Raw genomic sequence first — 115343 nt, forward strand, 5'->3', positions numbered from 1 at the left:
CCGCCGCGTCCACCTCAGCGACCGAGGCGAAGTCCACGTGGGTGGTCACTTCGCCGGTCGCCGGGTCGGTCACCGGGCCGTGGTTGCCCGACGTGCCCTCGACGGTCTTGCCGCCGATCCAGTGGTGGACCAACTTCGTGTCAGACATGTGGGCAACTCCTGTTGTGACAGTTACGTCCGGTGGTTCTAGAGGTGGTGACGTCGGGCGGTGAGGTGCCGTTCGTACTCCTCCCGGGCCTTGACGGTCGACGCTCGGTCCGCCGTCTCGGCCACGGGCACATCCCACCACGCCTGCGCGGGGGGCGGGCCCGACACTGTGTCTGCCGTTTCGGTCTCGACGTAGACACATGTGGGACGGGTCGCGGAGCGGGTGGCCGCGAGCGCCTCCCGCAGCTCACGGACGGTCTTCGCCCGGTGTACGTCCATGCCGAGGCTGGCCGCGTTGGCCGCGAGGTCGACGGGGAGCGGGGCGCCGCTGTACTCCCCGTCGCCGTCCCGGTAGCGGTACTGGGTGCCGAAGCCCTCCGCGCCGACGGACGCGGAGAGGCCGCCGATGGACGCGTACCCGTGGTTCTGCAGGATGACGACCTTGACCGGGATGTTCTCCTGCACCGCGGTGACCAGCTCCGTCGGCATCATCAGATACGTGCCGTCGCCGACCAGCGCCCACACCGGGCGGCCGGGCGCGGCGAGCGCGACGCCGAGGGCGGCCGGGATCTCGTAGCCCATGCAGGAGTAGCCGTACTCGACGTGGTACTGGTCGCGGGACCGGGTCCGCCACAGCTTGTGCAGATCGCCGGGCAGGGAGCCCGCCGCGTTGATGAGGATGTCGTCCGCCGTCGCCAACTCGTCGAGCGCACCGAGGACTTGGGTCTGTGTCGGGCGTACGAGGTCGTCGTCGGCGGCGTAGCAGGCGTCGACGCGGTACTCCCAGCGCTCCTTGTCGTCCGTGTACTGGGTGACGTGGGCCGGTTCGGCGCGGTACGCCTTCCCGAGCGCCTTGCGCAGCGCCGTCAGGCCCTCGCGGGCGTCCGCCACCAGCGGCAGCGCGGCCAGCTTGTGCGCGTCGAACGCGGCGACGTTCAGGTTCAGGAAGCGGACGCCGGGGTCCGTGAAGAGCGTGCCCGACGCGGTGGTGAAGTCGGTGTAGCGGGTGCCCACGCCGAGCACCAGGTCGGCGGTGCGCGCCAGTTCGTTCGCGGTCGCCGTGCCGGTGTGGCCGATGCCGCCGACGTCGGCCGGGTGGTCGTACGGGAGCGCGCCCTTGCCCGCCTGTGTGGCGGCGACCGGGATCCGGGTCGCGTCCACGAAGGCCCGCAGCGCCTCTTCCGCACCGCTGTGGTGGACGCCGCCGCCCGCGACGATCAGGGGACGCCTCGACTCCTTCAACGCCTTTGCGGCGGCAGCCAGTTCACTCGCGTCGGGGGCGGGTCGGCGGACGGTCCACACGCGGTCGGTGAAGAACTCCAGCGGCCAGTCGTACGCCTCCGCCTGGACGTCCTGCGGGAGGGCGAGGGTGACGGCGCCCGTCTCGACCGGGTCGGTCAGGACGCGCATCGCCTGGAGCGCGGCCGGGACCAGCTGCTCGGGGCGGGTGATCCGGTCGAAGTACTTCGACACCGGGCGCAGGCAGTCGTTGACCGACACGTCACCGGCGTACGGGACCTCGAGCTGCTGGAGCACCGGGTCGGCGGGGCGGGTCGCGAACACGTCGCCGGGCAGCAGCAGGACCGGGAGGTGGTTGATCGTGGCGAGGGCCGCGCCGGTGACGAGGTTGGTCGCGCCCGGGCCGATCGAGGTGGTGACGGCGTGCGTGGAGAGGCGGTCCGACTGGCGTGCGTAGCCGACCGCGGCGTGCACCATCGCCTGTTCGTTGCGGCCCTGGTGGAACGGCATGTCGTCGGCGTACCGCAGCAGCGCCTGGCCGAGCCCGGCGACGTTTCCGTGGCCGAAGATGCCCCAGGCCCCGGCGATCAGGCGCTGCCGGGCGCCGTCGCGCTCCGTGTACTGGCAGGTCAGGAAGCGGACGAGAGCCTGCGCCGTCGTCAGCCGTACGGTCGAGTGCCCGCTCTTCTGGACGGTCGCGGTCATCGGTATCCCTCCGTCACGTGATCGGGGTGGAAGCAGATCTTCCATTCCCGCTCCTCCCCCGGCCCCGCCATCACATTCAGGTAGTACATGGCGTGTCCCGGCTGGGCGATCGACGGGCCGTGCCAGCCGTCGGGGACCAGGACCGTGTCACCGGTGCGGACCTCCGCGAGCAGGTCGGTGCCGCCGGGGCGGGACGGGGAGACCCGCTGGTAGCCGTAGCCTCCGGGGCCCTCGATCTCGAAGTAGTAGATCTCTTCGAGCTCCGACTCCTCGCCCGGGCGGTGCTCGTCGTGCTTGTGGGGCGGGTACGAGGACCAGTTGCCGCCCGGCGTGATCACTTCCACGGCGATGAGCTGGTCGCAGTCGAAGGTCCCCGCCGCGGCGAAGTTGCGGACCTGGCGGGCGCTGGTGCCCTCGCCGCGGTGCTCGACGGGTACCTCCGGCGCGGGGCCGTAGCGGACGGGGAGTCGTCGTCCGCACTTCGCTCCTGCCAGGGCGAAGCGGCCTCCCGCACCGGAGGCGATCTCTGCGCGCGTGTCGCGCGGAAGGTACGCGAAGTCGCTCGCGCCGCTGAACACACTGTCCCTGCCCAGCAGTTCGATGATCCGCTCCGAGGTGTGCACGGAGCAACCGCCGGAGAGCGGAAGCACGATCCATTCACTCTCGCCGGTGTCGAAGGCGTGCCGCTGCCCGGGCTCCAGTTCGACGACGCGCAGGCCCGCACGGGACCAGGGCGCCTTGCCCGGGATGTTGTCGGGGTCCACGTGCAGGGCGTAGGGGCCGTCGGCGGCGCTGCCTGCGGGAAGGTACGTCATCCCCCCACTCTCCTCTCTCGTCCTTGCGCCGGCGCTCTACAGGAGGCCGACGGCCGTGTCGACCGCCGCCGCGACGTCGTCGCCCGGCGGGTACAGCAGCGACCTGCCGACCACCAGGCCCTGGACGGTGGGCAGTTGGAGGGCCGCGCGCCATTTCTCGTACGTGGCGTCCTGGTCGCCGTCCTTGATGTCGCCGCCGAGCAGGACGGCGGGGAGCGTGGACGTCTCCATGACGCGAGCCATGGTGTCCGGGTCGTCGACGACGGGGACCTTCAGCCAGGTGTAGGCGGAGGTGCCGCCGAGGCCGGACGCGATCGCGAGGGAGCGGGTGACGGCGTCGGCTCCCAGGTCGTTGCGGAGCGCTCCGGTGGCGGGGTCCCGGCGGGAGACGAACGGCTCGACGAAGACCGGGAGTTGACGTTCCGCCATGCCGTCGACGGCTCGGGCGGCGGCCTCCAGGGTGCGTACGGATCCCTCGCCCGGCTCCTCGTAGCCGATCCGCAGCAGCAGCTTGCCCGCGTCGAAACCGAGGCGGCGCAGGTCGTCCGGGCGGTACCCGGTGAACCGGTCGTCGAGCTCGAAGGAGGCGCCGGCGAGGCCGCCGCGGTTCATGGACCCGATGACGACCTTGTCCTCCAGGGCGCCGAGCAGCAGCAGATCGTCCAGCACGTCGGCGGAGGCGAGCACGCCGTCCACGCCGGGGCGGGACAGGGCGAGGCAGAGCCGCTCCAGGAGGTCGGCGCGGTCGGCCATGGCGTGGGCCCGCTCCCCCGCGGCGAGCGCTCCGCGGGCCGGGTGGTCGGCGGCGATGATCATCAGGCGGGCGCCGGGTGCGGGCAGCAGTGCGCGGCGCGTCCGTCTGGCGGCGGCCTCGGCGACCGCCTCCGGTCGTTCGGCCCGCACTCTCGCCAGCCCCCGAAGATCCCATCCCCCCGGCACCCCGGGGCTCCGCCCCGAACCCCGCTCCTCAATCGCCGGAGGGGCTTGATTTTGCAGAGCCCCATCAGGGGCGCGGGGAACTGCGCGCTCAACCCCCACCGGCCCGCCGTCGACGACGAGAGACTCAACGTCACGACTCCCCCCGACCACCCGGGAATCGACATCGCGGCGATCCCCGACCACCCGCCCAGTCGAGATCGCCGCCTCCACCTCGTCCGCTCGCGGCATCGCCGAAGAGCACTCAAGACGGGACGCCACGATCGCCCCGGCCGCGTTCGCGTACCGCATGACCCGCTCCAGGTCCCACCCGGCGAGCAGCCCACGGCACAGCGCGCCGCCGAACGCGTCCCCGGCCCCGAGCCCGTTCAGCACCTCGACGGGCAGCGGCGGGACCTCGACCGACTCCCCGCCGGAGGTCATCGCCAGCACCCCCCGGGGCCCCTGTTTCACCACTGCGAGCCGCACCCCGTACGACAGCAACTTCCGTGCGGCGGCGACCGGTTCACGCTCCCCCGTGGCGATCTCGACCTCGTCGATGTTGCCGACGGCGACCGTGGCGTGCCGCAGCGCCTCCCGGTAGAAGGGGCGCGCCTCCTCGGGAGCCGCCCAGAACATAGGCCGCCAGTCGAGGTCGAACACCGTGTGCTCGACCCCCGAACGGTGCGCGAGGGCCGCCAGCGTGGCACCGCGGCTGGGCTCGGCGCTCAGCCCCGTACCGGTCGTCCAGAAGATCCGGGCCGCGCCGATCGCGTCCAGGTCGAGTTCCTCCGCCGCGATCTCCAGGTCCGGCGCCGTGGGCTGACGGTAGAAGTAGAGCGGGAAGTCGTCCGGCGGGAAGATCTCGCAGAAGGTGACGGGTGTGGGCAGCCCGTCGACCGGCGTCACCCAGCGCTCGTCGACCCCGAACTCCCGCAGCTGGGAACGGAGATAGTCGCCGAACGGGTCGCGCCCGGTCCGGCTGATGGTGGCGGTGCGCAGGCCGAGTCGGGACGCCGCGACGGCCACGTTCGTCGAGGAACCGCCGAGGAACTTGCCGAAGGAGGACACGTCCGCGAGGCCCACATTGGCCTGCAGCGGATAAAGGTCCACCCCGATCCGCCCCATCGTGATCAGGTCGAGCTCGGTGCGGGCCATGCGGGATCCCTTCGACAGCGGTCGGTAGCACCGGTCTAGTCGCGCTCTCCGCCCCCTGTCAACAGTTTGTCCTGACATTCGGACCAAGGCTTGACACTCTTCCCCGGAGGCCGAAGGCTGATTCCATGACGACGTTGTCACAGCGCATCCGCATCGGCTCGGCACCCGACTCCTGGGGCGTCTGGTTCCCCGACGACCCGCGACAAGTCCCCTGGCAGCGGTTTCTCGACGAGGTCGCCGAGTCCGGTTACGAGTGGATCGAGCTCGGCCCGTACGGATATCTGCCGACGGATCCGCGGGTCCTGACGGAGGAGACCGGGCGGCGCGGCCTGAAGGTCTCCGCCGGCACCGTCTTCACCGGCCTGCACCACGGCCCGGCCGTGTGGGAGAAGACCTGGGAGCACGTCTCCTCCATCGCCGCGCTCACCCAGGCCATGGGCGCCCGCCATCTCGTCGTCATCCCGTCCTTCTGGCGCGACGACAAGACGGGGCAGGTCCTCGAGGACTCCACGCTCACCGCCGAGCAGTGGAGGCAGCTGGCCGGCCAGACGGAGCGGCTCGCGCGCGAGGTCGGCGACCGGTACGGCCTCCAGGTCGTCGTCCACCCGCACGCCGACACCCACATCGACACCGAGGAGAACGTCACCCGCTTCCTCGACGCCACCGACCCGGCACTGGTCTCGCTCTGCCTGGACACCGGGCACTACGCGTACTGCGGCGGCGACAACGTGAAGCTGATCGAGACGTACGGGGAGCGCATCGGCTATCTGCACCTCAAGCAGGTGGACCCGGCCGTCCTCGCCGACGTCCGCGCTCAGGGGACCCCCTTCGGGCCGGCCGTCGCACAGGGCGTGATGTGCGAACCCCCGCGCGGCGTGCCGGAGTTGGAGCCGGTCCTCGCCGCGGCCGGGCGCCTCGGCGTCGACCTCTTCGCGATCGTCGAGCAGGACATGTACCCGTGCGAACCGGAACGGCCGCTGCCGATCGCCCGTCGCACCCGGGGCTATCTCAGGTCGTGCGGCGTGTAGCACCATCGGCGGATGAGTTCTCGTGCCCCTCGCGCACCGAGCCCCGCACGGTCCGCCATCCGCCCCGCGCGCTGCCCCGACGGCACCTGGGAGACCGCGTCCGCCCGGGCGCACCCGCGGCTGCGTCCGGGGGTGATCGGCTACCGCGGTTTCCGGCTCGCCCTCCCGGAGCCGCGCGCCCGCCTGGAGGCGCCGATCGGCGCGGTGACGCTGATGCTCGGCTTCCACGGCTCGATCCGCATCACGGAGGCGACCGGCGGCTGGGTGGGCGTGGGCGCGAAAGGCGGAAGGAGCGGGGAACACCGGGCGAACGGGGAGGCCGCCCGTCCGGCCGGGCTGCGTACGGCCGAGCTGTCCTCCGTCCTCTCCGGCATGTCGACCACCCCGGTCCTCGGCGAGCACGACGGCCATCTGGCGGGTGTGGAGGTGCTGTTGACCCCGTGGGCCGCGTTCTCGGTCTTCGGTACGCCGCTGCACGAACTGTCCGGCTGGAAGGTGCACCCCGACGAGCTGGGAGCGCTCCCCTCCGCCGCGGTCGCACAACTGGCTCATGAGTTGGGTGAGTTGCCGTCCTGGCGGGTCCGATTCCGATGGCTGGACGCCACGTTGGAACGCTGGCTGGAGTCGGGACCGCACGCGGCGCGCGGCACCGTGCAGGCCTGGTACACGCTCACCCACAGCGGCGGCGCGATCCCGGTGACCCGGATCGCCGATCAGGTCGGCTGGAGCGTACGGCACCTGGAGAACCGGTTCCGCGAGCAGATCGGCCTCAGCCCGAAGGCCGCGGCCCGGGTGCTGCGGCTGCAGCGCGCCCGGCGGCTGCTGTGCGCCGGCTCCACCCAGGCCGAGACGGCCGCGGCCTGCGGCTACTACGACCAGGCGCATCTGAGCGGCGAGTTCAAGGCGCTGACGGGGTGCACGCCGCGCGAGTTCTTCCTCGCGCGCGGGGTCCGCGTCGACCCGGGCGGGCCGCCCGGCACCGACCGGCTCGCCGGGGAGGCGACGAGCCTGGTCCTGCGGCGCGCGCCCCGCCCGGGCAGTGCGCATTACTCCAAGACCGGCGGTCACCACTGAGGCACCCTTGTCCCCTCGGGCCGCGTGGCCACGCGGCCGGGGGGATGCGGGGGACGGTGGGCCGGGTCTGGCGCAGCAGGCCCGGCCCACCGCGCTGCCCCTCTTTGCGCCGGTACATGCGCTCTCGGCGCGCCCCCTTTGCATCACTCACGTCACAAACGCCCCTTTACTGTCACGCATGTCAGCCCTACGCGGGTTCTGCGTCACAGGCGTCCCACAGGCCCTCCCTTCCACTCTGTGCACGTCGTTCTCCGGGCACAGGGTGAGTGATCACCGGCGGCCACCCCCGAGCCGCCGAGCGACACCCGCCAGGGAAGGGAGCCACTGATGGCCGACCGCAGGCTCTGGTCGTACAAGGAGATCGCCGCGCACATCCGCGTCCAGCCCGACACCGTGCGCTCGTACCGCAAGCACGGTCTGCTGCCCCCGCCGGACCACGTGGAGAGCGGCAAGCCGTACTGGTACGCGGACACCGTGCGGGCGTGGGTGGAGTCCCGCCCGGGAAACCGCGGTCGCAGAGACTGAGCGCGACCGCCGAGGAGCCGGGCCCCCGGATTGCCACCCGGGGTCCCGGCTCCCGTGCGTCGCTAGGCGGGGACCACGCCGTCGTCGTACGCGGACCAGAGCGCGGCGTAGGGGCCACCGGCCGCGACGAGCGTGTCGTGCGGGCCGTCCTCCACGAGCCGGCCGCCCTCCAGGACGAGGATGCGGTCCGCCCGGGCCGCGGTCGTCAGGCGGTGGGCGACGACGATCGTGGTGGGCGCGGCCGTCGCGGCCTCCACCGCGCGTCCCACCGCCGCCTCGGTGGCCAGGTCGAGCGACGCGGTCGCCTCGTCGAGCAGCATCAGGTCGGGGCGGACCAGCCGGGCCCTGGCCAGGGCGATCAGCTGGCGCTGGCCCGCGGAGAGGTTCCGGCCGCGCTCGGCGAGCCGGTGCCCGTAGCCGCCCCGCAGACCCGCGATCATCCGGTCGGCGCCGACCTCCCCGGCCGCCGCGTACACCTCGGAGTCGGAGGCGCCGGGACGGCCGTACGCGATGGCGTCGCGCACCGTCCCGCCGAACAGGTAGGCCTCCTGCGGCACGAGCCCGATGCGGCTGCGGTAGGCGGTGCCGTCCATCTCGCGCAGGTCCACGGAGTCGACCTCGACGGCGCCCCGGGTCGGCAGGTACATCCGCGCGACCAGCTTGAGCAGGGTCGACTTGCCCGCGCCCGTGGTGCCGACGACGGCGACCGTCTCGCCGGGGCCGATCCGCGCGCTGATGCCGTCGAGCGCCCGCTCGGCGCCGCCGTCGTACGCGTAGTGCAGATCGCGCAGGACCACCTCGCCGCGCATCCGCCCGCCGCTGCCGAAGGCGGGCAGCGGCTGCGGGCGGTGCGGTTCGGTGACGGTGGGCCGCTCGCGCAGCAGTTCGCGGCAGCGGCCGAGGCCGACGCGGGCCCGCTGGTAGCTGTCGAGGAGCTGCGAGGCGTTGCGGATCGGGCCGAAGACGAGGCCGACGTAGAGCAGGAAGGCGACGACGGTCCCGGTGGAGGCCGCGCCGTCCGCGACCCGCCAGGCACCGACGCCGAGGATGAGGGCGGTGGTGGCGTCGGAGAGGAACTCCACGGTGGAGAAGAACCACGCCAAGTACCGCTGGGATCCCATCTGCAGGGCCCGCTGCTCCTCGGCGAGCACCCGGAAGCGGGCGGCGCTGCGGCCCTGCCTGCGGTACGCCTGTGTCACCCGCACCCCGTCGATGGCCTCCTGGAACGCGTTGTTGACCTCCCCGAGCTGGGTGCGGGCGCGGTCGTACTGGCGCTTGGAGAGGCGCGCGTACCACCAGCAGGCGACGGCGAGCACGGGCGCGACGGTGAGGACCGCGAGGGTCAGGGCGGGGTCGAGGGCGAGCATCATCGCCAGCACTCCGGCCAGCAGCATGGCGCTGACGGCGGAGTCGAGCAGCGCGTTCTGCAGGAAGTCCCCGATCGCGGCGACGTCACTGACCATCCGGGTCACGGCCGCGCCGCCGGACTCCCGCTCGAAGTAGTCGAGGCCGAGCCGCTGCAGATGCGCGAACATCTTGATCCGCAGCTCGTACAGGATCCGCTCGCCGGTGCGGGCGATGGCCCTCATCTCCACGGTGAACACGGCCCAGTTGGCGACGGTGGTGGCCAGCAGGGCGCACGCGACGACGGTGAGGGCGAGGCCGTCGCCACGCCGTACGCCCATGTCGACGGCGGCGCTGACCAGCCGGGGGGCGAGCATCAGCAGCGCGGTGTCGGCGACGAGGAGCGCGCCGATGGCGAGCAGCCGGGCGCGGTAGGGGCGCAGCAGCCTGCGCAGGGTGAAGTCGGGGTCGGCGGCGCGGGCGCGGTCCTCGTCGACGTCCGGGACGCGGTCGGGCACGCCGTCGTTCTCTTCGACGGCTTGCCCGGAGCGCTCCGCCGACGTCGGCACGGGAACGTCGAGGTCGGGCCGCTCCGCCAACTCCCCCAGGATCAGCTCGCGGTAGCGCGGGCAGCGGGCGGTCAGCTCGTCGTGGGTGCCGGTGTCGAGGACGCGGCCGGCCTCCAGGACGGCGATGCGGTCGGCGAGGCGGAGCGTGGAGCGGCGGTGCGCGACGAGCAGCACGGTGCGCCCGGCCAGCCGGGCGCGCAGCGAGCCGTGGATGGCGGCCTCGACCTTGGGGTCCACGGCGGAGGTGGCGTCGTCGAGGACGAGGACGCGCGGGTCGGCGAGCAACACCCTTGCCAGCGCGAGGCGTTGGCGCTGCCCGCCCGAGAGAGACAGGCCCTGGGCGCCGAGGACGGTGTCGTAGCCGTCGGGCAGGGCGCGGACGAAGCCGTCTGCGTGCGCGGCCTCCGCGGCGGCGCGCACCTCGGCGTCGGTGGCGTCGGGCCGGCCGAAGCGGATGGTGTCGCGCACGCTCTCGGAGAACAGCAGGCTCTCCTCGAAGGCGATGCCGACGGCGCCGCGCAGTGTGTCGAGCCCCAGTTCGCGTACATCGGTGAGCGCGTCGGCGGGGCCGACCCGGACGGCGCCCGCGTCGGCGTCGTACAGCCTGGCGAGGAGTGCGCCGACCGTGGACTTGCCGGAGCCGGAGCCGCCGACCAGGGCGAGGGTCTCCCCCGGGGCGATGGTGAGGTCGAGCCCGTCGAGGGCCGGTGCGGCGCCGGGCACGTGGGCGAAGGTCACCCCGTCGAACGCGACGGCGAGCGCCCCGGACCCGAGCGCGACGGGCTTCTGACACTCCCTCACCTCTACGTCCGCATCGGCGAGTTCAAAGATCCGGACGAGTCCGGAACGGGCCTCCTGGGCCTTGCCGACCATGGTGGAGAGCATGCGGACCGGGCCCATCATCGCGGCCAGGTAGGTGGTGAAGGCGACGAAGGTGCCGAGGGTGATGTCGCCGCGCACGGCGAGCCGGCCGCCGAGCAGCACGACCCCGAACCGGGCGGCGCCCGGGAGCAGTTCGCCGAGCAGTCCCGCGTAGCGGGCGGCGATGTAGCGGCGGTGGACCCGGGCGGCGAACAGGCGCCGGGCCAGGCCGACGTAGCGGTCGGTCTCGGCGTCCTCCTGGGCGAAGCCCTTGACGACGCGGACGCCCGCGACGTTGGACTCGACGGCCTCGGAGGTCTCCCCCGTGCGCTCCTGGACGGCCCGGTCCGCGGGGTACGTCCGGTCCCGGGAGTGCCGGGCGAGCAGCGCCATCGGGGGCACGACCGCGAGGGCGACGCAGGCGAGGAGCGGCGAGAGGACGAACATCACGGCGAGGGTGAGCAGCAGCGTCAGGCCGTTCTGCGCCAGGAGCGGGAGCATGCCGGTGAGGTCGCGCACCACGGCGACGTCGTTGACGGCACGGCTGAGTACGTCCCCGGAGCGCAGCCGGTCGAGCCGGCGCCCGTCGATCTTCTGGATGGCGCCGTGCAGCAGCAGGCGCAGGTCGCGCTCGACGCCCCACTGCACCGCACCGGCCCACCAGCGGCGCGTCCAGGAGGCGCCGAACTGGGCGACGGCGACGGCCAGCAGCAGCGCGAGCCAGGGTGTCGCGGACTCCCGGCGGGCGACGATGACGTCGTCGACGACCCGGCGGATGATCAGTGGGGCGGCGGTGGTGAGCAGTACTCCGGCCATGGCGCCGAGGCAGGCGAGCACGACGGCGCGGGGTCGTGACCAGCACATCCCGGCGAACCGGTGCAGCCAGCCCTGCCCCGCGTGTTTCTCCCCGCTCCCGCCCGACATCGCGCCATCCCCTTCACCGTTCCGCCCCGCCAAACCGAAGCAATCTGGCAGCACCACGCATTCGGGGCAACTGGTTTTCGTCGCCGGGCGCGGGTGGGTGGGGGTTGCTCGCGCAGTTCCCCGCGCCCCTTTCGCCTGCGCGTCTGCCGGTGCGCTGGTTGTGCGACTGCGGCGCCGTCGTGGCTGGTCGCGCAGTTCCCCGCGCCCCTGAAGGCATGCGCTCCGCGCAGCCTCCCCGGGGCGAGCGAAGCTCGCTTCAGGGGCGCGGGGAACTGCGCGAGCAACCACGACGCACCAGCAGGCAGCGACGGCGGGACGGAGTTACGGCGCTCAAGGGGCGCGAGGAACTGCGCGACCAGCCACCACCCACCCGCACCAGGCGACAAACCAGCCCCCACCACGGCAAGCAGCCGTCTTTCAGGGGCGCGAGGAACTACGCGACCAGCCACCACCCACCCGCACCAGGCGACAAACCAGCCCCCACCACGGCNAGCAGCCGTCTTTCAGGGGCGCGAGGAACTACGCGACCAGCCACCACCCACCCGCACCAGGCGACAAACCAGCCCCCACCACGGCNAGCAGCCGTCTTTCAGGGGCGCGAGGAACTACGCGACCAGCCACCACCCACGCGCACCCGGCACCGAACCGCACCCCCTACGGCGCGAACGGCTCGACCACCGTCACCCCGGCCCCCCGAGCCGACCCCATAGCGGCGAGCGCCCCCGCCGCGCCCTCCAGCCCGATCACCGACGTCACCAGCAAGTCGGGCCGCACCACCCCACCCCGCACCAACTCCAGCATCCCCGGATACGCATGCGCGGCCATCCCATGGCTCCCGATCAGCTCCAGCTCCAGAGCCACCGCCCGCCCCATCGGCACCACCGGATCCTCCGGCAACAACCCCACCTGCACATGCCGCCCCCGCCGCCGCAGCGACCCCACGGACGCCGCGCACGTCACCGCCGCCCCGAGCGCGTCGAGCGACAGATGCGCCCCGCCGCCGGTCACCTCCCGCACCGCCGCCGCGACATCCCCCACCGCCCCGGCGTCGACGCACTCCACGGCACCGAACTCCCTGGCCAGTTCCAGCGCCCCGGCCGACACGTCCACCGCCACCACCCGCGCCCCGGCCGCCGCGGCGATCATCACGGCGGACAGCCCGACACCCCCGCACCCGTGCACGGCCACGAACTCCCCGGCCGCGATCCGCCCCTGCTGCACCACGGCCCGGTACGCGGTGGCGAACCGGCATCCGAGCCCGGCCGCGGTGGTGAACTCCATGCCCTCCGGCACCGCCACCAGGTTCACGTCGGCATGGTCCAGGGCCACGTACTCCGCGAAGGATCCCCAGTGCGTGAACCCCGGCTGCGTCTGCCGCTCGCACACCTGCTGGTCCCCCGCCGCGCACGCCGCGCACCGCCCGCAGGCGCACACGAACGGCACGGTCACCCGGTCCCCGACGCTCCATCCCCGCACGTCGTCACCCAACTCGGCGACAACACCGGCGAGTTCGTGCCCGGGTACATGCGGGAGCACGATGTCGGGGTCGTGCCCCATCCACCCGTGCCAGTCGCTGCGGCACACCCCCGTGGCCGCCACCCGGACGACCGCCCCGTGCGGCGCGGCCACCGGATCGGGCACCTCCCGCACCTCGGCCGGTTCACCGAACCGCTCGAAGACAACCGCACGCATGCGCCACCCCTTCCCGCTCCACCGATGATCTCCGCCCCACGCTAAGGGAGCCGACTCACCACGACTCGGCCCCCTTCACCGGCCCCTGCGGCAGCGCCCGCGCCCCCTTGCCGGCCCGCAGCTTCAGCGCGATCAGCGGGAAGACGAGCACGGACACCATCGCGGCGCCGACGAGCGCGGCCGCCTCGTCGGTGGGCAGCGCCCCGTCCTCGACGCCGATGGTGGTGATGGCGACGACGAGCGGCAGCGCGGTCGAGGAGAAGAAGGTGAGGGCGGTCCGGTCGCGCCCGCCCAGGTCGTCGGGCGCGAAGAAGTAGACCGGCACCCCGCGCACCACCAGGAACAGCACCAGGAAGACCGGCAGCAGCACCAGCGCCTTGCCCCCGTCGAGCAGCGACCGCAGGTCGAAGTCGATCCCGGTGACGATGAAGAAGATGGGCACCAGGAAGCCGAAGCCCATCGCCTCGACCTTCGCCACGACCTCGTGCGCGCTGTCGGGCGCGGCCCCGTGCAGCACGAGCCGGACGATCATCCCCGCGGCGAACGCCCCGAGCAGCGTGTCCACACCGAGCGCCTGCGAGGCCCCGAGCATCAGGGCGAGCAGCAGCACCACGAGCCGCACCGCGAACTGCCCGCTGCTGTGCAGGGTCTTGGCGATGACCCGCGAGAACCACGGCGGGCGCGGCCGCATCGCCCAGACCACGGCGAACGCGGTGATCGCGGCGAAGGCGAGCAGCAGCAGCGCCGAGTCGAGCGGCGAGCGTCCGCTGAGCAGCAGCGCCATCGCGATGATCGGCCCGAACTCCCCCACCGCGCCGAACGCCATCATCACGTCGCCGAACCGCGAGTGCAGGTCCCCGGAGTCGCGCAGCACGGGCAGGATCGTGCCGAGCGCGGTGCTGGTGAGGGCGGTTCCCACGTACACGCCCTTCGGGTACGACCAGTCGGCGAGCGCGATGGCGAGACCGAGGCCCACGACGAGCGCGACGATCCACGCCCAGGCGGACCGTTTGAGGGTGTCACCGCGGATCTTGTCGAACTCGATCTCGTACCCGGCGAGAAAGATCAGCATGGCGAGCCCGAGGTCGGACAGGGCGTCGATGCTCTCCCCGTGGCTGGAGGCCCAGCCCAGCACATCGGGCCCGACCACGATGCCCAGCACGATCTCGAAGATGACGAGCGGAACGGGCAGCCAGCGCCCCGCGCCGTAGGCCAACAGCGGTGCGAGGACCGCGATGACCATGATCAGAATGAGCGTCCCGGACTGCGACATAGCGGGTGTCTACCATAAACTTCCGACAAATCACCCATAACCGCCGCACAGCCGCCGCCAGTTAAAGGGAAGTCAGAGGGAACCGCCGTGACGCAATCCCAGCCCTCCGGGGCACCGCAGGCCCGCATCCCCCAGCAGCCCCCACCCCCGGGACCGCAGATCCGCCCGGGCCTCTGGAAGCGCTGCCTGTGGGGCGGCCTGGCCCTCTGGGTCCTGACGGCGATCGTCACCTACGCCACCAAGAACACCACTCTTCTGCCCACCCTCATCATGCTCGGCAGCTTCCTCGTGCCGGCGACCTTCGTCCTGTGGGCGTACGAGCGACACGGCCGCGACCTGGGCGTGAACCTGATCCTGGGCTGCTTCCTGGTCGGCGGCATCCTCGGCGTGCTCGGCGCCTCGGTGATGGAGTACTACCTCGTCCACCCGTCGGTGTGGATGTTCGTCGCCGTCGGCCTGATCGAGGAAGCGGTCAAGCTGCTCGCCCTCATGTACGTCCTTCATCGCCATCCGCGCATCAGCGGCCTGCGCGCGGGACTGATCCTGGGCGCCACGGTCGGCTTCGGCTTCGCCGCGTTCGAGAGCGCGGGCTACGCCTTCAACGCCGCGGTCACCATGAAGGGCATCGACCTGCGCTCCCTCCTGGAGACGGAGGTCCTGCGCGGCCTGCTGGCCCCGTTCGGCCACGGTCTGTGGACGGCGATCTCCGGCGCGGTGCTCCTCTCCTTCCGCAGGCCGAACGGCCGCTACCGCTTCACGGCCCCGGTGATCCTCACCTACCTCGGCGTCTCCCTGCTGCACGCCCTGTGGGACTCGATGCACGGCATCGCCATCTGGCTGGTGGCCCGCCTGACCACCAGCGGCCTGGACCGCGCGCTCTTCGCCCAGGGCTACATCCCCGAGCCGACCGACGCCCAGAAGCACCTCTTCACCCTCTTCTCGGTCGGCGGTCTCATCCTGATCTCGCTGCTCGGCCTCGCCTGGGTGCGCTCCCTCGCGCGCCGCGACCCGTCTTGGAAAAATACCCCCTAGGGGTATAGAGTCGAGCGCGTCAGGAGATGCCGGGGGTACTCGGCACCCACTACTCCACGCCCCCTAGGAGAACGACATGAGCGCCCACACCGAGCTCCCCCAGATCGGTACCGAGTCGGCCGGCTCCTGCTGCGGCGGCGCCTGCCACACGGACGGCACCCCCGCCGCCGAGGGCGCCGTCACCACCGTCTACCAGGTGAAGGGCATGAGCTGCGGGCACTGCGAGGGCGCGGTGTCGAGCGAGATCTCCGAGCTCGCGGGCGTCTCGTCGGTCAAGGCGGTCGCCGCCACCGGCCAGGTCACCGTCGTCTCCGCCGCCCCGCTCGACGAGGAGGCGGTCCGCGCCGCGGTCGACGAGGCGGGCTACGAGCTCACCGGCCGGGCCTGAGCACCCGTACGCCCCTGCGGGGCCGGGGCATCACCCCGGCCCCGCCCCTCATAGGCTCGACGCACCATGACGGACACCACCCCCACCGAGATCGACCTCGCCATCGGCGGCATGACCTGCGCCTCCTGCTCCGCCCGCATCGAGAAGAAGCTCAACCGCATCGAGGGCGTGACGGCGACGGTCAACCTGGCCACGGAGAAGGCGAAGGTCTCGTACCCGGCCGACATCACTCCGGCCGACCTGATCTCCACGATCACCAAGCTCGGCTACACGGCGGACCAGCTGGTCCAAGCGCCCCCGGCCTCCCAGGCCCCTCCGGCGATCGAGGGCCGGAGCCCCGAGGCCGACGCCCCGGCGCCGCGGCAGGACCGCGACGACCTCGCGCCCCTGCGCCACCGGCTGACCGCGTCGGCGATCCTCACGGTCCCCGTGATCCTGCTGTCGATGATCCCGCCCCTCCAGTTCCCCGGCTGGAGATGGCTCGCCCTCGCCCTGGCCACCCCGGTCGTGCTCTGGGGCGGAGCCCCGTTCCACCGTGCCGCCTGGACGAACGCCCGGCACGCCGCGGCGACGATGGACACCCTGGTCTCGCTCGGCACGCTCGCCGCCTACGGCTGGTCCCTGTGGGCGCTGTCCCCCGGCACGAACGACACGCACCTCTACCTGGAAGTGGCCTCGGGCGTCGTCACCTTCATCCTCGCGGGCCGCTACCTGGAGGCCCGGGCCAAGCGGAGCGCGGGCGCCGCCCTGCGCTCCCTGCTCGAACTCGGGGCCAAGGACGTCGCCCTGCTCACTCCCGCCGGCACCGAAGTGCGCGTCCCCGCCGACCGGTTGCGGGCCGGCGACCGCTTCGTCGTACGCCCCGGGGAGAAGATCGCCACGGACGGCACGATCGTCGAGGGCACGAGCGCGGTCGACGCCTCCCTGCTCACCGGCGAGGCGCTCCCCGTCGACGTGAGCGCCGGGGACGGCGTCACCGGCGCGACCGTGAACGCGGGCGGCCGCATCGTCGTGGAGGCCACCCGCGTCGGCGCCGACACCCAACTCGCCCGGATGGCGAAGCTCGTCGAGGAGGCACAGACCGGCAAGGCCCAGGTGCAGCGCCTGGCCGACCGCATCTCGGCCGTCTTCGTCCCGGTGGTCCTGCTCATCGCGCTCGGCACGCTGCTCGCCTGGCAGCTGGCCACCGGCGACACCACGGCGGCGTTCACCGCGGCCGTGGCCGTGCTGATCATCGCCTGCCCGTGCGCCCTCGGCCTCGCCACACCCACCGCGCTCATGGTCGGTACGGGCCGCGGCGCCCAGCTCGGCATCCTCATCAGGGGCCCGGAGGTCCTGGAGTCGACGCGCGCCGTCGACACGGTCGTCCTCGACAAGACCGGCACGGTGACCACGGGCCGCATGACGCTCGCCGCCGCGCACCCGGCCGTCGGCGTGGACGAGAAGGACCTCCTGCGCCTCGCGGGCGCCCTGGAGCACGCCTCCGAGCACCCGGTGGCCCGCGCCGTCGCCACGGCCGCCGCCGACCGGGCGGGCGACCTGCCCCGGGCCGAGGATTTCGTGAACGTCCCCGGCCTCGGGGTCCGCGGCACGGTCGAGGGACACCCCGTCCTCGTCGGCCGCGAGCGCCTCCTCGCCGACGCCGGGATCCCGCTCCCGACCGACCTGGCCGAGGCACTGCGTGCCGCCGAGGCGACGGGCGGCACCGCCGTCACCGTCGCCTGGGACGGCACGGCACGCGGCGTCCTGACCGTCACGGACACCGTCAAGGACACCAGCGCCCGGGCGGTGACCGAGCTGCGCGCCCTGGGCCTGACCCCGCTCCTGCTCACCGGCGACAACCGCCCCGCGGCCGAGTCGGTGGCCCGGGCGGTGGGCATCGCCCCCAACGACGTCATCGCCGAGGTCCTGCCCGAGGACAAGGTCGCCGTGATCGAGCGCCTGCGGTCCGAGGGGCGCAGCGTCGCGATGGTCGGCGACGGCGTGAACGACGCGGCCGCACTGGCCACCGCCGACCTGGGGCTCGCCATGGGCACCGGCACGGACGCGGCGATCGAGGCCGGCGACCTGACGCTCGTCCGCGGCGATCTGCGGGTCGCCGCCGACGCGATCCGGCTCTCCCGGCGCACCCTCGCCACGATCAAGGGCAACCTCTGCTGGGCCTTCGGCTACAACCTCGCCGCCCTGCCGCTGGCCGCCGCCGGGCTGCTGAATCCGATGATCGCGGGTGCCGCTATGGCCTTCTCGTCCGTCTTTGTGGTCACAAACAGTCTTCGGCTTCGCAAGTTCACCTAGTTACGCCTGGACCTCCACACAATCCACACGGCACAATTGCAGTACTCCCACGCAGGAGCCGATATCCCCATATCGGTTTTCTTGCGTACGCACAGGACATATGCAAGAGACGCAGATCACACCGATCCGAACGTAACCCTTTGCAGGTCTGGTGAGTCTAAGGAGGCGATGCAGGAACGTCTTGGGGGGCGTTTCCGCATCATGCGGGTCCGTCTTGGGGGACGGCCCCGACTGCGTTGGCCGGGGCACGTGCACCGGGGAGCTTGAGCGGCCCACCCCGTGCGTACGTGCTTCGGCGACCGACGCACACACAGACGCCCGGCCGGATCCCGTGGGGGGAATCCGCACCGGGAAAAGGAAAGCGCCCCGACTGTCGGCCCGTGGGGGGACCGGCAGCGGGGCGCTTTCTACTACCTCAAGTCTTCGCGGCGCCGCGTCAGAGGCGCCCCGTCAGGGGCGCGGGGAACCGCGCGACAAGCCACAGCGGGCCCGCGGACGCCGTCGGCGCCCGCCAGGCAGCCGCTCTAGCGTGCTTCCACCGGAACGAAGTCGCGCTCGACGACGCCCGTGTAGATCTGGCGCGGACGCCCGATACGCGATCCGGGCTCCTTGATCATCTCGTGCCACTGGGCGATCCAGCCCGGGAGACGGCCCAGCGCGAAGAGCACCGTGAACATCTCGGTCGGGAAGCCCATGGCCCGGTAGATCAGGCCGGTGTAGAAGTCGACGTTCGGGTAGAGCTTGCGCTCGACGAAGTAGTCGTCGGCCAGCGCGTGCTCCTCCAGCTTCAGCGCGATGTCGAGCAGCTCGTCGCTCTTGCCGAGCGCCGAGAGGACGTCGTGCGCCGCCGCCTTGATGATCTTCGCCCGGGGGTCGAAGTTCTTGTAGACGCGGTGCCCGAAGCCCATGAGCTTCACGCCGTCTTCCTTGTTCTTCACCTTGCGGATGAAGGTGTCGACGTCGCCGCCGGCCGCCTGGATGCCCTCGAGCATCTCCAGGACCGACTGGTTGGCGCCACCGTGCAGCGGACCCCACAGGGCCGAGATGCCCGCGGAGATCGACGCGAACATGTTGGCCTGCGACGAGCCCACCAGACGCACGGTGGACGTCGAGCAGTTCTGCTCGTGGTCCGCGTGCAGGATCAGCAGCTTGTCGAGCGCGGAGACCACGACCGGGTCCAGCTCGTACTCGGCGGCCGGCACCGAGAAGGTCATGCGCAGGAAGTTCTCGACGTAGCCGAGGTCGTTGCGCGGGTAGACCACCGGGTGGCCCTGCGACTTCTTGTACGCGTACGCCGCGATCGTCGGAAGCTTGGCGAGAAGGCGGATCGTCGAGAGGTGACGCTGCTTCTCGTCGAACGGGTTGTGGCTGTCCTGGTAGAAGGTGGACAGCGCGGAGACGACCGACGACAGCATGGCCATCGGGTGGGCGTCGCGCGGGAACCCGTCGTAGAACCGCTTGACGTCCTCGTGCAGCAGGGTGTGCTGCGTGATGTCGTTCTTGAAGGTGGAGAGCTCGTCGACCGTGGGGAGCTCGCCGTTGATCAGCAGGTACGCCACCTCGGTGAAGGTGGAGCGCTCGGCCAGCTGCTCGATCGGGTAACCGCGGTAGCGAAGGATGCCCTCCTCGCCGTCCAGGTAGGTGATCGCGGATTTATAGGCGGCTGTGTTGCCGTATCCGCTGTCGAGGGTCACCAGTCCTGTCTGGGCCCGGAGCTTCCCGATGTCGAAGCCCTTGTCGCCGACGGTGCTGTCGATCACCGGGTAGGTGTACTCGCCATCGCCGTACCGCAGTACTACAGAGTTGTCGCTCACGTCTCGTCCCTCACCGACGTAGTGCCTCTTCTTCGAGGTGCCCTGACTGTCTCTACCATCCCCCACTTGGCCCAGCAGAGTGCACTCGGGGTCGTCCATTGGACCTATTGGCGGCACTCAGTGCCTCCAGCCTGCCCATCCTGCCCCCTATCACCCTGGTTCCGGAAGTGCTGTGTGAGGTTTGCGACTCGTTTGATCGATCAAATCTTTTGACGAGTCGCCCCTGCCAGCCGGAAATCCAGCGCGGTACAGCGTCTACCCGCCGAAACCGTGCGCACTGCCTGCCCCAGAGCCTTGCGCGAACCGACGAGGACCACCAGCTTCTTGGCACGCGTGACCGCCGTATAGAGGAGATTGCGCTGGAGCATCATCCAGGAGCCGGTCGTCAGCGGGACGACCACGCACGGGTACTCACTGCCCTGCGAGCGGTGGATGGTGACGGCGTAGGCGTGGGCCAGCTCGTCGAGCTCGTCGAAGTCGTACGGCACTTCCTCGTCCTCGTCCGTCAGGACGGTGAGCCGCTGCTCGTCCGCGTCGAGGGAGGTGACGACGCCGACCGTGCCGTTGAAGACTCCGTTCACCCCCTTCTCGTAGTTGTTCCTGATCTGTGTGACCTTGTCGCCGACCCGGAACACGCGGCCGCCGAACCGCTTCTCGGGCAGCTCGGGCCGGCCGGGCGTGATCGCCTGCTGGAGCAGCGCGTTGAGGTTCCCCGCGCCGGCCGGGCCGCGGTGCATCGGGGCGAGCACCTGCACGTCGCGCCGCGGGTCGAGGCCGAACTTGGCGGGAATCCGGCGGGCGGCGACATCGACGGTGAGCCGGCCCGCTTCCTCCGTGTCCTCCTCCACGAAGAGGAAGAAGTCCTTCAGGCCCTGGGTGAGCGGTGGCGTGCCGGAGTTGATGCGGTGGGCGTTCGTGACGACGCCGGACTCCTGGGCCTGGCGGAAGATGCGCGTGAGGCGCACGGCGGGGACCGGGCTGTCGTCGCTGAGCAGGTCGCGCAGCACCTCACCCGCGCCGACGCTCGGCAACTGGTCCACGTCGCCGACGAAGAGGAGGTGGGCGCCGGGCGGGACCGCCTTCACCAGCTTGTTGGCGAGCAGCAGGTCCAGCATGGAGGCCTCGTCGACCACGACCAGGTCGGCGTCGAGCGGGCGGTCCTTGTCGTACGCGGCGTCGCCCCCGGGTTTCAGTTCGAGCAGCCGGTGGACGGTGGAGGCCTCGGCGCCGGTGAGCTCGGCGAGCCGCTTGGCCGCGCGCCCGGTCGGCGCGGCGAGCACCACCTTGGCCTTCTTCGCCCGGGCCAGCTCCACGATCGACCGCACCGTGAACGACTTTCCGCAGCCGGGACCGCCGGTCAGCACGGCCACCTTCTCGGTGAGGGCCAGTCTGACGGCCTCCTCCTGCTCGGGCGCGAGCTTCGCCCCCGTGCGGTCCGCGAGCCAGGCCAGCGCCTTGTCCCAGGCCACGTCCCGGAACGCGGGCATCCGGTCGTCGCCGGTGCGCAGCAGCCGCAGCACCTGCGCGGACAGCGACAGTTCGGCCCGGTGGAACGGCACGAGGTACACGGCCGTGACCGGCTCCCCGTGCTCTCCGGGCACCTGCTCGCGTACGACACCGGCCTCGCCGGAGTCCTCGTCGGGCAGGGCGAGTTCGGCGAGGCACTCGATGACCAGGCCCGTGTCGACCTGGAGCAGCTTCACCGCGTCGGCGATCAGCCGCTCCTCCGGCAGGAAGCAGTGCCCTTGGTCGGTGGACTGCGAAAGGGCGTACTGCAGACCGGCCTTGACGCGCTCCGGGCTGTCGTGCGGGATGCCGACGGCCTGGGCGATGCGGTCGGCGGTGAGGAATCCGATGCCCCAGACGTCCGAGGCGAGGCGGTACGGCCGGTTCTTCACGACGGAGATCGACGCGTCCCCGTACTTCTTGTAGATACGGACGGCGATGGAGGTGGAGACGCCGACGGACTGCAGGAAGACCATCACCTCCTTGATCGCCTTCTGCTCCTCCCAGGCGTCGGCGATCTTCTTGGTCCGCTTCGGCCCGAGCCCCGGCACCTCGATGAGCCGCTTCGGCTCCTGCTCGATGACGTCGAGGGTGTCGAGCCCGAAGTGCCGGGTGATGCGGTCGGCGAAGATCGGTCCGATCCCCTTGACGAGCCCGGACCCGAGATAGCGGCGGATGCCCTGGATGGTGGCGGGCAGCACCGTCGTGTAGTTCTCACAGGTGAACTGCTTGCCGTACTGGGGATGGGAGCCCCAGCGGCCCTCCATCCGCAGCGACTCGCCCACCTGCGCCCCGAGCAGCGAGCCGACGACGGTCAGCAGGTCGCCGCCTCTGCCGGTGTCCACGCGCGCGACCGTGTACCCGGTCTCCTCGTTCGCGTACGTGATGCGCTCGAGGACCCCCTCGAGCGTCGCCATGGGGCGTGCCGCCGCAGATTCGGTCATGATCCGACGGTAGCGGTGCGCACTGACAGCGCGGGAGGGTCACCGGATTCCGGCCCCGGTCACGGGTCCTCCACCGCCGGGACGCACGGGGACAGCAGCGCCTCGGTGTGGTGGGTGAGGGTGCCGCGGGCGAGCCTGACGACGCGCACCTCGTTCCCGTGGTCCGGGTCCTCGTCGTCGCGGATGTGCAGCAGTCCGTACGAGCCGGGGGCGACCGCCGCGACGTGCTCGTACAGGGCGACGACGTCCGGGGACGCGCGGTGGTTGGAGTGGCCGCCGACGTGGAGGAAGGGTTCGCCGTTCATCCAGCGCAGGTCCAGCAGGTACGGGCTGTCCAACGCGGCTACGCGGAGCCGGAGTTCGTCCACGATTCCCGGCAGCCCGGCCTCGTCGTCATCGGCGCGCACGCTCTCCCTGACGGTGATCCAGCCGTGGTACTCGAACATCCCGCTCCCTGATCCGAGCCGCTCCGAAGCCTGAACGTAGGGTGCCAGGATGAGTGAGCCCGCACCCTCCAGGCAGATCACGGTCCCGGTGAGCGTGCGGCGTGTGCTGCCCGATCTGCTGACGGCGGTGGCGCCGGTGGTCGGGGAGCGGCTCATCGGGGCGTGGCTGTACGGGTCCGCGGCCACGGGGTCGTTCGAGCGCGGGGTCAGCGACATCGACGTACTCATCGGGGTCGCAGCAGTGGAAGGTGAACTCCCTCTCGACTCCGGTGAGTTGGATGCCGCCCATGCCCGGGTCCTGCGGGCCCACCCGGCCTTCCGCGACCGGCTCGACCTCACCTACGCACCGGCCGCCGCGCTCGCCGGTGAACCGGGTGCCCCCCTCCTCGCCCTCTCCCCCGGCGAACCTCTCCACGCCGGGCGCGTGACGCCCGCCTAGGCGCTGACCCGGGCCCTCGCGCGGGAGACGGGGCTGACGCTGGCCGGGCGGCCCGCGCGGGAGGCGCTGGCCCCGGCCGGCGCCCAGGAGGTGCGGCTCGCGCTCGTCGACTCCGTCGCGGAGCTGCGGCGCCGGGCCCCCGGGGTGCGCCACCGGGGCGGGCACGCGTACATCGCCCTCACCGCGTGCCGGGCGCTGCGCGCGCTGACCGCCGGGGAGCTCGCGGACAAGGGTGAGGCCGCACGCCGGACGGCCGAGCGGTGGCCCCGGCTGCGGCCGCTCCTGGACGCCGCGCTCGGCTGGCGGCGGGCACAGGCGGTACGGGACGAGACGCCGCTGCCGGAGGAACTGGCCGCGCTGATGGCCGAGTTGCTGGACCTGACGGCGGCCGCGACCCTGACGGAATGATCCGGATCGCTCGGTCCCGGCGATGATTTCCGCGCCGCCTCGCGGTCTACCTCTCGACACCAGCAGCAGCGGACACAGAGGAGCGCCACCATGACCGCCACCCCCGCCAAGGGCCCCGCCAGCTACTTCCCGTCCATCGAGACGAAGTACGGCCACCCGGTCGCGTACTGGTTCGACCTCATCCGCTCCTCGCCGCTGGACAAGCACATGGAGCTGGTGGGCTGGCTCAAGTCCGAGCACGGCCTGGGTCACGGCCATGCCAACGCGCTGGTGGCCCACGTCCGGGCCGAGGGAAAGTAACCCCGCAAGCAGCGCGGAGACACCGGCCCGGCACCGGCCCCGCCGGCGGGGGACCGCGCGACCGGCCTCAGATCCCGCCGACCCCGCCCATCGGCTCCGGGTCCACCCGCACCGGCGTGCCCCACACCCGCACCACCTCGTAGTCCGTGAACTCGTGCACCAGGCGGTACGCCATCGCCGCGTCGGGGCGGCGGCGCTGCGCCGCCAGGTACAGGTCCGCCTCGCGGCGGTCGTGGCGCGGGGTGCCGCACAGCTGCCACACCTGCCCGTTCCACAACTCCGGGATCCAGCGCTGCTGGGGCTGGGGGCGGTCCTCGCGCGTGCCGTAGCGCGACATCACCGGGCGGTCGGGGGTCGGGCGGGACGCCGGGGAGCCGTACTCACCCTCCAGCTGGGAGCGGTGGGCCTTGCGGCGGCGGGTCTCGCACAGCAGGCACAGGTCGGGGGCGGACTGCTCGACCGGGCCGTACGGATGCTCCTTGCAGCGGGTCGCCGGCTTCTGGCCGGTCGTCGCGTCGTCGAGCTGGTCGAGCGCGCGCGTCAGGTCGCCGCGCACCTCGTGGAGCACGTCGTCCGGGGTGTCCGCGGTGAGCTTCTCGCCGTGCTCCCCGAGCACGCGCAGGGCGCGGCCGAGTGCGGTGAGCTGCGCGTGGTTCACGATCCTGTGCTCCCTGTCCGGGGTGTCGAGCTTTCCGACGTCCACCATCGCACGCACCACCGACATCTCCCCCGCTCCCATCACGATCCGGTCACGAGAACCGGAACGGGGGTTGCCAGCTGCCCGTGTAATCGATTCCAATCACTCACGTCAGTCGATGTAATCGATTCCACGCAGCCACGAGGAGGTGGCCCGCGATGTCTCCGAAGGCGAGCATCAAGGACGTCGCGGCCGCGGCCGGGGTCTCCGCCGCCACGGTCTCCCGCGCCCTCAACGGCCATCCCTCGGTGAGCCCGGACGCCCGGACCCGGGTGCTGGCGGCCGTGGAGTCGCTCGGCTACCGGCCCAACGCCGTGGCCCGTTCCCTGCGCACCGACCAGACCCGCACGCTCGGCCTGGTCATCAGCGACGTGCTCAACCCGTACTTCGGGGAGCTGGCCCGTTCCGTCGAGGAGGAGGCGCGGGCCCTCGGCTACAGCGTCATCATCGGCAACGCCGACGAGCGGCCCGAGCTCCAGGACCACCACGTCCGCACCCTGCTCGACCGGCGCATCGACGGGCTGCTCGTCTCCCCGACCGACGGCGGCTCGCCGCTGATGCTGGACGCCGCGCGGGCCGGGACCCCGATGGTGTTCGTGGACCGGTGGATCCCGGGAGTCGACGTGCCGGTGGTGCGCTCCGACGGGCGCGCGGCCGTCCAGGCCCTCGTCGCGCACCTGCACCGGCTCGGGCACCGGCGGCTCGCCATCATCGCGGGCCCGGCCGCCACGACGACGGGCAGCGAACGCGTCGACGCCTTCCGGGAGGCCCTCGCCTCGTACGAGATCGAGCTGCCGGACGCCTACATCGGGCAGGGCGACTTCCAGGCGGAGAGCGGGCGGCGGGTGACCGAGGGGTTCCTGGATCTTCCCGAGCCGCCCCGCGTGGTCTTCGCCGCCGACAACCTGATGGCCCTGGGCGCGCTGGACGCGATCCGCGCGCGCGGGCTGCGGGTTCCCGACGACATCGCGCTCGCCGCCTTCGACGACATCCGCTGGTTCGTGCACACCGATCCGCCGATCACGGCGATCGCCCAGCCGACCGGGGAGCTGGGGCGGGCCGCCGTGCGGGCCCTGGTGGACCGCATCGAGGGGCGTACGCCGGAGTCGGTCACGCTCCCCGCCCGGCTCGTCGTCCGCCGCTCCTGCGGCGCCCCCGCCTGAACAACCCCCGCAGACCCGCTTTCCAGAGAACCCCCACCACCGCCAACCTCAATGGAGAGGAGCAACGGATGAGCAGCTCCGACGAGTTCGAGTTGCTGCGTATCGAAGGGATACGGAAGACCTTCCCCGGTGTCGTCGCGCTCGACAGCGTCGACTTCGATCTGCGCCGCGGGGAGGTGCACGTCCTGCTCGGTGAGAACGGGGCCGGCAAGAGCACGCTGATCAAGATGCTCTCCGGCGCCTACACACCCGACGAGGGCCGCATCACCGTAGGCGGCGAGCAGGTCCGTATCCATGGTGCGCAGGACGCCGAGAAGCTCGGTATCGCGACCATCTATCAGGAGTTCAATCTCGTTCCTGATCTGACCGTCGCCGAGAACATCTTCCTGGGGCGCCAGCCGCGCCGCTTCGGTCTCATCGACCGGAAGAAGATGGAGACCGACGCCGAAGCGCTCCTCGCGCGCGTGGGCGTGAACGTGTCGCCACGCGCGCGTGTGCGTGAACTGGGCATCGCCCGGCTGCAGATGGTGGAGATCGCGAAGGCGCTGAGCCTCGACGCGCGGGTGCTCATCATGGACGAGCCGACCGCCGTGCTGACCTCCGAGGAGGTCGACAAGCTCTTCGCCATCGTGCGCGCGCTGCGCGAGGACGGGGTCGGCGTCGTCTTCATCACCCACCACCTGGAGGAGATCGCCGCCCTCGGCGACCGGGTGACGGTGATCCGGGACGGGCGGAGTGTGGGCCAGGTGCCCGCCTCGACGCCCGAGGACGAGCTCGTACGGCTCATGGTGGGGCGGTCGATCGAGCAGCAGTACCCGCGCGAGCGGCCGGACGACGCCGGTGGTGCCGGTGGCGCGCTCCTCAAGGTCGAGGGGCTGACGCGGGACGGCGTCTTCCAGGACGTCTCCTTCGAGGTGCGGGCCGGTGAGGTCGTCGGTATCGCGGGCCTCGTGGGCGCCGGGCGCACCGAGGTCGTGCGCGCCGTGTTCGGCGCGGACCCGTACGACAAGGGCTCGGTGGAGGTCGCGGGCGCCGCGCTCGCCCGCCATGACGTGAACGCCGCCATGGCCGCCGGGATCGGGCTCGTGCCCGAGGACCGCAAGGGGCAGGGGCTCGTCCTCGACCAGTCGGTGGAGGAGAACCTGGGGCTCGTCACGCTGCGCGCCGCCACCCGCGGCGGGTTCGTGGACCGTAAGGGCCAGCACGCCGCCGCCGAACGCATCGCCGCCCAACTGGGCGTGCGGATGGCGGGACTCGGCCAGCACGTGCGCACCCTGTCCGGCGGCAACCAGCAGAAGGTCGTCATCGGCAAGTGGCTGCTCGCCGACATCAAGGTGCTGATCCTCGACGAGCCGACGCGCGGCATCGACGTCGGCGCGAAGGTCGAGATCTACCAGCTCATCAACGAGCTCACCGCCGCCGGCCACGCCGTGCTCATGATCTCCAGCGACCTTCCCGAGGTGCTCGGCATGAGCGACCGCGTGCTCGTCATGGCGCAGGGCCGGATCGCCGGTGAGCTCGACGCCGCCGACGCCACCCAGGACTCCGTGATGGCCCTCGCCGTCTCCACCACTCCCACGACCGACGAAAGCGAGGCCCGTCGTGGCCACTGACACGCTCAAGAGCAAGCCGGGCACCAGTGGGGCCGCCTCGCTGCGCAAGCTCCTGCTCGACAACGGCGCGCTGACCGCGCTGATCGTCCTCGTCATCGCCCTGTCGGCGCTGTCCGGGGACTTCCTGACCACCGACAACCTGCTCAACATCGGTGTCCAGGCGGCCGTGACCGCCATCCTCGCGTTCGGTGTCACCTTCGTGATCGTCGCGGCGGGCATCGACCTGTCGGTCGGTTCGGTCGCCGCGCTGTCGGCGACCGTGCTGGCGTGGACCGCCACCCAGCACGGTGTGCCGGTGGTCCTCGCGGTGGTGCTCGCCGTCGCGACGGGCATCGTGGCGGGGCTCGTCAACGGCTTCCTGATCGCGTACGGGAAGCTGCCGCCGTTCATCGCGACGCTCGCGATGCTGTCGGTGGGGCGGGGTCTGGCGCTCGTCATATCCGACGGCTCGCCGATCCCGTTCCCCGACTCGGTCTCGCATCTCGGTGACACGCTCGGCGGCTGGCTGCCGGTGCCGGTGCTCGTGATGATCGTGATGGGCCTGATCGCCGCCGTGGTCCTCGGCCGTACGTACATCGGCCGCGCCATGTACGCGATCGGCGGCAACGAGGAGGCCGCGCGCCTGTCCGGCCTGCGCGTGAAGAAGCAGAAGCTCGTCATCTACGCCCTGTCCGGGCTGTTCGCGGCCGCCGCGGGCATCGTGCTCGCCTCCCGGTTGTCCTCGGCGCAGCCGCAGGCCGCCGACGGGTACGAGCTGGACGCGATCGCCGCGGTCGTCATCGGCGGCGCCTCGCTGGCCGGTGGTACGGGCAAGGCGTCCGGCACCCTGATCGGCGCGCTGATCCTCGCCGTGCTGCGCAACGGGCTCAACCTCCTTTCCGTGTCCGCCTTCTGGCAGCAGGTCGTCATCGGTGTCGTCATCGCCCTCGCGGTGCTCCTCGACACGCTGCGCCGCAAGGCCGGGGCGACGCCGGTGACCGCGGGTGGCGGCGGGAACAAGGGCAGGCAGGCGGCGACGTACGGGCTCGCGGCCGTCGTCACCGTCGCGATCGTCGGCGCCACGTCCTTCCTGCACGGCGGTACGTCGACGTCCGACAAGCCGAAGGTGGGCCTGTCGCTCTCGACGCTCAACAACCCGTTCTTCGTGCAGATCCGGGCCGGCGCCCAGGCCGAGGCCAAGCGGCAGGGCGTGGACCTGACCGTCACCGACGCGCAGAACGACGCCTCGCAGCAGGCCAACCAGATGCAGAACTTCACCAGTTCGAGCCTGGACGCGATCATCCTCAACCCGGTGGACTCGGCGGCCGCGAGCAACTCGGTGAAGGCTGCCAACACGTCCGACATGCCGGTCGTCGCGGTCGACCGCGGCGTCGAGAAGGCGAAGGTCGCCACGCTCGTCGCCTCCGACAACGTCGCGGGCGGTGAGCTCTCCGCCAAGACGATGGCCGAGAAGCTGGGCGGCAAGGGCAAGATCGTGATCCTGCAGGGCCAGGCCGGCACGTCCGCCGCCCGGGAGCGCGCGGCCGGGTTCGAGAAGGGCCTCAAGGCCTACCCGGGCATCAAGGTCGTCGCCCAGCAGCCCGCGGACTTCGACCGCACCAAGGGCCTCGACGTGATGTCGAACCTGCTCCAGGCGCACCCGGACGTCCAGGGTGTGATCGCCGCCAACGACGAGATGGCGCTCGGCGCGATCAAGGCGCTCGGCTCGAAGGCCGGGAAGTCGGTGCCGGTGATCGGCTTCGACGGTGAGGCCGACGGCATCAAGGCCGTGGCGGCGGGCACGATGTACGCCTCCGTGGCGCAGCAGCCCCGCGAGCTCGGCGAGATCGCGGTGCGGAACGCGGTGAAGGCGGCCCAGGGCAAGAAGATCGCCCCGGCGGTGAAGGTGCCGGTGAAGGTCGTGACGTCGAAGAACGCCGCCGATTTCGAGTGACCGGGTTGTCAGTGGCGCCCCGTACCCTCTGCGGTGACATACGAAGAAAGGCTGAGCATGAGCACGTATGACCTCCTTGTCGTGGGGTCGGCCAACGCCGACCTGGTGGTGGGCGTCGAGCGGCGCCCCGGCGCCGGGGAGACCGTCCTCGGCTCCGACCTCGTGGTCCACCCGGGCGGCAAGGGCGCCAACCAGGCGGTGGCCGCCGCCCGGCTCGGCGCGCGGACGGCGCTGCTCGCGCGGGTCGGCGACGACGGGCACGGGAAGCTGCTGCGCGAGTCGATGGAGTCGGCGGGCGTGGACACCTCGGGCGTCCTCGTCGGCGGCGCCCCGACCGGGGTCGCGCTGATCACCGTCGACCCGTCGGGCGACAACAGCATCGTGGTGTCGCCGGGTGCGAACGGGCGGCTGACGCCGGACGACGTGCGGGCGGCCCGCGAGCTGTTCGCGGCCGCGCCGGTGGTCTCCACGCTCCTGGAGATCCCCCTCGACACGGTCGCCGAGGTGGCCCGCTCGCTCGCGGACGGGGCGCGGCTCGTCCTCAACCCGTCGCCGCCCGCGCCGCTGCCGGACGAGGTGCTCGCGGCCTGCGACCCGCTGATCGTCAACGAGCACGAGGCGAAGGTCATTCTCGGTACGGAGCTCGGCGACGCCCCCGAGGACTGGGCGCGGCAGCTGCTCGCGCTCGGCCCGCGCTCGGTCGTCATCACGCTCGGCGCCGAGGGCGCGCTCGTCGCGGACGCCGACGGTGCGGAGCGCGTGGCCTCGGTGAAGGTCAAGGCCGTGGACACGACGGGTGCGGGCGACGCCTTCACGGCGGCGCTGGCCTGGCGGCTCGGGACCGGTGCGTCGCTGGCCGAGGCCGCCGCGTACGCGGCCCGGGTCGGCGCCGCCGCCGTCACCAAGGAGGGCGCGCAGGCCTCGTACCCGACGGCGGACGAGGTGGCCTCGCTGTGAAGCGCGGCGGCATACTCAACCGCCATCTGGCGGGCGCCATCGCCGAGTTGGGGCACGGGGACGGGGTGCTCGTGTGCGACGCGGGGATGCCGGTCCCGGCCGGGCCGCACGTCGTCGACCTCGCCTTCCGGGCCGGGGTGCCGGCGTTCGCCGAGGTGCTCGACGGGCTCCTGGACGAGTTGGTCGTGGAGGGCGGGACGGCGGCCCACGAGGTGCGGGCCGCGAATCCGTCCACCGCGGAGCTGCTCGACGAGCGCGTCCCGTCACTCTCCTTCGTCACGCACGAGGAGCTGAAGGTGCTGTCGGCGTCGGCGAAGCTCGTCGTACGGACCGGGGAGGCACGGCCGTTCGCGAACGTGCTGCTGCGGTGCGGAGTGTTCTTCTGAGGTGCCGGGCCCGCTCCGGGCCCATGCGGAACCGACGAGGGGCCCGGTCCGCGGACCGGGCCCCTCGGGCCTTCCCCCTCCTGCGTCGGAACCTCTCGATCCCCCCAGATCTCCCCTCCCCAAAGGTTCCGACGCAACGTACGACCCGCCTGGCGCCCGAAAGGTTGCACGGGGTTGCCGAAAATTCTTGAGAGAAGCGGAATCCTTGGGAGCGCGAAGCTTTCAGGGGGCGCAAGTCCGACCACTCACGCCCCCTGAGGCCCGTGCGAAGGGTCTACGCGGCGTGCCGCGTGAACCGCTCGGCGGTCTCGGCGAGGACCTCGCGGCCGTCGCGCGCCCACAGGCCGTCGTTGAACAACTCGACCTCGACGGGTCCGGCGTAGCCGTGCTTCTCGACGAGCGCGCGCCAGTACCGCATGTCGATCGCGCCGTCGCCGATCTGGCCGCGCCCGTTGAGGACGCCCTCGGGCAACGGCGTGGTCCAGTCGGCGAGTTGGAACGTGGCGATACGTCCCTGGGCGCCGGCCCGCGCGATCTGCGCGGGCGCCTGGTCGTCCCACCAGATGTGGTACGTGTCCACGCAGACGCCGACCTGGTCCGCCGGGAAGCGTTCGGCGATGTCCAGGGCCTGGGTCAGGGTGGAGACCACGCAGCGGTCGGACGCGTACATCGGGTGCAGCGGTTCGATCGCCAGCCGCACACCGCGCTCGGCGGCGTAGGGGGCGAGGACGTCGATGCCCTCGGCGATCCGCTCGCGGGCACCCACCAGGTCGTACGAGCCGGGGGGCAGGCCGCCGGAGACCAGGACCAGGATGTCCGTGCCCAGGGTCACCGCCTCGTCGACGGCGCGCTTGTTGTCCTCGATCGCGGCCGCGCGCTCGGTCTCGTCGAGGGCCGTGAGGAAGCCGCCCCGACAGTGCGTGGTGACGGTCAGTCCCGCGTCGCGCAGCAGCGCGGCCGCCTTCTCGACGCCGTACGTCTGGACGGGCTCGCGCCAGGTGCCGACGTTACGGACCCCCAACTCGACGCATGCGTCGGCGAGTTCGGGCAGGCTCAGCTGCTTGACGGTCGCCTGGTTGATGGAGAACAGCGGGTCGGCGGTCACTTCGTCACTCCGTACAGGGCGAGCAGCTGCTTCATGCGGGTCTCGGCCAGCTCCGGGTTCGGGAACAGGCCGAGGGTGTCGGCGAGTTCGTAGGCGCGCGCGAAGTGCGGGAGCGAGCGCGCCGACTGGAGGCCGCCGACCATCGTGAAGTGCTCCTGGTGGCCGGAGAGCCAGGCGAGGAAGACGACGCCCGTCTTGTAGAAGCGGGTCGGCGCCTGGAAGAGGTGGCGGGACAACTCGACGGTGGGGTCGAGGAGTTCGCGGAACCCCTTCGCGTCACCCGTGTCCAGGACCCGCACGGCCTGCGCCGCGAGCGGGCCCAACGGGTCGAAGATGCCGAGCAGGGCGTGGCTGAAGCCGCGCTCGTCGCCCGCGATCAGTTCGGGGTAGTTGAAGTCGTCCCCGGTGTAGCAGCGCACCCCCTTCGGCAGGCGGCGGCGCAGGTCGACCTCGCGCTGGGCGTCGAGCAGCGAGACCTTGATGCCGTCGACCTTGTCCGGGTGCGCGGCGATGACCTCCAGGAAGGTCTCGGTCGCGGCGTCCAGGTCGGCGGAGCCCCAGTAGCCCGCCAGGGCCGGGTCGAACATCGGGCCGAGCCAGTGCAGGACGACCGGCTCGGACGCCTGCCGGAGCAGGTGGCCGTAGACGTCGAGGTAGTCCTCAGGGCCCTTCGCGACGGCGGCGAGGGCGCGGGACGCCATGAGGATCGCCTGCGCGCCCGTCCCCTCCACGAGCGCGAGCTGTTCCTCGTACGCGGCCCTGACCTCGGCCAGGTCCTTGGCGGGCGCGGTGAGCTGGTCGGTGCCGACGCCGCAGGCGATGGCCCCGCCGACGGCCTTCGCCTCGGCCGCGGACCGCCGGATCAGCTCGGCGGCGCCCGCCCAGTCCAGGCCCATGCCGCGCTGCGCGGTGTCCATGGCCTCGGCGACGCCGAGGCCGTGCGACCACAGGTGGCGGCGGAAGGCGAGGGTGGCGTCCCAGTCGACGGCGGCCGGGGAGTCGGGGGTGGTGTCGGCGAACGGGTCGGCGACGACGTGTGCGGCGGAGAAGACGACACGGGAGGCGAGCGGGGCGCCGGTGTCGAAGGTGAGCGGCGTGGCGCGCGGCTCGTACGCCCTCAACTCACCGTTCGGGGAGGGAAGATGAAGGGTCACAGCGAGATCTCCGGGACGTCGAGGCGGCGGCCCTCGGCGGACGACGCCAGGCCCAGCTCGGCCATCTGCACGCCACGGGCGCCCGCGAGGAGGTCCCAGTGGTAGTCGGCGCCGGCGTAGACGTGCTTGAGGAAGAGCTCCCACTGCACCTTGAAGCCGTTGTCGAACTCGGTGTTGTCCGGGACCTCCTGCCACTGGTCGCGGAAGGAGTACGTCGCCGGGAGGTCCGGGTTCCAGACCGGCTTCGGGGTGGAACTACGGTGCTGGACGCGGCAGTTGCGCAGACCGGCGACGGCCGAGCCCTCGGTGCCGTCGACCTGGAACTCGACCAGCTCGTCGCGGTTGACGCGCACGTCCCACGAGGAGTTGATCTGCGCGACGATGCCGCCCTCGATCTCGAAGATGCCGTACGCGGAGTCGTCGGCGGTGGCGTCGTAGGGCTTGCCGTTCTCGTCCCAGCGGGTCGGGATGTGGGTGGTGGCGAGCGCGCTGACGGAGGTGACGCGGCCGAACAGCTCGTGCAGGACGTACTCCCAGTGCGGGAACATGTCGACGACGATGCCGCCGCCGTCCTCGCTGCGGTAGTTCCAGGACGGACGCTGCGCCTCCTGCCAGTCGCCCTCGAAGACCCAGTAGCCGAACTCGCCGCGCACGGACAGGATCCGGCCGAAGAAGCCGCCGTCGATGAGGCGCTTCAGCTTGAGCAGGCCCGGGAGGAACAGCTTGTCCTGGACCACACCCGACTTGACGCCCTTCTCGCGCGCCAGGCGGGCCAGCTCGATGGCGCCGTCCAGGCCGGTGGCGGTGGGCTTCTCGGTGTAGATGTGCTTGCCGGCGGCGATCGCCTTCTTGAGGACCTCCTCGCGGCCCGAGGTCATCGCGGCGTCGAAGAAGATGTCGACGCTGTCGTCGGCGAGCACGGCGTCCACGTCGGTGGAGATGTTCGCCTCGTCCAGGCCGTGCCGCTCGGCAAGGGCCTTCAGCGCGTGCTCGCGGCGGCCGACGAGGACCGGCTCGGGCCACAGGACCGTGCCGTCGCCGAGGTCGAGTCCGCCCTGCTCGCGCAGCGCGAGGATGGAGCGGACGAGGTGCTGGCGGTAGCCCATGCGCCCCGTCACACCGTTCATGGCGATGCGCACCGTCTTGCGTGTCACGTGAGTCCCTTCGTCCAGCCGTGCGGCCAGTCGGCCACCGAGGCCCGGCGTACGCGAATCGGCGCCTGCCGGATGTTCGATATCCCGTAGCAAGCGCTTTCTACCTGAGAAGAAGCTAGCCTCTGCACAGCCGCTCGGACAAGAGCGGGTTCCGGGCGGATACAGCCGGATACGAGCCGGACACCAGCGGAGGATGACTCGATGACCGTGACCCTGGCGGACGTGGCCGCTCGCGCGCAGGTGTCCCCCGCCACCGTCTCGCGCGTGCTGAACGGCAACTATCCCGTCGCCGCGTCCACCCGCGAGCGGGTCCTGAAGGCCGTGGACGAGCTGGACTACGTGCTCAACGGTCCGGCGAGCGCGCTCGCGGCCTCCACCTCCGACCTGGTCGGCGTCCTGGTGAACGACATCGCGGACCCCTTCTTCGGGATCATGGCGTCCGCCGTGCAGTCGGAGATCGTCGGTCCCGGCGGGCGGGCGGGCGGCGAGCGGCTCGCGGTGGTCTGCAACACGGGCGGCTCCCCGGAGCGTGAGCTGACCTATCTGACGCTGCTTCAGCGCCAGCGCGCGGCGGCGGTCGTGCTCACCGGCGGCGCGATCGAGGACGCGGCCCATGTGGCCGCCGTGGCGAACAAGTTGCGGCGGCTCGCGGAGGCGGGCACGCGGGTGGTGCTGTGCGGGCGGCCGCCGGTGCCGGACGCGGACGCGGTGGCACTGACCTTCGACAACCGGGGCGGGGGAAGGGAACTGACGGAGCATCTGCTCGCGCTCGGGCACCGCAGGATCGGCTACGTCGCCGGGCCCGAGGAGCGCACGACGACCCGCGACCGCCTGGAGGGCCACCGCGAGGCGCTGGCCGGCGCGGGGGTCACGGAGTCGGACGGCCTGGTGGCGCACGGCCCCTACGACCGCGCGGCGGGCTACGCGGCGACGACCGAACTCCTGCGCAAGGACCCGGAGTTGACCGCCGTGGTGGCCGCCAACGACACGGTGGCGCTCGGCGCGTGCGCGGCCCTGCGCGAGGCGGGCCTGCGCATCCCCGAGGACGTCTCGGTGGCGGGCTTCGACGACCTCCCGTTCAGCGTGGACGCGGTCCCCGCGCTGACGACGGTCCGCCTCCCGCTGGCGGAGGCGGCGGCGCGGGCGGGCCGGATCGCGATGGGGCGGGAGGCGGCGCCGGCCGGTGGCGTGGATGTCGTGCGGGGGGAGCTGATGGTGCGGGGGTCGACGGGGGCGCCGCGGCGCTGAGTGGCCGAGGGGGCCGGGCGGCTCAGGGCGCGTCCCGGGCGCGTCGGGGGCGCGTCGGGGTGGTGCGGCAGCAGGTGCGTCTGCGGCCCGGCGGGTGGCTTCTCGCGCCGTGCTCCGCGCCCCTGAAGCATGCGCTGCGCGCAGCTTCCTCTCAAGGCCGCGGGCCTCCAGGGACGCAGGCCTCCAGGGGCGCGGGGAACGGCGCGAGAAGCCACCCGGCCGCCGCCCGACGACGAAACCGGCCTTCAGGGGCGCGGGGAACTGCGCGGCCGACCCCCACCGGACCCGCGCCCGGCGACGGATGCGCATCGACACTCGGCCTCCGGCAGGGCCGAACCCGAACGACCACCCCCGCCGGAAGGCAACCCTGGCCGCCCCAATTCACTGGCCCACGCGGCCGCGCACCCGTAACGTCGCCCGCCATGGACAACTCCAAGGACCTGCCGCCCCGCCTCACCCGGCTCACCTTCCACGGTCCGCTTTCCGAGGCGCGGGCCGCCGGGATCGTCGACAGGCTCGCGAAGGCGCAGCCCACCACCGTGCTCGACATCGGCTGCGGCTGGGGTGAGCTGATGCTGCGGGTGCTGGACGCGGTGCCCGGGGCGCGCGGGCGCGGCGTCGATCTGAACGGGGACGACCTCGCCCGGGGCCGGGCGAACGCCAAGGAGCGCGGGCTCGCGGAGCGCGCCGAGTTCGTGGAGGAGTCCGCCACCGAGGCCGGGCTCGGCACCGCCGACCTCGTCATCTGCCTCAGCTCCAGCCACGCGCTCAGCAGCGCCCAGCCGCCCCTGCACACCACCGAGGCGCTGCGCGCGCTGCGCCGGATCGTCACGCCCGGCGGCCGGGTGCTGCTCGCCGAGGGGTACTGGCAGCGTCCGCCCACCGAGGCCGAGTTGGGCGCGATGTGGCCGGACGCGCGGCCCGACGAGTACGACGACCTGGCCGGGCTCGTGGACCGTGCCGTCGAGGCCGGGTTCCGGCCCGCCTGGATCGAGACGGCGAACCGTGACGAGTGGGAGGAGTTCGAGTCCGGCTACCAGTCGGACGTGGAGGAGTGGCTGGCCGCGCACGGCGACCATCCGCTGGCCGAGGAGACCCGGGAGCGGGTGGAGCGGCACCGGGCGAGCTGGCTGCGCGGCTACCGCGACGTGCTCGGGATCGCCTACCTCACCCTGGTGCCCGTCGAGTCCGTGGGCTGACGCACGGCCCCTCAGGCCAGGAGATCGACGGTCACCCCGACCCCGCGCCGCTCCGCCTCCTCGTACGCCCGCCACGCCAACGCCAGGTCCTGCCAAGGGAGTCCGACGGGGGCGTAGACCGTGCGGGCGTCGGGGGCGGCAGCGGGGCACCGGGACTCGGCGTTCAGCATCTCCCCCAGGGTCGTCGCCCCGGCCAGACCCAGCGTGCCCAACACCCCTGAGCGCCGGGCCAGTTCACGGTCGTCCACCACCAGGTGCGCCGCGCCCAGCAGGTCGGGGCCCAGCTCCAGCTTGCCCGGCTCGTCCGCGCCCAGGGTGGTGAAGTGCTGCCCGGGACGCGCGTCGGCGAGGCCGAGCAGCGGGGTGCGGGACCAGGTGGCCAGGAGCACGATGTCGGCCGCGCGGGCGATCGCCGCCGGGTCCGGCAGCGTACGGGCACCGTGCCGGGCCGCGAACTCCCGCGCCCGGAGCGGCTCGACGTCCTGCACCCATACCTCCCCGACCTCCCGCAGCGCCCGCAGCCCGCGCAGCATCACCTCCGCCTGCGCGCCCGCGCCGATCACCCCGACCGACGTCGCGTCGGGCCGGGCCAGCGTGTGCGTACCGAGCGCGGCGGCGAGCCCGGTCCGCCAGGCCGTGACCGTCGCCGAGTCGAGAAGGGCGAGGAGGTCCCCGTCGACCCCGCTGTACAGACAGACGACGCCGCGCAGGGCGGGGCTCGCGGCGGGGAACTTGGCGTTGACCTTCACCGTGTAGGCGGGAATGCCAGGGAGCACACCGGGGATGAGGGCGGTCGCCGTACCGGGAAAGGGCAGCTCGGCGATCACCCGGTGCGCCTCTCCGCCCGTGCCACCAGGCGCGGCCGTGCCCCGGAAGCCCGCGGCCAGCACCTCGACACAGGCGGCCGGGTCCAGCAGGGCCAGGAGGTCACTGCGGCTGAGGATGCGCGTCATGGGGCGATCATCCCAGCGCGGCCGCGGGCACGCTCGGCCCGCGCCCGGTACCCGCCGCGCCGCTCCATGGGCGTACGGCGGGTACCGGACCTCGCGCGTGGCGGGTCTACACGTGCGGGCGGCGGCCGTGCTCCTGCTCGGGGAAGGACTGGTCCGCGCCCGGCAGTGTCGGTTTGGGCAGGGTGGACACGTCTTCCTTGGCCTGGGCCAGTTGCTCGGCGGTGTTGTCGGGGAGCCGCGGCGCGCGGGGCCGGGCGTGGGAGAAGCGGAACGCCGAGGTGAGGTCGCCGAAGGTGTCGCGGCGCCAGTCGGTGATGTTGGGTTCCTCGACGCCCGTGAACTTCTCCAGGAACTGGAGCGCCGAGGTGTGGTCGAAGGTCTCGGAGGCGACCCAGCCGCCGACCGTCCACGGCGACACGATGATCGCGGGGACGCGGAAGCCGCCGCCGATGGGCAGGCCCTTGACGAACTCGTCGGCCGTGCCCGCCGCGGGCGTGGGCGGGGTGACGTGGTCGAACAGGCCGTCGTTCTCGTCGTAGTTGAGGATGAAGGCGGTCTTCGCCCACACCTTGGGGTTGCTGGCTATCGCCTCTATCTTCTGGGCGACGAAGTCCGCGCCGGCGGCCGGGAGGTAGTCCGGGTGCTCGGACTGGTAGCTCGTCGGCATGATCCAGCTGACGGCCGGGAGGCGGTCGTTGCGGGCGTCGTCCTCGAAGGTGCCCTCGGGCTGCGGACGGACGCCGCGCTCGTAGAGGTCGGAGCCGGGCTGCGCGTTCTTGAAGCTCGCGAAGTTCTCCAGCATGTTGCAGCCGTAGTCGTCGTCCTGCTGGTAGACCTTCCAGCTGACCCCGGCGGCCTGGAGGCGTTCGGCGTACGTCGTCCAGCGGTAGGGCGAGGGCGCCGTGTTGTTGAGGATCGGGCCGCCCTGGGTGCCGCCCGGGTCGATGGTGCCCGTCATCCAGTAGAGGCGGTTGGGCCAGGTCGGGCCGAAGACCGAGCAGAAGTAGTGGTCGCAGATGGTGAAGGTCTCGGCGAGCGCGAACTGGAAGGGGATGTCCTTACGGGTGTAATAGCCCATCACGTAGGGGCCGTTGACGCCGTCGGCCTTGCGGTGGGCGGGCAGCCACTGGTCCATCTTCCCGTTGTTCCACGCCTCGTGCTGGACCGACCAGGCGTGGCTCGTGGAGGGGATGGCCTGGGCGCTGGTGGAGTGCGTGTCCAGGTGGAAGGGGAGGAGATACCCCTTCGGGTTCTCGGTGTCGGGCTGGTAGAAGACCGACCGGCCGGTGCTCAGTTTCTGCGCGTGCGGGTCGTTGAAGCCGCGTACGCCCTTGAGGGTGCCGAAGTAGTGGTCGAAGGACCGGTTCTCCTGCATGAGCATCACGACGTGCTCGATGTCGCGCAGCGAGCCCTTGCGGGGCGGGCCCGCCGCGACCGCCTTCTGGACGCTGGGCGGGAGGAGGGAGAGCGCCGCGGCGCCGCCCACGGCGCCCGCCGCAGAGCCGAGGAGTCTACGTCGCGTCAGTTCGGCCATGAGGGATCTCCTGTCGTTGCGGATGCCGGTGCGAGCGGCTGGTTCGGGCATGCCAACGGCCCGTGTGCGACGGGCCGTTGGGATCACTGTGCGCCGCGGGGAATGTGGCGCGGAGGGGGCGGCGGGTGAAATCGCGGCCAACGTGCGGGAGGGGTTTGGCCAACCCGTGAACCGCCCTTGAGCTGCGCCCGAACCGCTATACCTGCCATATACACGGACTTGACCCGGGGGCTCGCGGGACGGCCCGGCGAGGCACCCCGGTGCCCGATCCGTGGACGCGGCGCCGCCACGGGCGTACGTTGAGCGGCGCCAGAACCTCTGACTGAGTCAACTGTTCGCGCAGCGAGGTGAACCGAGGTGACTTGCCCATGACCGTCCAGGACATCCGGTCCTTCAACCGCTTCTACACGAACGTGATCGGGGCGCTGGACTACAGCCGCCACCTGTACGCCCCGTACACGCTCACCGAGTCCCGCGTGCTGTACGAGCTGGCGCACGCGGAGAAGGTCGACGCCGCCGACCTGCGCACCCAGCTCAATCTCGACGCCGGGTACCTGAGCCGCATCCTCGGCAAGTTCGAGCGGGAGGGGCTGGTCGAGCGCGGGTCGTCGGAGAAGGACTCCCGGCGCCGCCGCATCACGCTCACCGCGCGCGGCCGCACCGCCTCGGAGCTGCTCGACGAACGCACCCGGGAGACGATGGGCACGCTCCTGGCCACGGTGCCGAGCGCCGACCGCGAGCGGCTGTCCACCGCGCTGCGCACCGTCCGCGAGATCCTGGGCGACGGCCGCGCCGCCCCGCACCCCGACAACGTGCTGCTGCGCGAGCCGGGCCCCGGCGACCTCGGCTGGATCGTCTCGCGCAACGCGGCGCTCTACGCGGCCGAGTTCGGCTGGAACACGGACTACGAGGGCCTGGTCGCGCGCATCGTCGCCGACTTCGCCGAGGACCACGACCCGCACCTGGAGCGGGTGTGGATCGCCGAGCTGGACGGCCGCCCGGTGGGCTGCGTGATGTGCGTACGCGACGAGGCGCCCGGCACGGCACGCCTGCGGCTGCTCCTCGTGGAGCCCGAGGCGCGCGGGCTCGGCATCGGCGACCGGCTGGTGCGCGCCTGCGTCGACTTCGCGCGCGGCGTCGGCTACCGCGAGATGGTGCTGTGGACGAACGACGTCCTGAAGTCGGCCCGCTCCGTCTACCAGCGGCACGGCTTCGTCCTGATCGGCGAGAAACCGCACCGCTCCTTCGGCGTCGACCTCATCGGGCAGGACTGGAAGATGGCCCTCCATAGGACGGCGGAGTGACGGGTAGGGTCCGCAGCATGAAGCTGGCGTTCTCCACTCTCGGTGTCCCTGGTCTCCCTCTCGACGACGTCCTGCGTCTCGCCACCACGCACGGCTATCACGGCGTCGAACTGCGCGCGCACCCCGAGGAGCCGGTCCATCCGGGCATCACCCCGGGCGAACGGGCCGACACCGCTGCCCAGTTCAAGGCGGCCGGGGTCGAGGTGCTCGGCATCGCCGGGTACGCGCGGGTGGCGGCGCCCGCCGCGGACGACGGGCCGGTGCTGGACGAGATCCGCGAACTGGTCGACCTGGCACGCGACTTGGGGGCGCCGTACGTGCGGGTCTTCCCGGGCGGCGGTGACGAGCAGAGCGCCGAGGAGGCCGACGCCACGGCCGCCCGCCGGCTCGGCGTCGTCGCCGAGTACGCGGCGGACCGCGGGGTACGGGTGCTGCTCGAGACCCACGACTCGCACCGCACCGGCGCGGACGCCTCCCGCGTCGTCGGCCCGGTCGGGCACCGCAACGTGGGGGTGCTGTGGGACGTGATGCACACCTGGCTGGGCGGCGAGCAGCCCGCGGCCTCCTTCGCCGCGCTCTCCCCCTACCTCGGCTATGTCCAGGTCAAGGACATCGCCGGTGCCGACGACAAGACGCCGCTCGCGCTCGGCGCGGGGGTGCTGCCGCTGGCCGAGTGCGTGGAGGTGCTCAGTCGGGAGGGCTGGGACGGGTGGCTGTGCTGGGAGTACGAGGCCCGCTGGTACGAGTCGGCCGCGCCGCTTTCCGGGTTGCTCGGTGCGGGGCGTGAACATCTGGCTCGGCTGCTGAACGAGTCGGCGTAGGGGCGGTCGGCGGGTTCGTCGCCGGGTGCGGGTGGGTGGGGGCTGGTCGCGCGGTTCCCCGCGCCCCTCAAAGATCTGCGTCTGCCTCGTTGCTGCTTCGTCGCGATCCGACGGCCGGTGGTCCTGCTGCGCGCAGTTCCCCGCGCCCCTGAAACGAGCTCCGCTCGCTCAGGGGAAGGCTGCGCGCAGCGCATGCCTCAGGGGCGCGGGTAACCGCGCGAGAAGCCCCAGCGGCCCGCGGCCGGCGACGGACGGTGCCCGGCAGACGGAGCCCCGCACCCAACGACGTCAGGCCCACCCCGGCCACCAGCAGCGCCGCCGCGACCCACCTGAGCGGGCTCACCGGCTCTCCCAGGAACAGTGCGGCCGACGACATCCCGAACACCGGCACCAGCAGCGAGTACGGGGCGACCGTCGACGCGTCGTAGCGGCGCAGCAGCCGGCTCCAGGCGCTGAAGCCGAAGAGCGTCGTGACGAGGGCGACATAGACGATCGCGCCGATACCGGGCGCGTCCAGGGACGACAGCGCGCGGGCGTCCCGCGCCGGGCCCTCGAAGAGGAGCGACAGCGCGAGCAGCGGGAGCACCGGGACCGCGCTCGACCACACCATGAAGTTGAACGGGGCCGAGGGCGACGCCTTGCGGGTCAGGACGTTCGAGACGCCCCAGAACGCGGCCGCGACGAGGACCAGCGCGAAGGCGCCGAGCGGACCCGTACCGCCCTCGCCGGTCTCGTCGAGCGCCGCGACCGCGATGCCCGCGAGCGCCACCGCCATGCCCGCCACCCGCACCGGGCGCGGCCGTTCGCCCAGGAACGCGAAGGCGATGAGCGCCGTGAAGACCGCCTGGACCTGGAGCACCAGGGAGGACAGGCCCGCCGGCATGCCCGCGTTCATGCCGACGAAGAGCAGCCCGAACTTGCCGACACCGAGCGCGAGCCCGACCCCCGCGATCCAGCGCCACGGCACGCACGGCCGCCCGACGAGGAACACCGCGGGCAGCGCGGCCAGCAGGAAGCGCAGGGCGCAGAAGAGCAGCGGCGGGAAGTGGGCGAGGCCGATGTCGATGACGACGAAGTTCACGCCCCACAGGGCGGCGACGAGCACGGCGAGGCCGGTGTGCGCGGGTTTCATGCGTCGAGGATCACTCCGCACGACTGTGTAGCACCAGCGAAGTCTGCTGCATGGTGGGATGAAGCACTGCTAACGAAAGACGGTCAGAAGGAGACGCGATGCTGGATCTTCAGCGGCTGCGCGCGCTGCACGCCGTCTCCGTGCACGGCTCCGTGGGCGCCGCGGCGTCCGCGCTCGGTTACACGCCGTCGGCGATCTCGCAGCAGATCGCGAAGCTGGAGCGGGAGACCAGGACCGTCCTGCTCGAACGCGAGGGGCGGGGCGTCAAGCTCACCGAGGAGGCCCGCCAACTCGCCGCGACCGCTCATGAGTTGATGGCCGTCCTGGAGCGCGCCGAGACGGAGCTGGAGCAGCGGCGCGGGGTGCCGGCCGGGCTGCTGACCGTCGCCGCGTTCGCCTCGGCGGCGCGGGGGCTGCTGCCCGCGGCGCTCGCCGATCTGGCCGGCCGGTATCCCGCGCTCGACGTCCGCCTCACCGAGGTCGATCCGCATCTGTCGGTCGACCTCGTGGCGAAGGGGGCCGTCGATCTCGTCGTCGCCCACGACTGGGACATCGCCCCGCTGCCCGCCCCGGCCGGGGTCGAGCAGGCCGTGATCGGGGACGACCTGTGCGATCTGCTGGTGCCGGCCGGGCATCCGCTGGCCGGGCGGGACGCCGTGCGGCGCGAGGAGCTGGGCGGGGAGCGGTGGGTGTCGCAGCCGCCGGGGCGGGTGTGTCACGACTGGCTGGTGCGCACGATGCGCTCCGCGGGGTTCGAGCCGGAGATCGTGCACCGGGCCGACGAGAACCCGACGCTGGTCGCGCTCGTCGCGGCCGGGCTGGGGGTCGCGGTCATTCCCCGGCTCGGGCGGGGGGCGTTGCCGGGCGGGGTGGTCGCGGTGGGGCTCGATCCGATGCCGCGGCGTCGGTTGTACGCGTTGTGGCGGGGCGGGAGTTCTCGGCGGCCCGCGATCGTGGCCACCGTCGACGCGTTGCGCGCCCAGGGGCGCGTCTGCCTCGTGCGGTAGTTCACCGGGTGCGGGTGGGTGGGAGTTCTCGCGCCGTTCCCCGCGCCCCTGTTCGCCTTCGCATCTGCCCGGTTCCAGTCCCGTGGGCGACTGCGGCCCGGCGGTCCAGCTGCGCGCCGTTCCCCGCGCCCCTGTTCGCCTTCGCGTCTGCCCGGTTCCAGTCACGTGGGCGACTGCGGCCCGGTGGTCCAGCTGCGCGCCGTTCCCCGCGCCCCTGTTCGCCTTCGCATCTGCCCGGTTCCAGTCCCGTGGGCGACTGCGGCCCGGCGATCCTACTGCGCGCCGCTCCCCGCGCCCCTGGAGCGAGCTTCGCTCGCCCAGGGGAAGCTGCGCGAAGCGCATGCTTCAGGGGCGCGGGGAACTGCGCGACCAGCCATCCACCACCCGCACCCGCCCACGAGACAGCCCCGTCACGGCGCGTGGCCGTCTTTCAGGGGCGCGGGGAACTGCGCGAGAAGCCCCGCCGGGCCGCGGCCGCCCACCCGGCAGCAACCCGCAACGGCGAGCGGCCGCGCCCACGGGCGTACCCGCACAACCCACCAATCACCCCACCCAATCTCCGCCCCCCACGCACCGACTTCGCGGAACCTTCAAAGAAACGGGAACCCGGGCCGAGCCCCGGCCGTCCAATGGACACGCTGCCGATGAGTCTCCGCGGTGCGGTGTCGGCCTCGCTGCTGGCTGCGAACGCTGACCACCCTCTCCGCCGCACGCGGCCGGCAGCACGCCGCCACCGGCGCGCCCCCCTCCAACAGCGCCGGTGGCGGCCCCTTTCCACGCCAAGTCCCTTGACTGGCAGAAACTTTCCACATAACCATGACGCGCGGAAGTTTCCTTCAGTGCCCCATGTACGTGCCCCGCCCCTCCCTCCGGAAGGAGCGCAAGTGCACCACCTCTCCAGACGTACGCTGCTCGCCGCCACCACGGCGGGCGTCGCCGCGACCGCCCTGAGCGCCGCACCCGCCCAGGCGTCCAAAGCCCCCTCCGACAAGACCCTGAAGAAGATCATCTCCGGGATGTCCCTGGAGGAGAAGGTCGGTCAGCTCTTCGTGATGCGGGTGTACGGCCACTCGGCCACCGCCCCCGACCAGGCCGACATCGACGCCAACCTCAAGGAGATCGGCGTCCGCACCGCGGCCGAGCTGATCGACAAGTACAAGCTCGGCGGCATCATCTACTTCGCGTGGGCGCACAACGTCCGCGACCCGCACCAGATAGCCGACCTGAGCAACGGCATCCAGCAGGCCGGTCAGCAACTCCCCTCCCGCATACCGTTGTTGGTGGCCACCGACCAGGAGCACGGCATCGTCGCCCGGGTCGGCAAACCCGCCACCCTGCTCCCCGGCGCGATGGCCCTCGGCGCGGGCGGATCGCGCAAGGACGCCCGGCAGGCCGGGCAGATAGCCGGCGCCGAGCTGCGCGCGCTCGGCATCGTGCAGGACTACGCGCCCGACGCGGACGTCAACGTCAACCCGGCCAACCCGGTGATCGGCGTCCGCTCCTTCGGCGCCGACCCGCAGGCCGTCGCGGAGATGGTGGCCGCCCAGGTCAAGGGCTACCAGTCGGCCGGGATCGCCTCAACGGCCAAGCACTTCCCGGGACATGGCGACACCGCCACCGACTCCCACACCGGGCTCCCCGTCATCACGCACACGCGCGAGCAGTGGGAGCAGCTGGACAGGCCGTCCTTCGAGGCCGCGATCGCCGCCGGCATCGACTCGATCATGACGGCCCACATCGTCGTACCGGCCCTGGACCCGGCCGAGGACCCGGCGACCCTCTCGCACCCCATCCTCACCGGCATCCTGCGCGAGCAGCTCGGCTACGACGGCGTCGTCATCACCGACTCGCTCGGCATGGAGGGTGTGCGCACGAAGTACGGCGACGAACGCGTCCCGGTCCTCGCGCTGAAGGCGGGCGTCGACCAGCTGCTCAACCCGCCGACCCTGGACGTCTCCTGGAACGCGGTCCTGAAGGCCGTACAGACCGGTGAGCTGACCGAGGCCCGGCTCGACGAGTCGATCCTGCGCATCCTGCGGATGAAGGCGAAGCTGGGGCTCTTCAAGGACCCGTACGTCACCCATCGCGGCGTCGACCGCACGGTGGGGACGCACGCGCACCTGGCCGCGGCCGACCGGATCGCCGAGCGCACCACCACGCTCCTGGTGAACAAGGAAAGGCTGCTGCCACTGTCCCGGCGCACCCACAAGAACATCCTCGTCCTCGGCGCCAACCCGGCCTCGCCCTCGCTCAGCGACGGCCCGCCGACCACCGTCCTCGGCACCGCCCTCACCGAACGCGGCTTCTCCGCCACGGTGCTGGCGACCGGGACCGCCCCGGCCCAGGCCGTCATCGACCAGGCCGTCGCCGCGGCCGCGGGCAAGGACGCCGTGCTCATCGGCACGTACAACGTGACCGCGGGCAGCGCCCAGCAGAAGCTGGTGAACGCCGTGGCCGCGACGGGCGTCCCGGTCGTCACGCTGTCGATGCGCAACCCGTACGACGTCGCCCAACTGTCCGCCGCCGACGCGCATCTGGCGGCATACTCCTGGATCGACGTCGAACTGCGGGCCGCGGTGCGGGTGTTGACGGGCGCGGCCGACCCCCGGGGCAAGCTGCCGGTTCCGGTGCAGAAGGCCGACGACCCGGCGCAGGTCCTCTATCCGATCGGGTACGGACTGACGTACTGACCGCCCCGCGGACAGGGCGGGTCCCGTACCGCCCTGTCCGTAGGGGGCGTACGCCCACATCACCGGCGCACCACCCCCGACCGACGCAAAGCCCGTTGCGCCCCTGGCGCGTACTCGCCTCCGCAGGTCACGCTAGATGGGCATATCGGGGGGATTGCCATGCGTGCGCGGTCGATCGGGGTGATGTGCGCGGTGCTGTTCGCACTCGCGCTGTCCGGATGCCAGGGGTCGTCGAGGGACGATCCGGAGCCGCCGCCCGCGACCCCGACCCGCTCGCCGTCCGGGTACGGGGCGTTCTTCCTCGCCGTGGACGAGTGCAGTTCGCGGGGGCGTACGTCGTTCGCCGAGGTGCCGTGCCGCAGCGAGAGCGCCGTGGCCCGGGTGATCGCGCGCCACGACGGCGACGCGGCCGGGGGCCCGGTCTGCCCGGCCCGCACCGACTTCGTGCTGCACATCAGCGAGAACCGCCCGGCGGCGAGCGGCTCCGACGGGCCCTCGCCCACCGCGGGAGCCGTGGCCCGGGGCTATGCCTGCATGCGCAACCTGGAGACACCGCACCCCGGCGACCCGGGCGCCGGGGGTGGGCCGCGCACCATCGTCGGCGACTGTGTGTACGCGGCGGGCGAGGGGCAGGTCCGCGAGACCGCCTGCGACGGCTCGGGCGAGCAGGCGCCGCAGTACCGGGTGACGTCGGCGGTACCGGCCCGCGCGCAGTGCCCGGCGTCGACGGCGCTGTACGTGGCCCTGGGCGGGGCCAGGCCGGTGGGGTGCGCGGAGAAGGTGTGAGGGAACGGCGCGAGGCCGGGGGCCGCCCCGGTGTGCGGGACGGCCCCCGGCCTCGTTCCACTGCCGTGGAGGACCGGCAACTACCGCGTCACGGACGGAGCTTGAACTGCTTCGCCCCGTCGACCCGGTCCAGCTTCGCGTCGTGCGGCGCCTTCGCCGTCGTACCCGAGAGGCCCGCCCAGGCGAGGATCCGCTCGGTGGCGAGCGCCTTGTCGTCGGCGTTCAGCGCGGCGACGTTCGCGCCGTGGTTGGCGTGCGGCGCGGTCATCACGTACGAGTCCCGGGTACCGGAGCCGAGGCGGAAGCGCTCGGCGCCCCACGGGTCGTTGTCGCCGTACACGTACAGCATGCGCGCGGCGTGGTGGCGCACCCAGCCGTCCACGTCGGGCATGGCCCGCCGGTCGAACTTCATGGGGATGGAGCGCGGCACGAAGTTGCGCGGCGGCTGGTAGCCGTAGCGCGACAGCTTGCCGAGCCAGGGCTGCTTGATGTCGGGCGACCCGAGCTGGGTGCCCGCCTGGTAGTAGTACGGCGTGTACTGCTCCAGGCCCTGGTCCGCGTAGGAGGACCAGCCGCCGACCGCGTCGACGTAGTCGAAGAGCGCCTGGTCGGTGACGGTCGCCGCGTCGGGGACGTCGGCGCACGCGGACTCCGGCTGGTACTGCCAGAAGCCCCACACCAGGTCGAGGACGGTCGCCTCGTACGCCTTGTCCAGCGAACCGACCGTGTTCACCGTGTAGTTGTTGGCGGCGAGGTACTCCTTGTACTTCGCCTCCAGGGCGTCACGGCGCACCAGCGTCTCGCGCTGCACCTTCTGCAGGGCGACGCGGCAGTCCTTCGGGCCGACGTTCGCGAGGAACGTGTCGTACGCGGAGTCCTCGTCGTTGACGACGTCGTTCGGGGCGACATAGGCGACGACGCCGTCCATGTCGCGCGGGTAGAAGCGCTCGTAGTACGTGGCGGTCATGCCACCCTTCGAGCCGCCGGTGGTCAGCCAGTTCTGGCCGTAGACCGGCTTGAGCGCGCGGTAGATGCGGTGCTGGTCGCTGGCCGCCTGCCAGATGTCGAGCTTCGACCAGTCGGCGGGCTGCGGCCGGGACGGCGTGAAGAAGCGGTACTCCACGGAGACCTGGTTGCCGTCGACGATCCGGGTGGGCTCGCTGCGCGAGGGGTTCGTCGAGACGTTGTAGCCGCTGGTGAACATGACCGTCGGGCGGCTGACGTCCTTGTGCAGCACCGTGATGCGCTGCTGGAAGGTGCCCTTGGACGGGTGCCGGTGGTCGACCGGCTGGGTGTAGTTGAGGACGAAGTAGCGGTAGCCGGTGTACGGCTTCTCCTCCACGAGGCTCATGCCGGGTACGGCGAGGAGCCGGTCCTTGATGTCGGTGGTACTGGTGGCGGCGGACGCTTCGGCGCCGGCGGCGGTGGCCGTCGCGGTGCCGAGCGCGCCCGCCGTGCCTATCAGCACGACGAGCGACAGCAGCCATCTGAGCGCTTTGTGCATGCACCCTCCCCTGGAGACACACGAGTGACAAAACTGCCCCGGAAACTATCGGAGCAACTCGCGTACCACCAGAGGTATGTGGTGTCCGCTCAGCGCATCAGCACAGAATCCAGCCCGAGCTGACCGATTTCGACCCCACCTTTCCCTTCACCCACACGCAGCGGTGCCCCGCGTGCACGGTGACGGGCCCCGCGTGGTGGGTGTAGCGGCCGCCGTCGACGACCGCCCGGTTGCCGCGGGCCTGGACGCTGACCGACATGTACTGGCGGGTGCCGGTGCGCTTGGGGTAGGTGACGGCGCAGACGTAGCCGCGGCTCTTGTAGACGACGGTCCTGCCGGTGGCGAACGACAGGGTGCGGACCTTGTGCCCGCCGCACAGCGCGGCGGCCTGCGCGCTGCCCACGGCCGGTCCGCCGATCACCAGCAGCCCCGAGCCGAGCAGTGCGGTCAGGGCGAGCGCGAGCAGTCGGCGCGGCCCGCCCGTGGCTCTCTCTCGTCGCAACACAGCCCCCTCCCGTCACATCGGCATCAGCGTACTGATGAACGGACGCGCCACACAGGTCGCACGGTTGCGCGAAATCGGGACATCACGTCGCCGTGCCGACCGTGGCCGCCTCGTCCTCGCCGATGAACGTCCGCCACAGCCGCGCGTACTTCCCGTCCAGCCGCAGCAGCTCGTCGTGCGTGCCGTCCTCCGCGACCCGGCCCTGATCCATCACCACGACGCGGTCCGCGCGGGCCGCTGTCGTGAGGCGGTGGGCGACGACCAGGGTCGTGCGGCGGCCGGCGAGGCGGTCGGTGGCCTGGTTGACCTGGGCCTCGGTGGCCAGGTCGAGGGCGGCCGTGGCCTCGTCGAGCAGCAGGATGTCGGGGTCGACGAGCTCGGCGCGGGCCAGGGCGATCAGCTGGCGCTGGCCGGCGGAGAGGTTGCGGCCGCGCTCGGCGACCCCGTGCAGATAGCCGCCCTCCAGCGTGGCGATCATCTCGTGCGCGCCGACCGCGCGGGCCGCCGCCTCCACCTGGGCGTCGGTGGCGTCGGGGCGCCCGTAGGCGATGGCGTCGCGGATCGTGCCCGGGAAGAGGTAGGCCTCCTGCGGGACGACGCCGAGCCGGTGCCGGTACGAGGTCAGGTCGAGGTCGCGCAGGTCGGTGCCGTCGACGGTGACCCGGCCGCCGGTCGGGTCGTAGAACCGGGCGACCAGCTTGACCAGCGTCGACTTGCCCGCGCCGGTCTCGCCGACGAAGGCGACGGTCTGCCCGGCGGGGATCCGCAGCGCCACGTCGCGCAGGGCCGCCTCTTCTTCGGACGCGGACCCGCCGTACGCGAACTCGACGTCCTCGAAGGCGATCTCGCCGCGCAGGGACAGGACGTCCAGCGGCTCGGCGGCACCCTTCGTCGAGGTCGGCTCGCGCAGCAGTTCCTGGATGCGGCCGAGCGAGACGGTGGCCTGCTGGTAGCCGTCGAAGACCTGGGAGAGCTGCTGCACGGGGGCGAAGAACAGGTCGATGTAGAGCAGGTACGCGACCAGGGCGCCGGTCGTGAGCGTGCCCGCGTCCACCCGGTGCGCGCCCACCACCAGCACGGCGGCGGCCGCCACCGACGACAGCAGCTGCACGAAGGGGAAGTAGATCGAGATCAGCCACTGCCCGCGGGTGCGGGCGCTGCGGTAGCTGTCGCTGCCCGCCGCGAACCGCTCGCCGCCGTCCTTCTCGCGCCGGAACGCCTGCACGATGCGCAGCCCGGCGACGGTCTCCTGGAGGTCGGCGTTGACGACGGAGACTCGCTCGCGCGCCAGCTCGTACGCCTTGACGCTGGAGCGGCGGAAGAAGAACGTGCCGACGATCAGCGGCGGCAGCGTCGCGAACACGACGAGCGCGAGCTGTACGTCGATGACGAGCAGGGCGACCATGATGCCGAAGAAGGTGACGACGGAGACGAACGCGGTGACCAGGCCCGTCTGGAGGAACGTCGACAGCGCGTCGACGTCCGTCGTCATCCGGGTCATGATCCGGCCGGTCAGCTCCCGCTCGTAGTAGTCGAGCCCGAGCCGCTGGAGCTGGGAGAAGATCTTCAGGCGGAGCGAGTACAGGATCCGCTCGCCGGTGCGTCCCGTCATCCGCGTCTCGACGGTCTGCGCGGACCACTGCACGAGCACGGAGACCAGCGCGAGCGCCGTGGCGGCCCACACGGCGCCGAGCGCGAGCTGCGAGACGCCTTCGTCGATGCCGTGCCGGATGAGGATCGGCAGGAGCAGCCCCATCCCCGCGTCGATGACGACCAGGCCCAGGCTGATCAGCAATGGAGCCCCGAAGCCGCGCAGCAGCCTGCGCAGCCCGTACGACTCCTCGGCCGTGACGGCCCGCGCCTCGTCGACGTCGGGGGTGTCGGTGGCGGGCGGCAGCGCGTCCACCTGCGCGAGGAGCTCCGGGGTCGCGGGCATCCCGGACAGCGCGGTGTCCTTCGGCTCGCGGTCGCCCGTCCACAGCCTGGGGGTGACCCCGCGCTCGGCGTCGAACTCGGCATCGAGCTCGTCCCGCACGGAGGTGTCCTCGGCGGGCGCCGTCGGCAGGGCGTGTCCCGGGGAGACGCCGCCCAGCTCGTCCGGGTCGGTCAGCAGCCGCCGGTACAGCGGGGAGTTCTCCTCCAGCTCGGCGTGCGTGCCGATCGCGGCGAGCCTGCCGCCGTCGAGGACGGCGATGCGGTCGGCGAGGTTCAGGGTGGAGCGGCGGTGCGCGATGAGGAGGGTCGTGCGCCCGGCCATGACCGACCGGAGCGCCTCGTGGATCTCGTGCTCGACGCGGGCGTCCACGGCGGACGTGGCGTCGTCGAGGACGAGCAGCCGCGGGTCCATGAGGATGGCGCGGGCGAGCGCGACGCGCTGGCGCTGGCCGCCGGAGAGGGTGAGCCCGTGCTCGCCGACCCTGGTGCCGTAGCCCTCGGGCAGCTCGGCGATGAACCGGTCGGCCTGCGCGGCGCGCGCGGCGGCCTCGACCTGCTCGTCGGTGGCGTCCGGAGCCCCGTACGCGATGTTGGCGCGCACGGTGTCGGAGAAGAGGAAGGAGTCCTCCGGTACGAGACCGATCGCGGCCCGCAGCGAGGCGAGGTTCAGCTCGCGCACGTCGTGGCCGCCGATGAGGACGGCGCCGTGCGTGACGTCGTAGAAGCGCGGCAGGAGGAGCGAGACGGTCGACTTGCCGGAGCCGGAGGAGCCGACGACGGCGAGGGTCTCACCGGCGCCGATCTCGAAGGAGAGCCCGTTCAGGACGGCCCGGCCGTCGCCGCCCGCGTACTCGAAGGCGACGTCGTCGAACTCGACGGTCGCCGGGGCGTCGGCCGGGAGCTCCTTCGTGCCGTCCTCGATCGACGGCTCGGTGTCGATGAGTTCCAGGACGCGCTCCACGCCCGCGCGGGCCTGCTGCCCGACCGTCAGCACCATGGCGAGCATGCGCACGGGCCCGACGAGCTGCGCGAGGTAGGTGGAGAACGCGACGAACGTGCCGAGGGTGACCTGGCCCTTCACGGCGAGCCAGCCGCCGAGGGCGAGCATCGCGACCTGCCCGAGAGCGGGCACGGCCTGGAGCGCGGGGGTGAACTTCGAGTTCAGCCGGATGGTGCGCAGGCGCCCGGCGAACAGCTTGCGCCCGACCTCCCTGAGCTTCCCGGTCTCCTGCTCCTCCTGCCCGAAGCCCTTCACGACGCGGACGCCGCTGACGGCTCCGTCGACGACCCCGGCGACGGCGGCGGCCTGCGCCTGCGCGTACCAGGTGGCGGGGTGCAGGCGGGAGCGGCTGCGCCGGGCGATGGCCCACAGGGCGGGGGCGACGGCGAGCGCGACCAGGGTCAGCGGCAACGAGAGCGACGCCATGATGCCGAGGGAGATGAGGAACAGCAGGATGTTCCCGATGGTCATCGGCAGCATGAAGAGCAGGCTCTGGATGAGCTGGAGGTCGCTCGTGGCGCGGCCGACGACCTGGCCGGTGGACAGCTCGTCCTGACGGCGGCCGTCGAGCCGGGTGATCGTCCCGTACATCTCGGTGCGCAGGTCGTGCTGGACGTCGAGGGCGAGCCGCCCGCCGTAGTAGCGGCGGACGTACGTCATCACGTACACGACGACGGCCGCCGCTATCAGCGCGCCGGCCCACGGGCCCATGGACTTCGAGTGGTCCCCGATGACGTCGTCGATGATCACCTTGGTGATCAGCGGGACCAGCGCCATGACGGCCATGCCGCCGAGCGAGGCGCCGAGCGCGAGCACGACGTCCTTGGGGTAGCGCCAGGCATAGCCCGCGAGTCTCCTCGCCCAGCCCTGTCCGCCCGCTTTGTCCGCCGTCACTCCGCCGCCTCTCGCTCACCTGCCGTTGTGCCCTGAGGGCCAACGCGGGCGGGAGCGGATTTCATCCCGCCGCAACAATTCCGCGGTCCGCCGGCCGATCCACAGGTGGCGCCCAGCTTCGGCACAGGCCTCGCCCAAGCGTCCCGCGCACAGTGCTCTGGTGACCTCTGCGATCGAACCGCTCCCCCACGCTCCCGCCCCGCCGCCGCCGACGGCCGCGCCGACCGTGCACCGCGCGCCGCGCTGGTCGCTGCCCGCGCTGCTCGGCATCCTGGCGCTCGCCGCGGTGCTGTACGCCTGGAACCTGTCGTCGAACGGCCTCAACAGCTTCTACAGCGCCGCGATCTACAGCGGCACGCAGAGCTGGAAGGCCTGGTTCTTCGGGTCCATCGACGCGGGCAACTTCCTGACCGTGGACAAGCCCCCGTTCGCGCTGATGGTGATGGGCCTGTCCTGCCGGATACTCGGCTTCGGTACCTGGCAGATGATGCTGCCGCAGATCGGGGCCGGGCTCGGCACGATCTGGATCCTGCACTCCTCCGTGAAGCGGGTGTGGGGCCACGCGGCCGCGGCGATCGCCGCGCTGGTGCTCGCCCTGACCCCGATCACCGTCGCGATCAACCGGGACAACAACCCGGACACGATCCTGGTGCTCCTGATGGTGGGCGGCGCGGCCCTCGCGCTGCGCGCCACCCGGGGCGGCAGGCTGCTTCCGCTGCTCGGCGCCGCCGCGTGCTTCGGCCTGGCGTTCAACACCAAGATGCTGCAGGGCTACATCGCGCTGCCCGCGGTCTTCGCCGTGTACCTGTACGCCTCCCACCTGGGCTGGGCGAGGAAGGCCCGCGACCTGGCGCTGGCCGCCGTGGTGCTCGCGGTCTCCAGTTTCTGGTGGGCCACGGCCGTCTCCCTCGTCCCCGCCGACGACCGGCCCTACATCGGCGGCTCGACGGACGGCTCCGCCTGGGACCTGATCATGGGCTACAACGGCCTGGGCCGGGTCCTCGGCGGCGAGGGCAACGGCGGGGGCGGCGGAGGCGGAGGCTTCTCCGGCGCCGCGGGCCTCGGCCGGCTCTTCAACGACACGCTCGGCGGCCAGATCTCCTGGCTGATCCCGTTCGCGGCGATCGCCCTCGTCGGCGGTCTGGTGCTGCGCGGCCGCGCCCCGCGCACCGACCTCACCCGCGCCGCGCTCGTGCTGTGGGGCGGCTGGCTGGTGCTGCACTACGTCACCTTCGCCACCGCCGAGGGCACCATGCACCCGTACTACACGACCGCGGTCGTGCCCGGCATCGCGGCGCTGTGCGGGGGCGGCGGCATGATGCTGCTCCGTGCCTTCCGCGACGACAGGCGCTGGGCGTGGGTGCTGCCGGTCGCGCTCGGCGTCACCGGGATCTGGTCGGTCGTGCTGCTGCGCCGCGCGTCCGGCTGGAACGGCTGGCTGTGGCCGGTCGTCGCCCTCGTCACGGCGCTCGCGATCGCGGGCCTGCTCGTCTTCCGTACGGCGTCGGGGCAGCGGCTGCGGCTGTTCGCGGCGGCGGTGGCGGCCGCGGTCGTCGCGTCGGTGGCGGGCCCTGCGGCCTACTCCTTCGCGGAACCGTTCTCCTCCGGCGGGGACGGCGGCATGGGCGGTACGAACCCGACGGCCGGGCCCACGACGGGCGGCGGCATGGGCGGACCCGGCGGCGGGGGCCGCGGCGGCTTCCCCGGCGGCGGCGAGATGCCCGGCGGCGGACAGCGGCAGGGCTCGGGCCAGGGCAACCAGGAAGGCGGCATGCCCGGCCAGGGCGGCATGCCGAGCCAGAACGGCCAGGGTGGTCAGAACGGCCAGAACGGCCAGAACGGCCAGGAGGGCGGCGGCCCGCCGAACGGCAACAGCGGCGGCGGCTTCCCCGGCGGCGGGGACATGCCCGGTGGCCAGGCGGGCGGCGAGATGCCCGGGGGCGGTGAGATGCCCGGCGGTGGACAGCAGGGCGGCTCGCAGGAAGGCGGTTCGCAGGAGGGCGGCGGTGCGAGCGGCGGCCCCGGCGGCGGCATGGGCGGCCCCGGCGGGGGTGGCGGCATGGGCGGCAGCGTCGACAGCGACCTGATCTCGTACCTGGAGAAGCACCAGGACGGCGCCGAGTGGCTGCTCGCGGTGTCCAATTCGCAGAGCGCGGCGCAGATCATCCTCAGCACCAAGAAGCCCGTCATCTCCATGTACGGCTTCACCGGCTCGGACAAGGGGATGACCGTCGCCAAGCTCAAGAAGCTGGTCAAGAGCGGTCAGTTGCACTACATCCAGGTCGGCGGGGGCGGCATGGGCGGCGGCAACGACGTCAGCTCCGCGGTCACCGCGTGGGTGCAGAAGCACGGCACGAAGGTGAAGGCGAGCGCGTACAGCAAGAGCTCCGAGAGCAGCGGGAGCGAAAGCGGCGGCGAAAGCGGCGGCGAAAGCGGAAGCGGCTCGGACACCTCCCAGTCGCTGTACCGCCTCGACCCGTCCGACCTGGAGTAGCCCGGCAACACGACACCTCACAAGGGCCCCTGACGATTCGTCAGGGGCCCTTGCCCGATACCCGATCGACTCCGAACGTTCACCCGAGCACCACGTGTCCATGCCAAAATCCGGGTCACCCAAGTCAACCCGCGTAGAACGGACGGACACCCCACATGCCCGGAACCCACATACGCACGCGCACCCTCGCCCTCACGGCCGCCGCGCTCCTGGCCACGGTCGCCCTCCCCACCGCGACGGCGCACGCGGACACGTCCTACGACGACACCTACTACCAGGACGCGGTCGGCAAGTCCGGCACCGCTCTCAAGGACGCCCTCCACACGATCATCAGCGACCAGACGAAGGTCTCGTACGACGGCGTCTGGAACGCCCTCAAGGTCACGGACCAGGACCCGGCCAACAGCTCCAACGTGATCCTGCTCTACAGCGGCCTCTCCCGCTCGAAGTCCCTCAACGGCGGCGACAGCGGCGACTGGAACCGCGAGCACGTCTGGGCCAAGTCCCACGGCGACTTCGGCACCGCGACCGGCCCCGGCACCGACCTGCACCACCTGCGCCCCGAGGACGTCACCGTCAACGCGATCCGCGGCAACCTCGACTTCGACGAGGGCGGCAGCGCGGTGAGCAACGGCGGCGGCAGCAAGGTCGACTCCGACTCGTTCGAACCGCGCGACGCCGTCAAGGGCGACGTGGCCCGCATGATCCTCTACATGGCGGTGCGCTACGAGGGCGACGACTCCTTCGCCGACCTGGAGCCCAACGAGAAGGTGAACAACGGCAGTTCGCCCTACATCGGCAAGCTCACGGTCCTGAAGAAGTGGAACGACGAGGACCCGCCGGACGCCTTCGAGGAGAACCGCAACCAGGTCATCTACGACGACTACCAGCACAACCGCAACCCGTTCATCGACCACCCGGAGTGGGTCGAGTCGATCTGGTAGACCCGGCTGGCACCTGAACTAGGGCGCCCCGTCCGCCACTTCGTTGCACGCGTCGAGCAGTGCGGCGAGGCGGCGCGACGGCGGGTCGGGGCGCACCGCCAGGTACGTCCGCAGGCCCGGCACCGTCGCCGGGTCCGCGAACGGGCGGAAGGCGATCCGGTGCGCGGGCTGCACCGCGGCCTGCGCGGCGAAGTAGACCGTCCAGCTCGGCCGGCCCGCCGCGATGGCGGCCAGGGTGTCCTGGTCGGTGGTGAAGGCGGGGCCGAGGACCGGCTCGAAGCCCGCCGCGCGGCAGGCGTCGGCCACCGCGTCGACGAGGTGCGGATTGGTGTCACGGGGCGCGATCCGCAAGGGCAGTTCGGCCAGATCGGCGAGGGCGACGGTGTCCCGCTCCGCCAGCGGGTGTGCGGCGGGCAGCGCGGCGACCAGGACGTCGCGCCACAGCGGCAGCAGTTCGAGCCCGGGGCTGCGGTCGGCGCCCCGTACGAAGGTGGCGTCGAGCTCCCCGTCCCGCACCTGCTGGATCCGGGTCGCGGTGGGCCCGCTGACCAGCTCGACCATCAGCTGCGGGGCCCGGTCGGACAGGGCGGTCAGCACGCCGTCGAGCCGCAGTCCGAGGCCCACGCTGGTGCCGACCCGCAGCGTCGCCTGCTGCTCGGCGCGCACCCCGTCCATCGCCTCGGTCGCGGCCCGCTCGGCCTTCAGGACGGCGCGGGCGTGCGGCAAAAACGCCCGGCCGGCGTCGGTGAGCGCCACCGTGCGGCTGGTGCGGTCGAACAGCTCCAGGCCGAACTCCCGCTCCAGGCGCCGGATCTGCTGGCTGACGGTCGGCTGCACGATGTGCAGCCGCTCGGCGGCCCGCCCGAAATGCAGCTCCTCGGCCACGGCCACGAAGTACTTCACCTGACGCAGTTCCACGCCGCCCCACCGTCTCCCGGCATCGATCACGATCCGTGATGAGTCTAAGAGCGGATCACTCCTTGGTCGGCGGCCGCCCGTCGACTGCAATGACCGCATGACGTACACGACGGTCGACGGCATCACGCTCCACTACGAGGATCTCGGTTCGGGCCGCCCGCTGGTCCTCCTGCACGGCTGGGGCACCAGCGGACGGGTGTGGGACGCGCAGGCGGCCGGACTGTCGGACGACCACCGGGTGATCACGCTCGACTGGCGCGGCTGCGGCCGCTCGGACCGGCCCGCGAGCGGCTACACGATCGACCGACTCGCCTCCGACGTCCTTGAGTTCATCGACGTACTGGGACTGGACCGGCCCGTCCTGGTCGGTTCGTCGATCGCGGGCGCGTTCGTCATCGAGGCCGCTCTGCGGGCGCCCGAGCGGATCGGCGCCATCGTCCCGGTGGACTCGGGCGTGCAGCACTTCAGTACGCGGCCCGAGGCGAAGCAGGCGATGGCCGACCTCTTCGAGGGCCTACGGGCCGACCGCGCGGGCACTCTCGCCGGGTTCGTCCCGCACTGGTACGCGCCGGGGACGAGCGCCGCGCTGATCGACCGGACGGTCCGGCAGGTCCTCGACGCGACGCCCCGCATCGACGGGCTCGCCGCCGACCAGGCGGAGTACGACCCGCGCGAGCGGCTGCCCGCGCTGCGCGTCCCCACCCACTTCCTGCACGGCGAGCTCGACACCGAGGTCCCGCTGTCCGTCCCGCGCGAGCTGCTCGGCCTGATCCCCGGCGCCCGGCTGACGGTGATCGAGGGCGCGGGCCACATGCCGCAGCAGGAGCGGCCCGACGCCTTCAACCAGGCGTTGCGCGCGGCTCTGAACCGACCCGAAACCCCTTCTGCGTACAGGAGTTGAACCATGCCCTTCGTCGACGTCCCCGTCTCCGGCGGCATCAGCAAGACCCACTACCTGGTCACCGGCAGCGGTCCTGGCCTCGTCCTGGTGCACGGCACCGGCGCCTCCGCGGAGGGCAACTGGGCTCCGCTCATGGCGGCCCTCGCCGACCGGTTCACCATCGTCGCCCCGGATCTGGCGGGCTCGGGCGAGACGGTCGACCCGGGTGGCCCGATCACCCTGGACGACATGGTGGCGCCCGTCGTGGCGGCGGCCCGTGACGCCGGGCTCGACCGCTTCCACCTCGCCGGCCACTCGCTCGGCGCGGTGGTGGCGACGGCGACCGCCGCCCTTCACCCGGAGCTGGTGAACTCCCTCACGGCGCACGCCCCTTGGGTGAAGGCCGACGCGCACATGACCTTCCAGTTCGACCTGTGGCAGCGGCTGACCCGCACCGATCCGGCGGCCCTCGCGCACCTCATCCTGCTCTCGGCGCTGGGCAAGGACACCCTGCGCTCCTGGGGCGCGACCACCTTCGACGGCGCGGCCGCCGCCTTCACCGAGCTGATCACGGCAGGCCGGGACGGCTTCGCCCGCCAGTCCGCGGCGGACGCGGCCGTCGACCTGACCGACCTGCTCCCCCGGGTCACGGCGCCGACGCTGCTGATCTCCAGCGCCGACGACCGCATGGTCCCGCCGCCGCACCAGCACGACGTCGCCGAACGCATCCCGCACGCCCGCCTGTTGCGCGTCCCGGGCGGGCACGGGCTTCCGGTGGAGAACCCGGAGCTGCTGATCGCGAAGGTCGCCGAGCACCTGGCCGAGGTCGGCTGAGGCTCAGCCCAGGTGCGTCGGCGCGAACATCCGCAGCACGGCGGGCAGGACGACCACGCGCGGGCCCGGGGCGGCCAGCGCCGCCGCCAGGTCCTCGCGGAGCGCCTCCGGGGACGTACGCACGGCGGGCACTCCGAAGGACTCGGCGAGGGCCACGTAGTCCGGGCGGGTCAGCTCGGTGGCGGTGGCCTGACCGAAGGTGTCGTTCATGTACTCGCGCAGGATGCCGTAGCCGCCGTCGTCGACGATCAGCCAGGTGACGTTCAGGGACTCCTGCTTCGCCGTGGCGAGTTCGGCGATCGAGTACAGGGCGCCGCCGTCGCCGGAGACCGCGAGGACCGGGGTCGTCGGGTCGGCCGCCGCGGCGCCGAGCGCGGCCGGGAAGCCGTAGCCGAGGCCGCCCGCGCCCTGCGCCGAGTGCAGCGGGCCCGGCCAGGCCGACCAGGCCCAGTAGGCGAGGATCGTCATGTCCCAGAAGGAGGGGGACTTGGGCGGGAGCGCGGCGCGGACGGACGCCAACACGTCCTGTTCCAGGGTGAGTTCCTGCGAGTCGATGCGTGCGCGTACGGCGTTCAGGACCTCGGCGACGCGGCCCGCGGCCTTGTCGTCCTCGCGCTCCTCGACCGTCTCGGCGAGTGCCTGGAGCGCGAGGCGGGCGTCGGCGTGGATGCCGAGCGCCGGGTGGTTGGACTCCAGCTTGCCCGCGTCGGCCTCGATCTGGACGACCCGGCCCCGGGGCTTGAACGTGTGGTAGTTCGACGACAGTTCGCCGAGGCCCGAGCCGACGACCAGCAGGACGTCCGCGTCCTCCAGGAAGTCCGTGACGTACCGGTCCTCCATCCAGGACTGGAGCGACAGCGGGTGCTCCCAGGGGAAGGCGCCCTTGCCGCCGAAGGTGCACACCACCGGGGCGTTCACCTTCTCCGCGAGCGCGCGCAGCTTCCCGGCGGCGTCCGCGCGGACCACGCCGCCGCCCGCGATGATCGCCGGACGCTCGGCCTTCGCCAGCAGGTCGGCCGCCACGGCGGTGAGTTCGGGGCGCGGCGCGAGCTCGTGCGGGGTCGCGTCGACGGCCGTGACCTGCGGCAGCGACGCGGGGGCGAGCAGCACGTCCTGCGGGATCTCGACGTAGACCGGGCCGTGCGGCGCGCTCAGCGCGGACTCCCAGGCCGCCGCGATCGCGGAGGGGATCTGCGACTGGGTGCGGACCGGGTGGACGGACTTCACGACGTCGCGGAACACGGCCTGCTGGTCGCGGAGCTCGTGGAGGTAGCCGTGCCGGCCGCCGCCGAGTCCCGCCACCGGGACCTGGCTGACGATCGCGAGGACCGGGGCCGATCCGGCGGCCGCCTCCTGGAGCGCGGACAGCGAGGTCAGCGCGCCGGGACCGGTGGACAGGAACAGCGGCGCGACCTCGCCGGTGACCCGGCCGTACGCGTCCGCCGCGAACCCGGCGTTGTTCTCGACGCGCAGGCCGACGTAGCGCAGGTCGGAGCGGCGCAGCGCGTCGAAGAGGCCGAGGGCGTGCTGTCCGGGCAGGCCGAAGACGGTGGACGCGCCGAGCCCCGCGAGGGTCTCCACGACCAGGTCGCCGCCGGTCCGCCCGGGCGGCGGGTTGAGGGCCGCTTCGGTCTGGGCCGCGGTGGGCCGCAGTTCGAGGTCGTGGTCGTGGGTCATCGCGGGGCTCTCCTGGGTGTCGTGCGGTGGTGCGGTCAGGCCGTGCGGGACGCCGCGATCTGCCGGGACATGATCGTCGTCAGCTCGTACGCGGTGTGCGAGGCGGCCACGGCGGTGATCTCCGCGTGGTCGTAGGCGGGCGCCACCTCGACGACGTCCGCCGACACCAGGTTGCACGACGCGAGGCCGCGCAGGATCTCCAGGAGCTCGCGGGAGGTCATGCCGCCCGCCTCCGGCGTGCCCGTGCCGGGCGCGTGGGCCGGGTCGAGGCAGTCGATGTCGATGGAGATGTACAGCGGCCGGTCGCCGATGCGCTGGCGCAGCTGGTCGGCGACCTCGTCGGCGCCGCGCCGGTAGACGTCGGCCGAGGTGACGATGCCGAAGCCGAGCTTCTCGTCGTCGGTGAGGTCGCTCTTGCCGTAGAGCGGGCCGCGGGTGCCGACGTGGCTGAGCGCGGAGGTGTCGAGGATGCCCTCCTCGACGGCGCGGCGGAACGGGGTGCCGTGCGTGTACTCGGCGCCGAAGTACGTGTCCCAGGTGTCCAGGTGCGCGTCGAAGTGGAGCAGCGCGACCGGGCCGTGCTTCTTGGCGACGGAGCGCAGCAGCGGCAGCGCGATGGTGTGGTCGCCGCCGAGCGTCATCATGCGGGCGCCGGAGCCGAGCAGGTCGTCGGCCGCGGCCTCGATCGTCTCGACGGCCTCGTTGATGTTGAACGGGTTGGCGGCGATGTCCCCCGCGTCCACGACCTGCGTGAGGGCGAACGGGGACGCGTCCTGCGCCGGGTTGTACGGGCGCAGGAGCCGCGACGCCTCACGGATGGCGTTGCCGCCGAAGCGGGCGCCGGGCCGGTAGGAGACACCGGTGTCGAAGGGCACCCCGACGACCGCCACGTCCGCGGACTCGACCTCGTCCAGGCGCGGGAGGCGCGCGAAGGTCGCCGGGCCCGCGTAGCGCGGGACGAGCGAGGAGTCGACGGGGCCGACCGGACCGTTCGGGTCGGGCTGGACGCGGGGCGTCTCGTTGCGGTTCATTGCGGGGTGCCTTCTTTCCTACGGGGTTACTGCGATGCGGCGGCCGCGGGAGCCGGCTCGGGCTCGGCGGCGCCGCGCCCGGCGAGCCGCTCCCGCCAGTTGGCGAGGACGGCGGCGTCGGTCGGCCTGGTGGCCAGGGACACGACGACGTACGTGACGAGTGACGCGGTCAGGCCGTAGTAGACGGGCTCGTTGGCGAGGATCCCGTACGTCCACATCAGGCCGATGACGGAGAAACCGCCGACGACGACGGAGGCGAGGGCGCCGTTGCCGGTGCCGCGCTTCCAGATCAGCCCGCCGAGGATCGGCACGAGGAGGCCGGCGACGAGCAGGTTGTAGGCGACGGTCAGCGCCTCGACGACGTTGTTCAGGATGATCGAGGTGATGATCGCGACGATGCCCAGGACGAGGATGAAGATCCGGTTGCCCCTGACCTCGTCGTGCTCGGCCTCGGGGGCACTGTCCGGCTTGATGCCGCGCAGCCGCTTCCAGATGTCGTTGTTGGCGACGGTGGCGCAGGCGATCAGGGCGCCGGACGACGTCGACATGACGGCGGCGAGCGCGGCGGCCAGCACCAGTCCGCGGACGCCGACCGGCAGCTCGTCCTTGACGATCTGGGCGAACGCCTCGTCGGCCTGGCCCAGGCCCTTGGGGTAGATGACCTTGGCCGCGGTGCCGATGACGGCGCCGCCGATCGCGTAGAGCAGGCAGTAGACGCCGGAGACGGTGCCGCCCCAGCGGGCCACCTTGTCGTCGCGGGCGGTGAACACGCGCTGCCAGATGTCCTGGCCGATGAGCATGCCGAACGTGTAGATCAGCACGTACGTGAAGATCGTCTCGCCGCCGATGCCCAGCGGGTCGAAGTACGAGGTGGGCAGCTCGGCCTTCATCTCGCTGAAGCCGCCCGCCTTGACGACGGCCACGGGCAGCAGGATCAGCAGCACACCGATCGTCTTGACGACGAACTGCACCATGTCGGTGATGGTGATGGACCACATGCCGCCGAGCGTCGAGTAGGCGACGACGATGGCCCCGCCGATGACGATGGCCAGCCAGCGCGGCACGTCGAAGAGGACGTCGAAGATCGTGGCGTACGCGATCGTGGACGTGACCACCAGCATCAGCGTGTACGCCCACATCACGATGCCGGAGATCATCCCGGCGCTGCCGCCGTAGCGCAGGTCGAGCATCTCCGAGACGGTGTAGACCTTCAGGCGGGCGATGCGCGCCGAGAAGAACAACGACAGGGCGAGGATGCCGAGGCCGATGGTGAACACCATCCAGGCGCCCGACAGGCCGTACTGGTAGCCGAGGCCGACGCCGCCGATGGTGGAGGCGCCGCCGAGGACGACGGCGGCCATGGTGCCGGAGTACATGGCGGGCCCGAGGCGGCGGCCGGCGACCAGGAAGTCGCTCTTGGACTTGGCGCGGCGCATGCCCCACCAGCCCATCGCCAGCATTCCGGCCAGGTACACGACGATCACGATGTAGTCGACGGCCATGGGACGCCCTCCTTTGCACACCTCAGTGGCGTGTCGTGCATGGGATGTCCGGCTGCGAGGCCCTGTCGGGGCCATCGGCGACGGGGACATCCGCCCGTACCCGCGCCCACCGGTCGGCACGACCCTAGGTGGCCGGAAAGCGGCACTGAAGTGTACGTTTCCGATACTCCCAGGGTCACCAGTAGAGGAATCGTCCACCACCATGCCGACCGAACCCCTCGCTCCGCCGGTCCCGCCCGTCCCACCGGTCCCGCTGAGCGCCCTGCTGGCCCGCGACGACCTGGGCCTGCGGCAGCTGGCCGGGCCCCCGGCCGAGACGGTCCGGCTGTACGCGGCGCACCCCACGGAGATGGCGGACCCGTACCCGTATCTGCTCGGCGGCGAGCTGCTGCTGACGGCGGGCCTGCACCTCACCGAGCGGGTCGGCGACCTGGACGCGTACTTCGGCCGGTACGTGTCCCGGATCGCGGAGGCGGGCGGCGCGGCCATCGGCTTCGGGCTCGCGCCGGTGCACGACGCGGTCCCCGAGGCCCTGGTGGCGGCCTGCGAGCGGCACCGGATGCCGCTGCTCGAAGTGGCGCCCGACACCACGTTCAGCGCGGTCGTGCGGGCCCTGTGGGGGCTGACGGCGGCGGTGCGCCACCTGGAACTGCGCCGGGTCACCGAGGCGCAGCAGGGCCTGGCCACCGCGGCCGCCCGCCCGGACCCGGTCCCCGCCGTCCTGCGCCAACTCGCCCAGCGCACGGGCGGGTTCGCGGTCCTGGTCGGCCCCGACGGCACCGAACTGCACCGCGCGGGAACCGTGCCGTCCACCGCGGGGAGCGCGCCCGCCACCTCGCCGGACGCGGTCGAGTCGGCGCTCGGTGACCTGGTGCGGGTGGTGCGGCCCGCGACGACCCGGCTCTTCCCGACCCCGTCGTCCGCGTCCGACGAGGCGGCGGGCGTCCAGCTGTCGGCGTACGCGCTCGGCGGCGCCGACGGCCGCGCCCTCGGCCTCGCCACCCCGGGCCGGACGCCCGGCGACCACACCATCACGGGTGTGGCGGTCGTCCTGCTCTCCCTGCTCCAGGGCGAGCACCAGTCGACGGGCGACGCGCGACGCTCGGCGGCCCTGGTCCGGCTGCTGCTCGGGGAAGGGCCCGAGGAGGCGGCGGAGCTGCTGGGGACGGACGCCTGGCGCGTGGTGCACGCGCAGCCGCAGGGCGCCCGGCCCGCCCCTGCCCTGGGCACTCCCCTCATCGACATCACGGACACGCTCGTACGGGCCCTCGTCCCGGCCGGCCAGGACGTCACCGCGCACGACGGCTGGACGCTCGGGGTCAGCGCCCCGGCCGCGCCGGACCAGCTGCGGACCGCCGACACCCAGGCCGCGCACGCCCTGACCCGCGCCCGCACCCTGCGCACCCCGCTGGTACGGCACCGCGCCGACACCCCCGCGCCCACGCTCACCGCGCTGGCCGACCGCCCGGAACTGCGCCACACGCTGCGCACCTGGCTCTCCCTGCACGGCAGCTGGGACCGCACGGCGAACGCCCTCGGCATCCACCGGAACACGGTGCGCCAGCGCATCGCCAAGTGCGCGACGCTGGTGGCGGCGGACCTGGACGACCCGGATGTACGGATGGAGCTGTGGTTCGCGCTGCGGGATCTGCCGTGAGCGTCCGGGGGCCGCTGAAGGTCGCGCACGAAGTGTGCGCCTTCAGGGGCGCGGGGAACTGCGCGACCAGCCCCCACCGGGCCCGCACTCACGCACGCAACCCTCCCCCGCAACGGCGGTAAGGCGAACCCGGCGCCGTGCTCAGTACAGCTCCGGCCGCCGGTCCCCGAAGACGTCGTTGTGCTCACCGAGCGACTTGTCACGGGCCTGCGCGAGATCACAGGAGGCGAGCAGCAGCGCGGGCCCCTCGGTCGGTGTGCGCCCCGCCAGCGGGAACCCGTCGGGGTCGACGATCACCGAACCCCCGGTCCAGGAAACCCCGCGCTCGTCCCCGGCCCGGTCGGCGACGGCGACGTACATCCGGTTGAAGGAAGCCGCGGCCTGCGCCTTCGAGACCTCGGCGGGCCGCTCGCCCTCGGGGCGCGGGAAGCGCGGCCAGTTGACGGGGGCGCACAGCAGCTCGGTGCCGGCGAGGGCGGCCCGCCGTACCCACTCGGGGAATTCGAGGTCGTAGCAGACCATGACGCCGATCCGGCCGACGCCCGCGATGTCGACGGCCGGGGGCCGCTCGTCGCCGGGTACGAAGAAGTCCTTCTCGGTGCCGAAGAGGTGGGCCTTGCGGTAGACGGCGCGCAGCCCGCCGGCCGGGTCGATGACGACGGCGGAGTTGCGGACCTGCCCGTCGGTGTCGAGTTCGGCGAGCCCGGCCACCAGGGTGACGCCGTGCCGGCGGGCGGCGGCGGACCAGGCGGTGACGGTCGGCCCGTCGAGCGGTTCGGCGAGCGCCCGCGCCTCGGCGACCGACGCGAAGACATAGCCGCTGTTGGCGAGTTCGGGCAGCACGACGACCCGGGCCCCGGCGCGGGCGGCGGCCTCGACCGCCTCCTCGGCGGCGGCGAGGTTCTCGGCGACGTCCCCGACGCCGAGGGCGAGCTGGGCGCAGGCCACGGTGGTCATCGGCTCCTGGGTCGTCCCTGTGGAGTCGTTCATCGCGGAGCCCTTCCCTCTCGCCGTACGGGACGCGCGGTCGCACGCCCTCGACGGCTGGACCCTAACGCGGCGCCGCCGTGCCCCGTCTCCGCCGATGCGGCCAAATGCGGATCAGGCACCTGGACGCCACGTACGGGCGGTCGGCGCGGGGCGGTCAGCTGCCGGTGTCCGCGCTCTCCTGCTCCTCCTCCACAGGGATCACCGCGGTGCTCAGGGCGGCGGCCCGCGCCCGGGACCGGGACACCGCCACACCGGCCAGGCAGAGCACTCCGCCGAGGAGGGTCAGCCAGCCGGGCACCTCGTCCAGGAACAGCCAGCTGAGCAGGACGACGATGGCGGGAACGGCGTAGGTCGTCGCGCCCATCTTCCCGGCGGGCGTGCGGGCGAGCGCGTACGTCCAGGTGGTGAAGGCGAGGGCGGTCGGCACGATGCCGAGGTAGACCATGTTGAGCGTCGCGGACACCGGCGCCGCGGACATCTCGGAGACGAGCTGCCCCGAGAACGGCAGGCAGGCCACCGTCCCGATCAGGCAGCTGAACGCGGTGACCTGGAGCGGCGACCCGTACGACAGCGCGGGCTTCTGGGCGACGACCCCGATCGCGTACGCCACGGCGGCGAGCAGGCACAGCACGACCCCGCCGATCAGCGACCCCGTGCTCCCGTCGACGTCACCGGAGCCGGATGAGCCCGCAGACCCCGCCGACATCGACAGCCCGACGACGACCGCTCCCGCGAACGACACGCCCATCCCGGCGAGCAGCCGCGGCGGCAGGGCCTCGCCGAGCAGCCGGGCGGCGAGCAGCGCCATCAGGATCGGCCCCACGTTCACCAGCAGCGCGGCGGTCCCGGCGTCGACGAGCCGCTCCCCCCAGTTCAGCGCCACCATGTACCCGCCGAACCAGACGATGCCCGACACCACGATCCCGCGCCACGCCTCGCGCGGCGGCAGCCCCTCACGCCGTATGAGCAGCAGCAGGAACAGCACCACGGAACCGGCGAGCAGCCGCCCCAGAGCGAGCGCCCCCGGCGAGTACGCGGCGCCGGCGCTGCGGATGGACACGAAGGCGGAGGCCCAGGCGAGCACGGTGAAGCAGACGGCGCCGACCGTGAGCGGGCCGGGAGAGGAGATGCGCGGGGCACGTGGGGTCATACGGATCAGCGTACGGAGAAAGCAGTTCGGCGAGCACCGAAATATCGCGGCCCCTCGACGCGCCCCGGCGGGGGGTGTCCCGGGTCCCACTCCCCGGGATCGATCACCGCCCCGCGGCGCTCCCCGGCACAATGGGCGCATGCCGATACCCGGGATTCCCAGCGATACGCCGACCCGCGCCGCCCTGATCGACCACCTCGTCCGCACCCGCGTCGCGGGCGACGTGGCCACGCCTCGCGAGAACAACCTCTCCCACTACCGCAAGCTCGCGAACGGCGACCGGCACTACTGGCTGGGCCTGGAACTCGGCGACCGCTGGACCGACGAGCAGGACGTGCTCGCGGTGATGGCGGAGCGCTGCGGGGTGGTCGACGACCCCGAGCACCGGTACGGCCAGGACACCATCGACCCGGACCTGACGGTCGACGCCCTGGAGCGGATGGCGGCGCGGCTGCGCAAGGCGGCCGAGGACCGGCAGCGGGTGCTGTTCGCGACGGGCCACCCGGGCGGCCTGCTCGACGTGCACCGCGCGACGGCGACGGCTCTGCGCGCGGCGGGCTGCGAGATCGTCGTGATCCCCGAGGGCCTGGCCACCGAGGAGGGCATGGTCTTCCAGTTCGCGGACGTGGCGATGCTGGAGCGCGGGGCGACGCTGTGGCACACGCACTCCCCCGACCCGATGACGCGGATCCTGGACGGCCTGGAGCGGGCGGGCCGCCCGCTGCCCGACCTGGTGGTCGCGGACCACGGCTGGGCGGGCTGCGCGGCCCAGCGCGGGGTGGACTCCGTCGGTTACGCGGACTGCAACGACCCGGCGCTGTTCCTGGCCGAGGCGGAGGGCACGATGCAGGTGACGGTCCCCTTGGACGACCATGTGACGAGCCCGCGCCACTATGACCCGATGACGGCGTACTTGTTGGACGCGGCGGGGCTGCTGAATTAGACCGTCGCGCGGCCGCGGCCCGGTGGGGCTTCTCGCGCCCTGGGCGAGCGGAGCTCGCTTCAGGGGCGCGGGGAACTGCGCGACCAGCCACGACGCAACCCGCGCTCACCCACCCGCGGAAGCCCTACGGCGCGACGGCCCCTACCAAGGGTTCAGCCCTTCCGACCGGCGCTGAGCGAACCCCGGAGTGGGGTCCAGGTACACCCTGCGCACCGAGGGGAACCGCTCCCGCAACCGCCGCGAGGCGTCCTCGCAGGCCCACTCGATCTGCGCCGCGGTCGACGCGTCCCGGAAATCCACCTTGGCGGCGACGAGCGCCTCCCGGGGCCCCTGCACCAGCGTCGTCAGTTCCAGCACCGCCTCGACGTGCTCGCCCTCGACGAGCAGCGCCCGGATCTCGGCCCGCATCGGCTTCGGCAGCGGCCGCCCGACGAGCAGCTGCGCGTTGGACCGGCCGAGCACCCAGGCCACCCACAGCAGCAGCGCGCCGATGCACAGCGAGGCGATGCCGTCCCACACGCCCGATCCGGTGAGCTGCCCGCCCAGCAGTCCGCCGGCGGCGAGCACCAGGCCGGCGAGGGCCGCGCTGTCCTCCAGGACGACGGCCTTCACGGCGGTGTCGGGCGTGTGCTTCAGATACGTACCGAACGGCGCTTTGAACCGGGCGGCCTCGCCCCGCGCCTGCTTGACGGCGGTGCGCAGCGAGAAGCCCTCCAGGAGGAAGGCGATGCCGAGCACGATGTACGAGACCAGCGGATCGCCCAACTCCTCGCCGACGACCAGGGTGTGGATGCCGTCGTAGAAGGAGAAGACCGCGCCGCCGACGAAGGTGGCGACGGCAGCGAGCAGCGCCCATACGTACCGCTCGCCCCCGTACCCGAGCGGGTGCTCCTCGTCGGCGGGCTTCTCGCCGCGCTTGAGGGCGGTGAGGAGCAGCAGCTCGGTGACGGTGTCGGCGAAGGAGTGCGCGGCTTCCGACAGCATCGCGCTGGAGCCGCTGATGACGCCGGCGACGGCCTTGGCCAGGGCGATGCCGAGGTTCGCCACCGCGGCGACGATCACGGTGAAGACGCTCTCCCCGCCCGCCTCTTCCGCGTCGTCCGCCCCGTCCGCCACCTCAGCACCATCCCTTAGATCCACGTACGGGACCTTATGTCCGATCAACGGGGAACGCGAACCACGCCTTCCTGGATCACGGTGATCGCGAGGCGTCCGTCCTGGGTGTAGATACGGGCCTGGCCCAGGCCCCTGCCGCCCGAAGCGGACGGCGACTGCTGGTCGTAGAGGAGCCATTCGTCGGCGCGGAAGGGCCGGTGGAACCACATGGCGTGGTCGAGGGAGGCGCCGACCACGTCGCCGACCGCCCAGCCGCCGCGCCCGTGCGCGAGCAGCACCGAGTCGAGCAGGGTCATGTCGGAGACGTACGTGGCGAGGCAGACGTGCAGCAGCGGGTCGTCGGCGAGCTTGCCCCTGGTGCGGAACCAGACCTGCGAGCTGGGCTGCTGCGGCTCGCCGACGAAGGCGAACGGCGGCGCGTCCACGTAGCGCAGGTCGACGGCCTCGCGGGCCTCCAGGAGGCGGGGCACGACGCCGGGGTCCGTGAAGGCGTCGGCGTAGCGCGGCAGCATCTCGGCCGCGGTCGGCAGGGTCTCCGGGTCGGGCGCGGGCGGCATGTCCGCCTGGTGCTCGAGCCCTTCCTCGTACGTCTGGAAGGACGCGGAGAGATGGAAGATCGGCTGCCCGTGCTGGACGGCGACGACGCGGCGGGTGGTGAAGGAACGGCCGTCGCGGATCCGGTCGACGGTGTAGACGATGGGCGCGCCCGGGTCCCCGGCGACGAGGAAGTACGCGTGCAGGGAGTGGGCGAGCCGGTCGGCCGGGACGGTGCGCCCGGCGGCGACCAGCGCCTGGGCCGCCACCTGCCCGCCGAAGACGCGCGGGACGACGGCGGACCGGGACTGGCCGCGGAAGATGTCCTGCTCGATCTGCTCCAGATCGAGCAGATCGAGCAGGGAGTCAAGTGCCTGATGCATGGAGTCAGTTGTACCGAGCGGCTGTGTGCCGGGGGTTACAGGCCCATGTTCTTCGCGATGATCATCTTCATGACCTCGCTGGTGCCGCCGTAGATGCGGTTGACGCGGTTGTCCGCGTACAGGCGGGCGATCGGGTACTCGTTCATGAAGCCGTAGCCGCCGTGCAGCTGGAGGCAGCGGTCGATGACGCGGTGCGCGACCTCGGTGCAGAACAGCTTCGCGGACGCGGCCTCGGCGGCGGTCAGCTCACCGGCGTCCAGGGCCTCCAGGGCGCGGTCGGCGACGGCCTCGGCGGCGTCCACCTCGGCCTGGCAGGCGGCCAGCTCGAACTTGGTGTTCTGGAAGGACGCGACCGGCTTGCCGAAGACGGTGCGCTCCTGCACGTACGCCTTGGCGAACTGCACGGCGGCCTTGGCCTGCGCGTACGCGCCGTAGGCGATGCCCCAGCGCTCGGAGGCGAGGTTCGTGCCGAGGTAGCCGAAGCCCTTGTTCTCCTCGCCGAGGAGGTCCTCGACGGGCACCTTCACGTCGACGAACGCCAGCTCGGCGGTGTCGGAGGTGCGCAGGCCCAGCTTGTCGAGCTTGCGGCCGATGGAGTAGCCCTCGGACTTGGTGTCGACGGCGAACAGGGAGATGCCGAAGCGGCGGTCCTCGGCGGACGGCGCCGACGTGCGGGCGCAGACGATCACGCGGTCGGCGTGGACGCCACCGGTGATGAAGGTCTTGGCGCCGTTGAGGACGTAGTGCGTGCCGTCCTCGGAGAGCTTGGCGGTGGTCTTCATGCCCGCGACGTCGGAGCCGGTGCCCGGCTCGGTCATCGCGAGGGCCCACATCTCGTCACCGGAGACGAACTTGGGCAGGTAGCGCTTCTTCTGCTCGTCGGTGGCGAGCATCTTGATGTACGGGAGCGCGAGCAGGACGTGCACGCCGGAGCCACCGAAGGAGACGCCCGCGCGGGCGGTCTCCTCGTACTGGATGGCCTCGAACTTGTGGGTGTCCAGGCCGGCGCCGTCGAACTCCTCGGGCACGTTGATGCCGAACAGGCCGAGCTCCGCCATCTTGGCGTACAGCTCACGCGGCACGATGCCCTGCTGGAACCACTCGTCGTAGTGGGGGACGACCTCGGCCTCGATGAAGGCGCGCAGGGTCTCCCGGAACGCCTCGTGGTCCTCATCAAAAACGGTACGGCGCACGGAGAACTCTCCCTCTACGACTAGTGTGCATCTCAAGCCCACGCTACTAAGCGCTTGCTCAGACCAACGTTACCCGCGGGTTTCGAGGGCGTCCAGAGGAGCACGCCCGTAACGCTCGTCACGGTTGGCCCCCGCCGAGTGCCTTCGCGAGCGTGCCCCATCCGGCGACAGGAAAGAAGACCCTCACCCAGGACCCGTCGTCGAAGCCGAGCTCGTGCGTGCCGTGCTTCACGGCACCGCGCTCGCGGAACCACACCACACTCGCCCGCGGCGCACCCCACGCGTAGTGAGGCCCCGGCTCCACTTGGCGGCCGTCCGGCGACTTCCGGACGTGCACCACGTGCACGCCCCGATCCCCCAGCAAAAGGACCGAAGCGGCGTGCGCCTCGCGAGGCTGCAACACGCGCCCCAGACGCCCCGCGGCACTCTCCCAGCCCCCTACGAGCCCCGGTTCCGCTCCCCCGCCCCGACCGTCGAGGGCGCCCACGGCGGCGTTGAACGGGTTGAGCCGGTCCAGCACACGCTCGGTCTCGGCCACCCTGTCCAGGCCGCGGTCGGTGGCCGACCTTGCCGCCGGGAAGGCCTCCGGCCGCAAGCGGTACGGCGGCAGCGGCACTCCCTCACCGATCGCCACGACATGGGAGTCCACCACTCTCTCCCCGGCAGGCAGTGCGGACCCGGCCAGCTCACGGGCGGCCCGAGCGACGGCGTGCGGATCGGGCCCCGAGAGCCACGACTTCAGGCCCGGCCAGGAGAGCACTTCCGAGAACTTCATCCGAACGTATCCCTCACTGACTTTCCGACACGTTCCGGACTGCCCGCCCTCTCGCCAAAGCTCTGCGGCTCCGGACGCCTCGCGTACTCGGCCGCCTCTTCGGCCAAGGCAGGTGAACCCTCGACCATCGCACCCGAGACGGCACCTGCGGGATCGACCCCGAGGACGCCCTTGGCGATCGCCTTTCCCTGTTTCCAGGCCATGTACTGGGCGATGTCCGAGACTTCTGGCATCTCACCGCGGCGTACGCTGCCAACGATCTTCCACTTCGCGCCCTTCCACTCCTTGATCTTCGCGCGGTCGAGACCCCGTAGATAGCGGCGAAGCCGCGAGAGTTTCGCCAGGGCCCTGGTCTGCTTCGCGAGATCGGCCAGTTTGTCGGCCAACTTGGCAGCGATTCTGGTGGCCTTGGCGGCCCGGTAGGCCACGTTCGCGGCCCCGGCCATCGGGCCGATGGCGGCCGCCGCTCCTGCGGTGAGCACGGACAGGATCGCGGTGGTCGCGGCCGTGACCATGAGCGCTTCCACGATCTCCACGAGGAGATCGTTCATGGCCTGCTCGGCGATCGCACACGCTTCCGCAGCAACGTCCAGCAGCTCCGCGATGGTGACCATGTCCTCGGCTTCCCCGAGGAGAGCCTGTTCGAAGTCGGTCATCGTCCGACTGAAGCCGGTCGCGGCCTCGCTTTCCCACGCACGCTCAACGGCGTTGCGCTCCGCCACCAGATCATCCACTACGCCTTGCAGCTCACGCGCGGCGGTACGCCACTCCTCAGCCGTCGCCGTCAGCTGCGCACTGTCTCCAGTGACCCAGTCGAACCAGTCGTCGGCGCCGCACTGCTTGAGCACACCCTTGATGACCTCATCGAGGGTCGAGGCGAGCGGATTGCTCCAGTCGAGCGTGTAGCTGATGCGGTCCAGAGCGCCTGCCGCATCTTGCCCGACGCCCATCAGGCACGCCCCCCGAAGCCGCGCGCCGTGTCATCCTCATTCGTGTCGCAGTTGTCCGCTGAGCTCCGCATCGCCTCGGCCACCGTGCCCAGGGCCTCTGCGGAGGACATCAGGTCGTCGCCCGACTGCTCCATCTGTTCCAGGTAGCCGGCCCGCAGGTCGTTGGCCTCGGGCAACTGCCCGAAAACGCCGTCCGACAAGGACAGGCCGGAAGTCCGCCGCCGAACGCGACGGACCCGCTCGGCCGCGTCCTCCGCCGCGTCGGCGTAGCGGCGCAACGCTTCCGTCTCGACGTTCGTACCTTGCCCCATGAATCCCCCGCCACCGGATCAACGGTGCTGAACGCGGGCGGAGTTGTCGTCCACCCTGACGGATCCAAAGGTTAGCAAAGGGGAAGCAAAGGCCCTCAGGGGTCTGCGCGCCGAAACCACACCACCCGGTCAGCGCGCCGGAGCGTCGTCCGCCGCGGCCGCGAACGCCCCGCGCGCCAGCTTGTGCAGCATCTGGGCCGTGGTCGTGCGGCCGGGGAGGGAGGAGGGGCGGCTCAGGTGGGGGGTGGAGTTGAGCAGGCCGAAGACGGCGTGCACGGCCACGCGCGCGTGGGCCTCGGTGAGGTCCGGGTAGACCTTGCGGACGGAGTCCACCCACAGCTCCACGTACTGGCGCTGCAACTGCCGCACCAGCTTGCGGTCGCTGTCGCGCAGCCGGTCCAGCTCCCGGTCGTGCAGCGTGATCAGGTCGCGGTCGTCGAGCGCGAAGTCGATGTGGCCCTCGATGAGCGAGTCGAGCAGGGCCTCGGGGCCGTGCTCGGCCTCGGCGACCCGGCGCTTGCCGCCGGTCAGGAGCTGCCCGCTGATGCCGACGAGGAGCTCGGCGAGCATCGCGTCCTTGCCCGCGAAGTGGCGGTAGAGGCCGGGGCCGCTGATGCCGACCGCGGCGCCTATCTCGTCGACCCCCACGCCGTGGAACCCGCGCTCGGCGAAGAGCCGCGCGGCCTCCCTGAGGATCTGCTCGCGGCGGGTCGGGGCGTCGGTTCTGGTGGCTCTGAAGACCATGCGGCAATTCTAGACAGCCAGGTTAGCGACCGTTAACCTGAAGGAGCTTGGTTAACGCTCATTAACACAATGACGTGATGAGGGGACCGCAGGATGCAGGAGGCACCGGAGCTGACGAGCGCGGCAGACCCCGCGTCGGAGGCATGGCGGGCCAATGAGGCGGCCCACCGGGCGCTCGGCGAGGAGTTGCGCGCGAAGCTCGCCGCGGCCCGGCTCGGCGGCGGCGAGCGGGCCCGCGCCCGGCACACCGCGCGCGGCAAGTTGCTGCCGCGCGAGCGGGTGGACACACTGCTGGACCCGGGCTCCCCGTTCCTGGAGCTGGCGCCCCTGGCGGCGGACGGGATGTACGAGGGACAGGCACCGGCCGCCGGAGTCATCGCCGGCATCGGGCGGGTGTCGGGCCGCGCGTGCGTGATCGTCGCCAATGACGCGACGGTCAAGGGCGGCACGTACTACCCGATGACGGTGAAGAAGCACCTGCGCGCCCAGGAGGTGGCCCTGGAGAACCGGCTGCCGTGCGTCTATCTGGTCGACTCGGGCGGCGCCTTCCTGCCGATGCAGGACGAGGTGTTCCCGGACCGCGAGCACTTCGGGCGGATCTTCTACAACCAGGCGCGGATGTCCGGCGCGGGCATCCCGCAGATCGCGGCGGTGCTCGGCTCGTGCACGGCGGGCGGGGCGTACGTCCCGGCGATGAGCGACGAGGCCGTGATCGTCCGCAACCAGGGCACGATCTTCCTGGGCGGCCCGCCGCTGGTGAAGGCGGCCACGGGTGAGGTGGTGACGGCGGAGGAGCTGGGTGGCGGCGAGGTCCACTCGCGCGTCTCGGGCGTCACCGACCACCTCGCCGAGGACGACGCGCACGCGCTGCGCATCGTGCGGACCATCGTGTCCACGCTGCCGGAGCGCGGCCCGCTGCCCTGGGCCACGCGTGCGGCCGTCGAGCCGAAGGTGGACCCGGCGGGGCTCTACGGCGCGGTGCCGGTCGACTCGCGCACCCCGTACGACGTCCGCGAGGTCATCGCGCGGGTCGTCGACGGCTCGCAGTTCGCCGAGTTCAAGGCCGAGTTCGGGCAGACCCTGGTCACCGGCTTCGCCCGGATCCACGGCCACCCGGTCGGCATCGTCGCCAACAACGGCATCCTGTTCGCCGAGTCCGCCCAGAAGGGCGCCCACTTCATCGAGCTGTGCGACCAGCGCGGCATCCCGCTGGTGTTCCTGCAGAACATCTCGGGTTTCATGGTCGGCAAGGACTACGAGGCGGGCGGGATCGCCAAGCACGGCGCCAAGATGGTCACGGCGGTGGCCTGCACGCGCGTGCCGAAGCTGACCGTGGTGATCGGCGGCTCGTACGGCGCGGGCAACTACTCGATGTGCGGCCGGGCGTACTCGCCCCGCTTCCTGTGGATGTGGCCCGGCGCGAAGATCAGCGTCATGGGCGGCGAGCAGGCCGCGTCGGTTCTCGCGACCGTCAAGCGCGACCAGTTGGAGGCGCGCGGCGAGGACTGGGCGGCCGAGGACGAGGACGCCTTCAAGGCGCCGATCAGGTCCCAGTACGAGACCCAGGGGAACGCCTATTACGCGACGGCCCGGCTCTGGGACGACGGCGTGATCGACCCGATGGAGACCCGCCAGGTACTCGGCCTGGCCCTGACCGCCTGTGCACACGCCCCGCTCCCGGAGAAGTCCGGCGGCTTCGGCGTCTTCCGGATGTGAGGGGAGCAACGACCGTGTTCGACAAGGTACTTGTGGCCAACCGCGGCGAGATCGCCGTCCGTGTCATCCGCACGCTGCGCGCCCTCGGCATCCGCTCGGTGGCGGTGTACAGCGACGCCGACGCCGACGCGCGGCATGTGCGCGAGGCCGACGAGGCGGTGCGGATCGGCCCGCCGCCGGCCGTGGAGAGCTATCTCTCGGTGGAGAGTCTGCTGGCGGCCGCGGCGTCGAGCGGCGCCCAGGCCGTGCACCCGGGATACGGCTTCCTCGCGGAGAACGCCGGATTCGCGCGGGCCTGCGAGGAGGCGGGCCTGACCTTCATCGGCCCGTCCGCCGACGCCATCGCGCTGATGGGCGACAAGATCCGCGCCAAGGAGACCGTCGAGGCGGCCGGGGTGCCGGTGGTACCGGGCGGCCGTGACCCCGAACTGGCCGAGGCAGCACGCGACCTGGGCGCCCCGGTCCTGCTCAAGCCCTCCGCGGGCGGCGGCGGCAAGGGCATGCGCCTGGTCCGCGATCTGACCCTGCTGGAGGAGGAGATCGCCGCCGCGCGGCGCGAGGCTCGCGCCTCCTTCGGCGACGACACGCTCCTCGTGGAGCGGTGGATCGACCGGCCCCGGCACATCGAGATCCAGGTCCTGGCCGACGGCCACGGCAACGTCGTGCACCTCGGCGAGCGCGAGTGCTCGCTGCAGCGCCGCCACCAGAAGATCATCGAGGAGGCGCCGAGCGTCCTCCTCGACGAGGCCACTCGCGCGGCGATGGGCGCGGCGGCGGTGGAGGCGGCCCGCAGCTGCGGCTACCGGGGCGCGGGCACCGTCGAGTTCATCGTGCCGGGCAAGGACCCGTCGTCGTACTACTTCATGGAGATGAACACCCGCCTCCAGGTCGAGCACCCGGTGACCGAGCTGATCACCGGCCTGGATCTGGTGGAGTGGCAGGTGCGGGTGGCCGCGGGTGAGCGACTCCCCTTCGGCCAGGACGACATCACGCTCACCGGCCACGCGGTGGAGGCACGTCTGTGTGCGGAGACCGTGTCCGTCAAAGAAGGCGCGCGCGGCTTCCTCCCCTCCGGCGGTACGGTCCTGGCGCTCTCCGAGCCGGAGGGCGACGGCGTCCGCACGGACTCGGGGCTGACCGAGGGCACGGTGGTCTCCTCGCTCTACGACCCGATGCTCGCGAAGGTCATCGCGTACGGCCCCGACCGGGCCACGGCGCTGCGCCGGCTGCGGGCCGCGCTGGCCCGCACGGTGACGCTCGGGGTGCCGACGAACGCCGGGTTCCTGCGCCGCCTCCTGGCCCATCCGGACGTCGTGGCGGGCGACTTGGACACCGGGCTCGTGGAGCGCGCGGCGGACGGCCTGGTGGACACCGAGGTCCCGGCGGAGGTGTACGCGGCGGCGGGCGCCCTGCGCCAGCGGGCCCTGGCCCCCGCGCCGGACGACGGCTGGACGGATCCGTTCGCGCGGCCCGACGGCTGGCGGCTCGGCGGCGAACCGGCGTGGACGACACACCACGTGAAGGTCTCGGGCCACGACCCGGTCGAGGTCAGAGTGCGGGCCGGGGAGGTCCTGGTGGACGGCGTCCCGACGGAGCCCGCCCGCCTCACCGCCGTCGCCGGGGACTGGCTGGGCCGCGACGGCGACGCCTGGCACGTCCAGGACCACGACCCGGTGGCGGCGAGCCTGACCGGCGCGGGCTCAGGCGGCGCCGGTTCACTGACGGCGCCGATGCCGGGCACGGTGACGGTCGTGAAGGTGGCGGTCGGCGACGAAGTGACCGCGGGACAGAGCCTGTTGGTGGTCGAGGCGATGAAGATGGAACACGTCATCGCGTCCCCGCACGCGGGCACGGTCACCGAACTGGACGTGACACCGGGCACGACGGTGGCGATGGACCAGATCCTCGCGGTGGTCGAACCTTCTGGCGCCTCCGAGCAGATCGCGCCCGAAGGGGCGCGGGACAGTGCCGATCAGCGGCTCCGCCGCGGGGCGCGAGCAACCACGACGGCGGAGCACCCCGCAGACGGCCGAACCACCGACGGCGAGGGGAATCCCAAGGAGGCCGCTCGATGACACTCCCCATGATCAGCCCCGCCCCGGGCCTCCCGGCAAGGGTCCGGATCCACGAGGTGGGCCCCCGCGACGGCCTCCAGAACGAGAAGACGACGGTCCCCACGGAGGCCAAGGCGGAGTTCATCCACCGCCTGGCCCGCGCGGGCCTGACCACCATCGAGGCCACCAGCTTCGTCCACCCCAAGTGGGTCCCCCAACTCGCGGACGCCGAGAGCCTGTTCCCCGGGCTCCAGGACCTCGACGGCGTACACCTCCCGGTCCTCGTACCGAACGAGCGGGGCCTGGACCGGGCCCTGTCCCTCGGCGCGAGCCGGATCGCCGTGTTCGCCAGCGCCACCGAGTCCTTCGCGAAGGCCAACCTGAACCGGACGGTGGCCGAGTCCCTCGCCATGTTCGAACCGGTCGTGGCCCGCGCGAAGGAGGCCGGGGCCCACGTCCGGGGCTACCTCTCCATGTGCTTCGGCGACCCCTGGGAGGGCGCGGTCCCGGTCCGCCAGGTGGTGTCCGTCGCCAAGTCCCTCATGGACCTGGGCTGCGACGAGCTGAGTCTCGGCGACACGATCGGCGTGGCCACCCCCGGCCACGTACGGACGCTGCTCGCGCGGCTCAACGAGGAGGGCGTGCCGACGGACCGGATCGGCGTGCACTTCCACGACACGTACGGACAGGCGCTCGCCAACACCCTGGCGGCGCTGCAGCACGGCGTCACCACCGTCGACGCGTCCGCCGGCGGCCTCGGCGGCTGCCCGTACGCGAAGAGCGCCACCGGCAATCTCGCCACCGAAGACCTCGTCTGGATGCTGCACGGACTGGGCATCGAGACCGGCGTCGACCTCGGCCTTCTCACCGACACCAGCAGGTGGATGGCCGGGCGTCTGGGCCGACCCAGCCCGTCCCGCACCGTTCGCGCCCTTACCCCTCCGGCGTCCGAACACGAGCAGTGAGGCAGTCATGGATCACCACCTCTCCCCCGAGCACGAGGAACTGCGGCGCACCGTCGAGGAGTTCGCGCACGACGTCGTGGCGCCGAAGATCGGCGACTACTACGAGCGGCACGAGTTCCCCTACGAGATCGTGCGCGAGATGGGGCGGATGGGCCTGTTCGGGCTGCCGTTCCCCGAGGAGTACGGCGGCATGGGCGGCGACTATCTCGCGCTCGGCATCGCCCTGGAGGAGCTGGCCCGGGTCGACTCGTCCGTCGCCATCACCCTGGAGGCCGGCGTCTCGCTCGGCGCGATGCCGCTGCACCTGTTCGGCACCGAGGAGCAGAAGCGGGAGTGGCTCCCGAAGCTGTGTTCCGGCGAGGTGCTCGGCGCCTTCGGCCTGACCGAGCCGGAGGCCGGGTCCGACGCCGGCGGCACCCGCACCACGGCCACCCGCGACCCGGAGACCGGCGACTGGGTCATCAACGGCACGAAGTGCTTCATCACCAACTCCGGTACGGACATCACGGGCCTGGTGACGGTGACGGCGGTGACCGGGCGCACGGCGGACGGCAAGCCGCTGATCTCGTCGATCATCGTGCCGTCCGGGACGCCCGGGTTCACGGTCGCGGCGCCGTACTCGAAGGTGGGGTGGAACGCGTCGGACACGCGGGAGCTGCACTTCGACGACGTACGGGTGCCGGGCGCGAACCTGCTCGGCACGGAGGGGCGCGGCTTCGCCCAGTTCCTGCGCATCCTCGACGAGGGCCGCGTCGCGATCTCGGCGCTCGCCACCGGCCTCGCGCAGGGCTGCGTCGACGAGTCGGTGAAGTACGCCAAGGAGCGCCACGCCTTCGGCCGCAGCATCGGCGGGTACCAGGCGATCCAGTTCAAGATCGCCGACATGGAGATGAAGGCGTACACGGCGCGGCTCGCCTGGCGGGACGCGGCGTCGCGGCTCGTCTCCGGGGAGCCGTTCAAGAAGGAGGCGGCGCTCGCGAAGCTGTACTCGTCGACGATCGCGGTGGACAACGCGCGCGAGGCGACGCAGATCCACGGCGGATACGGGTTCATGAACGAGTACCCGGTGGCCCGCATGTGGCGGGACTCCAAGATTCTGGAGATCGGCGAGGGCACGAGTGAGGTGCAGCGGATGCTGATCGCGCGGGAGCTGGGACTGACGTCCTAGTCACGGGGTACGCAGGGGGCGGGTGGGGCGTGGACCACACCCCCCGCCCCCTGGACAGCCGGGAAACTTAGGTTAACCTACCCTCAGTTTTACGAACCGGCCCGGACGTAGATCCGGCACGTCCGAAAGCAGCCCTGCCATGTCGAACGCCCGCCTGTCCCGCCCCACCCGCCGCGGCATCCTCGCCGCCGGCGGCGCCCTCGGCCTCGGCGCCGCGCTCGCCGCGTGCGGCAGCGACAACGGCTCCAAAGACAGCGGTTCGGACTCGACGGAGGCCGCGAAGAAGTCCGGCCCCTGGTCCTACAAGGACGACCGCGGCAAGACCGTGAAGCTGGACAAGATCCCGGCGAACATCGTGGCGTACACCGGCGTCGGCGCCGCCCTCTTCGACTACGGCATCCAGGTCAAGGGTGTCTTCGGCCCGACCACGCTGAAGAACGGCAAGGCCGACGTCATGGCCGGCGACATGCCCGTCGACAAGGTCACGGTCATCGGCAACGAGTGGGGCACGTTCAACATCGAGAAGTACGCGGCCCTCGCGCCCGACGTACTGATCAGCACGATGTTCGACGGCACGGGCACGCTCTGGTACGTCCCCGAGGAGTCCGCGGCGAAGGTCGCCAAGCTCGCCCCGAGCGTCGGCATCTCCGTCTACGACCGCCAGCTGACGCAGCCTCTGGAGCGCATGTACGCGCTGGCCGAGTCGCTCGGCGCCGACCTGAAGGACGACAAGGTCGTCAAGGCGAAGAAGCGCTTCGAGGACGCCGCGGCCCGGCTGCGCAAGGCCGCCAAGGCACACCCCGACGTCAAGGTCCTGGTCGGCTCGGCGAGCGCGGACATCTTCTACGTGTCCGGCACGAACCTCTCCATCGACCTGGAGTACTTCAAGTCGCTCGGCGTGAACTTCGTCGAGCCCTCGGAGAAGGCGAAGAAGGCGTCCGGCGGCTGGTACGAGAACCTGAGCTGGGAGAACGTCGACAAGTACCCGGCCGACATCATCATGATGGACGACCGCACCCAGGCCATCCAGCCCGCCGACATCGACGAGGCGACCTGGAAGAAGCTCCCCGCCGTCAAGGCGGGCCAGATCATCCCGCGCTCCACCGAGCCGATCCTGTCCTACGACAAGTGCGCCCCGCTCCTGGAGAACCTCGCCAAGGCGATCGAGACCGCGAAGAAGGTGTCGTAACCCCATGACCGCGACGGCCGAAGCCCCCGCTGTAGCCCCTTTCCGATTCTTCGATCTGCAAGTGGTCCGCACGCGGCGGCTCGGCCCGTCGCTGCTCCGGGTGACCTTCACGGGTCCCGAGCTCGCCGACTTCCACGGCGGCGGCCGGGACCAGTCGCTCTCCCTCTTCCTGCCGCACCCCGGCCAGGACGCCCCCGTGCTTCCGCCCGTCATCCCGGGCGACGACGGCCGCGGCTGGCACGCGGCGTACCGGGCCATCCCGGACCACGAGCGCGCGGTGATGCGCTCGTACACGCTCAGCGGCCAGCGCCGTCACCCGGCGGAGGAAGTCGACATCGACTTCGTCCTGCACAACGCCGATCCGGCGACGACCGGGCCCGCCTGCCGCTGGGCCGAGGCCGCGCGGCCCGGTGACAGGGTCGTCGTGCTCGGCCCGGCGATCGCCGACAACGCGGCCGTGCGCTGCCAGCCGCCGCGGGACTTCGACCACATCCTGATGTGGGGCGACGAGACGGCGCTGCCCGCCGCCCTCGGCATCCTGGCCTGGCTGCCCGCGTCCGTCTCCGCGCACGCGTGGCTGGAGGTCCCGCACCGCGAGGACATCCAGCCGATCCTCACCGCGGCGAACCTCACCGTGCACTGGCTGGTCCGCGACGAGCACGCCCCGAGCGCGCTCGACTCCATCCGCGCCGCCCAACTCCCCGACGCCACCAGCCCGTACGCCTGGCTGGCCGGCGAGTCCGGGGCGATGAAGGAGCTGCGCCGCCATCTCGTGCGCGAGCGCGGTTACGACAAGCGGGCGGTGAAGTTCGTCGGGTACTGGCGCCGCGGGCTGAGCGAGGACGCGCTGCGCGAGCAGGCCGCCGCCTGAACCCTGACCTCCGGTTAGGTTCAATTCCCGCCATACAACTACACATTTCGCCACATTCAGGGGCGGGGTCGCGAGCTCAAATTAGGTTAGGCTAACCTAAGTCAGGGCTCGCGTCCCCGCCCTTTTTCCTGCCCCACCCGGGAACACCCGCATCCCCACCCGGAGGAACCGTTCATGCGCTCGCACCTGCTCAATGACACGACCGCGGAGTTGTACCGCAGCTCCGTGACCGAGGGAATCGAGCGGGTGGCGGCCAAACTCGCCACCACCGCACGGCCGTTCACGGGCGTCACACCCGACGCCCTCTCCCCCGTCGTCGACGCCGTCGACCTCGACGCACCGCTGCACGACACCATCGCCGCGCTCGACGAGCTGGAGGACGTCTACCTCCGCGACGCCGTCTACTTCCACCACCCCCGCTACCTGGCCCACCTCAACTGCCCGGTCGTCATCCCGGCCGTGCTCGGCGAGGCCGTCCTGTCCGCGGTCAACTCCTCGCTGGACACCTGGGACCAGTCCGCCGGCGGCACGCTCATCGAGCGCAAGCTCATCGACTGGACCACCGCCCGGATCGGGCTCGGCCCGGCCGCCGACGGCGTGTTCACCTCCGGTGGCTCCCAGTCCAACCTGGAGGCGCTGCTCCTCGCCCGCGAGGAGGCGAAGGCGAGCTCCCCCGGCGACCTCCGCGTCTTCGCCTCCGAGGCCGGTCACTTCAGCGTCCAGAAGTCCGCCAAACTCCTCGGCCTCGACCCGCACTGCGTGGTGTCGATCCCCGTTGACAAGGACAAGCGGATGCAGACCCTGGTGCTCGCCGCCGAGCTGGAGCGCTGCCGCGCCGACGGCCTCGTCCCCATGGCCGTCGTCGCCACCGCGGGTACCACCGACTTCGGCTCCATCGACCCGCTGCCGGAGATCGCCGAGCTGTGCGCCCAGTACGACACCTGGATGCACGTCGACGCGGCCTACGGCTGCGGCCTGCTGGCGTCGACGACGAACCGCGACCGGCTCACCGGCATCGAGCGCGCCGACTCGGTCACCGTCGACTACCACAAGTCCTTCTTCCAGCCGGTGAGTTCGAGCGCCGTACTGGTCCGCGACGGCGCCACCCTGCGGCACGCCACCTACCACGCGGAGTACCTCAACCCGCGCCGTACGGTCGCCGAGCGCATCCCCAACCAGGTGGACAAGTCGCTGCAGACCACGCGCCGCTTCGACGCCCTCAAACTGTGGCTGACACTGCGCGTGATGGGCGCCGACGGCATCGGCTCCCTCTTCGACGAGGTCTGTGAACTGGCCCACAGTGCCTGGGAGTTGCTCGCCGCCGACCCGCGCTTCGACGTGGTCGTCGAGCCGAGCCTGTCCACCCTCGTCTACCGCTACATCCCGGCCTCCGTCACCGACCCGGCCGAGATCGACCGCGCCAACCTGTACGCCCGCAAGGCCCTGTTCGCCTCCGGCGACGCGGTCGTGGCGGGCACCAAGGTCGGCAGCCGCCAGTACCTCAAGTTCACCCTGCTCAACCCCGAGACGACCCTCGACGACATCACGGCCGTCCTCGACCTCATCGCCGGCCACGCCGAGCAGTACCTGGGAGACACCCTTGACCGCGCAAGCTGACTTCATCGGGATCGGGCTCGGCCCCTTCAACCTGGGCCTCGCCTGCCTGACCGAACCCATAGCCGAGCTGAACGGCGTGTTCCTGGAGTCCAAGCCGGACTTCGAGTGGCACTCGGGCATGTTCCTCGACGGCGCCCACCTCCAGACCCCGTTCATGTCGGACCTGGTCACGCTGGCCGACCCGACATCCCCGTACTCCTTCCTCAACTACCTGAAGGAATCGGGGCGGTTGTACGCGTTCTACATCCGCGAGAACTTCTATCCGCTGCGCGTCGAGTACAACGACTACTGCCGCTGGGCGGCCGGCAAACTCTCCTCGATCCGCTTCAACACGACGGTCACGCAGGTCACGTACGACGAGAGCGACGGCCTGTACACGGCCGTGACCGAGGGCGGCGAGACGTACCGCGCCCCGCACCTCGTCCTCGGCACCGGCACCCCGCCGCACATCCCGGACGCCTGCAAGGACCTGGGCGGCGACGGAGTCATCCACAACTCCCGCTACGTGCAGCACAAGCAGGCCCTCCAGCAGAAGGAGTCGATCACGCTGGTCGGCAGCGGCCAGTCCGCCGCCGAGATCTACTACGACCTGCTCAGCGAGATCGACGTCCACGGCTACCGGCTGAACTGGGTGACGCGCTCCCCGCGCTTCTTCCCCCTCGAATACACCAAGCTCACCCTTGAGATGACGTCCCCGGACTACATCGACTACTTCCACGCGCTGCCGGAAGCCACCCGGTACTCGCTCGAAGAGCGCCAGAAGGGCCTGTTCAAGGGCATCGACGGCGAACTGATCGACGCCATCTTCGACCTGCTCTACCAGAAGGGCCTGGACGGACCCGTCCCCACCCGCCTGCTCACCAACTCCGCTCTCTCCACCGCGAGTCACGAGAACGGCGAGTACGTCCTCGGGCTCCACCAGGAGGAGCAGGACAAGAAGTTCGAGCTGCGCACCGAGGGCCTGATCCTGGCCACCGGCTACAAGTACGCGCCGCCCGCCTTCCTGGAGCCGGTCCGCGACCGGATCAAGTGGGACGCCCGCGGCCGCTTCGACATCGCCCGCAACTACGCGGTCGACACCACCGGCCGGGGCATCTTCCTGCAGAACGCGGGCGTGCACACCCACTCGATCACCAGCCCCGACCTGGGCATGGGCGCCTACCGCAACAGCTACATCATCGGCGAGCTGCTCGGCACCGAGTACTACCCCGTCGAGAAGACCATCGCCTTCCAGGAGTTCGCAGTATGAGCAACACCCGTACGTCCCCCCACACGCTCGGCACGCTGACCCTCCGCCCGCTCGACCCGGCCGCCGACGCCGAGTTGCTGCACCGCTGGGTCACCGACCCGAAGGCCGCGTTCTGGCTGATGCAGGACGCGAAGCTGGAGGACGTCGAGCGCGAGTACATGGCGATCGCGGCGCACGAGCACCACGACGCGTTCCTCGGTCTGCACGACGGCGAGCCCGCGTTCCTGATGGAGCGCTACGACCCGCGGTACGTCGAGCTGACCGGGCTCTACGAGCCGGAGCCCGGCGACACCGGCATGCACTTCCTCACCGCGCCGTCCGGGATACGCATACCCGGCTTCACCCGCGCCGTGATCACGGCGGTGATGGCCCACCTGTTCGCGGACCCGGCGGTCCACCGCGTCGTCGTCGAGCCCGATGTGCGCAACACGGCGGTGCACACCCTGAACGAGGCCGTCGGCTTCGTCCCGGAGCGCGAGATCGACAAGCCGGAGAAGAAGGCGCTGCTGAGCTTCTGCACGCGCGAACAGTTCGAGAAGGCCACACAGACGGCCACGCAGACGGCCACGCAGACGGCCACCGGAAGGAGCACGGGAGCATGAGCATCGCCGACACCGTCTCCCACCTGACCCCCGAGCACTGGGCGGAGGCCAACCGCCTCCTCATCCGCAAGGCACTCGCCGAGTTCACGCACGAGCGGATCCTCACTCCGGAGCCGAGCGAGGGCGCGGACCGGTACGTCGTCCGCAGCGACGACGGCCTGACCCGCTACCGGTTCACGGCCCGCCGGCTGCGCCTGGACCACTGGCAGGTCTCCCCCGACTCGATCACCCGGCACCGCGACGGCACCGAACTCCCCCTGAACGCGCTGCAGTTCTTCATCGAGATGAAGGACTCGCTCGGCCTGAGCGACGCGATCCTGCCGGTCTACCTGGAGGAGATCTCCTCCACGCTCTCCGGCACCTGCTACAAGCTGGCGAAGCCGCACCTGTCGTCGGCCGAGCTCGCCGCCACGGCCGACTTCCAGGCCATCGAGACGGGCATGACCGAGGGCCACCCCTGCTTCGTCGCGAACAACGGCCGGCTCGGCTTCGGCATCCACGAGTACCTCTCGTACGCGCCGGAGACCGCCAGCCCGCTGCGGCTGATCTGGCTGGCGGCGACCCGCGACCGCGCCGCGTTCACGGCGGGCGCCGGCCTGGACTACGAGTCGTTCCTCCGTGACGAGCTCGGCGACGAGACCATCGCCCGGTTCCACACGGTGCTGCGCGAGCAGGACCTCGACCCGGCCGACTACCTGCTCATCCCGGTCCACCCGTGGCAGTGGTGGAACAAGCTCTCCGTCACCTTCGCGGCCGAGATCGCGCAGCAGCACCTGGTCTGCCTCGGCGAGGGCGACGACGAGTACCTGGCCCAGCAGTCGATCCGTACGTTCTTCAACCGGAGCGCCCCCGAGAAGCACTACGTGAAGACGGCCCTGTCCGTCATCAACATGGGCTTCATGCGCGGCCTCTCGGCGGCGTACATGGAGGCGACGCCGGCCATCAACGACTGGCTGGCGAACCTCATCGAGAACGACGAGGTGCTCAAGGGCACCGGCCTGACGATCATCCGCGAGCGGGCGGCCGTCGGCTACCGGCACCTGGAGTACGAGGCCGCCACCGACCGCTACTCGCCGTACCGCAAGATGCTGGCGGCCCTGTGGCGCGAGTCGCCGGTCCCGTCGCTCGCCCCCGGCGAGCGCCTCGCCACGATGGCCTCGCTGCTGCACGTGGACCGCGAGGGCGCCTCGCTGGCGGGTGCGCTGATCGAGCGCTCCGGCCTCACCCCGCGCGAGTGGCTGAAGCCGTACCTGAAGTCGTACCTGACGCCGCTCCTGCACAGCTTCTACGCCTACGACCTGGTGTTCATGCCGCACGGCGAGAACGTCATCCTGGTCCTGGACGAGCGGGGCGTGGTGCAGCGGGCGATCTTCAAGGACATCGCCGAGGAGATCGCGGTGATGGACCCGGACGCGGTGCTGCCGCCGCAGGTGGACCGGATCCGCGCCGACGTCCCCGACGACATGAAACTGCTGTCGATCTTCACGGACGTCTTTGACTGCTTCTTCCGCTTCCTGGCGGCGAACCTGGTCACGGACGGCGTCCTGGACGAGGACACGTTCTGGTCGGCGGTCGCCGAGTGCGTCCGCGACCACCAGGAGTCGACGCCCCAACTGGCGGACAAGTTCGACCGGTTCGACATGTTCGCCCCGACCTTCGCACTGTCCGCCCTCAACCGGCTCCAGCTGCGCAACAACGAGCAGATGGTGGACCTGGCGGACCCGTCGGGCGCGCTGCAGCTGGTCGGCGACCTGGAGAACCCGATCGCCCCGTAGACCGAAAGGGGCTCGCCACGGGAGACGGTCCTCCCCGGCGAGCCCCTTTCACGTACCCCGACTACGTCGCGGGCCAGGGCACCTGCGGCGACCGGTAGTAGTTCATGCCGAGTGCGTCCCACCGCTCGGCCTGCGCGGCGAGCCGCACCTTGTACATGTCCCAGTCGTGCGTGGACGCGGGCGACCAGCCGAGCTCGGCGACGCCGGGCAGGCGCGGGAAGGCCATGTACTCGATGTCGGACGACGTCCTGATGTTCTCCGACCACAGCGGCGCCTCGACCCCGCGGATCGCCGAACTCGGCGCACCCGGAAGGTAGTTGCCGGGATCCCAGTCGTAGGACCGCCGCACTTCCACGTACCCGGCCCAGGACAGCCCCAGCGGGGTGTCCTTGTTGTACTTCATGTCGAGGTACGTACGGTCGGCGGGCGAGAGGACGAGCCCGGTCCCGTTCTTGGCGGCCGCGGCGACCTGCGCCTTCTCCGCCGCGCTCGTCCCGTCGAGCCCCCAGTACTGCGCGACGGCGCCCTTGGCGGGCGCGGCACCGGTCAGCTGGTGCCAACCCACCACGGTCTTCCCGTACTTGGCGACGATCGGCTGCACCTTGTCCATGAAGGTGTTGTAGTCCTCCTGGCTGGTGGAGTGCGCCTCGTCGCCGCCGATGTGCAGGTACTTGCCGGGCGTGAGGGCCGCCACCTCCCGCACCACGTCGTCGATGAACTTGTACGTGATGTCCTTGTCGACGCACAGCGTGCTGAAGCCGACGTCGGTGCCGGTGTAGAGCGGCGGGGCGACGCCGTCGCAGTTCAGCTCGGCGTAGGAGGCGAGGGCCGCGTTCGTGTGGCTCGGCATGTCGATCTCGGGCACGACCTCCAGATAGCGCGAGGAGGCGTACCGGACGATGTCCTTGTACTGGGCCTTGGTGTAGTAGCCGCCGGCGCCGCCGCCCACCTGGGTGGAGCCGCCGTACGTGGCGAGCTTCGGCCACGAGTCGACGGCGAGCCGCCAGCCCTGGTCGTCGGTCAGGTGCAGGTGCAGCTTGTTGACCTTGTAGAGCGCCAACTCGTCGATGTAGCGCTTGACCTGGTCGACGGTGAAGAAGTGCCGTGCCACGTCGAGGTGGGCGCCGCGCCAGCCGTAGCGCGGGGTGTCCTCGACGGTGCCGCCCGCGACCAGCCACGGCCCGGACTGCCTGCTGTCGGCCTCGACCTTGGCGGGCAGCTGCTGGCGCAGCGTCTGGACGCCGTGGAAGAGCCCGGCGGGCGCGGCGGCGACGATGGTGACGGACCTGCCGGTCGACGTCAGCCGGTACCCCTCGCCCCCAAGTCCCTTTTCCTTCGTGTCGAGTTCGAGGCGGATGCCGTCGCGGGCCGCGTCGTCGGTGACGGGCAGCCGGTAGCCGGTGGAGGGGCGCAGCACCCCGGCGAGGTAGTCACCGACGCGGCGCGCGTCCCGCGAGCCGTCGTCCACCCGGATCCGGGTCCTGGCCGTGATCTCGTACGCGGATCCGCCCGCGACCACCTTCGCGGGCGCGGGCACGATCTGCCCGAGGGGCGTGGCGGCGGGGGCGGCGGTGGCCGGTGCGGCGCCGAGGGCCGCGGCCCCGGCGGCGACGACGAGCAGCAGCGAGCCGAACAAGGGGGCTCTCGATCTGGGGTGCTTCCTCACCAACGGTCCCTTCGACGGAGACGGGGTTCGTGATGCGCATTCTGTGTGCGAGCTGAGCAACCGATCGATCACCATGCGTACCGTCCACCCCGCGGCGGGGTCAAGGTGTAGACCACTTCTCCCGGTGGCTGATGCCAGAATTGCCCCATGGCGGAAATCATCCAGCGTGACGGCACGTGGACGTTCGACGGGGAGACGCTGCGGCTGGTGCCGGGGCGCGACAAGAACGTGAACCTGCTCCGCAAGACACTGGGTGAACTCACGTTGCCCCTGCGGGCGTTGGCGGGGGTCTCCTTCGAGCACGGCAAGAAGTCGGGGCGGCTGCGGCTGCGGCTGCGCGACGGCGCGGACCCGCTCCTCCAGGCGACCGGCGGCAAGCTGACGGAGGGCACGGACCCGTACCAGCTGACCGTCGAGTCGGACCGCTACGGCGTCGCCGAGTACTTCGTGGACGAGGTGCGCAACGCGCTGCTGCTCGAGCAGATCCCGTCCTCGGCGTGCACGGCGTACGTGCTGCCGGGGCCGCCCGTGCCGCTCTCCGTGTCCGCGGGCGACGGCACGGCGAGCTTCGACGGGGAGCACATCCGCCTGGAGTGGAACTGGAAGACGGAGGACGCGAAGGCCTCGGCGGGCACCCGGCTGCTGGCCCTCGCCGACATCGCGGCGGTGGAGTGGCAGCCCGCGGTGGGCCTGGAGAACGGCTGTCTGCGCTTCACCGTCCGCTCCTCGCCGACCAAGGCCCCGCCGAAGTACGACCCGAACTCCGTGGAGCTGTGGGGCTTCAAGAAGGACCCGCTGATGGCCCTGGTCGCGGCGGCGGTCCAGGCCCGCCTGCCGCACCCGGGGGCGGCGGCCCCGACGCCCGTACTGGAGAAGGCGCCCGCGCCCCCGCCCCCGGCACCCGAGCCCGCTCCGGTGCCGGAGGACGACCACGACGCGCTGCTGCGCCGCCTGCGCGAGCTCGGCGAACTGCATCAGGCCGGAATACTCACCGACGAGGAGTTCGCGACGGCGAAGGCCGCGGTGCTGAAGCGGATGTGACGCCTACCGCTTCACCCTCCGCGCCACCACGAACCGGTCGATCTCGGCCCCGGCCTCGGAGAGCCCGCGCACGGTCAGTGTCGCCGTGCGCCCGACCGGCGCGGGCTGCACGTCCACGCGCAGGAACGAGTAGTTGGTGTACCGCACCCGCGACCAGTCCACGGTCACGGCCTTCTTGCCGCCGCCCTCCTGGGTGACGTACGAGGCGAACGGGTCGATGTCCTTCTCGCTGCCCTCGTACGTGTCCGCGACGGGGAACGCGTACAGGCTCTTGCCCGCCGCTCCGGCGGTGACGTAGACGACGCCGTCGGTCTCCGGGTACGCGGTGCCGCCGATCGGCAGCTCCTTGGTGACCTTGTCGCCCTTGAGCACGTCGGAGCGCTCGTAGACGTGGTTGTGGCCGTTGATCACGAGGTCGACGGTGTACTTCTCGAACAGCGGCACCCACTCCTTGCGCACGCCCCCCTCCGAGGCGTGCGAGGTGGCGGTGCAGTACGCGCAGTGGTGGAAGAAGACGACGACGAAGTCGACGCCGGAGCCCGGGGCCCGGAACTTCTGCAGCTGCCGCTCGAACCACTTGGTCTGCGTGCCGCCGGACAGACCCAGGTTCGCCGGGATCTCCCACGACACGTCGTTCGCGTCGAGCGAGATGACCGCGGTGTTGCCGTGCACGAAGGAGTAGACGCCGGGGAGGTTCTTCGGGTCGGGCCCGTTGGCGGGCGGCTCGAAGCGGGCCTCCTGGCTGCCGTAGCCGTTGGGCGAGTACCAGGCCTCCATGTCGTGGTTGCCGTAACTCACCATCCACGGAACGGACTTGGCGACGGACTCGGTCTGCGCGAGGAACAGGTCCCAGGTGCGCGCGTCGAAGGTGTCCGTCGTCTGCCCCGAGCCCGACGGGTCCGCGTACGCGATGTCACCGGCGTGCAGGTGGAAGGCCGGGCCCTGCGCGAGGATCACGGCGTCGTTGGAGAGCGCGTGATAGCTGACGCCCTGGTCGCCGAAGGCGGTGAAGGTGAACGGTTGCGCATGGGAAGGCGCCGTCGTGAACGTGCCGACGGTGCCCGCGAACTTCGGCTCGGCCGGGTCGAAGCCCTGGTGGCCGACACCGTAGTAGTACGTCCTGCCCGGCTTGAGGTGGGTGAGCTTCGCGTGCACGTAGTACTGGGTGTGGTCGGCGCTCGTCCCGACGCCGGCGGGCGTGTACAGGGCGCGGACCTCGGCGGCGATCTTCCGCGACAGCTCGCCGGCGCTCGCCCCGATCCGGATGAACGGGCTCTTCACCGGGGCCGGCACCTGCCAGGAGACCGTCATCTCGGTGCGCGCGTCGTCGCCGTAGGAGAGGTGCCGGCCGAAGGGGGCCACGAGCGCCCCGTCGACGTGCTCGGTGGCCGAAACCGGTGCGGCGGACCCCTTGGCCGCCGGGGCGGCCTGCGCGGCGCCGGGCACGAAGACCCCGCCCGCGACCGCGCCGAGCGTGACGGCACCGCCGCGCATCATGGTGCGCCGGGAGAACTTGCTGCGCAGGTACTCGTGCTGCTCGGCCAGGCTCCGGTCGGCCAGTTCGGCGGGTACGCCCATACGTGGAATGTCCATGGCCCGAAAGGTGCTGGGGCCACCCATCCCGGTCGGATACGCCGGATGAACGCGGGTCGAACAAGCGGCATGGCGCGCTTCAAGCCTTGCCCACTTCCGCCCCAAGAACCCCGGCCGTCACCACGAACCCCACGGCCTTGCCCGATATCGGGCAGATTTCTTGCGAAACGGCGCACCCTGCCTCAGGATCTACCGAGTGCACGAGGAACTTGTCGATCACCTGACGCGGACCACCGCCCTGAGCAGGGGCGAGGCGCTGCGGGTGATCCAGGACGTGCTCGCCTACTTCGACGAACCGACGGAGGCGTACGTCCGCCGCCGGCACCGCGAGCTCCAGGGTCAGGGCCTGGTGAACGCGGCGATCTTCGAACAGATCACGGCGGACCTGCGGTACCGGGCGGTGGCCCCGCCGGAGCTCTCGCTCCGGCAGCTCCGCCGCATCGTCTACGGATGAACAGTGCTTCACGCAGAGGGGATTTCACCAACTTATGTGCGGAATTGTCGGTTACATCGGCAAGCGTGACGTGGCGCCGCTGCTCCTGGAGGGCCTGCAGCGCCTGGAGTACCGCGGTTACGACTCCGCGGGCGTCGTCATCACCAGCCCCAAGGCCAGTGGCCTGAAAATGGTCAAGGCCAAGGGCCGCGTCCGTGACCTGGAGGCGAAGGTCCCGGCCCGTTTCAAGGGCACGACCGGCATCGCCCACACCCGCTGGGCCACCCACGGCGCCCCCTCCGACGAGAACGCGCACCCGCACATGTCCGGCGACAACAAGGTCGCCGTCGTGCACAACGGCATCATCGACAACGCCTCCGAGCTGCGCGCCAAGCTGACCGCCGAAGGCGTGGAGTTCCTCTCCGAGACGGACACCGAGGTCCTCACCCACCTCATCGCCCGTTCGCAGCAGTCGGACCTGGAGGACAAGGTCCGCGAGGCGCTCCGCCTGGTCGAGGGCACGTACGGCATCGCGGTCGTGCACGCCGACTTCCCGGACCGCATCGTGGTGGCCCGCAACGGCTCGCCGGTCGTCCTCGGCATCGGCGACAAGGAGATGTTCGTCGCCTCGGACATCGCGGCCCTGGTCTCCCACACCCGCCAGATCGTCACCCTCGACGACGGCGAGATGGCGACGCTGAAGGCCGACGACTTCCGTACGTACACGACGGAGGGCACCCGCACGACGGCCTCCCCCACCACGGTGGAGTGGGAGGCGGCCTCCTACGACATGGGCGGCCACGACACGTACATGCACAAGGAGATCTTCGAGCAGGCCGACGCCGTGGACCGCGTGCTGCGCGGCCGCATCGACGACCGCTTCTCCACGGTGCACCTCGGCGGCCTGAACCTGGACGCCCGCGAGGCCCGGACCGTGCGCCGCGTGAAGATCCTCGGCTGCGGCACCTCGTACCACGCCGGCCTGATCGGCGCCCAGATGATCGAGGAGCTGGCCCGCATCCCCGCGGACGCCGAGCCGGCCTCCGAGTTCCGCTACCGCAACCCGGTCGTCGACCCCGACACCCTCTACATCGCGGTGTCCCAGTCCGGCGAGACGTACGACGTGCTGGCCGCCGTCCAGGAACTGAAGCGCAAGGGCGCGCGGGTCTTCGGCGTGGTCAACGTCGTCGGTTCCGCCATCGCCCGCGAGTCGGACGCCGGCGTCTACGTCCACGCGGGCCCCGAGGTCTGCGTCGTCTCCACCAAGTGCTTCACCAACACCACGGTGGCCTTCGCCCTCCTCGCCCTGCACCTCGGCCGTATCCGCGACCTCTCGGTGGCCGACGGCAAGCGGATCATCGAGGGCCTGCGCAAGCTGCCCGGGCAGATCTCCGAGATCCTCGCCCAGGAGGCGGAGATCAAGAAGATCGCCGAGGAGTACGCGGACGCCCGCTCGATGATGTTCGTCGGCCGCGTCCGGGGCTACCCGGTGGCCCGCGAGGCGTCCCTGAAGCTCAAGGAGGTCTCGTACATCCACGCCGAGGCCTACCCGGCCTCCGAGCTGAAGCACGGCCCCCTCGCGCTCATCGAGCCGGCGCTCCCCACGGTCGCGATCGTCCCGGACGACGACCTGCTGGAGAAGAACCGCGCCGCGATGGAGGAGATCAAGGCCCGCTCCGGCCGCATCCTCGCGGTCGCGCACCAGGAGCAGGAGAAGGCGGACCGCACGATCGTCGTCCCGAAGAACGAGGACGAGCTCGACCCGATCCTGATGGGCATCCCCCTCCAACTCCTCGCCTACCACACGGCATTGGCCCTCGGCCGCGACATCGACAAGCCCCGCAACCTGGCGAAGTCTGTGACGGTGGAGTAGCCACCCGGGGGAGGCTGCGCGCAGCGCATGCCTCAGGGGCGCGGGGAACTGCGCGAGAAGCCCCACCGGCCGTCGGTCGGCGACGGACAGGAACGCGCAGACGCGATTCCGCGCAAACGAACGGGCCCCTTCGCGTGCCACCGGACGCGAAGGGACCCGTTCCCGGAGGGCCGGGGCCGCCCATTGCCCCGGCCCGCAGCTGTCAGCCGGTGGCCGTCACCCCCCGGCCGGCAGCACGCCCAGGAAGCGCCGTCGGCAGCCCGGCCATCGAGGCCGTAGCCCCGTACCAGGCGAGAACGCCACCCGCCGCGGCGAACCAGCCACCGACCTTGGCGAGCCCGTCCGCGTCACCGAACGCGGCGACGGCGAGCAGCAGCAGCGCCACGAACAGCGCCCCGTACGTGCCCCGCACGAACACCCCCGCCCCGGCGGAGCCGAGGGTCAGGCTGAGTGCGAGCAGGGCGAAGAGCAGCAGGAACAGGCCCGCCGCGTTCGCGGACACGGTGTCACCCGCGCCGACGCCCCAGGTGAACCAGAACGCGCCGAGCCCGGCGAAGGCCGTGCCCGTGAAGCCGTCGTCGCGCAGGGCGAGCAGCCCGGCGACGAAGAGGGCGATCCCGCCCACGTAGGTCGCGATCGACACCGCGTCGGCCGCCGTCACGTCGTCGATCACCGCGGTGTGACCGAGACCGAACGCCAACAGGGTGAGTCCTAGAGCGAGTTGACCGAGAGTCGAGACGGACGGGATGGTCGCCGTGCCTCCCGCGGAGACGTCGTTGTCCACAGCGGGCTCCCTTCATGCAAAGTGCGGGTGCTCTGTGCTGTTGTCCAGCGACCGGTATGTACCCTTCACAAGGGCACAAACCACCTCTACGCGCGAGTAGATTTATCCACGGCGGAAAATTCAACAACCTTTCCCAGAAGAAAAGTTGAGGAACCCTCAGCCACATCCCACCTGGGACAGAAGCCAGTTACGGAATGACCACGACGGGCCGCTGCGCACGCCGCGCGAGCCGGCCCGCGACCGAGCCGAAGATCCGCCCGACGAGCCCGTGGGTCGAGCCCACCACGATGGCGTCGGCGGAGTACTCCCGGCCGACCTCCTCCAGCTCGTGGCAGATGTCGCCACCGCGCTCGACGAGGATCCAGGGCACCTCGGACAGATACTCCGCACAGGCGAGTTCCAGGCCGAGGACCTCGGTCCTGTGGTCCGGCACATCCACGAACACGGGCGGCTCACAGCCCGCCCACACGGTGGTCGGCAGCCGGTTCGCGACGTGCACGATGATCAGCCCGGAGCCCGAGCGATGCGCCATGCCGATCGCGTACGCGAGTGCCCGCTCGCTCGATGTGGAGCCGTCGAAGCCGACGACGACGCCGTGCTTGAAGGCGGGGTCACATGCGTGACGTGGTTCTTCGGCCGTCCGGGGGGTCGCCGAAGGGTCGGCGACCTGCCGCTTGCGGCTTTCGGGTTCGGGGAGTTCGTGACCGGCCATGAGTGTCTCGGCGTGTACCTCGTGGGCCTCATAAGAGGGGACTGTTGAGAGGATGACAACTGATCGGCGGAGCTGTGTCCGGGAATCATCTTCCCAACCCCATACCCCCAAGGGTACGGCGACACTCCTCCTCTGCCCAGACTCCGGCCCGCTCTCGGACCTGTACGAATGTGCGCTCCGCAGCGTTCAGGGGAGCATGCACGAGGCCCCGCCCGTATGGCAATGGTTGCTGCCCCGTACAGGCGGTTTGCGCACTCTTGTGGGCTCTCTCCAGGGCGGATCAAGTGACCGGGACGCGGACCGCGCGTTGAACTTCCGAACCAGCTCGACCCAGGGAGCCACAGGGAGCACTCCGTGCCCGGACCGTCCACGACGCACCCGCCCGCCACCACGCGCCGGAGCATTCCGGCACCCGGCCGTACGCCGGAGTCGCACACGCACACGCCCCCTCACGCCCATGACGCGCCACCGGTGGGCGCGGAGGGGGCGGGCGACGTCGTCCGATGGGCCGCGTTCAGCTGCGTCCTGGTGCCGCTCGTCCTCGTCGGGTACGGCATCTCGGCGGCGGGCGCCGCCGGGGCCGCCCTGGGGCTCGCCGCGGTGACCGCGGCCTGCCGGCTACTGCTGAGTCAGTCGGAACGTGGTGCCGCACGGTTGCACACTGAACAATGCTGCGCGCATCGTGGAAGGCACGGCCGAACCGGGTCGGGGGCGCACAGGGGCGGGCACCGGGCCGAGCGTGGTGCGCCGGTGGAGTGACCACTTCCAGCACACCACCCCGTATATTTTCAGCCAACTTCGGCCGGGGGTCCGATCCTTGCTGTCGGCTGCCTCCAACCCCCGTTCCAGCAGGGCTGAAAGGGCCGTAAAACCCTCGTGCACCCTACGGGGACCGGCCACTGAGTTGAGGCGTACTTCCCAGCAACGCCCGTGAGTGCAACGCTTCGTGATCGAATGCTTCACGCCAAGTTGCCATGTCGACAATGTGCCAGGTCTTTAACTGGTCACAGGGGCAGCCAGGGACACAGTAGATTCGATCATGACTGGTCGAGTTTTTGGCGGCGGGGGACTTCAGCAGGACCGAGGGGAAACGTGCAGGAGCGAACAGCCCGTCAAAGTATTGAGGGAGCCGCGATCACCGAGGGGGGCTTAGCAGGATGAGCCACGACTCCACCACTGCGCCGGAGGCGGCGGCTCGCAAGCTGTCAGGGCGCCGGCGACGCGAGATCGTCGCGGTGCTGCTGTTCAGCGGCGGACCCATCTTCGAGAGTTCCATTCCGCTCTCCGTGTTCGGAATCGACCGTCAGGACGCAGGAGTTCCTCGCTACCGGTTGCTCGTGTGCGCCGGTGAAGAGGGGCCTTTGCGGACCACCGGCGGACTGGAACTCACCGCGCCTCATGGGCTCGAGGCGATCTCGCGGGCGGGCACGGTCGTCGTGCCGGCCTGGCGGTCGATCACCTCACCGCCCCCGGAGGAGGCGCTGGACGCCATTCGTCGCGCCCATGAGGAGGGCGCGCGCATCGTCGGCCTGTGCACCGGCGCGTTCGTACTCGCCGCGGCAGGCCTGCTCGACGGCCGCCCGGCGACGACGCACTGGATGTACGCGCCGACGCTCGCCAAGCGCTATCCGTCGGTCCATGTGGACCCGCGCGAGCTCTTCGTGGACGACGGCGACGTACTGACGAGTGCCGGCACCGCGGCCGGCATCGACCTGTGTCTGCACATCGTGCGCACGGACCACGGCAACGAGGCGGCCGGAGCGCTCGCCCGCCGCCTGGTGGTCCCGCCGCGCCGCAGCGGCGGACAGGAGCGCTATCTCGACCGGTCGCTGCCCGAGGAGATCGGCGCGGACCCGCTGGCCGAGGTCGTCGCCTGGGCGCTGGAGCATTTACACGAGCAGTTCGACGTGGAGACGCTCGCCGCCCGCGCGTACATGAGCCGCCGCACCTTCGACCGCCGCTTCCGGTCGCTGACGGGGTCCGCCCCGCTCCAGTGGCTGATCACGCAGCGGGTCCTGCAGGCGCAGCGGCTGCTCGAGACGTCCGACTACTCCGTGGACGAGGTCGCGGGGCGCTGCGGGTTCCGCTCTCCCGTCGCGCTGCGCGGGCACTTCCGGCGGCAGCTGGGCTCGTCCCCGGCCGCGTACCGGGCGGCGTACCGGGCGCGCAGGCCACAGACGGGCGAAGGCCCGGGGTCGAACGGCAGCGGCGGGCATCCGGGGAAGCTCTCGGAGAAGCCGTCCGTCGAGCTCACCTCCGTGCCGGGGCCCGTCGACCGGGACCCCGCGGGGGCCCAGGGCCCGGGTCCGGTGCCCACCCAGTCCCGGCGGACCGCCGCGGCCTCGTCACCGCTGGGCGCCCACGCGGCGGCCCTGCAGACGGGACCCGGGGGGCCGACGGGGCACACGGAGGGCGGCAAACCGCCGTCCGACGCGTTCGCGCCGGGGCGGGCGAGCCTGCCCGGACCGCGGACGGCTCCGTAGCAACAGGTTCACGAGCTGACGCCCGTCGTCTGCCAGCGAGAAGGTCTGCCCCGTAGGGTTGTCCGTATGAACGATCGCATGGTGTGGATCGACTGCGAGATGACCGGACTCTCGCTGGCGAACGACGCGCTCATCGAGGTGGCCGCACTGGTCACCGACTCGGAGCTGAACGTACTCGGCGACGGAGTGGACATCGTGATCCGCCCGCCGGACGAGGCCCTGGAACAGATGCCCGAGGTGGTGCGCACCATGCACACCGCCTCGGGTCTCCTCGACGAGCTGGCGGGCGGCACGACGCTCGCGGACGCCGAGGAGCAGGTTCTGGCTTACGTACGTGAACACGTCAAGGACGCGGGCAAGGCCCCGCTGTGCGGGAACTCGGTCGGTACCGACCGCGGATTCCTGCTGCGTGACATGCCGACGCTGGAGGACTACCTCCACTACCGGATCGTCGATGTGTCCTCGGTCAAGGAACTGGCCCGCCGCTGGTACCCGAGGGCGTACTTCAACAGTCCGGAGAAGAACGGCAACCACCGGGCGCTCGCCGACATCCGCGAGTCCATCGCGGAGCTGCGCTACTACCGCGAGGCGGTCTTCGTCCCGCAGCCCGGGCCCGACTCCGAGACCGCGAAGAGCATCGCCGCAAAGCACGTCCTGCCTGCGGAGTAACCGCTCCCAGGCCCGCTCGTACAGGGTCCGGGCCCCCTTGAGGACGGGGGTGCGAAAAGGGGTGCGCGAGCACCCCTTCGGACCCTGTACACTTTTTCTCGGCCGGTCGGAAGAACGACAAACGACCGGACATGGTGGGTGTAGCTCAGTTGGTAGAGCACCTGGTTGTGGTCCAGGTGGCCGCGGGTTCAAGTCCCGTCACTCACCCTGAAGGGTCGAAGGCCCCGGTTCGGAAGAACCGGGGCCTTCGGTGTTTCCGGGTGCCGCGGCCGCCCGCGGCTCCCTACGAGGACGCCCGGATCACCAGCTCCGTCGGCAGCACCAGGTGCCGCTCCGCGCCCCGGCGGGCCGAGGAGCGCTTGCCCTCGGCGGCCAGCGCGATCTCGTCCAGGAGGAGCTCGGTCATCGCCCGGCCCATGTCGCGGGTGGGCTGGCGCACGCTGGTCAGACCCGGCTCCAGATGGCGGGCGATCATCGAGTCGTCGAAGCCGACCAGGGAGACGTCGTCGGGGATCCGGCGGCCGGCCTCGCGCAGCACCTGACGGGCCCCGGAGGCCATCAGGTCGGAGCAGGCGAAGACCGCGTCAAGCCCGGGGCTGCGTTCAAGAAGATCAGTCATGCAGCGCCGGCCGCCCTCCTCGGTGAAGTCTCCGTAGGCCACCAGTTTCTCGTCGTACGCGATACCCGAGGCGGTCAGTTCGTCCTCGTAGCCGACGAGTCGCCGCTGGGCGCCGTACACGTCGAGCGGGCCGGTGATGATCGCGATCGAGCGCCGGCCGCGGGAGACCAGGTGCTCGATCGCCGAGCGGGCGCCCGCGTAGTTGTCGGTGTCGACCGAGGGCAGCGGCTCGTCGGCGGAGCGGGGGCCGCTGATCACCGTGGGAATGTCCATCTGCAGGAGGCGGTCGGCGAGCGGGTCGTCGGAGTGGACGGAGACGAGGAGAACACCGTCGACACGGTGGGCCGCGAGGTAGGAGGCGAGCTTGTCCCGCTCCCGCTCACCGCGGGCGAACGTGAGCAGAAGTTGCAGGTTGGACTCGGCGAGGGCCATGCCGACACCGCCGACCATGCCGGAGAAGTACGGCTCGGAGAAGAACCGGGACTCCGCCTCGGGGACCACCACGGCTATGGAGTCCGTGCGGTTCGCGGCGAGGGCGCGGGCCGCCGTGTTCGGGACGTAGCCGAGCTCGGCGATGGCCTCCTCGACCGAGGCGCGGGTGGCCGCGCTGACCCGCGGCGACCCGTTGATCACCCGGGAGACGGTGCCCCGGCCGACACCGGCCCGGGCCGCGACCTCCTCCAGCGTCGGACGCCTGCCGTGAGTGCCGTGAGCCACCATGGCTTCTACCTCCCCGAGTCTCCCGCGGAATCTAACAGCCCGATAACCGCGGCGACTTGTCGCCGTCACACATCTTGACACCCACCGTCCGAGGCGCGAATCTTCAACTCATCACGGATGGGAGCGCTCCCACCGTATCTGCTCCTTACATACCCTGCACACTCCCCCGCCCGAGCCGCAGCACGAAGAACGGGCCCAGCAAGGCAGTTGGCCGGGGCACAGCACGTCAGAGCAACCGAAGCTTTTGGAGGACGCAATGCGCACTTCGGGCAACTCCCGCGGCCGCACCCGCCGCACCGCACTGGCCACCGCCGCAGGCGTCGCCGCCGCCGCACTCCTCGCCACCGGATGCAGCGCCAGCGACGACACCGACTCGGACTCGGGCTCGGCCGGCGGCAAGATCACGCTGCATGTGGGCACGTTCGGCACGTTCGGCTTCGACAACGGCAAGGACAGCGCCAAGCTCTACGCCGCGTACGAGAAGCTCCACCCGAACATCAAGATCGTCGAGGACCACACCACCGACGGCCAGAAGTACTGGGACACCCTCAAGCTGCGGATGTCCCGCAACAGCGGTCTCGCCGACATCCAGGCCATCGAGATCGGCTACATCGCCGAGGCCACGAGCCCGACCATGGCGAGCAAGTGGGAGGACCTGAAGAAGGCCGACAGCGCCCACGTCTCGGACTTCCTCGACTTCAAGACCAAGCAGGCCACGACGGCCGACGGCAAGACGATCGGCTTCGGCACCGACATCGGTCCGATGGCCGTCTGTTACAACAAGGACCTCTTCAAGAAGGCCGGCCTGCCCACGGACCGCGACCAGGTCGCCAAGCTGTGGCAGGGCGACTGGTCGAAGTTCATCGACGTCGCGGCCGACTACAAGAAGAAGGCGCCGAGCGGCACCGTCTTCACCGACTCCGCGAGCGGTCTGTTCAACGCGGTGCTCTCCAGCCAGCCCGAGCAGTACTCCGACAGCAGCGGCAAGCTGATCTACGACAGCAGCGCCGGTGTGAAGACCGCGTGGAACCTGGCCGTCAAGGCCGCGCAGGACGGCTACACCGCCAAGCTGCGCCAGTTCGACGAGAAGGGCACCTGGGCCGCCGGGTTCAAGAACTCCAAGTTCGCGACCGTGGCCTGCCCGAGCTGGATGCTCGGCCAGATCCAGAGCCAGGCGGGCGACAGCAACAAGGGCAAGTGGGACGTCGCCCTGCCCCCGCAGAACGGCAACTGGGGCGGTTCCTTCCTCGGCGTCCCGGCCTCCGGCAAGCACGTCAAGGAAGCCACCGAGCTGGCCGCGTGGCTGACGAGCGCGGCGCAGCAGGAGAAGGTCTTCACGGCGCTGGGCAACATCCCGTCCACGAAGGACGGCCTGGCCTCCGACACCGTGAAGAACGCCAAGGTCGACTACTACGGCGACACCCCGGTCGGCCAGATCTACTCGAAGATCGCGGCGGGTATCCAGTCGGCGCCGATCGGCGCCCACGACGGCCAGGTGAAGACCTTCCTGACCGACAACGGCATCCTCGACGTCGAGCAGCGGGGCACGGACCCCAAGAAGGCGTGGGACAACGTCAAGAAGCTGGTCGACGACAAGATCGAGCAGTGACGGACGGCCGTTGACGTCGGTCCCGGCGCCCGCTCCGGCCGGGCGCCGGGACCGCACCACGGCCCGCATCCCACAGCAATGCACCACCACCGAACCGGAAGGAAAGCCCGCGTGGCCACCTCCGTCAAGGCGGACGCCGGCGGCAGCCCGCCGTCCGCCCCTCCCTCCGCCGCACCGGTCCAGCGGCCCGCCCCATCGACCTGGCGCAGCAGGATCTACCGCTGGGACCTCAAAGGGTCCCCGTACGCCTTCATCGCTCCGTTCTTCCTCTGCTTCGCGGCCTTCGGCCTCTTCCCGCTGATCTACACGGGCTGGCTCTCGCTGCACAGCGTCCAGCTCGGCGCGGAGGACCAGGCCTCATGGGTGGGTTTCGAGAACTACACCCGGCTCCTCGACAGCGAGTTCTTCTGGCGCGCGCTGTCCAACACCTTCACCATCGGTGTGATCTCGACCGTTCCGCAGCTCCTGATGGCCCTCGGCCTCGCGCATCTGCTCAACTCCAAGATGCGTGGGCGCGCCTTCCTGCGGATCGCGGTCCTCACCCCGTACGCCACCTCGATCGCCGCGGCCACGCTGGTCTTCGCCCAGCTGTTCAACACCGACTACGGCATGATCAACTCGCTGCTCGACGTCTTCGGGCTCGGCCCGGTCCAGTGGGAGTCGTCCAAGTGGCCCGCGCAGATCGCCATTTCGACGATCGTGACCTGGCGCTGGACCGGTTACAACGCGCTCATCTACCTGGCCGCGATGCAGGCCGTGCCGAACGACCTCTATGAGGCGGCCGCCCTCGACGGGGCCTCCCGCTGGCGGCAGTTCATCTCCGTGACCATCCCCTCGATCCGCCCGACGATCCTGTTCACCATCATCGTGTCGACCATCGGTGCCACCCAGCTGTTCGGTGAGCCGATGCTGTACGGCGGCAGCGTCGGTATAGGCGGCGGCAGCGGCGGGCAGTACCAGACGCTCTCGCTGCTCATGTACCAGACCGGCTGGACCAACAACTCCCTGGGCCGGGCCTCGGCCATCGCCTGGGTGATGCTGCTGATCCTGCTGCTCGTCGGCGCCCTGCAGGCGCTCGCGGCCCGCCGCAACCGCACGAAGCTGGGAGGCTGACCCATGACCGTCCAACTCCCGGCGCCCCCCGCGGCGCGCCGCCGTCGCTTCGCACCCGGCGCGGGCGACCAGCGCAAGGCAGGACCGCTCGCGTACGTGCTGCTGATCGTGGCGGCCTTCGTCTCCCTGTTCCCGCTGTACTGGAACGTGGTGGCGGCCTCGCACGACAGCACGCGGGTGCAGCAGGCACCGGCGCCGCTGCTGCCCGGCTCGCACCTGCTGGAGAACCTGGACGTCGCGTGGAACCAGGTCCACATGGGTGTGGCCCTGGTCAACACGACGGTGGTGGCGAGCGTGATCAGCGCCAGCACGGTGCTGTTCGCGACGCTGGCCGGCTTCGCCTTCGCCAAGCTGCACTTCAAGGGCCGCAACATGCTGCTCGCGCTGGTCGTGGCCACCATGACGGTGCCGCCCCAGCTCACCGTCATCCCGCTGTACCAGATCATCACGGACCTGCGGTGGACGGACACCCTGCAAGCGGTGATCATGCCGTCGCTGGTCGCGGCCTTCGGTGTGTTCTTCATGCGTCAGTACCTCGTCGAGGCGCTGCCGGTGGAGCTCGTCGAGGCGGCCCGGGTGGACGGCGCGAACAGCCTGCGGGTCATCTGGCACGTGGTGTTCCCCGTGGCCCGGCCCGCGATGGCCGTGCTCGCGATGCTCACCTTCGTACAGGCGTGGAACGACTTCTTCTGGCCCTTCATCGTGCTCACCGACACGGGTACCCCCACGCTCCAGGTCTCCCTGGCGAACCTCGGTGCGGGCAACCACACCGTGGACACCGCGGTCGTGCTGACCGGTGCGCTGATCTCCACGGTCCCGCTGCTGGTGGTCTTCGCCTTCCTCGGCAAGCACATCGTGGGCGGCATCACGGCGGGCGCGGTCAAGAGCTGACCGCCGCCTTCCGTGCCCGTGCGACCGACACCGGTGGGAGCGCTTCCATGACCCAGGCTCCCCGCCCGTGTCCGCACCGCACCGGACCGGACCGGCGCCGCTGACCGCCCCGCCCGGCGCCGGGCCGAACCCCGTCTCCGCCCCGGACCGACCCGGGCGGGGACGGGGCCCCTCGGCAGCGCCGCCGATGCCCCTTGCCCTGACGTCCCGTCAATTCCCCCTGCTCGAAATTACGTTGGGAGCACTCCCTATGACCACCACGAACCACACCACCCCCACCGGCACCGCGACCACCACCGCCCCCACGGCAGCGACTCGCTTCCCCGCCGGGTTTCTCTGGGGGTCGGCCACCGCCTCGTACCAGATCGAGGGCGCCGTGCGGGAGGACGGGCGCACCCCGTCGATCTGGGACACGTTCAGCCACACGCCGGGCAAGGTGCTGAACGGTGACACCGGCGATGTCGCCGTGGACCACTATCACCGGTGGCGCGACGACGTACGGCTCATGGCCGACCTGGGACTGACCTCCTACCGCTTCTCCGTGGCCTGGCCGCGGGTGCAGCCGACCGGGCGCGGGCCCGCCGTGCAGCGCGGGCTCGACTTCTACCGGGGGCTCGCCGACGAGCTGCTCGCGCACGGGATCAAGCCCGTGGTGACCCTGTACCACTGGGACCTGCCGCAGGAGCTGGAGAGCGCGGGCGGCTGGCCGGAGCGGGAGACCGCCTACCGGTTCGCGGAGTACGCGGGGATCGTCGGCGAGGCGCTCGGGGACCGTGTCGAGCAGTGGGTGACCCTCAACGAGCCCTGGTGCAGCGCCTTCCTGGGGTACGGCTCCGGGGTGCACGCCCCCGGCCGCACCGACCCGGTCGCCGCCCTGCGCGCCGCGCACCACCTCAACCTCGGCCACGGGCTGGCCACTTCGGCCCTGCGCTCCACTCTCCCCGCCCGCGCGAACATCGGCATCAGCCTCAACCCGAGTGTGGTCAGGGCGCTCACCGACGACCCCGCGGACGTGGACGCCAAGCGCCGGATCGACGCGCTCGCCAATCGCGTCTTCACCGGGCCGCTGCTGAAGGGCGCCTACCCCGAGGACCTGCTCGCCGACACCGCGCGTCTGACGGACTGGTCCTTCGTGCAGGACGGGGACACCGCGCTCATTCACCAGCCCCTCGACTTCATCGGTCTGAACTACTACACGCCGGCCATCGTCTCGGCCCCCCGAGCCGAGCGCACCGGGCCCAGCCTGGACGGGCACGGTGCCAGCGAGCACTCCCCCTGGCCGGGTGCGGAGGACATCGACTTCCACCACGTGAACGACGACGTCACCGCGATGAACTGGCCGGTGGATCCGACCGGTCTCTCGGACCTTCTCCTTGATTACACCGCTCAGGCCCCCGGGGTTCCGCTCTACGTGACGGAGAACGGCGCCGCGTACGAGGACAAGGTCGTGGACGGCGCCGTCCACGACCCCGACCGCATCCGCTACCTGCACGCGCACCTGGCCGCCGTGCACGACGCGATCGCCCGGGGCGCCGACGTCCGCGGTTACTTCCTCTGGTCGCTGCTCGACAACTTCGAGTGGGCGTACGGGTACAGCAAGCGGTTCGGCGCGGTCTACGTCGACTACGAGACCCAGACCCGTATCCCGAAGTCCAGCGCGACCTGGTACTCCGAGGTCGCGCGGAGCGGTGGACTGCCCGCACAGGACTGAACCGAGCGCACCCGGGCCGGTGTGCCGCTCTCCCACTCGCGTGGCGGAGCGGCACACCGGCCCTTATTTTTCCTCTATGCCAGATATGTCATGCATGTCCGATCACGAGACCAGCTGAGTCGCCATGGGCGTACTCAAGGACCACCCGGAACTCGTCCTGTTCGCGAGCCTCGCGCTCGGCTACCTCGTCGGGAAGCTGCGCGTGGGTCCGCTCACCCTGGGCGGCATCTGCGGCACCCTGATCGTCTCGCTGCTCCTCGGCGCCTGGACCAAGGCGCAGGTCTCCGACGACGTGAAGACGGTGTTCTTCGCCCTGTTCATCTTCGCGCTCGGCTACATGGCCGGGCCGCAGTTCTTCCGCAACCTCAACAAGAAGTCGCTGCGCTTCTTCGTGCTCTGCGGCATCGAACTGGTCTGCGTCCTCGGCATCGCCTTCGGCCTCGCCAAGTGGTTCGACCTGGACGTCGGCACGGCCTCCGGCATCCTGGCCGGCGCGGCCACCGAGTCGGCCGTCGTCGGTACGGCGACCGAGTCCATCGGCAAGCTGAGCAATCTGACCGCCGCGCAGATCACCGAGTACCAGGGCAACGTCGCCACCGCGTACACCGTCTGCTACCTCTTCGGCCTGATCACGATCGTGCTCTACACCAGCCAGATCATGCCGATGCTGCTCCGCATCAACCTGCGCGACGCCGCCCGCGACCTGTGGGAGCGCACGCGCAGCAGCGGCAGCCTGGAGGCGGACGAGCGGCCGTCGCTGCCGGGCATGGTCGGCCGTACGTACCTGGTGACGACCGCGGACGGACGGACCCTCGCCGATCTGCAGTCGAGCCTCGGCGATCGGGTCACCGTGGAGTCGGTCAAGCGCGGCAGCAAGATCGTCGACCCCGCGCCGGACCTCGAACTCACCCTCTCCGACCTGGTGCTCCTCGTGGGCCGCCGGGCCGCCGTCATCGACGCGGGCCGGATCATCGGCCCCGAGACCCCGGGCGTGCCCGGCCTCGACTCGCCGCTGGCCAGCCGCGAGGTCTCGGTCACCGACAAGTCGCTGGACGGCCTGACGGTCGACGAGCTGCAGAAGGCGAACCCCGAGTTCTACCGGGACGGCGTCTACGTCACCGACATCACCCGCGGCGACCAGGACCTGCCCGCCAACGGCGACACGGTGCTGCACCGCGGCGACGTGCTCACCCTGGTGGGCGCACGCTCGGGCCTGAACAAGCTGGTCGCCAAGATCGGCTCGGTGGTCAAGAACGACGCCACCGACTTCATCTACCTGGGCCTCGGCATCGCGGCCGGTTCGCTGCTCGGCCAGATCGTGGTCAAGTTCGGCGACGTGCCGCTGTCCCTCGGGACCGGCGGCGGCTGTCTGATCTCGGGCCTGCTCTTCGGCTGGTTCCGCTCCCGGTCGCAGACCTTCGGCGCGTTCCCGCCGCAGGCCGCGTCCACGATCAAGGACATGGGGCTCGCGGTCTTCATCGCCTGCACCGGCCTGGTGTCGGGACCGCAGGCCTGGCCGCTGCTCAAGGAGTACGGGGCGCTGCTGCCGTTCGCCGGGATCGCGATGGTGCTGGTCCCCGCGACGCTGTCACTGATCATCGGCCGCAAGCTCCTCAAGATCGAGAAACCGCTGCTGATCGGCGCCATCGCGGGACAGCAGTGCTCGACCCCCGCGATCACCGCGGTCACCCAGGTGGCGCAGTCGTCGGTGCCGATGCTCGGCTACACGATCACCTACGCGCTCTCCAACTTCCTGCTCCCCCTGACGGGTCCCGTGCTCGTCGGCGTACTAGGCCACTGAGAGGACGGCGAGGTCAGCAGTGATCGACTTCCTCAACCGGAACATCTTCCAGCCCTATCCGGAACTCCTGATCTTCATCACGGTCGCCTTCGGCTTCCTGCTCGGGAAGATCCGCTACAAGGCCATCGCGCTCGGCGCGGTCACCGGCTGTCTGGTCGCGGGGCTGCTGCTCGGCGCCTGGTCGGGCGTCCAGATCAACGGCACGGTGAAGAGCCTGTTCTTCATCATGTTCTTGTTCGCCCTCGGCTACAAGGTCGGCCCGCAGTTCTTCCGCGGCCTCAAGAAGGACGGCCTGCCGCAGGTCCTGAACGCCATCGTCGTCTGTGTCTCGGGCCTGCTGATCTGCTGGATCTTCGCGGCGATGCTCGGCTACGGGCCGGGTCTCTCGGCCGGCCTGCTCGGCGGCGCGCTCACCCAGTCGGCCGTGATCGGTGTCGCGCAGGACGCCATCGGCACCCTGCCGGGTCTGTCCTCCGCCGCGGCCAAGAACGAGGAGAACCTCGTCGCCATCGGCTACGCGGTGACGTACCCCCTCGGCACGATCCTGTGCGCGATGCTGCTCGCCAACATCCTGCCGAAGCTCTACAAGAAGGACCTCGCCGCCGAATCGGCCCTCATGGCGAAGGAGCTGGACGCCCCGGACAACGACCCGGACCTCGCCGAGGGCTACTACGAGGTGGTCCTGCGCGCGTACACGATCCAGCGCCCCGACATCGTCGGCCGCACCATCGACGACTTCGAGAAGCAGCAGCAGGAGCTCGGCCACCGCATCTACATCACGCGGGTGCGCCGTGACGGCGAGATCCTCGACCACGACCAGCGGACGGCGCTGCGCGAGGGCGACATCGTGGCGCTGAGCGCGCTGCGCGGTTCGCTGGTCGAGTACGACGCCCGGACCCACATCGGCGGCGAGACCGACGACGTGGAACTGCTCGGCTACCAGACCGAGTCGCTGCACGTCGTCGCCTCGGAGAAGGCCCAACTCGGCAAGACCGTCGCCGAGTTGCGCAGGGAGCCCTTCATGGTCGGCGTCTACATCGACAAGATCTACCGCTCGGGCGCCGAGTTCCCGTACCGCCTCTCCACGACGATCGAGCGCGGCGACACCCTGATCCTCACCGGTCCGAAGCGGCTCGTGGACCCGGCGGGCAAGGAGATCGGCAAGCCGGTCCCCACCTCGTTCGCCACCGACATGATCTGGGTCGGCCTCGGCATCTTCCTCGGCGGCTGCCTCGGCATCCCGGCGCTCACCGTCTCCGGCGTCCCGATCTCGCTGTCCACCTCGGGCGGCGCGCTCATCATGGGCCTGGTCTTCGGCTGGATCCGCGGCAAGTACCCGACGTACGGCAACGTACCGCCCGGCGCCCAGTGGTTCATGGACACGCTCGGCCTGTGCATGTTCGTCGCGATCGTCGGCATCAACGCGGGCCCGAGCTTCACCTCCGGCCTCTCCGAGGCGGGCTGGGGCCTGCTGATCTTCGGCGCGATCGCCACCGTGATCCCGCTGATCATCGGCTTCCTCTTCGGCCACTACGTCCAGAAGATCCGCTTCCCGATCCTGATGGGCGTCCTCGCGGGCGGCCAGACCACCACCGCGGCGATCGGCGCGATCAACGAGGCGTCGAGATCCCAGGTCCCCACCCTCGGCTACACGATCCCGTACGCCGTCGGAAACGTCCTGCTGACCATCTGGGGCGCTGTGATCGTCCTCCTCCAGCACTGACCCCCCTGCCGTAAGGAATGACGCGCATGACGAAGACGACCTTCACCCGCGAACAGATCCAGCAGTACGCCCAGCTCTCCCCCTTCGAGCTGAAGAACATCTTCATCGACCTCGCCCAGAAGGCGCAGGCCGACAAGCCGGGCCAGAAGGAGAAGTCCAGCGCCCAGATGCTCAACGCTGGCCGCGGCAACCCGAACTGGATCGCCACCGGCCCCCGTGAGGCGTACTACGCGCTCGGCTACTTCGCGCTGGAGGAGTCGCGCCGGGTGTGGCACGGCGACAACCTCGGCGGCATGCCGGAGAAGAAGGGCGCGTACGAGCGCTTCGACACGTTCGTGCGGCAGAACCCCTCCCTGCCGGGCATCGAGATGCTCGCCCAGTGCGTGCAGCACGGCATCCAGCGGTTCGGCTTCGACAAGGACGAGTTCGTCCACGAGCTGACGGACGGCATCACCGGCGACAACTACCCGGTGCCCGACCGGATGCTGACCTGCGGCGAGCAGGTGGTGCGCGGCTATCTCGCGGACGAGATGTTCGACAAGAAGCCCCCGGCGGACAACCTCTCGGTCTTCGCGACCGAGGGCGGCACGGCGGCCATGTGCTACATCTTCGACTCCCTCATGAAGAACGGGCTGCTCAAGAAGGGCGACAAGATCGCCCTGATGGTCCCGGTCTTCACTCCGTACATCGAGATCGCCGAACTCCCCACCTACGACTTCGACGTCACGTACGTCTCGGCCAGCAACTTCGCCGAGGCGGGCGTGCGCGAGTGGCGTTACCCGGAGGAGGAGGTCGCCAAGCTGGAGGACCCGGACATCAAGCTGGTCTGTCTGGTCAACCCCTCCAACCCGCCGTCGCTGGCGCTGAGTTCGCGGGTCGCGAACCAGATCAAGGACATCGTCGCGAAGAAGAACCCGAACCTGCTCATCGTCACGGACGACGTGTACGGCACGTTCGTGGAGGGCTTCCGGTCGATCGCCGCGGACCTGCCCAGGAACACGCTGCTCGTGTACTCGTACTCCAAGCACTACGGCTGCACCGGCTGGCGGCTCGGGGTCATCGGCCTGCACGACGACAACATCATCGACGAGATGATCGCGGCGCTCCCCCAGGAGGAGAAGGACCGCCTCAACAAGCGGTACGGGTCGCTGACGCTGGAACCCGAGAAGATCAAGTTCATCGACCGGCTGGTCGCGGACTCGCGGCAGGTGGCGCTCAACCACACCGCGGGGCTCTCCCTCCCGCAGCAGGTCATGATGACGCTCTTCTCCCTCTTCAACATGCTGGAGGAGGGCCAGGCGTACAAGCACAAGATCCGCGCCATCGTCCACCAGCGCCTCGACCTGCTCCTCGAAGGCGCCCAGATGAAGATCAGCAACGACCCCCAGCGGGCGGGCTACTACATCGAACTGGACCTCCTGGCCGAGGCCGAGCGGGTCAACGGCAAGGAGTTCGCGGACTATCTGGAGCAGAACTACGAGCCGGTCGACCCGCTGTTCCGCCTCGCCGAGCAGACGGGCGTGGTCCTGCTGAACGGCGGCGGCTTCGAGGGCCCGGAGTGGTCGGTCCGCGTCTCGCTGGCCAACCTCGACGACCTGGACTACCTGAAGATCGGCCACCACCTGCGGGAGATCTTCAACGCGTACACGGAGGAGTGGCGGGCGGCGTCCTCCTAGCCCCACCGGAACCGAACCCGAAGCCCGGCGGAACGGACGTCACATTCCGCCGGGCTTTCGCGTCGTACAGGGCATGGACGCGATGATGAGTGAGCGGCGCCGGCTGACCGGGCTCGCCTACCGGCTGCTCGGCTCGCTGGCCGACGCCGAGGACGTGGTGCAGGAGACGTACAGCCGCTGGTACGCGATGCCCCGCGAGCGGCAGGACACCATCGAGTCGCCCGGGGCGTGGCTGATGAAGGTCGCCGGGCGGATCTGCCTGGACCAGCTGCGCTCGGCGCGGGTGCGGCGGGAGAGCTACGTGGGCGAGTGGATCCCGGAGCCGGTGCCCGGCGGCGGGTGGGGCGACGTCGGCGGCGTGACGGACCCCGCGGACCGGGTCACCCTCGACGAGTCGATCAGCATGGCGTTCCTCGTCGTACTGGAGTCGATGACCCCGGCCGAGCGCGTCGCGTTCGTGCTGCACGACGTGTTCCGCTACCCGTTCCCCGAGGTCGCGCAGATCGTCGGACGCTCCCCCGCGGCCTGCCGCCAGCTGGCCGTGTCGGCCCGGCGGCGGGTGCGGGGCGCCCGGCCCCCGGCGGCCATGGAGGCCGAACACGCCGCGGTGGTACGGGACTTCAAGGCGGCCTGGGACGCCAAGGACATCCGGGCCCTGATCGGGCTGCTCGCCCCCGACGTCACGGCGGTCGGCGACGGCGGCGGTGTCGTCTCGGCGCTGCTGCACCCGGTCGAGGGCGGCGAGCCGGTCGCGCAGTACTTCATGATGCTGTCCGAGCGGGTGCCGGGACTGACGGTCGAGGAGCGCACCGTCAACGGTCAGCCCGGCTTCGTGCTCCAGGCGTCCGGGGCCCTCGCCGCCGTGATGGCCTTCGACGTGGCGGACGGCAGGATCCGGAACATCTGGACGGTACGCAATCCGGAGAAGCTGCGGCCGTGGAGCGCGGAACCGGCATGACAGCAGCCCCGGCCGGGTGGGGGGATGGGGGTCCGGCCGGGGCTGTTGCCCCCGTTGCGGAGATGGCTCAAGAAGCCTTGCTGAAGGCTCAGTTGAAGGCCGCGAACGCCTTCTGGAAGGCGTTCGCCGACTGCTCGACCGAGGAGCAGGTCGGCTGCGCCGAGTTCGAGGCGCCGCCCTCGCACTGCTTGTCGCGGGTGGCGGACCACATCGACAGGCCGCCCAGGCCCTTCTCCTTGGCGAAGGAGACGAGCTGCGTGGCGTCGTCGACCTTGAAGACCTCGGACGAGACGTCGTTGACGCCGATCATCGGGGTGATCGCCACGGCCTTCCAGGCGGCCGCGTCGGACAGGCCGAGGGCGCTCTTGAGCTGGGCCTGCGTGGCGGTCGCGGCCTGCTCGGCGTAGGTGCCCATGTCGCCGCTGTAGGAGGCGCCGTAGTCCATCGCCATGATGTTGACGAGGTCGGCCTTCGCCCCGTTCTCCTTGGCGTTCTTCAGGAAGTTCACGCCGTCGGAGGTCAGGCCCTCCGGCATCACGGGGAGCGTGAAGGAGACGTTCAGGTCCGCGTTGTTCTTCTGCAGCGTCGCGATCGCCTTGGCACGTTCGGTGTTCGCGGCCGTGTCCGGCAGCGCGCCGCCCTCGACGTCGAAGTCGACCTTGGTGAGCTTGAACTGGTCGATGACCTTCTGGTACGCCGCCGCCAGGTCGGAGGCGGAGGAGCAGGCCTGCGCCAGCTCGGTGCCGGAGGCGCCGCCGAAGGAGACCCGCACGTCTCCGCCCGCGGACCTCAAGTCACCGATCTGCGCGGCTACTTCGTCGCTGCCGAGGTCGGTGACGCCGCCCCACTTCGGGGCGCAGGAGCCGCCGGAGGTGATGAAGGCGAGGGTGTACTCCTTGACGCCGGTGGCCTTGGAGGACGACACCAGGTCGAACTTCGGGTACAGCGACGTGTCGACGTACGGGGCGAAGCCGGCGCCGCTCGCGGTGGAGCCGGAGCCCGTTCCGGAGGTGGAGCTCTGCGAAGGGCTCGCCGTGGCCGTCTCGGTGGGCTCGGCGCTCTGCGACGCGGAGGCGGAGGCGGTCGGCGACGGCGAGGCGGTGGCCGACCCGGTCGGGCGGCCGCTCGGCTCGGGCGTCGCCCCGTCGTCCACGGAGCACTTGGTGTCGTCGATGAGGCAGCCGCTCGGGTCGGCGTCGCCGGAGACGACGAAGCCGATGGTCGCGGACTTGCCCGCGGCGATGCCCTGCTTGTCCCAGGAGGCGGGGGTGACGGTGACGTGCTGCCCGTCGGTCTTCGACTCGGCGTTCCACAGCGAGCTGAGCCTGGTCCCCGCCGGCAGGTCGAACTCCAGGGTCCAGTCGGACCGGGCCTTGTCGGTGTCGTTCGTGATGACGTACTGGCCGGTGTAGCCGCCGGACCAGCTGCTGGTCTTGGTGTACGCGGCGCCCACCGAGGCCGCCGAGGCGGTCGACGTGAAGAAGAACGCGCCGCCGCCCACGACGGCCGCGGCGACGACGCCGCCTATCGCCTTGTTCCTGCCGCTGATCCTGGAGCGCCGGTGCGTGCTGCTCATCACGTGCCTGCCTTAGCTGTGCGAGGGGGGTGTTGGGGGTGCGGCAGCACGCTAGCGATCTCGAACCCGTCAATTCGGGCAAGAGGGAAGGAGCTTGAGGATCTTAGGGTTGGCTTAAGGAAGGGATCGGGAGCGATTAAAGGTCGAGACCAGTCCTTTACGTTCCCGGCCGCGATGTCCGCGTCCGCGGCGGACCTCACCGGGGGCCCGGCCGGCCCGCTGGTCGAGCTGCACCCAGATCCGCACCTCTGTGCCGCCGAGCACGGACGAGCCGATGCGCACGTCGCCGCCGGTCGACTCGGCGAGGCGGCGCACGATGTCCAGGCCGAGCCCGGTCGAGCCGTCGCTGCCGGAACCGCGGCCGCGGGCCATCGCCGCCTCCGGGTCGAGGATGCCGGGGCCGGCGTCGGACACGAGCACGATCACCGCGTCCTCGCCGCTGTGCACGTCGACGGCGAAGGCGGTGCCCTCGGGGGTGTGCCGGAAGACGTTGCCGAGCAGCGCGTCGAGCGCGGCCGCCAACTCCCCGCGGGCGACCGGGATCCGGACCGGCCGGTCCACCCCGGCGACCCGCACCTTGCGCCCCTCGTCCTCGGCGAGCGCGGACCAGAAGGCCATGCGCTCACGGATCACCTCGGCGGCGTCGCAGCCGGCTCCGGGCCCGGCCGCGGCGGTCTGCGGCTTCGCGTCCCGGGCGGTGCGGATGATGGTGTCGACCTCGCGCTCCAGCTGCTCGACGGCGACCCGGGTCTGCTCGGCGGCGGGCCCGTCCCCCAGCGATGCGGCGTTCAGCCGCAGCACGGTGAGCGGCGTCCGCAGGCGGTGCGAGAGATCGGCGGCCAACTCCCGCTCGTTCGCGAGGAGTTGTACGACCTGGTCGGCCATGGAGTTGAACGCGACGGCGGCGAGGCGGAGTTCGGTCGGCCCGTCCTCGGGGACGCGCGCGCCGAGCTTGCCCTCCCCCAGGTCGTGCGCGGCGCCGACCAGCCGCTTGGCGGGCTGCACCATGCGCACGCCGAGCCGGTCGGCGACGGCCACGGACCCGATGATCAGGGCGATCCCGACCCCCGCGAGGACCACCCAGGCGGTGGTGACGCCGTTGGTGACCTCGGCCTCGGGGACGTAGACCTCGACGACCGCGATCTTCGTGGTGCTGACCGCGATCGGCTGCAGCCAGACCGAGCCGCCGGGCACGGTCTCGACGGTGGCCCGCCGGATGTCGTCGAGGCGGCCCTCCTCGACCCGCAGTTCGCCGAGCCGGATGGCGGGGTTGCCGCCGTCGGCCGGGACGTAGATCGACATCCGGTCCCCGTCGCCGGTCTGCGCGGTGGCGAGGGCGCGGGCGAGCTGGTCGCGGTCGGTGGTGACGGAGAGGGTCGGGCCGAGGGCGGCCGCGGTCCGCTCGGCGTTGGAGAAGGCCCGGTCGCGGGCCATCTCCTTGATGACGAGCCCGAGCGGGATGGCGAACGCGACGACGACCATGGTGGTGACGGCCAGGCAGACCTTGACGAGCGCCCACCTCACGGCGCGTGCTCCGGCCTCGGCGGCTCGAGCTTCACACCGACGCCGCGCAGGGTGTGCAGATAGCGCGGCCGCGCGGCCGTTTCGCCCAACTTCCTTCGCAGCCACGACAGATGTACGTCGATGGTCTGGTCGTCCCCGTAACTCTGCTGCCACACCTCGGCGAGGAGCTCCTTGCGGGCGACGACGACACCGGGGCGCCCGGCGAGGAACGCCAGCAGGTCGAACTCGCGCCGGGTCAGGTCGAGCGGCGCCCCGTCCAGGTCGGCCTGGCGGCGCAGCGGGTCGATGGAGAGCCCGCCGACCTGGATGAGCCGGGACGGCGGCTCGGCACCGGCGCTCCCCCGGGCACGCCGCAGCACGGCGGCCATCCGGGCGGACAGGTGCTCGGGCGAGAAGGGCTTGGTGAGGTAGTCGTCGGCCCCGTCGTTGAGGAGCCGCACTATCTCCGCCTCGTCGTCCCGCGCCGTGGCGATGATCACGGGTACGTCGGTGATTCCGCGCAGCATCTTCAGCGCCTCGGCCCCGTCCAGGTCGGGCAGACCGAGGTCGAGGATCACCACGTCGAACCGGAAATGGGCGACCTCGCGCAGCGCCTCCAGCGCGGTGCCGACGCTGCGCACGGTGTGTGCGGCGTCGGCAAGGTGCCGGATGAGGGCTGAGCGTACGAACTGGTCGTCCTCGACCACGAGCACACTTGCCATGGGCGGCACCGTACGCCATCCGAACGTTCTCGGCCCTCTTGCGGGTGACAGTGGACCGTGCGGGACAGCGGTGGCGGGTGTGGTGCAGTATGGCCCGCGATGCCATCGACGTTGCAGCCACCACCATCGCCGCCGACCGCGGATTCGCCGGGCTCGTCGCAGACCGCGCGGCCCGTACGCCGCGGCCTGGTGCACGCGGTGGCCTGGCTGCTCGCGACCGGGGCCGCGGTGACGCTGTCCTGGTGGGGTGTGCACACGGTGATGTCCGGCACGGCGTACGACCCGCCGAGGGCGCTGCCCGTGGTGGGCCCGGACGACGGCTCCGGCTCCGGCGACTCGGCGTCGCCGCTCGCCTCGTCGACGCAGCGCCCGGAACCATCACCGTCCACGTCGTCCCGCGCCGCGAAGCCGTCCCGGTCCGCCGCGTCCTCGAAGTCCGCGTCACCGAGCCGTACGGCGTCGTCCGCGCCGCGCACCTCCGCGCCGGGCACGGCCTCGTCCGGCACCGTGAAGAGCTACTCGACGGACGGCGGCCGGGCCGTGTTCGACCTCGGCGACACGTCGGCGACGCTGGTGTCCGCGACACCTGCCGCCGGGTGGTCGGTGGAGGTGTGGAAACAGTCGACGTGGATCCGGGTGGAGTTCACGTCGGGGGCGGAGAAGGTGTCGGTGTTCTGCACCTGGCACGACCACGAGCCGTCGGTGGAGATCGCCACGTAC

The 115343-nt window shown here is 71.3% G+C and carries 92 protein-coding genes, 1 tRNA gene and 1 pseudogene (2 of these 94 cut by a window edge); 52 read left to right on the forward strand and 42 right to left on the reverse strand.

Features of this window, described 5'->3' with window-relative positions:
- The 5 genes and pseudogenes from mmsA to iolC all read right to left on the reverse strand — a co-directional run.
- Nucleotides 1–148, reverse strand: partial view of a CoA-acylating methylmalonate-semialdehyde dehydrogenase gene (gene mmsA, locus B072_RS0119475; protein WP_018531648.1) — the beginning only. Its footprint begins 1361 nt before the window's first position; only the first 148 of its 1509 coding nucleotides appear in the window; its start codon is at nt 146–148; its stop codon lies off the left edge, out of view.
- Between the two features lie 38 nt (nt 149–186).
- The gene (gene iolD / locus B072_RS0119480; protein WP_018531649.1) at nt 187–2091 is read right to left on the reverse strand and encodes a 3D-(3,5/4)-trihydroxycyclohexane-1,2-dione acylhydrolase (decyclizing); all 1905 of its coding nucleotides are present in this window, start codon (nt 2089–2091) and stop codon (nt 187–189) included.
- The gene (iolB, locus tag B072_RS0119485) at nt 2088–2906 is read right to left on the reverse strand and encodes a 5-deoxy-glucuronate isomerase (protein ID WP_018531650.1); all 819 of its coding nucleotides are present in this window, start codon (nt 2904–2906) and stop codon (nt 2088–2090) included. The genes iolD and iolB overlap by 4 nt, the downstream gene beginning before the upstream one ends.
- Nucleotides 2907–2942: 36 nt before the next feature.
- Nucleotides 2943–3722, reverse strand: a complete 780-nt coding sequence (locus B072_RS49960) for a Cgl0159 family (beta/alpha)8-fold protein (protein WP_420707558.1) — start codon at nt 3720–3722, stop codon at nt 2943–2945.
- 300 nt (nt 3723–4022) lie between these two features.
- A pseudogene (gene iolC, locus B072_RS43535) lies at nt 4023–4979 on the reverse strand (5-dehydro-2-deoxygluconokinase); the annotation flags it as partial.
- 125 nt (nt 4980–5104) lie between these two features.
- Between iolC and B072_RS0119495 the strand changes: the two are divergent.
- The 3 genes from B072_RS0119495 (at nt 5105) to B072_RS0119505 (ending at nt 7606) form a co-directional block, all read left to right on the forward strand.
- Complete coding sequence (locus B072_RS0119495) at nt 5105–6007, forward strand: sugar phosphate isomerase/epimerase family protein (protein ID WP_018531652.1); 903 nt, start codon at nt 5105–5107, stop codon at nt 6005–6007.
- A gap of 12 nt (nt 6008–6019) precedes the next feature.
- On the forward strand, nt 6020–7081 hold the full coding sequence (locus B072_RS43540) for a helix-turn-helix domain-containing protein (RefSeq protein ID WP_078506489.1): 1062 nt from the start codon (nt 6020–6022) through the stop codon (nt 7079–7081).
- Nucleotides 7082–7408: 327 nt separating this feature from the next.
- Complete coding sequence (locus tag B072_RS0119505) at nt 7409–7606, forward strand: helix-turn-helix transcriptional regulator (protein WP_018531654.1); 198 nt, start codon at nt 7409–7411, stop codon at nt 7604–7606.
- Between the two features lie 62 nt (nt 7607–7668).
- Here B072_RS0119505 and B072_RS0119510 read toward each other — a convergent pair whose 3' ends face one another.
- The 3 genes from B072_RS0119510 to B072_RS0119520 all read right to left on the reverse strand — a co-directional run bounded on the left by B072_RS0119510 (nt 7669) and on the right by B072_RS0119520 (nt 14269).
- Nucleotides 7669–11304: an ABC transporter ATP-binding protein gene (locus tag B072_RS0119510; protein ID WP_018531655.1), complete on the reverse strand. Its 3636-nt coding sequence runs from the start codon at nt 11302–11304 to the stop codon at nt 7669–7671.
- A 654-nt stretch (nt 11305–11958) separates the two neighbouring features.
- Nucleotides 11959–12996 (reverse strand): alcohol dehydrogenase catalytic domain-containing protein, encoded by a 1038-nt coding sequence (locus B072_RS0119515; RefSeq protein WP_018531656.1) that lies wholly within the window; start codon nt 12994–12996, stop codon nt 11959–11961.
- Between the two features lie 55 nt (nt 12997–13051).
- A complete protein-coding gene (locus B072_RS0119520; RefSeq protein ID WP_018531657.1) occupies nt 13052–14269 on the reverse strand; it encodes a cation:proton antiporter in 1218 nt (405 codons plus the stop codon).
- An 87-nt stretch (nt 14270–14356) separates the two neighbouring features.
- On the opposite strand from B072_RS0119520, the gene B072_RS0119525 reads away from it, so the two are divergent.
- The 3 genes from B072_RS0119525 to B072_RS0119535 all read left to right on the forward strand — a co-directional run bounded on the left by B072_RS0119525 (nt 14357) and on the right by B072_RS0119535 (nt 17984).
- Nucleotides 14357–15301, forward strand: coding sequence for a PrsW family intramembrane metalloprotease (locus B072_RS0119525; protein ID WP_018531658.1), 945 nt, complete (start codon nt 14357–14359; stop codon nt 15299–15301).
- A 76-nt stretch (nt 15302–15377) separates the two neighbouring features.
- Complete coding sequence (locus tag B072_RS0119530; RefSeq protein ID WP_018531659.1) at nt 15378–15689, forward strand: heavy-metal-associated domain-containing protein; 312 nt, start codon at nt 15378–15380, stop codon at nt 15687–15689.
- A 66-nt stretch (nt 15690–15755) separates the two neighbouring features.
- Nucleotides 15756–17984 (forward strand): heavy metal translocating P-type ATPase, encoded by a 2229-nt coding sequence (locus tag B072_RS0119535; protein ID WP_018531660.1) that lies wholly within the window; start codon nt 15756–15758, stop codon nt 17982–17984.
- Nucleotides 17985–18508: 524 nt separating this feature from the next.
- Here the strand turns inward: B072_RS0119535 and B072_RS0119540 are convergent.
- The 3 genes from B072_RS0119540 to B072_RS0119550 form a co-directional block, all read right to left on the reverse strand.
- Nucleotides 18509–19798 carry a citrate synthase gene (locus B072_RS0119540; protein ID WP_018531661.1) on the reverse strand — a complete coding sequence of 430 codons (1290 nt, stop codon included), beginning with the start codon at nt 19796–19798 and terminating at the stop codon, nt 18509–18511.
- A 200-nt stretch (nt 19799–19998) separates the two neighbouring features.
- Nucleotides 19999–22248, reverse strand: a complete 2250-nt coding sequence (locus B072_RS0119545; RefSeq protein ID WP_043244239.1) for an ATP-dependent RecD-like DNA helicase — start codon at nt 22246–22248, stop codon at nt 19999–20001.
- Nucleotides 22249–22307: 59 nt separating this feature from the next.
- A complete protein-coding gene (locus tag B072_RS0119550) occupies nt 22308–22694 on the reverse strand; it encodes an Imm7 family immunity protein (RefSeq protein ID WP_018531663.1) in 387 nt (128 codons plus the stop codon).
- A gap of 49 nt (nt 22695–22743) precedes the next feature.
- On the opposite strand from B072_RS0119550, the gene B072_RS0119555 reads away from it, so the two are divergent.
- From B072_RS0119555 to B072_RS0119565, 3 genes are all read left to right on the forward strand, one after another.
- The gene (locus B072_RS0119555; protein WP_158689209.1) at nt 22744–23133 is read left to right on the forward strand and encodes a nucleotidyltransferase domain-containing protein; all 390 of its coding nucleotides are present in this window, start codon (nt 22744–22746) and stop codon (nt 23131–23133) included.
- 66 nt (nt 23134–23199) lie between these two features.
- Nucleotides 23200–23541 (forward strand): aminoglycoside adenylyltransferase domain-containing protein, encoded by a 342-nt coding sequence (locus tag B072_RS0119560; RefSeq protein ID WP_267880636.1) that lies wholly within the window; start codon nt 23200–23202, stop codon nt 23539–23541.
- Nucleotides 23542–23631: 90 nt separating this feature from the next.
- The gene (locus B072_RS0119565) at nt 23632–23841 is read left to right on the forward strand and encodes a DUF4287 domain-containing protein (RefSeq protein WP_018531666.1); all 210 of its coding nucleotides are present in this window, start codon (nt 23632–23634) and stop codon (nt 23839–23841) included.
- Nucleotides 23842–23908: 67 nt separating this feature from the next.
- Here B072_RS0119565 and B072_RS0119570 read toward each other — a convergent pair whose 3' ends face one another.
- On the reverse strand, nt 23909–24499 hold the full coding sequence (locus B072_RS0119570) for a hypothetical protein (protein ID WP_026246039.1): 591 nt from the start codon (nt 24497–24499) through the stop codon (nt 23909–23911).
- 197 nt (nt 24500–24696) lie between these two features.
- On the opposite strand from B072_RS0119570, the gene B072_RS0119575 reads away from it, so the two are divergent.
- The 5 genes from B072_RS0119575 (at nt 24697) to rbsD (ending at nt 30590) form a co-directional block, all read left to right on the forward strand.
- Nucleotides 24697–25701, forward strand: coding sequence for a LacI family DNA-binding transcriptional regulator (locus tag B072_RS0119575; RefSeq protein WP_018531668.1), 1005 nt, complete (start codon nt 24697–24699; stop codon nt 25699–25701).
- A gap of 68 nt (nt 25702–25769) precedes the next feature.
- Nucleotides 25770–27314, forward strand: coding sequence for a sugar ABC transporter ATP-binding protein (locus B072_RS0119580; protein ID WP_018531669.1), 1545 nt, complete (start codon nt 25770–25772; stop codon nt 27312–27314).
- Nucleotides 27304–29247: a substrate-binding domain-containing protein gene (locus B072_RS0119585; protein ID WP_018531670.1), complete on the forward strand. Its 1944-nt coding sequence runs from the start codon at nt 27304–27306 to the stop codon at nt 29245–29247. The genes B072_RS0119580 and B072_RS0119585 overlap by 11 nt, the downstream gene beginning before the upstream one ends.
- Nucleotides 29248–29304: 57 nt before the next feature.
- Nucleotides 29305–30204, forward strand: coding sequence for a ribokinase (locus B072_RS0119590; RefSeq protein WP_026246040.1), 900 nt, complete (start codon nt 29305–29307; stop codon nt 30202–30204).
- Nucleotides 30201–30590: a D-ribose pyranase gene (gene rbsD, locus B072_RS0119595; RefSeq protein ID WP_018531672.1), complete on the forward strand. Its 390-nt coding sequence runs from the start codon at nt 30201–30203 to the stop codon at nt 30588–30590. Before B072_RS0119590 ends, rbsD begins: the two co-directional genes overlap by 4 nt.
- Nucleotides 30591–30864: 274 nt before the next feature.
- Here rbsD and B072_RS0119600 read toward each other — a convergent pair whose 3' ends face one another.
- Genes B072_RS0119600 through B072_RS0119610 form a run of 3 tightly spaced genes read right to left on the reverse strand, consistent with a single transcriptional unit; the run spans nt 30865 to nt 34003 of the window.
- Nucleotides 30865–31695 (reverse strand): sugar phosphate isomerase/epimerase family protein, encoded by an 831-nt coding sequence (locus tag B072_RS0119600; RefSeq protein ID WP_018531673.1) that lies wholly within the window; start codon nt 31693–31695, stop codon nt 30865–30867.
- Nucleotides 31692–32849, reverse strand: coding sequence for a dihydrodipicolinate synthase family protein (locus B072_RS0119605; protein WP_018531674.1), 1158 nt, complete (start codon nt 32847–32849; stop codon nt 31692–31694). The genes B072_RS0119600 and B072_RS0119605 overlap by 4 nt, the downstream gene beginning before the upstream one ends.
- The gene (locus B072_RS0119610) at nt 32846–34003 is read right to left on the reverse strand and encodes a Gfo/Idh/MocA family protein (protein ID WP_018531675.1); all 1158 of its coding nucleotides are present in this window, start codon (nt 34001–34003) and stop codon (nt 32846–32848) included. The genes B072_RS0119605 and B072_RS0119610 overlap by 4 nt, the downstream gene beginning before the upstream one ends.
- 201 nt (nt 34004–34204) lie before the next feature.
- Between B072_RS0119610 and B072_RS0119615 the strand changes: the two genes are divergently transcribed.
- The gene (locus B072_RS0119615) at nt 34205–35251 is read left to right on the forward strand and encodes a LacI family DNA-binding transcriptional regulator (RefSeq protein WP_018531676.1); all 1047 of its coding nucleotides are present in this window, start codon (nt 34205–34207) and stop codon (nt 35249–35251) included.
- A gap of 422 nt (nt 35252–35673) precedes the next feature.
- Nucleotides 35674–36450, forward strand: a complete 777-nt coding sequence (locus B072_RS0119620) for an SAM-dependent methyltransferase (RefSeq protein WP_018531677.1) — start codon at nt 35674–35676, stop codon at nt 36448–36450.
- 11 nt (nt 36451–36461) lie between these two features.
- On the opposite strand, the gene B072_RS0119625 is transcribed toward B072_RS0119620, so the two are convergent.
- On the reverse strand, nt 36462–37403 hold the full coding sequence (locus B072_RS0119625) for an ornithine cyclodeaminase family protein (RefSeq protein ID WP_018531678.1): 942 nt from the start codon (nt 37401–37403) through the stop codon (nt 36462–36464).
- 106 nt (nt 37404–37509) lie between these two features.
- The gene (locus B072_RS0119630; protein WP_018531679.1) at nt 37510–38937 is read right to left on the reverse strand and encodes an alkaline phosphatase family protein; all 1428 of its coding nucleotides are present in this window, start codon (nt 38935–38937) and stop codon (nt 37510–37512) included.
- Nucleotides 38938–39305: 368 nt separating this feature from the next.
- Between B072_RS0119630 and B072_RS0119635 the strand changes: the two genes are divergently transcribed.
- Both B072_RS0119635 and B072_RS0119640 read left to right on the forward strand, forming a co-directional pair.
- Nucleotides 39306–40241, forward strand: a complete 936-nt coding sequence (locus B072_RS0119635) for a bifunctional helix-turn-helix transcriptional regulator/GNAT family N-acetyltransferase (protein ID WP_018531680.1) — start codon at nt 39306–39308, stop codon at nt 40239–40241.
- 17 nt (nt 40242–40258) lie between these two features.
- Nucleotides 40259–41062, forward strand: coding sequence for a sugar phosphate isomerase/epimerase family protein (locus B072_RS0119640; RefSeq protein ID WP_018531681.1), 804 nt, complete (start codon nt 40259–40261; stop codon nt 41060–41062).
- Between the two features lie 67 nt (nt 41063–41129).
- Here the strand turns inward: B072_RS0119640 and B072_RS43545 are convergent, their stop codons facing one another.
- Nucleotides 41130–42194, reverse strand: coding sequence for an EamA family transporter (locus tag B072_RS43545; protein WP_018531682.1), 1065 nt, complete (start codon nt 42192–42194; stop codon nt 41130–41132).
- A gap of 98 nt (nt 42195–42292) precedes the next feature.
- Between B072_RS43545 and B072_RS0119650 the strand changes: the two genes are divergently transcribed.
- The 3 genes from B072_RS0119650 to B072_RS0119660 all read left to right on the forward strand — a co-directional run bounded on the left by B072_RS0119650 (nt 42293) and on the right by B072_RS0119660 (nt 46677).
- On the forward strand, nt 42293–43201 hold the full coding sequence (locus B072_RS0119650; protein WP_018531683.1) for a LysR family transcriptional regulator: 909 nt from the start codon (nt 42293–42295) through the stop codon (nt 43199–43201).
- A gap of 884 nt (nt 43202–44085) precedes the next feature.
- Entirely contained in the window at nt 44086–45891 is a 1806-nt protein-coding gene (locus B072_RS0119655) for a glycoside hydrolase family 3 protein (protein ID WP_018531684.1), read from the forward strand.
- Between the two features lie 159 nt (nt 45892–46050).
- Nucleotides 46051–46677 (forward strand): hypothetical protein, encoded by a 627-nt coding sequence (locus tag B072_RS0119660; RefSeq protein ID WP_018531685.1) that lies wholly within the window; start codon nt 46051–46053, stop codon nt 46675–46677.
- Nucleotides 46678–46765: 88 nt separating this feature from the next.
- Here B072_RS0119660 and B072_RS0119665 read toward each other — a convergent pair whose 3' ends face one another.
- The 3 genes from B072_RS0119665 to B072_RS0119675 form a co-directional block, all read right to left on the reverse strand.
- Entirely contained in the window at nt 46766–48181 is a 1416-nt protein-coding gene (locus B072_RS0119665; RefSeq protein WP_018531686.1) for a S28 family serine protease, read from the reverse strand.
- 97 nt (nt 48182–48278) lie between these two features.
- Complete coding sequence (locus tag B072_RS0119670) at nt 48279–48686, reverse strand: hypothetical protein (RefSeq protein ID WP_018531687.1); 408 nt, start codon at nt 48684–48686, stop codon at nt 48279–48281.
- A gap of 82 nt (nt 48687–48768) precedes the next feature.
- Nucleotides 48769–52515 carry an ABC transporter ATP-binding protein gene (locus tag B072_RS0119675; RefSeq protein ID WP_026246041.1) on the reverse strand — a complete coding sequence of 1249 codons (3747 nt, stop codon included), beginning with the start codon at nt 52513–52515 and terminating at the stop codon, nt 48769–48771.
- A gap of 160 nt (nt 52516–52675) precedes the next feature.
- On the opposite strand from B072_RS0119675, the gene B072_RS0119680 reads away from it, so the two are divergent.
- Together B072_RS0119680 and B072_RS0119685 are read left to right on the forward strand one after the other, a co-directional pair.
- Nucleotides 52676–55009, forward strand: a complete 2334-nt coding sequence (locus B072_RS0119680; protein ID WP_018531689.1) for a glycosyltransferase family 39 protein — start codon at nt 52676–52678, stop codon at nt 55007–55009.
- A 155-nt stretch (nt 55010–55164) separates the two neighbouring features.
- Nucleotides 55165–55953 (forward strand): endonuclease I family protein, encoded by a 789-nt coding sequence (locus B072_RS0119685; RefSeq protein ID WP_018531690.1) that lies wholly within the window; start codon nt 55165–55167, stop codon nt 55951–55953.
- A gap of 18 nt (nt 55954–55971) precedes the next feature.
- Here the strand turns inward: B072_RS0119685 and B072_RS0119690 are convergent, their stop codons facing one another.
- Complete coding sequence (locus B072_RS0119690) at nt 55972–56871, reverse strand: LysR family transcriptional regulator (protein WP_018531691.1); 900 nt, start codon at nt 56869–56871, stop codon at nt 55972–55974.
- Nucleotides 56872–56968: 97 nt separating this feature from the next.
- Between B072_RS0119690 and B072_RS0119695 the strand changes: the two genes are divergently transcribed.
- Both B072_RS0119695 and B072_RS0119700 read left to right on the forward strand, forming a co-directional pair.
- Nucleotides 56969–57772: an alpha/beta fold hydrolase gene (locus tag B072_RS0119695; RefSeq protein WP_018531692.1), complete on the forward strand. Its 804-nt coding sequence runs from the start codon at nt 56969–56971 to the stop codon at nt 57770–57772.
- 3 nt (nt 57773–57775) lie between these two features.
- The gene (locus tag B072_RS0119700) at nt 57776–58585 is read left to right on the forward strand and encodes an alpha/beta fold hydrolase (protein ID WP_018531693.1); all 810 of its coding nucleotides are present in this window, start codon (nt 57776–57778) and stop codon (nt 58583–58585) included.
- Between the two features lie 3 nt (nt 58586–58588).
- On the opposite strand, the gene B072_RS0119705 is transcribed toward B072_RS0119700, so the two are convergent.
- The 3 genes from B072_RS0119705 to B072_RS0119715 are packed head-to-tail and all read right to left on the reverse strand — an operon-like array spanning nt 58589 to nt 62795.
- A complete protein-coding gene (locus tag B072_RS0119705; RefSeq protein WP_018531694.1) occupies nt 58589–60262 on the reverse strand; it encodes a thiamine pyrophosphate-binding protein in 1674 nt (557 codons plus the stop codon).
- Between the two features lie 35 nt (nt 60263–60297).
- A complete protein-coding gene (speB, locus tag B072_RS0119710) occupies nt 60298–61293 on the reverse strand; it encodes an agmatinase (protein WP_018531695.1) in 996 nt (331 codons plus the stop codon).
- 26 nt (nt 61294–61319) lie between these two features.
- Nucleotides 61320–62795: a sodium:solute symporter gene (locus tag B072_RS0119715; protein ID WP_018531696.1), complete on the reverse strand. Its 1476-nt coding sequence runs from the start codon at nt 62793–62795 to the stop codon at nt 61320–61322.
- Nucleotides 62796–62997: 202 nt separating this feature from the next.
- Between B072_RS0119715 and B072_RS0119720 the strand changes: the two genes are divergently transcribed.
- The gene (locus tag B072_RS0119720; RefSeq protein WP_018531697.1) at nt 62998–64452 is read left to right on the forward strand and encodes a PucR family transcriptional regulator; all 1455 of its coding nucleotides are present in this window, start codon (nt 62998–63000) and stop codon (nt 64450–64452) included.
- Nucleotides 64453–64593: 141 nt separating this feature from the next.
- Here B072_RS0119720 and B072_RS0119725 read toward each other — a convergent pair whose 3' ends face one another.
- Nucleotides 64594–65442, reverse strand: coding sequence for a nitrilase-related carbon-nitrogen hydrolase (locus B072_RS0119725; RefSeq protein ID WP_018531698.1), 849 nt, complete (start codon nt 65440–65442; stop codon nt 64594–64596).
- A 154-nt stretch (nt 65443–65596) separates the two neighbouring features.
- Nucleotides 65597–66592 carry a DMT family transporter gene (locus B072_RS0119730; RefSeq protein ID WP_018531699.1) on the reverse strand — a complete coding sequence of 332 codons (996 nt, stop codon included), beginning with the start codon at nt 66590–66592 and terminating at the stop codon, nt 65597–65599.
- A gap of 139 nt (nt 66593–66731) precedes the next feature.
- On the opposite strand from B072_RS0119730, the gene B072_RS0119735 reads away from it, so the two are divergent.
- Nucleotides 66732–67535, forward strand: coding sequence for a phosphatase (locus B072_RS0119735; protein WP_018531700.1), 804 nt, complete (start codon nt 66732–66734; stop codon nt 67533–67535).
- Between the two features lie 141 nt (nt 67536–67676).
- Here the strand turns inward: B072_RS0119735 and B072_RS0119740 are convergent, their stop codons facing one another.
- From B072_RS0119740 to B072_RS0119770, 7 genes are all read right to left on the reverse strand, one after another.
- Nucleotides 67677–68651, reverse strand: a complete 975-nt coding sequence (locus B072_RS0119740; RefSeq protein WP_018531701.1) for a cation diffusion facilitator family transporter — start codon at nt 68649–68651, stop codon at nt 67677–67679.
- 44 nt (nt 68652–68695) lie between these two features.
- Nucleotides 68696–69568 (reverse strand): acyl-CoA thioesterase II, encoded by an 873-nt coding sequence (gene tesB / locus B072_RS0119745; RefSeq protein ID WP_018531702.1) that lies wholly within the window; start codon nt 69566–69568, stop codon nt 68696–68698.
- A 35-nt stretch (nt 69569–69603) separates the two neighbouring features.
- The gene (locus tag B072_RS0119750) at nt 69604–70761 is read right to left on the reverse strand and encodes an acyl-CoA dehydrogenase family protein (RefSeq protein WP_018531703.1); all 1158 of its coding nucleotides are present in this window, start codon (nt 70759–70761) and stop codon (nt 69604–69606) included.
- A 118-nt stretch (nt 70762–70879) separates the two neighbouring features.
- Nucleotides 70880–71536 (reverse strand): hypothetical protein, encoded by a 657-nt coding sequence (locus B072_RS0119755; RefSeq protein WP_018531704.1) that lies wholly within the window; start codon nt 71534–71536, stop codon nt 70880–70882.
- Complete coding sequence (locus tag B072_RS0119760; RefSeq protein ID WP_018531705.1) at nt 71533–72486, reverse strand: hypothetical protein; 954 nt, start codon at nt 72484–72486, stop codon at nt 71533–71535. Before B072_RS0119760 ends, B072_RS0119755 begins: the two co-directional genes overlap by 4 nt.
- Nucleotides 72486–72797, reverse strand: a complete 312-nt coding sequence (locus B072_RS0119765) for a hypothetical protein (RefSeq protein WP_018531706.1) — start codon at nt 72795–72797, stop codon at nt 72486–72488. Before B072_RS0119765 ends, B072_RS0119760 begins: the two co-directional genes overlap by 1 nt.
- A gap of 129 nt (nt 72798–72926) precedes the next feature.
- Complete coding sequence (locus B072_RS0119770) at nt 72927–73541, reverse strand: TetR/AcrR family transcriptional regulator (RefSeq protein WP_018531707.1); 615 nt, start codon at nt 73539–73541, stop codon at nt 72927–72929.
- 93 nt (nt 73542–73634) lie between these two features.
- Between B072_RS0119770 and B072_RS0119775 the strand changes: the two genes are divergently transcribed.
- From B072_RS0119775 to B072_RS0119820, 10 genes are all read left to right on the forward strand, one after another.
- A complete protein-coding gene (locus B072_RS0119775; protein ID WP_018531708.1) occupies nt 73635–75257 on the forward strand; it encodes a carboxyl transferase domain-containing protein in 1623 nt (540 codons plus the stop codon).
- Nucleotides 75258–75271: 14 nt separating this feature from the next.
- On the forward strand, nt 75272–77332 hold the full coding sequence (locus B072_RS43550; protein WP_018531709.1) for a biotin carboxylase N-terminal domain-containing protein: 2061 nt from the start codon (nt 75272–75274) through the stop codon (nt 77330–77332).
- Nucleotides 77329–78276 (forward strand): hydroxymethylglutaryl-CoA lyase, encoded by a 948-nt coding sequence (locus tag B072_RS0119785; protein WP_018531710.1) that lies wholly within the window; start codon nt 77329–77331, stop codon nt 78274–78276. The genes B072_RS43550 and B072_RS0119785 overlap by 4 nt, the downstream gene beginning before the upstream one ends.
- Nucleotides 78277–78283: 7 nt before the next feature.
- Nucleotides 78284–79444, forward strand: coding sequence for an acyl-CoA dehydrogenase family protein (locus B072_RS0119790; protein WP_018531711.1), 1161 nt, complete (start codon nt 78284–78286; stop codon nt 79442–79444).
- A 139-nt stretch (nt 79445–79583) separates the two neighbouring features.
- Nucleotides 79584–80633 carry an ABC transporter substrate-binding protein gene (locus B072_RS0119795; protein ID WP_018531712.1) on the forward strand — a complete coding sequence of 350 codons (1050 nt, stop codon included), beginning with the start codon at nt 79584–79586 and terminating at the stop codon, nt 80631–80633.
- Between the two features lie 4 nt (nt 80634–80637).
- Nucleotides 80638–81504, forward strand: a complete 867-nt coding sequence (locus B072_RS0119800) for a siderophore-interacting protein (RefSeq protein WP_026246043.1) — start codon at nt 80638–80640, stop codon at nt 81502–81504.
- Between the two features lie 174 nt (nt 81505–81678).
- On the forward strand, nt 81679–83121 hold the full coding sequence (desA, locus tag B072_RS0119805) for a lysine decarboxylase DesA (RefSeq protein WP_018531714.1): 1443 nt from the start codon (nt 81679–81681) through the stop codon (nt 83119–83121).
- Nucleotides 83105–84370: a lysine N(6)-hydroxylase/L-ornithine N(5)-oxygenase family protein gene (locus B072_RS0119810; protein WP_018531715.1), complete on the forward strand. Its 1266-nt coding sequence runs from the start codon at nt 83105–83107 to the stop codon at nt 84368–84370. The genes desA and B072_RS0119810 overlap by 17 nt, the downstream gene beginning before the upstream one ends.
- A complete protein-coding gene (locus B072_RS0119815) occupies nt 84367–84972 on the forward strand; it encodes a GNAT family N-acetyltransferase (protein ID WP_018531716.1) in 606 nt (201 codons plus the stop codon). The genes B072_RS0119810 and B072_RS0119815 overlap by 4 nt, the downstream gene beginning before the upstream one ends.
- Nucleotides 84969–86747, forward strand: a complete 1779-nt coding sequence (locus tag B072_RS0119820) for an IucA/IucC family protein (RefSeq protein WP_018531717.1) — start codon at nt 84969–84971, stop codon at nt 86745–86747. Before B072_RS0119815 ends, B072_RS0119820 begins: the two co-directional genes overlap by 4 nt.
- A gap of 61 nt (nt 86748–86808) precedes the next feature.
- On the opposite strand, the gene B072_RS0119825 is transcribed toward B072_RS0119820, so the two are convergent.
- Entirely contained in the window at nt 86809–88416 is a 1608-nt protein-coding gene (locus B072_RS0119825; RefSeq protein WP_026246044.1) for a beta-N-acetylhexosaminidase, read from the reverse strand.
- 144 nt (nt 88417–88560) lie between these two features.
- Between B072_RS0119825 and B072_RS0119830 the strand changes: the two genes are divergently transcribed.
- Complete coding sequence (locus B072_RS0119830; protein ID WP_018531719.1) at nt 88561–89454, forward strand: DUF4429 domain-containing protein; 894 nt, start codon at nt 88561–88563, stop codon at nt 89452–89454.
- Nucleotides 89455–89457: 3 nt separating this feature from the next.
- Here B072_RS0119830 and B072_RS0119835 read toward each other — a convergent pair whose 3' ends face one another.
- Nucleotides 89458–91047: a purple acid phosphatase family protein gene (locus B072_RS0119835; RefSeq protein ID WP_043244244.1), complete on the reverse strand. Its 1590-nt coding sequence runs from the start codon at nt 91045–91047 to the stop codon at nt 89458–89460.
- Nucleotides 91048–91243: 196 nt separating this feature from the next.
- Between B072_RS0119835 and B072_RS0119840 the strand changes: the two genes are divergently transcribed.
- On the forward strand, nt 91244–91501 hold the full coding sequence (locus B072_RS0119840) for a hypothetical protein (protein WP_018531721.1): 258 nt from the start codon (nt 91244–91246) through the stop codon (nt 91499–91501).
- Between the two features lie 34 nt (nt 91502–91535).
- Nucleotides 91536–93353, forward strand: coding sequence for a glutamine--fructose-6-phosphate transaminase (isomerizing) (gene glmS / locus B072_RS0119845; protein WP_018531722.1), 1818 nt, complete (start codon nt 91536–91538; stop codon nt 93351–93353).
- A gap of 202 nt (nt 93354–93555) precedes the next feature.
- On the opposite strand, the gene B072_RS0119850 is transcribed toward glmS, so the two are convergent.
- Both B072_RS0119850 and B072_RS0119855 read right to left on the reverse strand, forming a co-directional pair.
- Nucleotides 93556–94137, reverse strand: a complete 582-nt coding sequence (locus tag B072_RS0119850) for a GPR1/FUN34/YaaH family transporter (protein ID WP_018531723.1) — start codon at nt 94135–94137, stop codon at nt 93556–93558.
- A gap of 187 nt (nt 94138–94324) precedes the next feature.
- Nucleotides 94325–94849 (reverse strand): universal stress protein, encoded by a 525-nt coding sequence (locus tag B072_RS0119855; protein WP_018531724.1) that lies wholly within the window; start codon nt 94847–94849, stop codon nt 94325–94327.
- Nucleotides 94850–96006: 1157 nt separating this feature from the next.
- Between B072_RS0119855 and B072_RS0119865 the strand changes: the two genes are divergently transcribed.
- From B072_RS0119865 to B072_RS0119875, 3 genes are all read left to right on the forward strand, one after another.
- Nucleotides 96007–97332 (forward strand): GlxA family transcriptional regulator, encoded by a 1326-nt coding sequence (locus tag B072_RS0119865; protein WP_018531726.1) that lies wholly within the window; start codon nt 96007–96009, stop codon nt 97330–97332.
- A gap of 66 nt (nt 97333–97398) precedes the next feature.
- The gene (gene orn / locus B072_RS0119870) at nt 97399–98001 is read left to right on the forward strand and encodes an oligoribonuclease (RefSeq protein WP_043244246.1); all 603 of its coding nucleotides are present in this window, start codon (nt 97399–97401) and stop codon (nt 97999–98001) included.
- A gap of 134 nt (nt 98002–98135) precedes the next feature.
- A tRNA-His gene (locus tag B072_RS0119875) sits at nt 98136–98208 on the forward strand.
- 76 nt (nt 98209–98284) lie between these two features.
- On the opposite strand, the gene B072_RS0119885 is transcribed toward B072_RS0119875, so the two are convergent.
- Nucleotides 98285–99340, reverse strand: coding sequence for a LacI family DNA-binding transcriptional regulator (locus tag B072_RS0119885; protein ID WP_018531728.1), 1056 nt, complete (start codon nt 99338–99340; stop codon nt 98285–98287).
- A gap of 256 nt (nt 99341–99596) precedes the next feature.
- Between B072_RS0119885 and B072_RS0119890 the strand changes: the two genes are divergently transcribed.
- From B072_RS0119890 to sigJ, 8 genes are all read left to right on the forward strand, one after another.
- The gene (locus B072_RS0119890) at nt 99597–100949 is read left to right on the forward strand and encodes an ABC transporter substrate-binding protein (RefSeq protein ID WP_018531729.1); all 1353 of its coding nucleotides are present in this window, start codon (nt 99597–99599) and stop codon (nt 100947–100949) included.
- 111 nt (nt 100950–101060) lie between these two features.
- On the forward strand, nt 101061–102062 hold the full coding sequence (locus B072_RS0119895; protein ID WP_018531730.1) for a carbohydrate ABC transporter permease: 1002 nt from the start codon (nt 101061–101063) through the stop codon (nt 102060–102062).
- A gap of 3 nt (nt 102063–102065) precedes the next feature.
- Nucleotides 102066–102953 (forward strand): carbohydrate ABC transporter permease, encoded by an 888-nt coding sequence (locus B072_RS0119900; protein ID WP_018531731.1) that lies wholly within the window; start codon nt 102066–102068, stop codon nt 102951–102953.
- Nucleotides 102954–103203: 250 nt separating this feature from the next.
- Nucleotides 103204–104664, forward strand: coding sequence for a GH1 family beta-glucosidase (locus B072_RS0119905; protein ID WP_018531732.1), 1461 nt, complete (start codon nt 103204–103206; stop codon nt 104662–104664).
- A 124-nt stretch (nt 104665–104788) separates the two neighbouring features.
- Nucleotides 104789–106465 carry an aspartate-alanine antiporter gene (aspT, locus tag B072_RS0119910; protein WP_018531733.1) on the forward strand — a complete coding sequence of 559 codons (1677 nt, stop codon included), beginning with the start codon at nt 104789–104791 and terminating at the stop codon, nt 106463–106465.
- Nucleotides 106466–106484: 19 nt separating this feature from the next.
- Nucleotides 106485–108188: an aspartate-alanine antiporter gene (aspT, locus tag B072_RS0119915; RefSeq protein WP_018531734.1), complete on the forward strand. Its 1704-nt coding sequence runs from the start codon at nt 106485–106487 to the stop codon at nt 108186–108188.
- A gap of 26 nt (nt 108189–108214) precedes the next feature.
- Nucleotides 108215–109864 (forward strand): bifunctional aspartate transaminase/aspartate 4-decarboxylase, encoded by a 1650-nt coding sequence (locus tag B072_RS0119920; protein WP_018531735.1) that lies wholly within the window; start codon nt 108215–108217, stop codon nt 109862–109864.
- Nucleotides 109865–109946: 82 nt separating this feature from the next.
- A complete protein-coding gene (gene sigJ, locus B072_RS0119925) occupies nt 109947–110822 on the forward strand; it encodes an RNA polymerase sigma factor SigJ (RefSeq protein WP_018531736.1) in 876 nt (291 codons plus the stop codon).
- A gap of 88 nt (nt 110823–110910) precedes the next feature.
- On the opposite strand, the gene B072_RS0119930 is transcribed toward sigJ, so the two are convergent.
- The 3 genes from B072_RS0119930 to B072_RS0119940 form a co-directional block, all read right to left on the reverse strand.
- Nucleotides 110911–112398, reverse strand: a complete 1488-nt coding sequence (locus B072_RS0119930) for a cellulose binding domain-containing protein (RefSeq protein WP_018531737.1) — start codon at nt 112396–112398, stop codon at nt 110911–110913.
- A gap of 114 nt (nt 112399–112512) precedes the next feature.
- Entirely contained in the window at nt 112513–113922 is a 1410-nt protein-coding gene (locus B072_RS0119935; RefSeq protein WP_018531738.1) for a sensor histidine kinase, read from the reverse strand.
- The gene (locus B072_RS0119940; RefSeq protein ID WP_018531739.1) at nt 113919–114623 is read right to left on the reverse strand and encodes a response regulator transcription factor; all 705 of its coding nucleotides are present in this window, start codon (nt 114621–114623) and stop codon (nt 113919–113921) included. The genes B072_RS0119935 and B072_RS0119940 overlap by 4 nt, the downstream gene beginning before the upstream one ends.
- 198 nt (nt 114624–114821) lie before the next feature.
- On the opposite strand from B072_RS0119940, the gene B072_RS0119945 reads away from it, so the two are divergent.
- Nucleotides 114822–115343, forward strand: partial view of a hypothetical protein gene (locus tag B072_RS0119945; protein ID WP_018531740.1) — the 5' portion only. 3 nt of this gene lie beyond the right edge of the window; 522 of the gene's 525 nt are visible here — the first part of the coding sequence; it begins with the start codon at nt 114822–114824; its stop codon lies beyond the right edge, outside the window.

Origin of the sequence: Streptomyces sp. HmicA12 (genome assembly GCF_000373565.1) — a bacterium.
GTDB lineage: Bacteria > Actinomycetota > Actinomycetes > Streptomycetales > Streptomycetaceae > Streptomyces.

Bases quoted from the DNA above. Each gene is read 5' to 3' on its own strand.
- iolD (WP_018531649.1), bottom strand. From the start codon at position 2,091: ATGACCGCGACCGTCCAGAAGAGCGGGCACTCGACCGTACGGCTGACG.
- iolB (WP_018531650.1), bottom strand. From the start codon at position 2,906: ATGACGTACCTTCCCGCAGGCAGCGCCGCCGACGGCCCCTACGCCCTG.
- B072_RS49960 (WP_420707558.1), bottom strand. From the start codon at position 3,722: ATGATCATCGCCGCCGACCACCCGGCCCGCGGAGCGCTCGCCGCGGGG.
- B072_RS0119495 (WP_018531652.1), top strand. From the start codon at position 5,105: ATGACGACGTTGTCACAGCGCATCCGCATCGGCTCGGCACCCGACTCC.
- B072_RS43540 (WP_078506489.1), top strand. From the start codon at position 6,020: ATGAGTTCTCGTGCCCCTCGCGCACCGAGCCCCGCACGGTCCGCCATC.
- B072_RS0119505 (WP_018531654.1), top strand. From the start codon at position 7,409: ATGGCCGACCGCAGGCTCTGGTCGTACAAGGAGATCGCCGCGCACATC.
- B072_RS0119510 (WP_018531655.1), bottom strand. From the start codon at position 11,304: ATGTCGGGCGGGAGCGGGGAGAAACACGCGGGGCAGGGCTGGCTGCAC.
- B072_RS0119515 (WP_018531656.1), bottom strand. From the start codon at position 12,996: ATGCGTGCGGTTGTCTTCGAGCGGTTCGGTGAACCGGCCGAGGTGCGG.
- B072_RS0119520 (WP_018531657.1), bottom strand. From the start codon at position 14,269: ATGTCGCAGTCCGGGACGCTCATTCTGATCATGGTCATCGCGGTCCTC.
- B072_RS0119530 (WP_018531659.1), top strand. From the start codon at position 15,378: ATGAGCGCCCACACCGAGCTCCCCCAGATCGGTACCGAGTCGGCCGGC.
- B072_RS0119535 (WP_018531660.1), top strand. From the start codon at position 15,756: ATGACGGACACCACCCCCACCGAGATCGACCTCGCCATCGGCGGCATG.
- B072_RS0119545 (WP_043244239.1), bottom strand. From the start codon at position 22,248: ATGACCGAATCTGCGGCGGCACGCCCCATGGCGACGCTCGAGGGGGTC.
- B072_RS0119550 (WP_018531663.1), bottom strand. From the start codon at position 22,694: ATGTTCGAGTACCACGGCTGGATCACCGTCAGGGAGAGCGTGCGCGCC.
- B072_RS0119555 (WP_158689209.1), top strand. From the start codon at position 22,744: ATGAGTGAGCCCGCACCCTCCAGGCAGATCACGGTCCCGGTGAGCGTG.
- B072_RS0119565 (WP_018531666.1), top strand. From the start codon at position 23,632: ATGACCGCCACCCCCGCCAAGGGCCCCGCCAGCTACTTCCCGTCCATC.
- B072_RS0119575 (WP_018531668.1), top strand. From the start codon at position 24,697: ATGTCTCCGAAGGCGAGCATCAAGGACGTCGCGGCCGCGGCCGGGGTC.
- B072_RS0119580 (WP_018531669.1), top strand. From the start codon at position 25,770: ATGAGCAGCTCCGACGAGTTCGAGTTGCTGCGTATCGAAGGGATACGG.
- B072_RS0119590 (WP_026246040.1), top strand. From the start codon at position 29,305: ATGAGCACGTATGACCTCCTTGTCGTGGGGTCGGCCAACGCCGACCTG.
- B072_RS0119615 (WP_018531676.1), top strand. From the start codon at position 34,205: ATGACCGTGACCCTGGCGGACGTGGCCGCTCGCGCGCAGGTGTCCCCC.
- B072_RS0119620 (WP_018531677.1), top strand. From the start codon at position 35,674: ATGGACAACTCCAAGGACCTGCCGCCCCGCCTCACCCGGCTCACCTTC.
- B072_RS0119625 (WP_018531678.1), bottom strand. From the start codon at position 37,403: ATGACGCGCATCCTCAGCCGCAGTGACCTCCTGGCCCTGCTGGACCCG.
- B072_RS0119630 (WP_018531679.1), bottom strand. From the start codon at position 38,937: ATGGCCGAACTGACGCGACGTAGACTCCTCGGCTCTGCGGCGGGCGCC.
- B072_RS0119635 (WP_018531680.1), top strand. From the start codon at position 39,306: ATGACCGTCCAGGACATCCGGTCCTTCAACCGCTTCTACACGAACGTG.
- B072_RS0119640 (WP_018531681.1), top strand. From the start codon at position 40,259: ATGAAGCTGGCGTTCTCCACTCTCGGTGTCCCTGGTCTCCCTCTCGAC.
- B072_RS43545 (WP_018531682.1), bottom strand. From the start codon at position 42,194: ATGAAACCCGCGCACACCGGCCTCGCCGTGCTCGTCGCCGCCCTGTGG.
- B072_RS0119650 (WP_018531683.1), top strand. From the start codon at position 42,293: ATGCTGGATCTTCAGCGGCTGCGCGCGCTGCACGCCGTCTCCGTGCAC.
- B072_RS0119660 (WP_018531685.1), top strand. From the start codon at position 46,051: ATGCGTGCGCGGTCGATCGGGGTGATGTGCGCGGTGCTGTTCGCACTC.
- B072_RS0119665 (WP_018531686.1), bottom strand. From the start codon at position 48,181: ATGCACAAAGCGCTCAGATGGCTGCTGTCGCTCGTCGTGCTGATAGGC.
- B072_RS0119685 (WP_018531690.1), top strand. From the start codon at position 55,165: ATGCCCGGAACCCACATACGCACGCGCACCCTCGCCCTCACGGCCGCC.
- B072_RS0119695 (WP_018531692.1), top strand. From the start codon at position 56,969: ATGACGTACACGACGGTCGACGGCATCACGCTCCACTACGAGGATCTC.
- B072_RS0119700 (WP_018531693.1), top strand. From the start codon at position 57,776: ATGCCCTTCGTCGACGTCCCCGTCTCCGGCGGCATCAGCAAGACCCAC.
- B072_RS0119705 (WP_018531694.1), bottom strand. From the start codon at position 60,262: ATGACCCACGACCACGACCTCGAACTGCGGCCCACCGCGGCCCAGACC.
- speB (WP_018531695.1), bottom strand. From the start codon at position 61,293: ATGAACCGCAACGAGACGCCCCGCGTCCAGCCCGACCCGAACGGTCCG.
- B072_RS0119715 (WP_018531696.1), bottom strand. From the start codon at position 62,795: ATGGCCGTCGACTACATCGTGATCGTCGTGTACCTGGCCGGAATGCTG.
- B072_RS0119720 (WP_018531697.1), top strand. From the start codon at position 62,998: ATGCCGACCGAACCCCTCGCTCCGCCGGTCCCGCCCGTCCCACCGGTC.
- B072_RS0119725 (WP_018531698.1), bottom strand. From the start codon at position 65,442: ATGAACGACTCCACAGGGACGACCCAGGAGCCGATGACCACCGTGGCC.
- B072_RS0119730 (WP_018531699.1), bottom strand. From the start codon at position 66,592: ATGACCCCACGTGCCCCGCGCATCTCCTCTCCCGGCCCGCTCACGGTC.
- B072_RS0119735 (WP_018531700.1), top strand. From the start codon at position 66,732: ATGCCGATACCCGGGATTCCCAGCGATACGCCGACCCGCGCCGCCCTG.
- tesB (WP_018531702.1), bottom strand. From the start codon at position 69,568: ATGCATCAGGCACTTGACTCCCTGCTCGATCTGCTCGATCTGGAGCAG.
- B072_RS0119755 (WP_018531704.1), bottom strand. From the start codon at position 71,536: ATGAAGTTCTCGGAAGTGCTCTCCTGGCCGGGCCTGAAGTCGTGGCTC.
- B072_RS0119760 (WP_018531705.1), bottom strand. From the start codon at position 72,486: ATGGGCGTCGGGCAAGATGCGGCAGGCGCTCTGGACCGCATCAGCTAC.
- B072_RS0119765 (WP_018531706.1), bottom strand. From the start codon at position 72,797: ATGGGGCAAGGTACGAACGTCGAGACGGAAGCGTTGCGCCGCTACGCC.
- B072_RS0119770 (WP_018531707.1), bottom strand. From the start codon at position 73,541: ATGGTCTTCAGAGCCACCAGAACCGACGCCCCGACCCGCCGCGAGCAG.
- B072_RS0119775 (WP_018531708.1), top strand. From the start codon at position 73,635: ATGCAGGAGGCACCGGAGCTGACGAGCGCGGCAGACCCCGCGTCGGAG.
- B072_RS0119785 (WP_018531710.1), top strand. From the start codon at position 77,329: ATGACACTCCCCATGATCAGCCCCGCCCCGGGCCTCCCGGCAAGGGTC.
- B072_RS0119790 (WP_018531711.1), top strand. From the start codon at position 78,284: ATGGATCACCACCTCTCCCCCGAGCACGAGGAACTGCGGCGCACCGTC.
- B072_RS0119795 (WP_018531712.1), top strand. From the start codon at position 79,584: ATGTCGAACGCCCGCCTGTCCCGCCCCACCCGCCGCGGCATCCTCGCC.
- B072_RS0119800 (WP_026246043.1), top strand. From the start codon at position 80,638: ATGACCGCGACGGCCGAAGCCCCCGCTGTAGCCCCTTTCCGATTCTTC.
- desA (WP_018531714.1), top strand. From the start codon at position 81,679: ATGCGCTCGCACCTGCTCAATGACACGACCGCGGAGTTGTACCGCAGC.
- B072_RS0119815 (WP_018531716.1), top strand. From the start codon at position 84,367: ATGAGCAACACCCGTACGTCCCCCCACACGCTCGGCACGCTGACCCTC.
- B072_RS0119820 (WP_018531717.1), top strand. From the start codon at position 84,969: ATGAGCATCGCCGACACCGTCTCCCACCTGACCCCCGAGCACTGGGCG.
- B072_RS0119830 (WP_018531719.1), top strand. From the start codon at position 88,561: ATGGCGGAAATCATCCAGCGTGACGGCACGTGGACGTTCGACGGGGAG.
- B072_RS0119835 (WP_043244244.1), bottom strand. From the start codon at position 91,047: ATGGACATTCCACGTATGGGCGTACCCGCCGAACTGGCCGACCGGAGC.
- glmS (WP_018531722.1), top strand. From the start codon at position 91,536: ATGTGCGGAATTGTCGGTTACATCGGCAAGCGTGACGTGGCGCCGCTG.
- B072_RS0119855 (WP_018531724.1), bottom strand. From the start codon at position 94,849: ATGGCCGGTCACGAACTCCCCGAACCCGAAAGCCGCAAGCGGCAGGTC.
- B072_RS0119865 (WP_018531726.1), top strand. From the start codon at position 96,007: ATGAGCCACGACTCCACCACTGCGCCGGAGGCGGCGGCTCGCAAGCTG.
- orn (WP_043244246.1), top strand. From the start codon at position 97,399: ATGAACGATCGCATGGTGTGGATCGACTGCGAGATGACCGGACTCTCG.
- B072_RS0119885 (WP_018531728.1), bottom strand. From the start codon at position 99,340: ATGGTGGCTCACGGCACTCACGGCAGGCGTCCGACGCTGGAGGAGGTC.
- B072_RS0119890 (WP_018531729.1), top strand. From the start codon at position 99,597: ATGCGCACTTCGGGCAACTCCCGCGGCCGCACCCGCCGCACCGCACTG.
- B072_RS0119900 (WP_018531731.1), top strand. From the start codon at position 102,066: ATGACCGTCCAACTCCCGGCGCCCCCCGCGGCGCGCCGCCGTCGCTTC.
- B072_RS0119905 (WP_018531732.1), top strand. From the start codon at position 103,204: ATGACCACCACGAACCACACCACCCCCACCGGCACCGCGACCACCACC.
- aspT (WP_018531733.1), top strand. From the start codon at position 104,789: ATGGGCGTACTCAAGGACCACCCGGAACTCGTCCTGTTCGCGAGCCTC.
- B072_RS0119920 (WP_018531735.1), top strand. From the start codon at position 108,215: ATGACGAAGACGACCTTCACCCGCGAACAGATCCAGCAGTACGCCCAG.
- sigJ (WP_018531736.1), top strand. From the start codon at position 109,947: ATGATGAGTGAGCGGCGCCGGCTGACCGGGCTCGCCTACCGGCTGCTC.
- B072_RS0119930 (WP_018531737.1), bottom strand. From the start codon at position 112,398: ATGAGCAGCACGCACCGGCGCTCCAGGATCAGCGGCAGGAACAAGGCG.
- B072_RS0119940 (WP_018531739.1), bottom strand. From the start codon at position 114,623: ATGGCAAGTGTGCTCGTGGTCGAGGACGACCAGTTCGTACGCTCAGCC.